Source organism: Azospirillum argentinense (genome assembly GCF_000632475.1).
Lineage (GTDB): Bacteria > Pseudomonadota > Alphaproteobacteria > Azospirillales > Azospirillaceae > Azospirillum > Azospirillum baldaniorum.
On sequence record NZ_CP007795.1, the window covers coordinates 513,041 to 626,519 of the forward strand.

Genomic DNA, 113,479 nt, shown 5'->3' on the forward strand with positions numbered 1-113,479 from the left:
CCATCGGCTCCATCCCCAGCGCCCGCAGCAGCCCGAGCCACAGGTCGGTGTAGCAGTTGGTCTCCGCCCAGTCGCGGTCCGGCCTGTCGAGCGGATGCGCCATGCCCGGCCTCCCCTGCCCGCTCAGCCCCAAAGGACGGCGCGCACGGCGGCGGGCCACGCTTTCACGTCGAAGCCGTGATGGCGGAACAGCGCCAGCGCCACCCGCTCCATCCCGAAGCCGACGCAGGCCGTGTGGGCGACCGCGCCATCCGTGGTCCGCAGATCCCACAGCAGCCCGAAATGGTCCTGGTGGTAGTTGAAGCTGAGGCAGGCGGTCGGCTGCTCCGCCGACGCGATGGGGATCAGCAGTTCGAATTTCAGGCCCTGGTCGCGCTGGCTGGCCGCCAGCATCCGCCCGGCCCGCCCGAAGAAGGGGTCGTTCGCCAGATCGACGGCGACCGGCAGGGCCAGCGATTCCATCAGCGCCCGCCCGCGCTCCACCCAGCTTTGCCGGAATTCCATGACCTGCTCCGGCGTGCCGACGCGCACATATTCGCGCATCCGGAACATCTGCATCCGCGCCGGGTCCAGCGACGGTTCATGGCGGAAGCAGTAGGAATAGACATCGACCAGCGCGCCGTCGGCGGGCAGCGGCCCGCGCTCCGCGATGGTGGGGTAGACGGGGTAGCAGGCGGCGGGGGTCAGGACGACGTTGGTCGCCAACTGGGCGTCGGTCCACTCCTCCCCCTCCTCCAGCCGGCGCAGCAGGGATTGATGGGCGCGCTCGTCGCCCTTGAAGGCGTGAACGGTGCCGGCCAGATGCGGGAAGCTCTTCAGATAGCCGCTCTGTTCGAACTGATGGCGGGCCACCCCCGGGGGAAAGCGCATGACGTCCGCCCCGTCGTCGCCGCCCCAGGTGGTGATCAGGTCGTTGAAGCGCTCCACGACATCCTCGAAGACGCCGCTGCGGCCGTACAGCCCATCGACCCCCGTGGGGATCAGCAGCCCGGCCGCGATCAGCGCGTCGCGGAACGCCGCCTGCCCATTCTCCACCGGTGTGCCCTCTGCCCGCATGTCCATCCGCCGCATTCCGTTCCGAGAAAGCCTCAGCCGAAGAGAGAACCGTTGTCCCTGTGCGCCAGCAGCAGGTTCGCCGTGTTGCCCAGGATCCGGTCGTTGTTGATCATCAGCGGCGCCGAATGGGCGTCGCGCAGGTGGCGGCCCAGGCTGTGGGGGCTGTCGTTGCGGTAGGCGGACAAGCCGCCGGCCAGCATCGCCTGCCCCACGATCCGCACCACCATCTCCGCCGCTTCGGTCTTCAGCGTGTTCATGGCGACCGCGAAGCCCAGGGAGGTGAGACGGTCGGGATTGTCCGCCGCCTCCTCGAACCGGGCGAGCGAGCCGCGCACCATGCCGCGCATGGACTGAAGGCCGGCGGTCGCCTCGGCCAGCCGCCGCGCGCCCGGCGGCGGGGTGCCGGGACGCTTGCGCGCCTCCGCCCGGATAAAGGCGGCGGCCCGCGCCACCGCATCCGTCGCGATGCCCAGCCAGACGCTGCTCCACAGGATGTGGGTCACCGGCAGCATGGTGCGGGCGGAGATGTCGGCGTAGGGCAGCGGCAGGATTTGCGCCCGCTCCGCCTCCGCCACCAGCCGGTAGCCGACGCTGCGGGTGCCGCGCATGCCCAGCGTGTCCCAGCCGCCGATCTCCTCCAACTGCGTCTGCCCGCGCAGCACCGGCACGATGACCTGATCGGAGGGCGGCGAGTCCGCCGTGCGCCGCGCCGTCACCAGGATCGCATCGGCTTCCGCCCCGTAGGAGATGACCGTCGCCTGCTTTTCGAGCCGGAAGGCGCCGCCCGTCTCACCCTCCACCGTGCCGGTCACCGCGCAGGCGCTGGAGCGCACATCACCGCCGATCCCGGCCTCGGTCGTCGCGGAGGCGAGAAGAAGTTGCTCTTCGGCCAACCGCTCCAGGAAGCCGCGGTGCCAGTCGCTGCCCTGCCCGTGGCGCACGAGGCAGGCGACCTGGATCTGGTGCATGGCATAGATCAGCCCGGTGGACGGGCATGCCTGGGCCAGCGCGTGGGCGACCGCCGCGGCGTCGGTCAGACCGCCGCCGCCGCCACCGAAGGCCCGCGGCACCATCAGGCCGAGCAGCCGTGCCTCGCGCAGAGCGGCGAAGGCTTCGGCGGGAAAGCGCGCCTCGCGGTCCACGCTGTCGGCATGGCGCCCGGCGATGGCGGCGGCCTCGGACGCGGCTCCGGCGGCAGCCTCGGCGGCCATGGCGGGCAGGCTGTCCGGCACGGGCGCCTTCATCCGGCCCCCATCCCGCCGGCCCCCATCCCGCCCGGGGCGCCGTCCAGCAGACCGGCGACCGCGGACCGGATCGCCGCGATGCTCTCGAAGGTGCGGCGGCGCAGCAGATGTTCCGGGAACTCGACGCCGTAGCGCTCCTCCAGCGCCAGCATCAGGTTCACCGACCCATGGGAGGTCAATCCGGCGGCGTAGAGATCGTCTTCGTCGGACAAGGCGGAAGCGTCGACGGCCAACCAGCCGCTGTCGGCCAGAAGCGCCCGGATGTCGGCGGCACTGACCGCCTGGGCATCGCCGCCCCGCGGCGGCGCTCCGGCCGCGATCTGCCAATCCGGTTGGCGCATGCTCATTCCTCCTACCCCCATTCAACCTCTGGCTTTCCCTGTGCCGGGACAACGCCACAAAACCTTAATTGTTCTGCGCCTTCCTCTGCTTTTCCGTATGCCCCGGGTGCTTTTCGGGTGCCAAACGCTCCTCTTGCTTAACTCCTGTGGCGATTGCCGTTCCTCCGGTCGGCTCTAACTTGAGCGGCGGTTCGTCCAACAATCACAGGATCGGGAGATCACCATGGCTGTGCGGCAATCGGATGCGGAATGGCGCGGCAACCTCGCCCAGGGTTCGGGCACAATGCGGCTGGGCAGCGGCGCGTTCGAAGGCGCCTACTCCTTCCCGTCGCGCTTCGAGAACGGCACCGGCACCAACCCGGAGGAACTGATCGCCGCCGCCCACGCCGGCTGCTTCTCCATGGCGCTGTCCGCCGGCCTGTCGAAGGCCGGGCACACGCCGACGCGCGTGCACACCACCGCCCGCGTCCATCTCGACAAGGCCGGCGACGGATTCGCCATCACGAAGATCGAACTGGACTGCGAGGCCGAGATTCCCGGCATCGACGCCGAGACCTTCCGCCAGCAGGCCGAGGGTGCGAAGAAGAACTGCCCGGTGTCCAAGGCGCTGACCGGCACGGAGATCACCCTGAACGCCCGGCTTGCGTGATCGCGTCCGGCCCGGCGGCCTGCAAGGACGGAGCGGCTGCCGGGCCGGCACCGCTTCGCCCATTAACCTCCGACGTGGTAATTTGCCGCATCGACACGGCCGAAACGGGGCTGCGGTCCGATGTGAATACGGCTTTTGACAATTTTCTGCATTTTCAAATCAGCCCATTCTCGAAATCGTTAATCGAGAACACGTCAACATTCCGCACGGTTTGGCTAAACCTGCGCATCCCCCAACGGACAAGACCCCCTTTCACCGTTCATTGTGCAAGTATCCATAAATTCATAGCCTCTTTTTCTGCGCAATTTGCAAGATTAGATAAAAATTAAATTTCAAATTCTCATACGTTTGTATATTTTGTCTTGGCGACAATGCGAGATACCCGTTATGATCGGATGGTGTAAACCATTGGTCGTAACGCTTACGCCCCGCTCGCAAGGTGAGTCGCCCATGCCGCCGTCGATGTCCCCCCTTGAGACGATCCGCCGAAGCCTCATGTCGGGCGGACGCCTCCCGGCGATGGTCGCCGCCCCCCTCGCGCTTGGCGTGTCGCTCGCCGCGAACGCGGCACCGATCGAGACTCTATCGACGGTCAAGACGACCGAGAGCTTCTACCCGACCGCCGGCAACATCCTGATCACCAGCACGGGCGGCGTGGACGACACCGGCCCATCGGTCCAGTATCCTCTGGCCACCGGCGTCTGGGTTCAGTCGAGCGCTGGATGGACCCTGACCAACCAGGGCACCATCAAGATCTCGGAGCCGACGAACTACAGCCAGGCCGATGGCATCTACGCGCACAGCTACGGCACGATCATCAATTCCGGGCTGATCAGCGTGCCCAACACCTTCATGGGCATCCTCATCGAGAACTCGGCGGGCGGCATCAAATCCGTCGTCCAGAACACCGGGACCATCATCGGCAACTGGTCCGCCATCGAGATCAAGCATTCCGCCGACATCACGAACGGCTCGCCGAGCAACAGCACGGCGCTCATCAAGAGCGTGCGGCCGGCGACGGAATTCCAGCAGATCAATTATCCCGCCATCCGGATCAACGCGATAAGCGCCAGTTCGGTCGTCAATTACGGCACGATCATCTCGACCACCGACGCGATTGCCACCAACGGCCCCACGACCATCGTCAATCACGGGACGATCGTGGCCGGTTCCGGCTTCAGCGCGATCCGGACCTTCGCGGGGCAAGGCAGCGGCACGATCACGCTGAAGGACGCCAGCGTGGTGATCGGCGGCATCACGGCCTTGAGCGGCACCCAGTCGCTGAACCTGGAGGGAAGCGGCTCCATCGCGGGACCGGTGTCCGGCATCACCACCTTGACCCTGAACGGAACGGCCTGGACACTGGGCGGCGCGAGTTCCGCCGACACGACGGACGTCCAGAGCGGGACCTTGCGCGTCGACGGTACCCTCACCACGGCGCTCCAGCTGACCGGCGGCACGGCGCTCACCGGGACGGGAACGATCGTCGGCAACGTGACCAACCCGTCCGGCACCACCCTGACCCCCGGTGCCACCGGCACCCCCGGCACGCTGACCGTCACCGGAAACTACACGCAGCAGAGCGGAAGCACGCTGGCGATCCGGACGACCTCCAGCACCGCCAGCAAGCTGGCCGTCACCGGCACCGCCACGATGGGCGGCGCGCTGGCCATCACCTCCACCGGCGGCGGCTACGGCGACAGCACGACCTACACCATCCTGACCGCGGCGGGGGGGGTGTCCGGCGGCTTCACCTCCGTCACCAACAGCGACACGACGCTGACCCCGACGGCCACCCTGGACACAGCGAACAACCGAATCCAGCTCACCCTGACCAAGGTGGTCCCACAGCCGGAACCCGAGCCGGAGCCCGAACCCGAGCCGAACCCCAATCCGAATCCCAACCCCGACCCGACCCCGAACCCCGATCCCGACCCCACTCCGACGCCTCCGGCGACCGGCGTGATCGACACCAGCCGCCCCAGCTTCTCCAACGGCGACGGCGCGGTCCAGGGCGGTTCGGTCACGTTCGACGGCGGCACGCTGCGTCCGGACTCACCGCTGACGATCGGCCAGTCGGTCACCGTGACCAGCCGCGGCGGCACCATCACGCCGGACGGCAGCACCGTCACGCTGGCGGGCTCGGTCAGCGGCAGCGGCGCGCTGGCCGCGTCCGGCCCCGGCGCGGTGGTCGTCTCCGGCCAGCTCGCCAACGCCGGCGGTCTGTCGGTCGGCGACGGCGCGGCCCTGACCGTCGCCAAGGGCGGCGTGGTCGCGGGCGGCACGCTCGCCCTGAACAATGGCGGCAGCGCCACGGTCGGCGGCGTGGTCGCCGTACCGGTGACGGTGGCCCGCGGCGGCGCCATGACCGTGATCGAGGGCGGCGGTGTCGGCGGCACGCTGGCGGTGCAGGGCGGCACCCTGACCGTCGCCGCCAACGGCGCGGTCAACGGGGCGGTCACCGTCATCGCCGGCGGCACCGCCACCCTGGCCGGCGTCGTCATGGCCCCGGTCACCGTCGGCGACGGCACCATCACCGTGGCCGCCACCGGCACAACCGGCGCGGTCACCCTGGGGAACGGCGCCGCGGCCACCGTCGACGGCTTCGTCGCCGGGTCGCTCACCACCAGCGCCGGGTCGACGTTCGGCGGGCATGGCGTGGTCGTCGGGCCGGCGGTGCTGTCCGGCACCCTGTCGCCCGGCAACTCCCCCGGCGTGCTGACCTTCCAGTCCGCGGTGACGCTGACCGGAACCAGCGTGCTGCGCGCCGAGATCGACGGCCCGACCGCCGGCAACGGTGCCGGCCGCCACGACCAGATCCGGGTCGAGACCGCGTCCTTCACCGCCGGCGGCACGCTGGCTCCGGTGCTGCGCGGCATCAGCGGCGACGCCACCAATGCCTACACCGCCACGCTGGGGCAGAGCTTCACCATCGTCCAGGCGGACGGCGGGGTGTCCGGCAGCTTCGCCACGGTGACCCAGCCGGCGGCGGGCCTGCCGGCCGGCACCCGCTTCGACACGCTGTACGGCGCCAACACCGTCCGGCTGGTGGTCACGCCAACCAACTACGCGGTGCGCGGCGGCACGCGGAACCAGCAGGCCGCCGGCGCGGCGGTGGACGCGCTGCGTCCGGCCGCCGGGGTGCGGCTGGAAGGCGTCGCCGCCCCGCTGTTCAGCGGCCTCTACGGCCTGCCGGGCAGCGGCATCGCCGGAGCGCTCGACCAGCTCTCGGGCAAGCTGCACGCCGACACGCTGGCCGCCGACCGCACCAGCCGCCGCCTGTTCGGCAGCGCGGTGGAGGGCCGCCTGTCGGCCTTGCGCGGCGGCGCGGCGTCCTCGTCCGGCGTCCGGCTGGCCGGCAGCGGCAACGGCACGCGCGCCGTCGGCGAGACGGGCGAGACCCGTGGGTCGGGCGGCGTGTGGGGCCAGCCGCTGGCGGCCTACAGCCGGACCGGCTCGGACGGCAACGCCGCCGGCACCACCGAGCGGATCGGCGGCTTCCTGCTGGGTGCTGACCACAGCTACGAGAACGGCGTGAGCGGCGGCGTGGCGCTCGGCTACCTGCGCAACCGCGTCACCTCGCGCGACGGGCTGGGCAAGGCCGACGTGGACAGCTATCAGGCGACGCTCTACGGCTCCTGGAGCCTGCGCGGCACCGCGGACAGCCCCTTTGTCGAGGGCGCCATCGGCTACGGCTACGCCAACTACGACGCCTCGCGCGGCATCGCCTTCGGCACGCTGGGCCAGGGCGCCAGCGGCAGCGCCGACGGCCACGATGTCTCGGTGGAGATCGCCGCCGGGCACCGCATGGCCTTCGCCGGGTCGGACAGCGCCTGGATCGAGCCGCGGGCCGGCCTGCGCTTCGACCGCATCACCCGCGAAGCCTTCCGCGAGTCCGGCGGCGGCGTGGCGCTGGACGTCGAGGCGGCGGGCTGGACCAGCCTGCGCAGCGCGGTCGGCGTGCGCGCCGGCACCAGCGTGACGGTGGGCGGCTGGCGCCTGCTGCCCAACGCCGCCCTGGCGTGGGAGCACGACTTCGCCGACGCCACGGCCTCCACCACCAACCGTCTGGGCGGGGTGGCCTTCACCGCCGACGCCAGCAAGCCGGGCCGCGACGCCCTGGTGATCGGCGCCGGGCTGGGCGTGGCTCTGGATGACCGTCTGACCGCCACCATCGGCGTTCAGGATGCGATCCGCGCCCGCGAGAACACGGTGTCGGCGACCGCCGGCCTGAAATGGAAGCTGTGAGGAGCATGACGGCGATGCGTAAGGCCTTCATCACGGGGGCGCTGGCAGCGCTCCTCCTCCTCGCGGGCGGAACTCCCGCCGGGGCGGTGGAGCCGGGCAAGACCTTCGGCGACTGGCAGACCGAATGCGAGACGCCCCCGGACGGCAAGCCGCGCTGCTTCCTGTCGCAGACCCGCGTGATGGAGAACAAGGAGGCCAAGCAGGCGACCCGCATCCTCAAGGCGTCGGTGGGCTATTTCGCTCCCGACGGCAAGGGGGTGATGGTGGTGATCCTGCCGCTGGGCGTCGACCTGCGCGCCGGGGCGGCGCTGACCATCGACGACGGCAAGCCGCTGGCGCTGACCTACCAGCAGTGCATCCAGGACGGCTGCCTCGCCAACGCCCCGATGGACGACGCGACGCTGACCGCGCTGCGCCGCTCCAAGGGCGCGCAGATCGCCGTCCGCCCCTATGGCGGGACGCAGGCGGTGGCCTTCCCGATCTCCACCAAGGGGATCACCGACGGCTTGGCCGCCCTGAAGCCGTGAGTTTGCGTCCTGTCACTGCGGCAACGGCGCCGCGGATGGCCTCGTCCCACCGTGCGGGCGCCGGCTGCCGGTGCAGCGTGACGGTGGGATACCAGGGCGTGCCGCCGCGGCCGAGCAGCCAGCGCCAGTCCGGCGCGTAGGGCAGCAGCACCGCGGTCGGGCGCCCCATCGCCCCGGCCAGATGGGCGACCGCCGTGTCCACGCAGACGACATGGTCGAGCAGCGCCAGCACCGCCATGGTGTCGGCGAAGCTCTCCAGTTCCGACCCCAGATGGACCAGCGGCGCCGTCCCGTAATAGCGGGCGGCCTCGGCCTGCGCCGGCCCCTTCTGAAGCGACACCAGCGCGGTCTTTTCCAAAGCGAAGAATGGCGCGAGCCGCGCGAGCGTCAGGGAGCGGTTGCGGTCGTTGCCATGGGTCGGGCGCCCCGCCCAGACCAGCCCGACGCGGCGGTAGCCGCGGGGCAACAGCCCGTCCAGGCGCTCCGTCCAGCGCTGCACCCGCTCCGGCTCGGCCCGCAGGCCGGGGAGCGGCGGCGGAACGCTGTCGGGCCTCGTGCCGAACAGCCCCGGCAGGCTGGACAGCGCGGCGTGGGCGGCGAAGGGCGGCGCCTCCTCCCAGTCGGTGACCGTCCGGTATCCGCCGGGAAGGGACCGGATCACCGGCCGCATGTCCGGGCTGCAGGCGACCACGAGCTTCGGGCAGAGCGCCGCCGCCATCGGCAGGTAACGGGCGAACTGGATGGTGTCGCCGAAGCCCTGGTCGGCGACCAGCAGCAGAGTGCCCTCGGGCAAGGGGCGGCCATCCCAGGACCGTGCGACGGTGTGCCCATGCCGCTCCAGAACGGCGGGCGGAATCAGCGGCGGCACACCGGGAAGGCGCCAGCGCCAGTCATACTCCCGCCAGCCCTCCTCCCACTGGCCGGAGAGCAGCAGCCCCTCAGCCAGTTCGAAATGCGGACCCGGCGCGTCCGGGGCGAGCCGGACGGCACGGCGCTCGCAGGCGATCGACGCCGAGGCCTCCAGCCGGTCGTAGAGCGCCACACCCAGATTGTACCAGCCCGCCGCGTCGCCGGGATCGAGCGCGACGGCGCGGCGGCCATGGGCAGCGGCCTCGTCCAGCCGGCCTTCGCGGCGGCGGATTTCGCAGAGGTCGCTGTCGGACGGAGGCATGGGTGGCATGCTACAGGCTGTAGCCCAGACCGAGAATGACCGGCTCCAGGATCGGGATCGCCGGCTTCAGATGCTCCATGTAGGCGCGGTAGCGGCCGACGGAGCGGCTGTAGAGCTTTTCCGCGACCTGGGCGTGGCTGGGAGTGCGGGCGTGGCGCCGATTCTCCTCGAAACGCAGGCAGCGCCGGTCGAAGCCCAGCCCGAGGAAGCCCAGCAAGCGCCGCACCGCCGGTTCCGGCTCCCGCACCAGATCCTCGTAGCGCAGCGGCAGGTAGCGCAACGGCATCTCCCGCCGGTAATGCTCCACCAGATCGAACACCAGAAGGACGTGGCGCGCCACCGTCTCGACATCGTTGGCGCAATGGAAGCCGTGGGTGAGGTTGGTGCCCATCATCGACAGCACGACGTCCAACGGGTGGCGCAGCACATGTACCACCGGTGCCGAGGGGAACATCAGCGCGATCAGACCGAGATGCGTCTCGTTGAAGGGCATCTTGTCGGTGAACAGCGTGTGGCCGGGCTTGGCCGGAACCAGCTTGCGGGCGTGGCGGAGGTAGGCGTCGCGCAACCGCTCCAGCCCGTCGCGCTGGTCGCCTATCCACAGCTCCGACAGCGCTTCCGGATAGCCGAGCGGGCTGCCCAACGTCTGCGGCAGCGCCCGGACCACCGCGCCGAGCGACGGCAGCTCGTCCCCTGCGGCGATGGCGGGATGGCTGGACAGGATCTGCTCGACCAGCGTAGTGCCGGAACGCGGAGCGCCGGCGATGAAGACCGGCTGCGGCCCGGCGGCCGGCGCGGCGGGCCGCAGCATCAGGCGCAGGCGCGGCGCCACGAAGAAAGTGGCGAGGCGCGCGATGAGGTCCACCGCCTCCTCCTCGCCGTAGCGGCGCCCCGCCTGCCGCAGCAGCGCCTTGCCGACGGCAAAGGCGGCAAAAGCCTCATCGTGGCGGCCCAGCCGGTCGAGGATGCGCCCCGTCTCCAGCAGCGCATCGGGGTCGGGGCCGCCATGACGGGCGGCCGAGGCGGCCAATACGGCGAGCGCCTGCTCTCCGTCCCCTTGCCGGGCCAGCAGAGCCGCCGCGAAGGTGTCGGCGCCACGGTGGTTGGGGTCGAGACGCCGGGCGCGGTCCACCAGCCGTTGCGCGGCAGGAAGATCGCGGGCGGCCTCCTCGGTCTGCGCCGAGCCGTGCCAGGTCAGCGCGATGGACGGATGCAGCGCCGCGGCCCGGCGGTAGGTCCGCCGCGCCTCTTCCAGCCGGCCTTGCCGGTTCAGACTCCAGGCGAGATTGGCCAGCGTCGCGGCGTCCGGCGGCGCCAGGGCCAGCGCCCGGCGGTAATGGAACTCGGCGGCCTGGGGCCGGTGGGTGTCGGCCAGCACCAGCGCCATCAACGTGTGGGAGCGCGCGTCCTCCGGCGCCAACCGGACCGCGTTGCGGGCGTGAGGCTCGGCGTCGGCCGCTCGCCCCGTCCGGAACAGCAGTCCGGCCAGTTCCTGCGTCGCCGCGAGATCGTCGGGAGCGGCCCGCAACCGCCGCTCCAGCGCCGCAACGTCGGGGGCGCCGCTCGGAAGGTCGTCGGGCGTGGTCGGCATGACAGGCGGGTCCCATGGCGGCTGAACGCCCGCATGGGCGCGTGATGCGGCGCCAGGATAGTGAAGGGTATGGATGGCGGCAAGGACATCCCCTCTCCCGTCCCGGGAGAGGGAAGGGTGAGGGTGCCGTCAAGAATCCGTGCCTTGATCCTCGCACGACCCTCACCCGGCCCTGCGGGCCACCCTCTCCCGGGGCGGGAGAGGGGTTTGACGCCGCCGCGGGCGCCCCTACCGCCCCACCCAGACCGGGCGGCGCTTCTCCAGGAAGGCCGCGATGCCCTCCTGATAGTCGGCGGAGAGGTAGCAGAGGCGCAGCAGGTCGGCGTCGCCGTCCGCCGGCAGCCCATGGTCCCGCCAGCGGCGCAGCGCCTCGCGCGTCGTCCACAGGGTCAGCGGGGCGAGGCCCGCCAGCTCCTCGGCCAACTCCTGGGTGCGCTCGGTGAGGTTGTCCTCCGTAACGACGCCGCGCAGGGCGCCGGCGCCAGACAGCTCGTCGGCGGTCAGCAGACGGGCGCTGAAGATCATCTCCTTGGTCCGCGCGGTGCCGAGAATGGCGGTCAGCCGGGCGAGGTTCTTGATGCTCAGGCAGTTGCCGACCGTGCGGGCAATGGGAAAGCCGAAGCGCACCGACGGCGTGGCGATGCGCACGTCGCAGCAGGCGGCGAGCAAAGCCCCCTCCCCCACGCAGGCGCCGGCCAGGGCGGCGATGGTCGGAACGCGCACCGCCTCCAGCGCCATCGCCGCGGTTTCCGCGCGGTCCTCCAGGATCGTGTAGTCCTCCGGCGTCTTGACGCTCTGCAGGCAGGACAGGTCGGCGCCGGCCATGAAGGCGGGCTTGTCGCCGGCGGCACCGGTCAGCACCAGGGCCTTCACCGCCGGGTCCGCGTCGACCTCCCGGCAGATTTCGATCAGCCGGTCCTCCATCCACGGGGTGATGGCGTTGCGCGCCTTGGGCCGGTTGAAGATCACCCACTGGACGGCGCCGCGCCGCTCGGTCAGGATTTCGGGCAAGGCGTCGGCCTCGCCGGTCGTGGCGATGGTCATCGTTCGGAACTCTCTTGGATTGGACTGGCGGATTAAGCCGCCGGCCCGAGGATCTGGCAGGAGCCGATGGGAAGAAGCGCCGTCACCACGCTGCCCGGAGCGAAGCTCTGCGCGGGCGGAATGAAGGCGCGCAGCGTCCGGCTGCTCCCCAGATCCACCAGCACGTCGCGGTACTCGCCCAGATAGGCGGAGCGCTGGACCGTGCCGGACAGCACGTTGCAGCCCTCGGCGGGCAGTCCCGTCTCCTCGGCGCCGAACAGCCGGACCTGGGAGGGCCGAACGCACAGCGACACCGTCCCGCCATGCGCCGCCCCGCTGCGGTCGGGCGCGGTCAGCACATGGTTGCCGACGCGGATGGCGCCGTTGCCCTCGCTGGTCCCGGCCAGCTCGTTGTTGGCACCGATGAAGGTCGCGACGAAGGCGTTGGACGGCCGCTCGAAGATGTCCTCCGGCGAACCGAGCTGCTGGAGATGGCCCGACTTCATGACGGCGATGCGGTCGGCGGTGACCAGCGCCTCCGACTGGTCGTGGGTGACATAGACGGTGGTCAGCCCCAGCAGGTCGTGGACCTGCCGGATCTCGAACCGCATCTCCTCGCGCAGATGGGCATCGAGGTTGGACAGCGGCTCGTCGAGCAGGAGGATGCGCGGCTCCACCGCCAGCGCGCGGGCCAGCGCCACGCGCTGCTGCTGGCCGCCCGACAGCTCCGACGGGTAGCGGTCGCGCAGCGCCTCCAGCCGGACGGTGCGCAGCGTGCGGTCCAGCCGCTCGGCGATCTCCGCCTTGGGCAGGCGGCGGATGGCGAGGCCGAAGGCGACATTCTCCGCCACGGTCTTGTGCGGCCACACCGCGTAGTTCTGGAAGACCAGGGAGATGCCGCGCTTCTCCGGCGGCAGCACCCCGCGCGCCGAGGACAGCAGCACGTCGTCGGCCCAGATCTCCCCCTCGGTCGGCGCCTCGAACCCGGCAAGGAGCTGGAGCGTCGTGGACTTGCCGCAGCCCGACGGGCCGAGCAGGGCCAGCAGCGTGCCGTTGGGGACCTGCAGGTCGATCCCGTGCAGCGCGGTGTAGGTGCCGAAGGACTTGCGGAGGTTCTTGATGCGGATCCCGCTCATGTGGGGAGAACTCCTTCCGCCGGGGCGGTTTTACGACCGGATTTGCGAGAGGTGCGGCGCACGGTGGTCAGGCGCGTCAGGGGACCGGCGGCGGCCACCAGCGCCAGCGTGATGAGGAGGAGAAGGACGCTCATGGCGCAGACGGCCTCGTAATTGCCACCGTCCTTGGCGTTGTAGATCAGGGTGGTCATCACGTTGGTCTTGGGCGTGATGAGGAAGACCGCCACCGACAGCTCCCGGATGATCGGGATGAAGACCAGGAACCAGCCCGACAGCAGCCCGCCGCCCATCAGCGGGATGGTGATGGACAGGAAGGTCCGCCCCTCCCCGGCGCCCAGGCTGCGGGCGGCGCGCTCCAGCTCCGGCCCGATGCCCTTGAGGATCGACCCGCCATGGGCGTAGGCGATGGGCAGGAAGGTCGCCGCGAAGGCCGCCACCAGCAGCAGCGGCGTGCCATAGAGGTTGAGCGGCGCCCGCGTGTAGGCGGCGAAGAAGCCGACCGACATGACGATGCCGGGGATGATGATGGGGACGGTCGCCACCGCGCCGAACAGGCTGGCGCCGAAGACCATCCGCCGTTCCACGATGTAGGCGACCACGGTGCCGAGCATCACGCACAGCGTCGCCGCCAGCGTCGAGAACACCAGCGAGTTGACGATGGCGGTGTGGGTCTCCGAATTGCCGAACAGCGCCCACCAGTACCAGTGCAGCGACAGGTTCTCCCACGACAGGCCCTGGCCCCAGGCGCGGGTCAGCGACACCAGCAGCAGCGCGGCGTAGGGCAGGAAGACCGAGACCAACGGCAGCAGCAGAGCCGCCCCGAAGGCCGGCCAGCGGGCGGCGCCGAGCGCGATCCGCCGCCCCGCCCGGCTCTTGCCGGAGATGGTGACGAACTGCTTGCGGCCCAGGATGCGGCGGCGCATCCAGAACAGCATGGCGGTGACCAGAAGCAGCGGCATGCAGTAGGCGGCCGCCATGTAGATTTCCGGCGGGAAGAGCTGGTAGAACTCGGCCAGCTTGGTGGTCACCACGGGAATGCCGGTCGGCGTCAGCAGGAAGGCCGGAACGCCGAACAGCGTCAGCCCCTGGATGAAGGACAGGATGAAGCTGGCAATCACCGCCGGGGTAACCAGCGGGATGGTGATGCTGAGCATGGTGCGCAGCGTGCCGGAGCCCAGCGTGGCGGCGGCGTCCTCAAGCTCCACGGCCATCTCGTCGAGCGCGCTCGACACCATGGTGAAGCTGTAGGGGACGGTGTAAATGCCGCAAATGAAGATCGCCCCGGTCATCGAGTAGATGTTCAGCAGCGGCCCCGCCTCCGCCCCGGCGAGCGAGCGCCACAGCGCGTTCAGCCAACCGGAGTTGGGCGCCGCCAGCAGAATCCAGCCGGTCGCCCCGATGAAGGACGGGGTGACGAAGGCGGTCAGAGTCAGCACGCGGATGGTGCGGCGGAACGGCAGGTCGGTCCGCGACACCAGCCAGGCCAGCGGCACGCCGATGCCGACGGCGATCACCGCAGTCGCCACGGCGAGGAGCAGCGAGTTGAACAGCGGCTCCAGCAGGTCCGCCGACTGGAAGATCCGCGCGTAGTTGCCGAGCGTCCAGGCGCCGGTCAGGTCGTCGTGGACGCTGTTGTTGAGAACCCAGCCGAAAGGCAGGACCACCAGCAGGAAGAGAAGAAGGGCGACGGCGCCGAAGACCACGGTCCTGGCGAGCGGCACGCGGGCCATCGCCGGGCGCGCGGTTGCCGCGGCTGCGCTGTCTGGGCTGTCCGTTGAAATGACCCCCATAGGGTCCGCCTCCATTGTCCGTACCATCCCTCGCCCCTCCGGGGAGAGGGTGGCGCCAAAGGCGCCGGGTGAAGGGGTTGCGCTTTTGCCAAACGTACCGATACGCGCAGGCGACGACGACGGCGGCGGAGGGTTGCGCTTTTGCCAAACGTACCGATACGCGCACCCCCCTCACCCTAACCCTCTCCCCAAGGGGAGAGGGAAACAGCGATCAGCGCACCAGTTCCTTCCACTTGGCGATGCCTTCCGCGACCTCCGGGCCGAGGTCGTCGCCGGTGTTGCGGGTCCACTTCAACTGGTCCAGCGACCGCCCCTCCGCCCAGGGCACGTCCTTGCGCAGCGTCGGCCAGTAGTTCTTCTGGAGGATCATCGACACCTCCGTGGAATAGAGGAAGTTGGTGAACAGCCGGGCCGCGTTCGGGTGCGGGGCCTTCGCCAGGATGCCGGTGACGCCCAGGTTCAGGATGGCGTCGTCGGACGGGGCCACCACGTCGATGGGGTTGCCGGCGGCCTTCTGGGTCAGCGTGTAGCTGAAGGGCGCGCCGGAGCCGACGACGCGCTCACCGGCCAGGATGTCGGTCACGGTGTCGACGTTGGACTGGCCGACCTTCGGCTTTTGCTTGCCGAAGGCGCGCAGGAAGTCGTCGCCGTACTTGCGGCGGATGGCGACGACCCAGTTCGCCACGTCGCCGGAGAAGGCCGGGCTGCCGGTGGTGATCTTGCCCTGCCACTGGTCCTCCAGCAGCGCCTGCCAGCTTGCCGGCGGGGTCTGGACCTTGCCCGGCGCGTAGTTGATGCTGGTCAGGCTGATGGCGCCGACATGGAACATCTTGTCGGGGTCGAGGGTGCGGAAGGCGTCCGGGATGTGCACGCCGTCCACCGGCTCGAAGGGCGCCAGCGCGCCGATCTTCTTCAGCTCGGTGTAGTGCAGCATGTTGGTGGTGCCCAGCGAGTCGCACTCGTGGACGCCGCTCTGCAACTCCATGCGCAGGCGGGTGTAGACGGTCTGTGAGGCCTGGCGGAGCAGGTTGACCTCGATGCCCGGATACTTCGCCTTGAAGGCGTCGCGGATCGCCTCCATCGTCTGCTGCTCGTAGGAGCCCCAGTAGAGGGTCAGGGCGCCTTCCTTCTTCGCGGCGGCGTAGAGCGGGTCGTCCGCCGCCGCCGCGATGCGCGAGAAGGCGGTGCCGGCCAGCCCGCCGGTCACCAGGGCGGTGCCGACGAGCCCGCCGGTCTGGAGAAGGCGGCGGCGCGAGAATTCCATCATGTTGCCAATCCCTGTCTTGTTGTTGCGGTACCGCCGTTTCGGCGTCGTTCTTCGTTATTGCGCGAAAATCAGTAGTCGCCGGTGGTCGCCCCTCCGTCGGCGACGATGGTCTGGCCGGTGACATAGGCCGCGTCATCGGACGCCAGGAAGGCGACGACGGCGGCGATCTCCGCCGGCTTGCCCAGCCGGCCGATGGGGGTCTTCTCCAGCCATTGCGAGCGCACCGCGTCGGGCACGCCCTCGACGATGGCGGTCTCCACGACGCCTGGAGCGACGGCGTTGACCAGGATGCCGCGGCGCGCGCCCTCCAGGGCGGCGGTACGGGTCAGCCCGACCACCCCGGCCTTGGAAGCGGAATAGTTGGCCTGCCCGAAGGTCCCCAGGATCGCCGTGGAGGCAATGTTGACGATGCGCCCCCAGCCGCGGTCGCCGACCAGCCGGAAGGCCGTCTGGCAGCCCAGCCACGTGCCGCGCAGGTTCACGTCGATGACGGCGCTCCATTCCGCGTCGGTCATCTTGGACAGCGAGCGGTCGCGGACGATGCCGGCGACGTTGACCATGATGTCCACGCCCCGGAAGGCTTCGGGCATGCCGGTCACGGCGGCACCCCAGCTTTCCCGGTCGGCGACGTTCAGCGCGGTGGCGTGGGCCTGAGCCCCGTCGGCGCGCAGCGCGGCGGCGACACTCTCGGCGGCCTCGGCCCCGATGTCGGCGACGACGACCGCCGCCCCTTCCGCGGCCAGCCGCTCGCAGACGGCGCGCCCGATGCCGCCGCCGCCGCCGGTGACGAAGGCGACACGGCCGGCGAGGCGGCGGAGATGGGTGGCTGGGGCACTCATGCCTGCGCCTCCTTGCGGGCGATGGAGAGCACGTCCTCGCCCTCCTGCACGGTCTCGCCGCGCTGGTTCTTCACGGTGATGGCGACGCGGACGATGCCGCGGTCGGGCTTGGAGGCGCTGGGACGGACCTCAGCGACCTCTGCCTCGTAATGCACGGTGTCGCCGGCAAAGACCGGGCCGACGAAGCGGCGGCGCGTCTCCAGGAAGGCAAGGATCGCCCAGTCGTCGATGGCGGAGCGCAGGCCGGTGCTGAGCGAGTGGGTCAGCATGCCGTGGGCGATGGTCCGCCCGAAGCCATTGGCCTTGGCGGCCTCGGCGTCCATGTGCAGCGGGTTGAAGTCGCCGGTCAGCCCGGCGAACCAGACGATGTGCGCCTCGGTGACGGTGACGCACGAGGAGCGCGTTCGGTCGCCCGGCTTGATGTCGTCGAGATGGATGGCGGTCATGTCAAGGCACCCTCAGTCGGGAGTCCGCGGGCGGAACACGGGGAGGCTGGTGGTCTCGTCGAGCTGGTGGAAAGCCACGGCGAGCGGCAGCCCGGCCCGCAGATCGGCCTCCGCCACCCCCTCGACGCGGGAGAAGACGGTGACGCCCTCCTCCAGCCGGATCAGGGCGCAGACGTAGGGATCGACGCGCTGGTTGCCGCGATGGACGACCGAATAGGTCAGCAGTTCGCCGCGCCCGCTGGCCTCGACCCACTCCGGGCGGGCGTGCGGAGCGTGGATGGAGTGCGCACGCGGGTACCACTGAAAACGCCCGGTCTCCGGGCAGCGCTGGATCAGGAAGCGCCCCTCGCGCGCCGCTTCCCAGAAGGGGGCGGAAGTCTCGTCCTGGACGGGCGGGGTGGTCATGCTGGTCATCAGGCACCTTACCGGGCAAGGATGGCGGTGGCGGCGGAGCAGAAGGTGCCGCCCAGCCCATGGGCCAGGGCGATGCGCGCGTCGGGCACCTGGACGCCCGGCCCCTCGCCGCGGAGTTGGCGGACGCTCTCGATCAGGGTGAAGATGCCGCGCTTGCCGGGATGATTGGACGACAGCCCGCCGCCGTCGGTGTTGGTGGGCAGGCTGCCGCCCAGCGTCAGGTTGCCGTCCGCGACAAAGGCGCCGCTCTCCCCGCGACCGCAGAAGCCCAAATCCTCCAGCGCCAGCATCGGCGTGATGGTAAAGGCGTCGTAGATCTGCGCCACGTCGATCTCGCCGGGGGTCACCCCGGCCATGGCGAAGGCGCGCGGGCCGGACAGCGCCGCCGGGGTGGTCAGATCGTCGGGAATCTGGCTGTTCTGGGTGCGCGCAACGGCGGCCCCGTAGCCGATCAGATGGACCGGCAGCTTTTTCAGGTCGCGCGCCCGCTCCCGGCTGGTCATCACCACGGCGCCGCCGCCGTCGGTCACCACGCAGCAGTCCAGCCGGTGCAGCGGCGAGGCGATCATCGGCGAGGCCAGCACGTCGTCCACCGTGATCGGCTTGCGCAGCCGGGCGTCGGGGTTCTTCGCGGCGTGCTCGCGGAAGGTCACGGCCACCTGGGCAAGCTGTTCCGGTGTGGTGCCATACAGGTCCATATGGCGACGGGCGAACAGGCCGTAGGTCGAAATCAGCGTCGGCGCGTAGGGAATCTCGTACTGGCCGGGGCCGGCGGGGAAGACGAAGGGGTCGAAGGACGGGCTGCTCAGCGGCCACCAGCGCGGGCAGGCGGCGTAGCTGATGACCACCACCTCGGCCAGCCCGGTGGCGATGGCCGCCGCCGCCTGACCGGCCTGGAGGATGTAGGAGCATCCGCCGACGTCGGTGCTGTTCACGTAGGTCGGCGCGATCCCGATGTATTCGGCCAGTTCGACCACATCCATGGTGCTGCCGCCCTCGGCCCAGTCGCCGGAGGCCGCGCACAGCCCGTCCACGTCCTTCAGCGTCAGCCCGGCGTCGTCCAGCGCGCCGAGGATGCACTCCATCTGAAGGGCGAAGGGGTGGACGCGCAGCGCATCCCGGCGGGGCGATTCAAAAACGCCGGCAATGGCCGCCTTTCCCGAAAGATCGATCACGCGCGGGTTGTCCTTTCCTGGTTGTGGAAGGCCGCGCATCGCTGCCGCGACGCGCGCCGAGCGGCTTCATTGGACAGGCGATGAGAGTAAAGAGGCCGCCCGCCTCGGAAATCATGAAGACTATGCGATGTCCGGCAGAGATTTCGATCAGGCCGATCCGCTCCCGGCAAGATCAAGACTACCGGACACAGTTCGTGTCACAAGCAGAAAAAACGATGCGGTCCGGTGCACAGAACGCACCAATACCACACAGGGCAAATCCGCGGAACGGTGCCTTCCATGCACCGGATTGGGCCAAACTAAGCGATTGTTTTCCGGCCGCCGTGGCGCAAGCCTTTGGGTATCGCATTCCCGCCGCCGCCCTGGACCGGACCGGTTTCCAGCCGGGCGCGCGGCCCCGCCCGGACCGCCTGCGCGGCGTCCGGCCATCCGAAGGATCATGCATGCTCAACACCGATACGCAACGCCGCGAAGGCCCCTTGGCCGGCGTGCGCGTGGTCGATCTCACGCACATGTTGGCCGGCCCCTACAGCACGTGGCTGCTCGGCGCGCTGGGGGCGGAGGTCATCAAGATCGAGCGTCCCGGCAAGGGCGATTTCACCCGCATCATTGCTCCCTTCAGCGAGGAGGAAAGCATTTACTTCCTCAGCGTCAACCGCAACAAGCGGAGTCTGACTCTCAACTTGAAGGAGGAAAAGGGGAAGGAGATTTTCAAAAAAATTGTCGCCACCAGCGACGTGCTGGTGGAGAACAACCGGGCCGGGGCGATGGACCGGCTGGGGCTGGGCTACAACGATCTGAAGACGGTCAATCCGCGGCTGGTCTACGCCTCGATCTCCGGCTTCGGACAGGACGGCCCCTACCGCCACCGCCCTTGCTTCGACGTGGTGGCCCAGGCGATGTCCGGCATGATGAGCATCACCGGCGAGCCGGGCGGCGATCCCTGCCGGGTCGGCGCGTCGATCGGCGACATCGGATCGAGCCTGTTCGCCGCCGTCGGCATCCTCGCCGCCCTGCAGAAGCGGGCGAGCAGCGGCGAGGGCAGCTTCATCGACGTGGCGATGCTGGATTGCCAGCTCGCCCTGATGGAGAACGCCATCGCCCGTTTCCTGAACGCCGGAGAGACGCCGCGGGCGTTGGGCAGCCGCCACCCGCTGATCGCCCCCTTCCAGGCCTTCCCCACCGCCGACAAGCCGATCGCCATCTGCGTCGACACCAATGAGCAGTGGGACCGGATGTGCCGCGCCATGGGGCTGGAGCATCTGCTGTCCGACCCGCGCTTCCCCACAGGTTCGGCCCGCAACGCCAACCATGCGGAGCTGGAGCCGCTGCTGCGCGAGGTCTTCCTCACCCGCGGGCGCGACGCGTGGCTGGACGCGATGGAGGACGCCGACGTGCCGGCCAGCCCGATCAACAGCGTGCCGGACGCGCTGAACGATCCCCAGGTGGTCCACCGCAAGATGGTCGTGGAGGTGCCGGAGGGCTCGGGCAAGCGCTTCGCCGCCGTCCCGATCACCATGCCGGAGGCCCCGCTGCCGGCGGAGAGCCCGGCGCCGCGGCTGGGCGAGCACACCGACGCCATCCTGGCGGATCTCGGCTTCAGCCCCGACGAGATCGGCGCCTTCCGTCGCGACGCGGTGGTGTGATGGCCGGCGGCGCGGGGGGAGAGCGGCGGGTGGCGGGCGAAGGGGCGCGTGCGGTGCTGGCGGAAATGTTTCATACTGCCGCCGGGATCACCGCCGCCGGGATCGCTCCCAGCCTTGCCCCGGCTTCCGTCCACAGCCCAAAGGTCCGCATGGCGCGCCGCCTTCCGCCCCTTCTCGCGCTCCGCGCCTTCGACATCTTCGCCCGTCAGGGCACGGTGCGGGCCGCCGCCGACGAGCTGGCGGTGTCCCACACGGTGGTGTCGCGCCACATCCAGAATCTGGAACAGGCGGTGGGGGTGAAGCTGGTGGCGAAGTCGGGGCGCGGCCTGTCCCTGACCCGCGAAGGCATCCGCTACGCCGCCCAGCTGCGCCGCGCCTTCGACCTGATCGGCGAGGCGAGCAACGAGCTGCGCAACGGCGGGATGGAGGCGGTGCACATCTGCTGTCTGGCGGGGCTGGCGTCGCGCTGCCTGCTCGCCCGCCTGCCCGAGTTGGAGGAGGCTCTGACCGGGCGCGAGGTGATCCTTCAGCCGACCTCGACCCGTCCCGACTTCAGCCGGGAGGAGGCCGACGCCGAGATCATGTATCTGGAGGACGGCGGCTCCGTCGCCGACGGGCTGCGCTCGGAGATGTTCGCGCGGCCGCGCATCCTCGCCATCGCCAGTCCGGAGTTCAAGGCGCGCTACCCCGACGTGCGCACGCCCGCCGACCTCGTCGGCCTGCCGCTGATCCACGAGCAGTCCACCGGCATGTGGGAAGCCTGGCTGGAGGAGGCCGGCATCGCCGACATCCCCCGGCTGCGCGGCCCCCGGCTGTGGCAGGCGCATCTGACCATCGAGGCGGCCCGGCTGGGGCGTGGCGTGGCCCTGGTCAGCGATCTGCTGGTGACCGAACCGCTGGCCAACGGCGAGCTGGTGGAGATGGTCGACAGCAACGTGACCATCGGCGGCTATTACTTCATCGCCCCGGTCCACCGCTGGAACACGCCGGTCATCTCGGCCATCCGGCAATGGCTGCGCGGGGTGTTCCCGCCGGACCAGACCTCCCCACTCCAAGGCACCCCATGACCCAGGACCACGCCCTGCCGCCGGACATCCTGCCATCCGACATCCTGCTGTCCGGCGTGCACACCGTCGACGAAAGCTGGATCGACCTTTACGGCCATATGAACATGGTGCGCTACGTCGCCTTGTTCGACGAGGTCGGTTACGCCCTTATGGAACAGTGGGGGCTGGGCGAGACCTACACGCGGGACGAGGGGTTCGGCCTGTTCGTGGTCGATGTGGCGGTGCATTACCGGCGGGAGCTGCGCGCCGGAACGCCCCTGCAAGTGGCCCTGCGGCTGCTCGACGCCGACGACAAGCGGCTGCTGAGCCTGCTGGAGATCCGGCGAGCCGACGACGGGACGGTCGCCGCGACCATGGAGCAGCTGTCGATCCACGTCGATCTGGGCACCCGCAAGGTGACGCCCTTCCCGCCCGCCCTGGCGGAGCGCCTGCGTGCCCTGGCGGCGGTCCAATCCGCCCATCCCCTGCCGCCCCGTCACCGGCGGCGGCTGCATCTGGCGCCCAATCCCTCTCCCGCCCCGGGAGAGGGTGGCGCCGAAGGCGCCTCTCGCACTGGCTGAAAGCCAGCGCTGACGGCGACAGGCGGATGCCTATGGCATCCGCTGAGAGCCGGGTGAGGGTCGTGCGAGGATCAGGGCGCTGATTCTCGGCTTCACCCTCACCCTTCCCACGCTTCGCGCGGGCCCCTTCCCTCTCCCGGGACGGGAGAGGGACGTCGTAGGCAATGGAACCGGTTGCCGGCCGGCGGGACCTTCACGATATGTCCGCCATGACTCATCTGCGCATCGCGTTGCGGCTGGCTTGGCGGGACCTGCGGGGCGGCGTCGCCGGACTTTGGATCGTCGTCCTGGGGGTGGCGCTGGGGACGGCCATGATGGCTGCCGTCGGCTCGCTCAGCGGCGGCGTGCTGGAGGGGATGCGGGCCACCGCGCGCGAAGCGGTCGGCGGTGACCTCTCCCTGCGCCTGTTCCACGCACCGGCCACGCCGGAGCAAAGGGCCGTCCTCGACACGATGGGCAGGGTCGGCGAGACCGCGGAACTGCGGCCCGTCGCCTCGACGGTGACCGGCGGCGCCCGCGCACTGGTCGAGTTGAAGGCGGTCGAAGGAAGTTACCCGCTGGTCGGCACGGCCGCAGTATCCGGCACCCCGTCCCTGGCCAAGGCTCTGGCCCATCGGGACGGGCTTTGGGGCGCGGCGGTGTCCGCCGACCTCCTCGACGCGCTGGCGCTGGGCATCGGCGACCCGCTGCGGCTCGGAACCGCCGAGGTCGCGATCCGCGCCGTGCTGGAGCATGAGCCGGACCGGGCCTTCCGCGCCTTCTCCCTCGGCCCGCGCGTCGTCATCGACCGCCGAGCGCTGGACGCGACGGGCCTCGCAGAGCCGGGTATGCCCGTCTACTGGTATTATCGCCTCGTCCTGCCCGAATCCGTCCGGTCCGACGCCGTCCTGCGCGATCTGGAAGACCGCTTCCCCGACGCCGGATGGCGGATCGTCGACGCCTCGCACGGCATTCCGGGCGTGGACCGCACCGTGCACCTCGCCCGCGGGCTGTTCCTTTTGGGGTCGCTGTCCATCCTGCTGATCGCCGGCGTCGGCATTGGCCGGGCGCTGTCGGCGCACCTTGCCCGGCGGTTGCCGGTCCTGGCGACGCTGAAGGCGCTGGGCGGCTCGCCTCGCCTTCTCTTCACCGCCTTCCTGGTGCAGACACTGGCCGTGGTCGGCGTGGCGCTGCTGATCGGCGTGACGACCGGCGCCGCCCTGGCCGCCATAGCGGTGAACGCGCTGCCGCTCGACTGGATGCCGGAACCGGGCGGTGCCGTCGATCCGGCGGCCTTGCTGCTGGCGGGAGCGGTCGGGCTTCTGGCGGCGCTGCTCTGCGCCGTGCCGCCGCTGGCCCGCGCCGCCGGGACCAGCCCCGCGGCGATCTGGCGGGGGGCGGCGGACGGCCTGTCCCAGCCGTTGGGGTGGCAGCCTCGTGGCGCCGTCGCGATGCTCGGGCTGGCGCTCGCCGGTCTGCTCGTTGCCTGGACGGGCATGCCACTCGCGGTCGCCGGCTTCCTGCTCCTCGCCGGGCTGGTCGCGGCGGGGTTCGCGTTGCTGGGGCGGGGGCTCGCCAGCATGGCACGCGGACTGGCGCGCGGACGGCGACCGGTGGTCCGGCTGGCCGTCGCCAACCTCGGGCGGCCCGGCGCGCCGACGGTTCCGGTGGCCGTGGCGCTGGGCATCGGCCTGACCCTGCTGGTGGCGGTCGGCGTGGTCGGACGGTCGGCCACCAGCCATGTCGTGGCGACGCTGCCGGCGCAGACGCCCTCCGTCGTCGTGCTGAACGTTCCCCCGCCGGACGGCATCGGCTTGAGCGAGCGCCTGTCCGCCCTGCCCGGCGTCGGACGGGTCGAGACGGCGCCCTTCCTGCACGCCCGGATCAGCCGTCTCAACGGCGGCGCCATCACCGAGGCGGACGCCCCGCGCTCCGTCGGCTGGGCGGTGCGCGGCGACCGCGGCCTGTCCTGGCGCGACCGCCCCGCCGCCACCGACCGGATCGTCGCGGGGAGTTGGTGGCCGGAGGGCTATACCGGCCCTCCGCTCGCCTCACTGGACGCGCAGGTGGCTCGCCGGCTGGGGCTGGCGGTGGGGGACAGTCTCACGCTGGCCCTGGCGAGCGGGCCGGTGACCGCGACGGTCGCCAACCTCCGGCGCATCGACTGGACGCGGCTCGACCTGGATTTTCCGGTGCTCCTCTCCCCCTTCCCCGAACCGCCGCCGCACAGCCTCGTCGCCGCCGTCTGGTCACCGCCCGAAGCGGTCCCCACAGTGGAAGAGGCGGTGGCGCAGGCAGTCCCGCAAGCCCCCACGATCCGCGTGTCGGCGGTGCTGGACACGCTCGGTTCGACCGTCCAAAGCGTGCGCGGGCTTCTCGACGGCCTGTCCGCCGTCGCCCTCGGCGCGGCGGCCGTGGTCCTTCTCGGCGCCATCGCCAGCAGCGCCCGGCGGCGGCTTCACGAGATGGCAATCCTGCACGCCCTCGGGGTCGGACGGCGTTCCATGGTCCAGGCGGTGGTGCTAGAGTTCGCCATCCTGGGCGCCGCGGTCGCCGCGGTCGCGGTGCCGCTCGGCTGGGTCGGCGGCGCGGCAGTGGTCGCCACCCTTGCCGACGGCGCGCCCCTGCCCGGAGGCGCTGTTCCCCTGGCCGCCTTCCTCGGCACCGTCGCCGCGATGGCGGCGGTCGGGGCCGTGCTGGTGGCTTGGCTGCCGCGACGGAACGTGATGCAGCGGTTGCGCAGCGGTGATCTCTCCGCCTGACCCGCCGGCCGGTCAGGCCATTTCCGCCGCCGGGATGATCGCGTCGGTCAGCAGGGCGTTGAGAAGGCCGACATGGCCGTCCGACCGCGCCGGCCGGCCGGGGTCGGAGGTGACGACGACGGTCAACCCCAGGCCGGGCACGAGATAAAGCATCTGCCCACCATAGCCGCGCGCGTAGGCGATGCGGTGCCCCTTCGCCTTGGCGAGGAACCAGCCGTACCCGTAGTCGTCGCCGGAGAAGGGGGAGCGCGTGCGCGGCACCCAGGAATCCCGCACCCAGGCGGCGCTGATGACCGGCTGCCCGTTCCACTGCCCGCCCTGCCGCCACAGCTCGCCGAAGCGGAAGAGGTCGAGCGGCGACAGCGCCATGTTGTTGCCGCCGAGATAGAAGCCCTGTGGGTCGCGCGTCCAGGACGGCACCTCGATCCCCAGCGGCTCGCCCAGCCAGTCCCGCGCCAGGGACAGCAGGCTGCGCCCCGACGCGCTGGACAGCGCCGCACCCAGCAAATGGTAGCTCCCGGTCGAGTAAAGCATCCGCGCGCCCGGCTCGGTGACGAAGGGACGGCGCAGCGCGTCGACAACCCAATTGCGGCTGTTGATCCAGCGGCCGTAGCCCGGCCCGGAGGTCGGCTCCAAACCGGCCTGCATGGTCAGAAGGTCGGCGATGGTGATCCGGCGCACCCGCGGATCGACGGCCGCCGGAACCAGCCCCGGCGCCGCCTCGGCAAGGGTGACATCGACGCCGCGCAGGACCCCGCGGTCGATGGCGATGCCGGCGAGCGAGGCGGCGATGGTCTTGGACACCGACTTGACGTTGACGGCGCGGTTCACCGCCGGCCCCCGAAAGGCCTCCGCCGACACCACCGCGCCGTTCCGCCCGATGACCAGCGCGTGGATCTGGTCGAGCCCCGCCGCCCGTTTGACCGCCCTGTCCAGCAAGGCCGGGTCGAACGCGGCCCCGGCCACGGGTTGGGCGGCAAGCAGCGGGCGCGCCAGGGCACAGCCGAGGGAGGCAACGGTGGCGGCGAGGACGGTACGGCGGCCGAGCCGGAACGGCGGATTGTTGGTCATCCCGGATATGTGGTCCCGCTTCGCTGCCATCCAAGATTGCCACAGAGCCCCTGATCGGACTTTGTCCCACCCAGCGCCGCACTCGCCGCTTGCCTCTCCACCTCATGAGAACATATTAAGAACACACAAGCAGCGTGGGATGGGACGATGGACGACGCCTTGATCGAGAAGCTCGGCATTTTGGCCGATGCGGCGAAATACGACGCCTCCTGCGCCTCGTCCGGCGCCAAGCCGCGCAGCGGCGGCAAGGAGGGGCTGGGCTCGACAACCGGCGCCGGCATCTGCCACGCCTACACGCCGGACGGGCGCTGCGTCTCGCTCCTGAAAATCCTGCTGACCAACCACTGCCTGTTCGACTGCGTGTACTGCATCAACCGGCGCTCCTCCAACGTCCGCCGCGCCCGCTTCACGGTGGCGGAGGTGGTGGACCTGACGCTGGGCTTCTACAAGCGCAACTGCATCGAGGGGCTGTTCCTGTCCTCCGGCATCATCCGCTCGCCGGACCACACGATGGAGCAGATGATGCTGGTGGCGCGGACGCTGCGGCGCGACCACGGCTTTGCCGGCTACATCCACCTGAAGACCATTCCCGAAGCCAGCCCCTGGCTGATCGAGCAGGCCGGGCTGTGGGCCGACCGTCTGTCGATCAACCTCGAACTTCCCACCGACCACAGCCTGAAGGCCTTCGCGCCGGAGAAGAACGGCGGCACCATCAAGGCGGTGATGGGGCAGGTCAACGAGCGCATCGTCGAGGCCAAGGAGGAACGCCGCCGCTTCTCCCCCGCCGGCCAGAGCACCCAGTTGATCGTCGGCGCCGACGACGCCACCGACCGCTCTGTCCTGGAGACCAGCGGCACGCTCTACCAGCGCTACGGGCTGCGCCGCGTCTATTATTCCGCCTTCAGCCCGATCCCGGAGGCCAGTTCGGTGCTGCCGGTCAAGCCGCCGCCGCTGCAACGGGAGAACCGGCTGTACCAGGCCGACTGGCTGCTGCGCTACTACGGCTTCACGGTGGAGGAGATCGCGTCCGGCGGCGAGGGTGGGATGCTCGACCTCGGCATTGACCCCAAGCTGGCCTGGGCGCTGAAGAACCGGGAGCGCTTCCCGGTCGACGTCAACCGCGCCGACCGCGAGATGCTGTTGCGGGTGCCGGGGCTGGGTGCGCGCGCCGTCGACAAGATCCTGTCGGCGCGCCGCCACACCCGCCTGCGCATGGAGGATCTGGGGAGGCTGTCGAGCGGGCTGCGCCGCGCCCGCCCCTTCCTGATCGCCGCCGATTACCATCCCGTGGGCGGGCTGACCGACCGGCTGGACCTGCGCCAGCGCTTGGTCACGCCGTCCAGTCAACTGAGCCTGTTCTGACGATGCACACGATCACCTTGCGGGAGGGGGCGGACCTCGACGGCTTCCGCCGGGCGGTGCGCCGCCTCGCCGCCGCCCGGACGGCGCCCGACGAGGTGCTGTGGAGCGTCGGCGCGCCGTCGCTGTTCGGCGACGAAGCCCCCGCTTCCGAAAACGGCGCCCCGGTCTTCCTGCCCCAGGCGGTCGGGCAACTGATCGAAACCGTCGTCTGCCACGGCGATCCGGAACGCTACGCCCTGCTCTACCGGCTGGTCTGGCGGGTGCTGAACGGTGAGCGGGCTCTGCTCGACCAGCACGCCGACCCGCTGGTGCACCGGCTGGAGCGGCTCGACAAAGCGGTGCGCCGGGACATCCACAAGATGCACGCTTTCCTGCGCTTCCGCGCCCTACGGGACCCGGACGGCGGAGAACGTTACGTCGCGTGGTTCGAGCCCGACCATCACATCGTCGAGGCGGTCGCTCCCTTCTTCGTCGAGCGTTTCGAAAGTATGGTGTGGACGATCCTGACGCCGAAGGGCTCGTTGCACTGGGACCGCCAACACCTGATGACCGGCCCGCCCACGGAGCGTCCGGACTCCCTGGCCGACGACCGCTTCGCCGAGGGCTGGCTGCGCTATTACGAGAGCACCTTCAATCCCGCTCGGGTCAACCCGACGGCCATGCGGGCGGAGATGCCGCGCAAATACTGGGCCAACATGCCGGAGACGGCGGCCATCCCGGCCATGGTCCGCTCCGCCCCCGCCCGCGTTCAGGCGATGCTGGAGGCGGAGGCCGCCATCCCGCGCCGCCGCATGCCCGAAAAGGCGGTGGCGGCGATGGCCCGGCAGGCCCCGGAAAGCCTCGCCGAACTGAACCGCCTGATCCAACGCTCCGAACCGCTGGTGCCGGGCGCGACGCAGGCGGTGCTGGGCGAGGGGCCGGAGGGTGCGGTCATCGCCATCGTCGGCGAGCAGCCGGGTGACCAGGAGGACCGCGACGGCCGGCCCTTCGTCGGCCCCGCCGGCCAGTTGCTGACCGCCGCGCTGGAGGAAGCCGGCATCGACCGCGGCGGTCTTTACCTGACCAACGCCGTCAAGCATTTCAAATTCGTCCAGCGCGGCAAGCGGCGCATCCACCAGTCCCCCACCGCCGGCGAGGTCAAGCATTACCGCTGGTGGCTGATGACGGAGCTAGGCTTCGTCCGTCCCCGCCTCGTCGTCGCGCTGGGAGCCACCGCGGCCCTGGCGCTGGCCGGCCGGTCCGTTTCGGTGCTGCGCGAACGCGGGCCGATGGCCTTCGACGGGTGGGACGGCTTCGTCACCGTCCACCCCTCCTACCTGCTGAGGCTTCCGGGAGACGAGGAGCGGCGGCGGGCGCAGGCGGAGTTCGTGGCCGACTTGCGTCGGGCCGCGGCGCTGGCGTGAGACGACACCGAACCGTCCCCCGTCAAACCCTCACGCACCCTGCTGCTTGAACCGCTTGCCCACCGTGCATTGGATGCGCTGAAGCTCGTACTTCGGGTGATCGTTGATCCACTTGGCGCTCTCGATCTGACCGGCGATCGGGCAGCTCGACATGGTCAGGGGTTCGGTGTCGGGAACCATCGGGTTGATGGTCCGGCACTGGGTCGGGTCGGACGCCAGGCAGAAGATCATCGACAGGGTAACAAACATCGGGCGCTCCAAAACGCAACGGCACAGCTGTGCCAACATCGTGTGGATCAGCGAGAGCAAGCCGCATGCCATGCCCAGGACGAGGACAGGATTGCGCGATTCCGGCTGCTCGGAAATGAGCTGAACCACAGGGCGCCGAATCATTAGGCATCGAAGGTTAACCAATGCCTAAAGGTTGGGAGTTTGCAAAGCCGTTGGTGCAACGGATGAAACGGAACGGGCCGCAAGGTCCAGATCAGCCTTCGCGCAAGTCTGGAGTCGGCGCGCCGCAGGTCAACGGAACGTTGAGTGAAGTCTTTCGTATCCTTGAAGCAACCTGCGCTGGCGTCAGGCCCCGGGCTGCTCGCACCGCCATTGGCGGACGTTCCAGTTGGGATGCTCCATGAGCCAATGCACGACGTGGGCGTAGCTGTTGTGCGTGCATTCGACCGCGGTCGGGTACCGTTCGAAGGAGAGTGGACGCTCGATGGCGCAGTGGTCCGGCCGCACGGCCAGACAAATCACCAGAACCAGTTCAAACATGGTTCGCGTTTCCTGTGCGAAAGCTCGATAAGCCGGCGCCTTCGGCGTTTCCGCCAAGGCGGACGAAGGCCGGAACGCATGCATCAACAGCCGGCGTCACGGATCGGGCCACGCTGCTTTGCAGCAAATATTGCTGCCCTGCACAAAATTCGCGTTCAAAACTGCAAATAAATAAATTACAAAATCTTGTTTTGAAGGATTATCCACTTACCTCCAATTTGCGGTCGGTCTCGGATAAATCTGGCGCAAGGCGATTGTTTGACGTTTTCTATTCGGCAGAGCCTTGACGAGAAGATGGTCCCAATATAGCATTAAGTACCAATTTGGCGTCAGCTTTTCTGAATATTGAATTCAGAACCGAACATACCGCGCGACAACATCCGCGCGACAACGCCCTTTTGCACTCAGCGCTGCGCTCATAAGCAAGAAGCCCATTGGTTTTTGGGTAAACAATAAGCGCCATCACGGGAGGGATCGTCATGAAGGTATTGTCTCGCTGGCTTCTGGCGTCTGTTGCTGTCGTCGCAGCCGGCTCGGTTTCTGCGAACGACAGTATTCTCAAGAATGAAGCGAACCCCAACAACTGGGCGTCCCAGCTCGGCAACTATGCCGGGCAGCGGTACAGCCCGCTCGACCAGATCACCACCAACAACGTCAAGAATCTCCAGGTTGCGTGGTCGTTCTCCACCGGGGTTCTGCGCGGCCATGAGGGCGGGCCGATCGTCGTCGGCGACGTGATGTACATTCACACGCCGTTCCCCAACAAGGTCTTCGCGCTGGACCTCAACAACCCGGGGCGGGTCATCTGGAAATATGAATCGGTCCAGGACCCGACCGTCATTCCGGTGATGTGCTGCGACACCGTCAACCGCGGCGTCGCGGTCGCCGATGGCAAGGTCTTCCTGGCCCAGGCGGACAACACGCTGGTGGCGCTCGACGCCAAGACCGGCAAAGAGGTCTGGAAGGCCAAGAACGGCGACCACACCAAGGGCGAGACCCTGACGGCGGCCCCGCTGGTGGTCAAGGACAAGGTCTTTGTCGGCATCAGCGGCGGCGAGTTCGGCGTGCGCGGGCATCTGACGGCCTACGACACCAACAGCGGCAAGATGGTGTGGCGGGCCTTTTCGACCGGTCCCGACGCCGACGTGAAGATCGACCCGTCGAAGACGATGATGATGGGCAAGCCGATCGGGCAGAAGGACCTCGGCGTCTCGACCTGGCCGGGCGAGGAATGGAAGCGCGGCGGCGGGACCACCTGGGGCTGGTACACCTACGATCCGGCGCTCAACCTGATCTATTACGGCACCGGCAACCCCGGCACCTGGAACCCGACGCAGCGGGCCGTCGACAAGGATCGGGCCAAGAGCGACAACAAATGGTCGATGACCATCTTCGCCCGCGATCCCGACACCGGTGAGGCGAAGTGGGTCTACCAGAAGACGCCCTTCGATGAATGGGACTTCGACGGAGTGAACGAGAACATCCTCGCCGACATCCCCATGAACGGCCAGCAGCGCAAGGTGCTGGTCAACTTCGACCGCAACGGCTTCGCCTACACGCTGGACCGGGCGACCGGCGAGCTGCTCGTCGCGCAGAAGTTCGATCCGACGGTCAACTGGGCGACCGACGTCGACATGAAGACCGGACGGCCGAACGTCGTCGACAAATACAGCACCTTCGCCAACGGCGAGGACAAGAACACCGCCGCCGTGTGCCCGGCGGCGCTCGGCAGCAAGGACCAGCAGCCGGCCTCCTTCTCGCCGGACACCGGGCTGTTCTACGTCCCGACCAACCACATCTGCATGGACTACGAGCCGTTCTCCGTCTCCTACACGGCGGGGCAGGCCTATGTCGGTTCGACCGTGTCGATGTACCCGACGCCGAACTCGCACGGCGGCATGGGCAACTTCATCGCCTGGGACGCGGCGGCCGGGAAGATCGTCTGGTCGCGGCCGGAGCGCTTCGCGGTGTGGAGCGGCGCTTTGTCCACCAAGGGCGGCGTCGCCTATTACGGGACGCTCGAAGGCTACCTCGTCGCCGTCGACATGAAGGACGGCAAGGAGCTGTGGCGGTTCAAGACCCCGTCCGGCATCATCGGCAACATCAACACCTACACCCACAACGGCAAGCAGTATGTGGCCGTCCTGTCGGGCGTCGGCGGCTGGGCCGGCATCGGCCTCGCCGCGGGCCTGACCCAGGAGGCCGGGGCGCAAGCGTGGCACAACGCCGTCCATCCCGGCCACACCGAGGGCGGAGGGGTGGCGACCGCCGGCCTCGGCGCGGTGGGCGCCCACCAGTCGCTGGGCGAATACACCCAGCTCGGCGGCGTCCTGACGGTGTTCCACGTTCCGGACCAGAAGTGATCGGCAGACCTGCCCCCGGTGCCGCAACGCACCGGGGGCTTTGCTTCAGAGCCTTCGGCATTCACTGGGACCCGGCTTCCGGGCGAGGATCTCGATATCCATGAAACGCAGACTTGGCTTGCTGACCGGTGCGCTGACGGTGGGCACCGTCGCCTGTTTCGCCGCCCTGGCGCAGGACGCGCCGACGACCCCCGACGGAACACCGACCTACATCGTCAAGGACGGTCAGGTGGACAAGGGAACCTACAACGGCTACCGCCGCTTCCACGCGACCTGCCACACCTGCCACGGCTTCGACGCGTCGGGGTCGTCCTTCGCCCCCAGCCTCGCGGACTCGCTCAAACGCCTCAGCTACGACGAGTTCAAGGAGGTCGTGGTCAACGGCCGCCAGAACCAGGGCGCCACCGGCGACAAGGTGATGCCCTCCTTCGGCCTCGACCCGAACATCATGGATCACCTGGACGACATCTACCGCTACCTGAAGGCGCGGGCCGACGGCGCGCTGCCCGGCGGACGCCCGCAACGCATCGGCGGCTGATCCGGCGGAGGGAGACCCTTCATGGCATTTCCTTCTGTGCTCACCGTCGTCACCATCGCCGCGGCTCTGCTGTCCGTCACCCTGCCGGCCCGTGCCGTCGAGGTGACGGAGCGCGAGACCGTGCGCGTCTGCGCCGACGGCAACCTCCTGCCCTACTCCAACGAAAAAATGGAGGGCTTCGAAAACGAGATCGCCCGGCTCATCGGCGAGGATCTGAAGAAACCGGTGACCTATTACTGGTGGCCGCAGACCATCGGCTTCGTCCGCAACACGCTGCGCGCGCGGCAGTGCGACCTCGTGATGGGAACGGCGTCCGGCGAAGAGCTGATGCAGAACACCAACCCCTACTACCGGACCGTCTATTCCCTCGTATACCGCACCAAGTCGGGCATCAAGGCGGAAAGCGTGGGAGATCCGTCGCTGAAGGACGCCCGCATCGGCGTCGTCGAGAGGACGCCCGCGGTCAACCTGCTGCGCCTCTATGGCATCACCCGGACGGAGCCCTACCAGCTCAACACCGACACGCGCGCCAACAACCCGGCCCGCGACGCCATCGAGGATGTGGCCGCCGGCCGGACCGACGCCGCGGTGATCTGGGGACCGATCGCCGGCTACTTCGCCGCCCAGCAGACGGAGCCGCTGACCGTCGTGCCGCTGGTCAAGGAACCGGCGGTCGCCCGGCTGCAATTCAACATTTCCATGGGCATCCGCTCCGACGAACCGGAGTGGAAACACTGGCTCAACGACTTCATCAAGCGTCGCCAGGACGACATCGACCGCATCCTGCTGCGCTACCACGTCCCGCTCATCGGCCCCGACGGCGCGTTGAAGACCGCCGCCGCCATCGAGCCGCCGGGCTATCGGATGGACCAGTACCGCGCCCCGACCCCCGCCGGCCTGTCCGGTGCTTCCACCGTGACCCTGGCGGAGCTGCGGCGGCTGATCGAGCATTTCCCCGACACGCGGCTGGTCGATGTGATGCCGGCTCCGCCGCGCCCGGCCGACCGTCCGGCGCCGGCCGTGTGGGTTCCGCCCCCCCGCCGCAGCCTGCCGGGCGCGGTCTGGCTGCCCAACGTCGGTTACGGCAGCCTGTCGGGCGAGCAGGAGCGCTATTTCCGCGCCGGTCTGGAGACCGTGAGTCACGGGGATCGGGCCGCCCGACTGGTCTTCTTCTGCGAGCCGGATTGCTGGATGTCCTGGAACGCCGCGAAGCGCGCGGTGGAGTGGGGATACGGCAACGTCTATTGGTATTCCGACGGCGCCATGCGCTGGCAGGAGGCGGGATACGGGCTGGAGACCGTCGAACCCTTCGCCGGCGGCGCGTCGAACTGATCGAAACCGCTCGCCTTAATCCAGGCGGGCGGCGATGTCCCGGGCAATGCGGCCGGCCTTCTGTTCGAACTGGACCGGCTGCTCGCACAGCGCCGTCTGGTTGCGCCGCCGCTCGTCGAGGATGCGCCGCCGCCACGCGATCTCCTCACGCAACGCCGTCGCCTCGGGGGCGTCGGCGGGAAGCGTCTGGAGACGGGTCAACGCCGCGTCGATGCTGTCGAGCAGGACGCGCTGCTGGTGGGCGTAGCGCTTGATGGCCGAAATGGCTTGGCCGCGCTCCTGGTTGAGCGCGTCGAAGGCTCCGGCGAACAGGGCGGTGAGGGCGGCGTTGCGGTCCGCCGCCGCGCTGTTGGCCTCCAGCTGGTCGGCGAAGCGGTCGATCGCCGCCTGCTCCTGCTCGGGATCGAGCCGGCGGTCGAGAAGCTGCTTCAGGACCGGTTCGGTGCCGGGAATGTCGCGCCAGTCGCCTTCCTTCCCCTCGATGGGATCGCCGGGCCAGATCTGGCCGGACGACAGGGTCGGCACGAGGATCTGAACGCAAGGCCAATCCGGGTCGCTCCCGGCCGCCCCCGCCGGGACGGATGTCAGGATGAGCAACGCGACGGCAAGGACAGCGGAGCGGTGACGCATGATGGGATTCTGCCGGACATCGGGCGCCCTTGCCCATCCACGCATTCGGATGAGGCCGACGGAATTTACCGCGACGGCGCTCCTGTTCCTGCTGCTGCTGAGCGGCGCGGTTCCGGCGGCGGCACAGGCGCCGGCCAAGGTTCTGGTCTTCGATCTGGAGCTGGTGGACACCAGCCGGGAACCCTCCGATCCGGACCATGCCGGACGGCTGGAGCGGGTGACGGCGCTGCTGCGCGACGGGCTGAAGGACGGCGGTTACACGGTGACCGGCGTTCACGACAGCGCCGTCGCCGCGGAGGTGCCGGCGTCGCTCTACCGGTGCAACGGCTGCGAACGCGACCTCGGGCGCCGCGCCGGCGCGGACATCGTGGTGACGGGTTTCATCCATAAGATCAGCACGCTGATCCTCAACATGCAGATTATAATGCGCCGCACCGGAGATGGCGGTGGAGACGGCGAGGTCATCGCCGTCGCGAACGCGGATATCCGCGGCGACAACGAGCGGTCGTGGCGGCGCGGCGTCGAATGGCTGCTGCGTCACCGCCTGCTGGCCGCACCGCCGTCCGACCGGTGACGAACCCTGACGACATCCGAGGCGGGGGAGCCAACCTTCGTCCGACACGGGGAGGAGGATCGCTTGGCCGACGACGCTTTGCTCTCCTATGTGCCGTACCGCCCGGCGGCGAGCCGCGTCCGGTACTACGACATCACGCTGCGCGATTATGTGGACCAGTTCCGGATCGGCGTCTGGGACCAGGAGAAGGAGCGCACGCAGCGCGTCCGGATCAACGTCTCGCTGACGCTGCCCTGGCCCGACCGGCCGATGACCGACAGCCTGGACGAGGTGCTGTCCTACGATTTCCTGATCGACGGCATCCGCGCCCTGCGCGACGGCGCCCACGTGAACCTCGTCGAGACGCTGGGCGACCGGATTCTCGCGCTGTGCTTCTCCAACCCGGATGTGACCCGCGCACGGGTGCAGGTGGAGAAGCTGGACGTCGTCCCGGAATCCGGCGGCGTCGGCATCGTCATCGAGCGTTCCCGCCCCGAGGGAGCGCGAACGGCATCATGAGCAGCGCGTCCTTGTGGGTCGTGAAGCTGGGCGGCAGCCTGTGGCGCGCCCCGGAATTGCGGCGCTGGCTGGAGATCCTGGCCGCGGCGCGGCGCCTGCGGGTCGTGATCGTCCCCGGCGGCGGTCCCTTCGCCGACGCCGTCCGCGACGCCCAGCCGACGCTCGGCTTCAGCGACCGCGCCGCGCACCGCATGGCCCTGCTCGCCATGGAGCAGTACGGAACCGCCCTCGCCGACCTGGAGCCGCGGCTGACCCCCGCCCGCAGCCTCGCCGATCTGCGCGGCCGGCCGAACCCGACCGTCTGGATGCCGCTTCCCCTGGCGGAGAATGCCGACGTGGCGGAGAGCTGGGACGTCACGTCCGACAGTCTGGCGGTCTGGCTGGCCGGTGCGCTCGGCGCCACCTGCGCGGTCCTCGTCAAGTCCGCTCCGTTGCCGGACGCCGTCGCCTCCGTGACGCAGCTCGTAACGGAGGGCATCGTCGATCCGGCCTTGCCGGACCGCATGGCGCGCTACGGCGGGGCCGTCTGGTGCGTGTCGCGGGACGAGCACCGGCGCTTCGCCAAGGCGCTTGACCAGGGCAACCCGTGCGGTACCCACCTTGCCCTGCCCGCCGATCAACAGGACGCCGATCAACAGGACGCCGATGGCTGAGCGTCCCAAGCATGTCCTGTTCCTGACCGGCGCGCTGGCCGAACCGCGCCTGCGCCGTGTGCTCGCCGCGCTGGAGCCGCTGGAGTTCCAGACCACCGTGGTCAATCTCGGCATCAAGGTCGCGGCGCTGGCGACGACGGAGATCGTGCTGCGCCGCCTCGCCTCGACCGAGGGCGCCGACCTTGTCCTGCTGCCGGGCCGGTTCCGCGGCGACCTCGACCGGCTGACCGCCCATTTCGGCGTGCCCTTCGAGCGCGGTCCCGACGAGCTGGAGGACCTGCCCCAGCATTTCCGGCGTCAGGCCGCCCCGCTCGATCTCAGCCGCTACCATACAAAAATCTTCGCCGAGATCGTCGAGGCGCCGCTGCTCGACGTGCCGGCGATCCTGGAGCGCGCCACCCGCTTCGCGGCGGACGGCGCCGATGTGATCGACCTCGGCGGGCTGCCCGACCATCCCTTTCCCCATCTGGAGGAGGCGGTGACGGCGCTGCGCGAGGCCGGCCACACGGTCAGCGTCGATTCCCTCGACCCCAAGGAGCTGCTGCGCGGCGCCGCGGCGGGCGCCTCCTACCTGCTCAGCCTGACCGAGGAGACCGCCTGGGTCGCCCGCGAGACCGACGCGGTGCCCGTCGTCATCCCCACCACGCCGAGCGATCTCCCGTCGCTCTATCGCGCGCTGGACGCGGTCCGCGGCGCGGGACGCCGCTGCATCGCCGACCCGGTCCTGGAGCCGATCCATCACGGCTTCACCGACTCCCTGCTGCGCTACCGCGAGGTGCGGGCGCGTCATCCCGACCTGGAAATCCTGATGGGGGTCGGCAACGTCACCGAACTGACCGACGCCGACACGCCGGGAATGACCGCGCTGCTGATGGGGATCGTCTCCGAACTGCGCATCGACCACATCCTGACGGTTCAGGTCAGCTCCCATTGCCGCCGGACCATCCGCGAGTTCGACGCGGCGCGGCGCCAGTTCTTCGCCGCCGCGGAGGCCGGCGCCCTGCCCCGCAATTTCGGCGACGCCCTGCTCTGCCTGCGCGACCGCAAACCCTTCACCAGCACGCCGGAACAAGTGACCGACCTCGCCGCCCGCATTCGCGACCCGAATTACCGGATCGAGGTGACCGAACAGGGGCTCCATCTCTACAACCGCGATGGGCACCATGTGGCCGGCGATCCCTTCGCCCTGCTCCCGCACATCGATCCCCGCACCGACATGGGGCACGCCTTCTATCTCGGGGCGGAACTGGCGCGCGCGCAGATTGCCTGGCAGCTCGGCAAGCGCTACAGCCAGGACAACGAACTGCGCTGGGGCGTGGCGGTGGACGCGCCGGACGGCACCGGAGGGGGCGAGACGTGACCTTCATCCGCGAAACCATCATCACCAGCTGCGACGCGGCGGGCAACGTCCACGTGGCCCCCATGGGCGCCACAGTGACCGGGACCGGCTATGTTCTGGCCCCCTTCCGCCCGTCGCGGACGCTCGACAACCTGCTCGCCACGCGCTGCGCGGTGGTGAACTTCACCGACGACGTCCGGGTGTTCGCCGGCTGCGTCACCGGGCGGCGGCGCGACTGGCCGACCGTCCCGGCGGAGCGCATCCGCGGCGCGGTGCTCGCCGGAGCGCTGGCGCATGAGGAACTGGACGTGGCCGCGGTGGAAGACGATGGCGTGCGCCCGCGCCTGGACTGCCGCCCGGTGCATCTCGTCACCCACCGCCCCTTCCGTGGCTTCAACCGGGCGCAGGCCGCCGTGGTGGAGGGGGCGATTCTGGTCAGCCGCCTGCATCTCCTGCCCTCCGAGAAGATCGACCGCGAAATCGACTATCTGTCCATCGCCATCGGCAAGACCGCCGGTCCCGTGGAGCTGGAGGCGTGGGGCTGGCTGCTCGACCGCATCGCCGAACACCGGGCTGGCGGAGAGAAGGCACCATGACCCGGCTGCTCGCCAGCGTCGCGTCCCTGGAGGAACTGACGCTCGCCGCACAGGGGGGTGCGGACATCCTCGATTTGAAAGACCCCAAGGCTGGTGCACTCGGGGCATGGCCGCTGGACGCCATCGCCCACGCTGTGGACACAGCCCGCCGATGGCCTGTCCGCGCGCCGCTGAGCGCAACCGTGGGCGACCTGCCGATGGAACCGGCGGCCGTGGTGAGCCGCGTGGCCGAAACCTGGGACTGCGGCGTCGATTATGTGAAGATCGGCCTGTTTCCATCCGGCGATCCGGTGGGCTGCGTCGAGGCATTGGCGCCGGAGGTCCGGCGGAGCACCCGCATCGTCGCCGTTCTGTTCGCCGATCTTTGGAGCGATCCCGGCACTCTGCTTCCCGACATCGCGAAAGCCGGCTTTGCCGGAGCCATGCTCGACACTGCGGGAAAAGGCTCCGGTGGGTTGCTGCGGCACAAGACCAAAGACGAGTTGGCGCGCTTCCTGGCACAGGCGCGCGATCATGGCCTCCTGACCGGACTCGCCGGTTCACTGCGCCTGGACGACATTCCGCCGCTGCTGCCGCTCGCGCCCGATTATCTCGGTTTCCGCACCGCGCTGTGCGCCGGTGCCGACCGGGGCGGCGTGTTGGACCCGGCCGCGCTGGCCGCGGTCCGCGACGCCGTCCCGAGACAGCCACTCAACGGTTGAACCCGCGACCCGCTACTGCCCGGACCCCTGCTTCGGCGGTTGGGAGGTGGCGTTGCCACCCTGCGTCACCGAGCCGCCGCCGATGGTGCCCTGCCGCTGTCCGGCCAGGGAGTTGTCCGGCAGAGCGCCGGTGCCGCTCGTGGAACCGCCCGACGCACCGGACGCCGAAGAATCGGGCGTCGTGGAGCCGGACGTGCCGCTTTGCCCACCGCCTTGAGTGACCCCGCCGCCGACGGTGCCCTGCCGCTGCCCGGCCAGGGAGTTGTCCGGCAGAGCGCCGGTCGATGGGCTGGAGCTTTGGCTTCCCGAGCCTTGAGGCATCGCGCCGCCCGTGGTTTGGGCCGACGCCGGAACCGCCGCCGCGGCCGACGCGAGCGCCAGCAGAGACGCACCGGCCAGGATGTGCAGATGTTTCATGGACCTGTCCTCCGGCATGATGTTGGACGAATCTGGGAAAGATCGGGCGCTGCTAACCCGCGTCCTTCGTGCTGCGGTTCTGGCGGGACGCTTCGCCCATGCGGCCGATGTCCTCCTTTGCCCGCTCGTCCCGGCCGGCGTCCTGCGGTTCGTCCTTTTTGAATTCCTGCTCGCTGCCGAGAACGCTCTTCTCGCCGCGCGGCTGGTCCTGAGGCTTGTCGGATTTTCCCGTCATGACGTTTCCTCCACCCGAGCCCGCCCGGCGGGATGACCGGACGGTCGTCTGTGCCATCAACCGCAGGTCGCCCGGCGCGGTTCCGCCCGTCGTGTCACCCCTGTTCCGCCGGCCCGCCGCGGCGGGCCCAAAAGCCCCGGCCGGGATCGTAGGCGAGGATCGCTCCCCCCAGGAACAGCGCGAGGCACGCGGTGACGGCCAGGAACGCCGTGCCGTTGAATTGCAGGTACAGAGCGAAGCGGATCAGTTCGACCGCCTGCGTGAAGGGGTTGATCCCGGCGATCCAGGCGAGCGTCGGGCTGCCCTCGCGGATGCGCCACAGCGGGTAGAGCGCGGAGGAGGCGAAGAACATCGGGAAAATGACGAAGTTCATCACGCCCGCGAAATTCTCCAGCTGCCGGATGAAGGAGGACAGCAGAAGACCGAGCGCGCCCAGCATCAGCCCGCTCAGCACCAGCGCCGGCAGAACGGCGAGATAGCCGAGTTCCGGTGGCTGGACGCCCCAGAACCAGGCGATGGCGAGGAAGACATAGACCTGGGCGATGGACACCAGAACGCCGGCCAGCAACTTGCAGACCAGCAGGTACCAGCGCGGCAGCGGGCTGACCAGCAGGGTCTTCATGCTGCCCATCTCCCGGTCATAGACCATGGACAGCGAACTCTGCATTCCGTTGAACAGCTGGATCATCGCCACCAGCCCCGGCGTCACGTAATCCTCGTAGAGGATGTAGGTCTCGTAGGGCGGGATGATCGACAGGCCGAGCACCGCGCGGAACCCTACTGCGAAGATGGCCAGCCAGACCAGCGGCCGCACCAGGGCGGCTAAGAACCGCTCGCGCTGGTGCACGAAGCGCAACCCCTCGCGGACGATGACCGCGCGCAGGCAACGCCAGTGGAGCGTCGCGTTCATTCCCGGACCCCCTTCGCCGTCAGCCGGGCGAAGGCGTCGCCCAGGGTCGCGGCGCCGGTGGTAGCGCGCACCGCCTCCACCAGCCCGGTGGCCAGCACGCGCCCGCGGTGCAGCACCACGACGCCGTCGCCGTCGCGCGCCTCGTCGATCAGGTGGGTTGCCCAGAGCACGGCCAGCCCGCGCTCCCGGCAGAGATCGTGCACATGGTCGAGGACTTGCCGGCGCAGCTCGATGTCGAGCCCGACGGTCGGCTCGTCCAGCAGCAGCAGGCTCGGGCGATGCAGCAGCGCGCGGGCGATCTCCACCCGTCGCCGCTGCCCGCCGGACAGGGTGCGCACCCGCTCGTCCGCGCGCTCGGACAAGCCGATGCGGGCCAGTTCCTCCCCCGCCCGCACCTTGATGTCGGCGGGCGCGAGGCCGTGAAGCCCGCCGTGGTAGCGCAGGTTCTGGATGACGGTCAGGTCCGGGTCGAGCGTCGGCTGCTGGAACACCACGCCGATGCGCGCCAGCGCCTGGGCCGGGTGCCGATGCATGTCGAAGCCGAAGACCCGGATGCTCCCCCGGCGGGTGTTGTAGAGCCGCGTGATCAGGGAGAAGAGCGTCGTCTTCCCGGCGCCGTTGAGCCCCAGCAGCACGGTGAACCGCCCCGCGGGGACGCCGAACGACACGCCGTCCAGCGCCGCCCGCGCCCCGAAGCTGTGGCTCAGCCCCTCGACCGCCAGGACCGGAGGCGCCGCGGCGGCGGCGGAACGGGCTTGCGGGTCGGAAGGCGCCGTTTCGAAGCAATCCATGTCGTCTCCATCGCCCATCACTGCCGCTGTCCAAACCCTCTCCCCTCCGGGGAGAGGGCGGCCCGCAGGGCCGGTGAGGGGGATGTCCATGGCGGTATGTCCGGCAAAAGCGCAACCCCCTCACCCTAACCCTCTCCCCAGAGGGGAGAGGGGATAAGGAAAGCCCCCATCACGGCTTGACGATCACGCCCCAGGGCGCGCCGCCGACCGAGATCGACTTCACCACCCGGCCGCGCTCCAGGTCCATCACCGACATGTCGTTGCTGACGCCATTCGTCGTGTAGAGGCGCTTCTCGTCCGGCGACAGCGCCAGATTCCACACCCGCTGGCCGACGAGGTGATAGCGCTTCACCTCGTAGGTCTTGGCGTCGATCTCGGCGACCCGGTTGGCCGGGCCGAGGGCGACGAAGGCCCGCTGCCCGTCGCTGGTCAGCTGGATGCCGACCGGCTGGATGGATTCGCGCGGCACGCCCTGGACCGCGAAGCTGATCTTGTGGACGAGCTTGCGCGAGGCCGCGTCGATGACGCTGACCGTCCCGCCGACCTCCGACGACACCCAGACGAACCGCCCGTCCCCGGTGAACTGGGCGACGCGCGGGCGCGCATCGACCAGCACGTTGTCGATGATCTTGTGCGACTCCGTGTCGATGAAATGGGCCATGTTCGTCGTTTCGGACGTGTTCACCAGAATCTTGCCGTCCGGGCTGACGCCCATGCCCTCCGGCTCCACCCCCACCTGGATCTCGCCGATGATCTTCTTGCTGGCGATGTCCACCACCGAGACCATGTTGTCGTCCTCATTGGCGACGTAGAGCCGGTGCCCCTGCGGGTCCAGAACGAACAGCTCCGGATCGGGGCCGGACGGCAGCCGGTCGACGACCTTCTGGGTCGCCACGTCGATGACGTCGATCCGGTTGTCGTCGCCGACACAGACGAAGATTTGCGTCATGTCCTCGTTGAAGGTGATGCCGCGCGGCCGGCGGCCGACCTTGATCGTGGCGACCACCTGCAGCTTGCCACCGTCCACCACCGAGACGGTGTTGCTCTTCTCGTTCGACACGAAGATCGTGTCCGCCTGCGCGGGCTGGGCGACGGCGAAGCCCAGCAGCGCTAAAGCGCCGATCCGGGCGGCTCCTCCGGTTAACGACATCACGTTCCCTCCCATGGTTGCCCCCTGCCGGGGCTTTTCTCAGCGGTTGCGGCACCGGCTTTCCGGGCGATCGTCGCCGAGCGTGTCGAGTTCCGAGAACTGGTGCAGGTAGCCCGGCTGCGGCGACACAGAGACGAGCACCCGCGGCCCGGCCAGCAGCACCGGCTGCCGAAGCTGCCCGTCCCAGTCGCGGAAGGTCAGCCCCTGCCCCTTGAAGGCCGGCAGGGTGAAGTCCGGGCCGCGCACGAAGGCGGCGAGCGCCGCGGGGTCGGCGGCCTTGGTGCGGGTCGCCGCCTCGCCCACCGCGCGGATGGCCATCCAGGCGGTGTAGTCGCGCGGGCGCATCCAGCGCCCGGCCTGCCGTTCGAAGCGGCTGTGGATCTGCGTCGCCCCCCACTGCTCATGCACGCGCGACCACGCGGTCGGGACGAGCCCATGGGTGCCGACGACCGGGCGGGGCAGCCACGTCTGGTAGAGCAGATACTCGCCGAACCCGTCCGCCTCGTCGGCGACGACCAGCACGTCATGCTCGGTGCCCTGGGTGAAGGTGAGGATTTCCGACTGGACGGTGACATGCCCGGTGTCGACGCGGCGGTTCGCGTCCTCAAAGGTCCAGCGCTTTTCCTCGATGATTTTGGCGCGGTAGCGTTTGGCGGCGGCGCGGATCGCGTCGGCGTAGGCGGCGTCCTGCGGCGTCCGCCCGACCACCAGCAGCCAGTTCATCCATTTCCGCGAGGCGAGGTACTGGGCCAGCGCGTCGGCCTGCATCCGCCGGCTGGGAGTGACGTGCAGCAGGTTGGCGCGGCAGCGCTCGTTGCGCAGGTCGTCGTCCGGGGCGCGGGTGTTGAAGATCAGCATGTCGGCCGCCTCGGGCGCCGCCGCCGCGGCGAGCAGGGCGTCCTCCTTCAGGTCGGCGACGAGCAGGCGCACGCCCTGCCCGGCGAGGTCGCGCACGGCGTCCTCGACGCGTCCGTCCTCCGGCACCGTCACCTCGACCAGATCGAAGCGCTGGTTGAGAAACCGCCCGGTCGTGTTGTTGTCGACGATGGCCAGGCGGGCGCCCTGGACGCCCTCGTCCTCCGACACCGGTTCGAGGAAAGTCTGGGGGATCCGCGGCTCCTCCGCGCGGGTCAAATAGCCGATGCGGACCACCAGCGGATCGGCGCCCCACGCCGGAGACCCGAGCAGGAGCGCCGCGGCGATGGTCAGAAGGGCGGAGGCCCGGCTCACCGGAGCGCGCCCGTTATGCCTCCGCAAGAATAAGCACCTCTCCGATCCCCCCGGCCGACCGGTCGCCGATAAGGCGCCGGGCGCGGGTTCCGGCGGTTGGAAATCCACTGGGCCAAGCCCCGCCATCAATCAGCTCCTTCCGCATCAGGTCCAAAAACAGCCAGTCGTTCATGCCGCCGTCGACGAAGCCGGACGGAACGGCATCCGGCGCTTGGGGCAGCAGGATGGAGCCGCGCCGCATGGCCTGCCCCGGATCGGGACCACAGCCCGCGCCGACGACGATGGTCCCGGCGATCATCCGGGCGCCGCACAGGCTCCCCACCCGGCCGTGGACAGCGATCAGCCCCCGCCGTATCCGCTCGCCGACGCGGTCCCCGGCGTTGCCCGCAACGACGACGGAGCCGCCGCTCATGCCGCGCGTGCCGCCGGCCAGCGGCGCCCCCAGGAAATCGCCGGCATCGCCCGCGACGCTCAAGTGCCCGCCGGACATTTCGGCGGCGGCGAAGGCGCCGCAGTTCCCCGCGACGGTCAGCGTGCCGCCGCGCATGGCGCTGCCGGCGTAGGCGCCGCACTCCCCCTCGACCCGAATCTCTCCAGTGCTCATGCCGGTCCCCACCCCGTCGAGCACCGCGCCGCCGGGGCGCAGGATCAGGGTAACGGGAGGGCCGCCGTCCTCCAGCGTGAACAGCGCGTCCAACCGGTAACGCCCCCGTCCACGGACCAGCATCAGCCGGGCCAGCGCCTCCCGCCCGCCCTCAATCAGCCGTTCGGGCAGGACGCCGGTCATGTCGATGGGCGGACCGGCAGGGTCTCGAATGGTGAGGACGATGCCGCTCATGCCATCACCTCATGCAGCCGGAACTGGTAGCGGCCGAGCTTGCCGCCGTAATTGCCGGCGGTGACCGACACCACCCCACCCGCGGCGCCGAGGTCCGCCACGGCGGCGATGCCCGCGCGCATGGCGGCGGCGACCGCCGCCTCGCTGACCCCGTCGATGACCAGTTCGAGGATGGATTCCACTCCCTCCGGCACCAGCGAAACCGGCACCGCCGCCCGCAGGGTCGGGCAGAAAGCGGTGTTGGTGGAGGCGATCATGCCCTTGTACTTGCCGCCGATCTTGGAGCCAGAGCGGACCACCCCGCCGGGAAAGGGCAGGATCGCCCCCGGCAGCTCGCGGATCGCCAGGACCGCGGCCTGCGCCGCCGCCAGCCCGGCGCGGCGGTCGGCCGCCAGGATGATGAAGTTGCCGCCGCCGACGCCGTCGACCGCCGCGGTGGCCGCCTCGCACAGGAATTCGCCGTCCATGACCGGGATGCGCCAATAACGGCGGGACCCGACCCGCTTGGCGATCTGCCAGCCGTCGCCGAAATAGCGCAGCGCGTTGCCGAGCGGAATCGCAGAACCCTCCCGCAGCCCCGCGTAGCAGGCCGTCCCAGGGCAGGTCATGACGCATTGCCCGACGCGGCGCGCCACCTGCTTCGCCAGCTCCGCCTTCGACATGGCAAACAACAGAACCGCTGCGCCGGGCCGCGAGTCCGGCGTCTCCTCGGGCGGAAGCGGACGCTCCATCGCCGCCTCGCAGCCGCAGGCGATCACCGAGGTGGCAAAGCCCGTCATGCTGACCACCGCCGCCTGCACCCAGGCCGGCGTGTCGGCGGTGATCACCAGCCGCGTGCCGAGCATGGGGAAGGCCTCGGCGAAGGTGTCCTCGATGTGGACGCCGTTGAGCCGCATCAGAACGCCCCCATCAAAATGATCCGGGCTGACACGCGTGGCGGACCAAGCCATTGCCGCCGCGGATTTCCTCCTCCGCGATGCGGAAGTGCGTCAGCCGCTGGCCCATGCGCTCGTCGAAGCGGCGCGCCATCCAGGATTCGATCGTCGGGTCGTAGGCGGGCTCCACCACATGCGTGCGCCCCTGGAGGAATGCCACCACCACGCCGTTGCGGACGATCAGCCGGCCATCCTTGAAGACGAGGTCGGGTTTCTCGAACATGGCGCGGCGGTCCGGCCGGTCGGTGTAGACGGTGATGTCGGCGACCGCCCCCGGGCCGAGATGGCCGCGGTCGGTCAGGCCCAGGATGCGCGCCGGCGCGGCGCGGGTCATGGTGGCGATCTCTCCCAGTGAATACTCGCGCGTCAGCGACCCCAAGATGGTGTGTTCCGGCAACGCCGGGTGCAGCTCCGCCATCCGGGCGAGGCGGTAATCGCGGTCCATCAACAGGCGGATCAGCTCGGGATAGCTGGTGAAGGGCGCGCCATTGGGGTGGTCGGTGGTAAGGAATATCCGCCAGGGGTCCTCGATCAGCAGGAACAGCTCCAGCCCGATCGCCCATTGCAGGGCGTTGACGAAGGCCTTGTCGCGGTAGCGGAAGGGCACGACGCCGCAGCCGGCGTCGCATTCGATGTCCATCATCACCCATTTCTTCGGGTGGGCGAGCCCGGCGTTGTTCATCTGCGCCATTGTGTCGGCCGAGGCCGTAACCGTCTGGCCGAACATGATCTGCCCGACGTCCACCGAGATGTTGGGCCGTCGGTTGACCGCCTCGGCCACCCGCGCGGCAGCGGAGGAGAATTTCCGGTCGCCCTCCGCGCCGTAGGCGTGGAACTGAACGTGGGTGAGGTGGAGCCGCAGACCGTCGACCGCCGCAATGCTGTCGAGCGTCGCCTCGACGTTGCCCGGCACGCCGAGGTTGAAGCCGTGCAGATGCAGCGGGTGCGGAATGCCCAGCCGCTGCACCGCCCCCGCCAGGGCGGTGAGGATGCGGCGCGGCGTGATGGCATGGAAAGGGCCGCTCTCGTCCACGTCGAGGCGGCGCTGGTTGTATTTGAAGGCGTTGATGCCTCCGGGATTCACCGCCTTGACCGCGAGGCTGCGCGTGGCGTTCAGCATGAAACCGACGTAATCGGCCACTGCCGCCTCCCCGGCGCCGGAAGCGAGAAGCTCCAGCAGCAGGTCGTCGTTGCCCAGCACCAGATAGCCGCCGGTGTCGATCAGCGGAATGTCCGCCATTTCCAGATGCGCGTGGCGGGCGTTGCTCGGCAGCATCGCCGGCTCGAAGGCCGCCGTGTAGCCCATCTGGGCGTAGCGGCAGCCGGTGGCGTGTGTGGATGGGGTGGCGAGGTCGACGCATCCGCAAGGCTCCTGCGCCGACGCGCGATGCTCTTCGGCCATCAGCAGACGCGCGATGTTGACCTTTCCACCGGCGATGTGGCTGTGGATGTCGATGGCGCCGGCCATCACAACCCGCCCGGACAGGTCATGGACCTCGTCCGGCGCGGCGCCGGGGCCGGGATCGGCGACGATCCGCCCGTCCCGGACGAACAGGTCGCCCACCGCGCTGTCGCGCCCGTTGGCCGGGTCGTAAACGCGCCCCCCGGCGAGCTTCGTCAGCATGCGGGGGCCTCCTCTGGCAGGGCGGCGGCGATGGCCTTCAGCACGATCGCGGCGTCCGGCAAGCCACGGTCGATCAGGCCCCGCGCGTGCAGGGCGACCACCGTGTCGCTGCGGAAGACGTGGGCTGCATGGTCGATGCCCGGCGTGCCGACGGGGATGAACACCGCCGGCTCGTCGGCAAAGGCCGTTCCCGGCGGGGCCAACGCAATGACGGTCTGCCCCGCGGGAAAAGCCGGCACCTCCGGCCGGAAGGCGGACACCCAGACGACGGTGTCCGCCACCTCCGCATAGCGCATCCAGGCGAAGCGATGGGGATCGTGCAGCGGCGCCCCTCCGGCCAGCGACGTGCGCAGCGGCACGCCGAAGCGCCACGTGCAGACCTGATTGACCCCGACCACGTTGTCGTGCCCGGCCAGCGGCAGGCCGGCGCAGCGGGTGTGCCGGTTCGCGTCGCGCACGAGTTGAACCAGCCGCTCAACCGTCAGGTCGGCGTGCGGGCTTGCAAAAGCAGCGGCGGCCCAGGCCACGACAGCGTAGCGCGCCTTGCGCAGCCGCTCCGCCAGGGCGGCGATATCCTCCGCGGCGATACCAGCGGCTCCCGCCGCTCGGGACGGCTCGGCCAAGGCCGCGGCCAGCGCCGCCGCCACGTCCCCGACCCGCGCCGGGTCCCCAGGCAAAATGGTGACAGGAAGGTTGGAAAGTGCCGCCAGGGTGCTGTCCAGCGGCGCGCCGCACAGGAACACCACCTCCCGTGACGGCGGTGTTTGGAAGGCCGGCGCGGGCGCCACCCAGCGCTCGAAGAGGCGGGGATGCAGCGCCGCCGGGTCCGGTCCGGCCACCACCAGCAGGTCGCAGCGGTTGCGCAGTTCGGCCAGGGTGGTGGCGATCCAGCCCGTGCGCTGGAGCACCGCCAGATTTCGGTACAGCCCGTCGGACAGCGCGTGATCGACCGCCGCCCCCAGCCGTTCGGCGAGCGACAGGGCGGCCCGCGCGCCATTGACGTCGGTGCCGAGACCGGCGACCAAGGGCGCTTGCGCTGCCGCCAGCACCGCCGCGGCGGCGTCCACCGCCTCCGCCAGCGGCACCGAAACGCCCGCGACGCGCGGCGCTTCTGCCGGCGGCGTACGGGAAAAGCGCTCGCGCGCCACCGGGCAGTCGGTGGAGCGCACCGCCAGCGTCGACGGCGGTTCTTCCTCGACGGTCAGGTCGTCGCAGCCGAGGCCGCAGAACGGGCACACGACGTCGCGATGGACGACGGGTCGCGCGACGGGAGGGGTTGGCCGCTCGCTCGCCATGCCGTCAGTCGTACTTGATGTAGGCGAAGCGCGGGTCGTCGCGGGGCGTGCCCTCCAGGGCGCCGCCGCCGCGGGCGGGCTGCCACTGGATGACCTCCTCGATCTTGCGGGCGAGGTCGAAATCCTTGTCGGTGATGCCCTTGGCCGAGTGGGTCTTCAGCCGCACCTCGACCCAGGCGTAGGAGGCAGTGAGGTCCGGATGATGCCACGCGGCCTCGGCCAGATGGCCGACCGTGTTGATCACCATCAGGGTGCCCTTCCAACTGTTCGTCTTGTACTTCCGCCGGATCCAGCCGTCCTCGAACCGCCACCGCGGCAATATTTTCTGCAGTCGCTCAACGATTTCCGTATCGGAATAGGTGGTTTCCTGAACCGCGGTCATGTCTTCCTCCCCGAAGCGACCGAACAGTCCTCACCCCGAAGAGGTATATACTATTGGATCGGGGTCTTTCTTTAACGAAAGATTATCATGATCAAAAGAACGACGCAACTTTCCTTAAGCGAGTGAGGTCCTCATGCCACTCGGCGTCGATGAAGTCAGGGAGGTGCGGGTCACGGCGCCCGCGCGGTTGCATCTGGGGTTTCTCGACATGAACGGCGGTCTGGGCCGCCGTTTCGGCAGTTTGGGCCTGACGCTCGACGGGATGGCGACGACGCTGCGGGCACGCCCGTCCGACCGCCTCTGCGCGAGCGGCCCGTCGGCGGAGCGCGCGCTGAAAGCCGCGCGGGCGGTCTGCGACCGCTTCCGCTGGCCGGCCCGTGCCGAGTTGACGGTGGAGGAAGCGATTCCCGAGCATGTCGGGCTGGGGTCCGGCACCCAACTCGGCTTGGCGGTCGGCACCGCGCTCGCCCATCTGCACGGGCGTCCTTCGACGGTTCGCCGCCTCGCCGCGGAACTGGAGCGCGGCGCCCGCTCGGGCATCGGGATCGGCGCCTTCGAGAGGGGCGGTGTAATCCTCGACGGGGGCCGGGGGCCGGACGACGCGCCGCCGCCCATCATCGCACGCCTGCCCTTTCCAGAGACGTGGCGCGTCCTGCTGATCCTGCACCGCGACGGCCAAGGGCTGCACGGCACCGCCGAGTTGCAGGCCTTCAAGGCGCTGCCGCCCTTTCCGGCGGAGCGGGCCGGGCATCTCTGCCGCCTGATCGTCATGGCGGCGCTTCCCGCGCTGATCGAGGGCGATGCCGACCGTTTCGGGCGGGCGGTGGGCGAGTTGCAACGCACCGTGGGCGACCATTTCGCCCCGGTCCAAGGCGGGCGCTTCACCAGCCCCCTGGTGGCCGAGGCGCTAGCGTGGCTGGAGGCCGAGGGCATTCCCGGCGTGGGACAGACGTCCTGGGGGCCGACCGGTTTCGCCATCGTCGGCGACGCCCGGCGGGCCGAGTCCCTGCTGGCGGAGGCGCGGCGCCGCTGGGCGGGGTCCGCGCTGGACTTCCATCTGGCCCGTGGCCGCAACGACGGCGCGACGCTGGAATCCACCACCGACCGGGTGGTGCTGCGGGCCTCCTGACCCCTCACACCCGAGCCAAGCGGGAGGCGCGCGATGGCCGCACCCTATGTTCTGCACATGCTGACGCCGCTGAAGCACGTCAGCGCCTTCGACGTCAACATGGCGGCAGACGCCGGCATGGGGCCGCTGTTCCCCTACACCGGCGTCGCGCTGGAGGAGGTCACCGGCATCACCCAGGACGCGATGTTCTCCCGCGATCCGGCGAACGCGGCGCGCACCGGGCTGTTCATCGGCGGGCGCGACGCGGTCTTGGCTCTCGACATGATGGACGCCGCCCGCAAGGCCATGTTCGCGCCCTTCACCATCTCGGTCATGGTCGATCCGTCGGGCGCCTTCACGACGGCCGGCGCCATGGTTGCCGTCGTCGAGCGCGCCCTGCGCCGCAGTCACCCGGACGGGATCAAAGGGCTGAATCTCAAGGTGTTCGGCGCGACCGGCGTGGTTGGCGGGATCGCCGCCGTGATTGCGGCGCTCGCCGGCGCGCGCGTCACACTGGTCAGTCACCGCGGTCTGTCAGGCGTGGAACCGAAAGCCGCCGAGTTCCGGCGGCGCTTCGGGGTGGAACTCGCCTGCGCCGATGCGCCCGACGACGCGGCGCGGGAGGCGCTGCTCGTCGACGCCGAGGTGGTGTTCGGCTGCGGGCGGGCGGGCGTGCAGATCCTGTCGGCGCGCAACCTCGCCGCGGCGGCCCGCCTGCTGGTCGCGGCAGATATCAACGCGGTGCCGCCGTCCGGGATCGAAGGGGTCGGTGCCAAGGACAACGGCACGCCACTTCCCACCGGGCGCGGCGTCGGCGTCGGCGCGCTGGCGGTCGGCGCCGTCAAGTTCCGGGTGCAGCACGCCCTGCTGACGCGCCTCGCCGCGGCAAAGACGGCGGTGTATCTGGATTTCTGCGATGCCTACGACGCCGCCCGCCAGATCGCCGGTTGAGTCGGTGGTGGAGAGGCCGGACATCCTCGTCGCGGCCCTGTCGGCGCGGGCGCTCGCCGCCGCCGCCCGCCGCGCCGGCCGGCGGCCGGCGTCCATCGATCTGTTCGCCGATCTCGACACCAGACAGCTTGCCGAGCCCTGCCTGCGTCTGCCCGCCGAAGGTCTGCGTCTGGAGTTCGGAGCCCTTCGGGAGGCTCTGGCGCGGGCGGAGCTGCAAGGCGTGCCGCTGGTCTACGGTGCCGGCTTCGAAGACGATCCGGCGCTGCTGGCGCGCCTCGCGGAGGATCGCCCCCTGATGGGCAACCGGCCTGAGGTGGTGGCGCGTGTCAAGGACCCGTTCCGCTTCGCCGCGACCCTGGACCGGCTCGGCATCCCCCATCCTCCGGTCGCGCCGGCCTGGGACGGATCGCCCGGCGACCATCTGCGGAAACGGATCGGCGGCAGCGGCGGCGCGCACATCACCCCAGCAACGGACGGTAAAGCCAATCTGGGCTGGTACATCCAGCGCCGCGTTGCCGGTCATGCCCTGTCGGTCCTCTTCCTTGCAGACGGCGACCGCGCGGTCATCGTCGGCTTGAGCCGGCAGTGGACCGTGCCGACCGCGGCAAGCCCCTACCGCTACGGCGGTGCCGCCGGGCCATGGCGCTGTCGGGAACGGTGGAGCCGCACCTTGCCCACCATGATCGGCCGCCTCACGGCAGCGTTCGAGCTGGTCGGGCTGAACAGCGCCGATTTCCTGGTGACCGGCCCGGACTTTCATCTGTTGGAGATCAACCCGCGACCGGGCGCGACGCTGGACGTCTTCGACCGTCCACCGATGCCACCTTTGCTTGGCCTTCACTTCGACGCCTGCGCCGGGCGTCTGCCCGAGCAACTTCCCAAGCTGTTGAAGTGTCGGGCAGCGTTGGTGCTCTACGCCGACGCCGCCACCCGGATCGAGGCGGGTCGGCGTTGGCCGGTCTGGACCGCGGACCGACCGGCGGCACCGACCATCATCGGGCGCGGCGAGCCGGTCTGCACGGTGTTCGGCGACGGACCCAGCGCCACCGCGGCGCGACGCCACGCCGAGCGGCGGCAACGCGAACTGGCGGCCCTGACCGCGATGGAGATGCAGTGATGACCACGGAAACGCCGTCCGATCCGCGCCCAAGCCTCGCCGCGCTGTCGGCGCCGCTGGTCGAACGGCTGGTGGCCGATGCCCCGGTGCTTCGCCTCGGCATCCAGAGGGTCGGCGGGGCCTGTGTCGTCGATGCCGGGATCGGCCATCCCGGCGGGCTGGAAGCCGGACGGCGCATCGCCGAACTGTGCATGGGCGGCCTTGGCCGGGTCGCGTTTGGACCGGTCCCCGGCCCGCCATCCTGGCCATTCGGCGTCACCGTCCACAGCGCGCAGCCGGTCCTCGCCTGCCTCGGCAGCCAATACGCCGGCTGGAGCCTCAGCCACGGCAGCGGCAAGGGCGCCTTCTTCGCGCTGGGCTCCGGTCCCGGCCGCGCGCTGGCCCGGCAGGAGGCGCTGTTCGACGAGCTGGACTACCGCGACGCCGCCGACGCGGCGGCCTTCGTCATGGAGGCGACGGCGGTGCCGCCCGCCGATCTGATCGCCCACATCGCCGCCACCTGCGGCATCGCCGCGGATCGGCTGACCCTGGTCCTAACCCCGACCCAGAGCCTCGCCGGCACCACCCAGGTGGTCGCCCGCGTGCTGGAGGTCGCCCTGCACAAGCTGCACGCGCTCGGCTTCCCGCTCGGCCGCGTCATCGACGGCATCGGCATGGCACCGTTGCCGCCTGCGGGCGGCGGCTTCCTCACCGCCATGGGCCGGACCAACGACGCGATCCTCTACGGCGGCACCGTCCATCTCCACGTCACCGGCCCTGACGACGCGGCGGAGGATCTGGCACACCGCCTGCCCTCCGCCGCCTCCCGCGACCATGGACGCCCCTTCGCGGAGATCTTCGCGGCGGCGAAGGGGGACTTCTACGCCATCGATTCCATGCTGTTCAGCCCGGCGCGCGTGACCGTCACCGCGCTGGACAGCGGGCGCAGCTTCCACGGCGGAACCCTGGGGCCGGACCTTGTGGAGCGCTCGTTCCGCGATGTCCGGTGAGCGCGTGGCCCTGATCCTCACCGAACGGCCAGACTGGCACACGCCGCGGCTGGTCCGGGCCATCGAGGCGCGCGGCCTGCCCTGCCGCTGCGTCTCGCCGCGGCGCTGCGGGATCGCCGTCGGCCACACGGCGACGGGCCTGCTGATCCCCGGCTTCGAGGACACGCTGCCGGCAGGCGTCTTCGTCCGCGCGGTGGGCCAGGGCAGCTTCGAGCAGGTGACGCTGCGCCTCGGCGTGCTCCACGCGCTGCGCGACCTCGGGGTGCCGGTCCACAACGACGCGCGGGCCATCGAGCGCTGCGTGGACAAGAGCATGACGAGCTTCCTTCTCTTCCGCGCCGGCCTGCCGACCCCGCCAGCCCTCGCCACGCAGGAGGCCGAACCGGCCCGATACATCCTCGATGATGCGCCCGACCAAGTCCTAAAACCGCTGTTCGGCGCGCAGGGTCGCGGCCTGCAACGGCTGGACAGACCCGACGCGCTGCCCGACGCCGAAGCGGTCGGCGGCGTCTACTACCTCCAGCCCTTCATACCGCCACCGACCGAAGGCGCGTGGCGGGACCGCCGTGTCTTCGTGACAGGCGGGCGGGCGGTCGCCGCGATGACCCGGCATGGGCGGAGCTGGATCACCAACGTCCATCAGGGGGCGACGTGCGAGGCCGCTCCCGCCGACGATGAGGCTGCCGCGCTTGCCGTCCGCGCGGCCGCGGCGGTCGGCGCGAGCTACGCCGGCGTCGACCTGATCCGGGACCGTGCGGATCGCTGGCTGGTGCTGGAGGTCAACAGCATGCCGGCGTGGCAGGGCCTGCAACGGGTCAGCGCGGTGGATATTGCCGAGGCCCTGGCCGCCGACTTTGTGGAGCGGGTCGGCGCATGATCGGCGGGCACATGATTGATTGGGCGCCGATTCCCCCCGACCCGGCCTCCGGCGTGGCCGGCGCCTACCGCGCCGCCTGCCATATGGAACTGCGCGCGCTGAAGCCCGGAAACGTCCACATCCATGCCGAAGGGCACGGCATGACCGTCGCCCAATTCCTCGCCAGCGCCGACGCGACCGCGCCCATCCTCGCGCGGCCGGGGCTGAGCGTCGGGGAGCGGCTGCACGCCGCCGTCTGCGCCACGCGGGACGCCGTCGGCTGCAACACCAACCTTGGCATCCTGCTGCTGGCCGCACCGCTGGCCCAGGCCGCGCTGATGCCCGGAAACGCCCCCTTGCGCGAGCGGCTGGACCATGTCCTCGCCAGCCTGACGGTGGCGGATGCCGATCTGGCGTTCCAGGCGATCACGCTGGCCAAACCCGGCGGGCTGGGCCGCGTGGAGGGGGCGGACGTGCACGCCCCGGCGCGGGTGACCCTGCTTGACGCCATGCGGGAGGCGCAGGACCGCGACACCATCGCCCGGCAATACGCGACGGGCTTCGCGGACATCTTCGACACCGGCGTGCCGAGCCTGCGGCGATGGTTGGCGGCCGGGGCGGGCTTCGAGCAGGCCACGGAAATGATTTGTGTCGAATTCCTCGCCACCCTGCCCGACAGCCATGTCATCCGAAAATACGGGCGGGAGCGGTCTGAATGGTTACGCGCACGGGCTTCGGAATTGAGGGAAAACACGGCCCCGGATCGTGCATTCACGCTAACGCGATCGCGCTTGGCGGAACTGGACCGGGACCTCAAATACAATGGCGTCAACCCGGGAACGACCGCGGATATTGTCGTGGGTTGCCTCCTTGCGTTCTGGCTCATGCAATCCCCGCAGCCGCCCGTCATAACGGACGTTCTTCGAAAAGACGCGCTCCACGAAGAACGCCGGCAACACTAGGGAGAGAGGACATGCCGATGTGGGGAGGACAGTCCACGAAGATCAACCGCGTGCTCGTCGGCGAGTCGCTGGTCGGTGATGGGAACGAGGTCGCCCACATCGACCTGATCATGGGACCGCGCGGCAGCGCCGTGGAAACGGCCTTCTGCAACGCGCTGACCAACAACAAGGACGGCTTCACCGCCCTTCTCGCGGTCGTCGCACCCAACCTGATGTGCAAGCCGGCGACGATCCTGTTCAACAAGGTCACCATCAAGGGCGCGGAACAGGCGGTGCAGATGTTCGGCCCCGCCCAGCACGCCGTCGCCAAGGCTGTGGCCGACTGCGTGTCGGAAGGCACCATCCCGCAGGACGAGATCGACAACATCTTCATCTGCGTCGGCGTCTTCATCCATTGGGATGCCAAGGACAACGCCAAGATCCAGGACTACAACTACCGCGCCACCAAGGAAGCCATCGAACGCGCCGTCGCCAGCTTCCCGAGCGCGCAGGACCTGATGAACCAGAAGGACAAGGTGAAGCACCCCTTCGCCGCGTGATGGGCTTATCGGGACAGGGCCGCCAGCTCCGCGCCGCCGATGCGGCCGTCGTGCAGCGCCGTCGCCACCAGGGCGCCGGCGCTGCCGCGGGCTGCAAGGTCATGGAGGTCGTCGCCGTTGCGCACCCCGCCGGCAGCGAACAGGCTGGCCTGCGGCTTGGTCCGGCCAATCTCCGCGAGACGGTTCCAGTCCGGCCCCTCGCCCGATCCGACGCGGGCCAAGGTCATGGCGATGATCCGACGCGGCCACAGATTGGGGCGGTCCGGCAGGTCCGGCGGCCCGACGAAGCGGTCGCGGAAATCGAGCGAGAGGATCAACCGCTCCCAGGCCGGATCGCCCTTCAGCGCGGCCAGCGGCGCGAGATCGTGCAGGCTCTCGCTGCCGAGCACGGCGTCGCCGAGCCCCGACGCGACGAAGCCGCGCACCGCATCGGCGGTGCGGAACCCGGCATCGACCCAGAATCCGACATCGGGAAAAGTCGCTTTCAGCCGCGCCAGCGTTGGCCGGTTGTCGCCGGTGCCCTGGATGGCGTCGAGGTCCGCGGCGTAGACCACCGGGAACGGATGCAGGCGGAGCAGGCCGCCGACCACCGCCACCGGGTCATTGCCGGCGCACAGCGAGGAGCGCAGGGGTGGATAGCGGCCCCGGTCGCCGCGGCGGGCGTGCACCACGCCGCCTTCCCTCAGGTCGATCACCGGAACGACGTGGAACATTTCCTACTCCCTCGGCTGCATGGCGGCGGACAGAATGCACATCCTGGTCTGTGAATTCGTGACCGGCGGCGGCATGCCCTCGGAGACAGCCATCCCCGCCAGCCTCGCCAGCGAGGGCGACCTGATGCTCCACGCCCTGCTGGCCGACCTGCTGGAGGTGCCGGGGGTGGAGGTGACGGTCACCCGCGACGCACGCCTTCCGCCGCTCACGGCGCCCGTGCGCAGCATAACCATCACCGACCCGCGCGAGTCCTGGTCGCTTTGGGAGGACCTCGCCCGGCAGGCGGACGGCGTCTGGCCGATCGCCCCGGAAACGGACGGCGCGCTGGAGCGCTTCAGCCGCATGGTTGAAGCCAGCGGGCGCCGCCTGCTCAACAGCCGCACCGATGCAGTGGCCATCGCGTCCAGCAAAGCGACGACCGCGGCCATGCTGTCAGCGGCCGGGCTGCCCGTCGTCCCGGTCTGGCGGGTCGGTGTGGACGCCCCGCCGGGCGGCGGCCCCTGGGTGGTCAAGCCCGACGACGGAGCCGGCTGCATCGATACCCGGCTGATCCGCGACCATGCCGACTGGCGGGTCTGGCTGGGAGAGGCGGACCGGAGCGGCTTCGTGGCGCAGCCCTTCCAACCGGGCACGCCGGCAAGCCTGTCGATGCTCTGCCGCGATGGACGAGCGTGGCCGTTGACCGCCAACCGCCAGACCGTGTCGCTGTCCGGCGGCCGCTTCTCCTACGGCGGGGGGATCGTCGGCGGGATGGCGCTGTCCCCTGCCCTTACCGATCTCGCGCAGGGCGTTGCGGCGGCATTGCCCGGCCTGTTCGGGTGCGTGGGCGTCGATGTCATCGTCGGTCCCGACGGCCCGACGATCATTGAGGTCAATCCGCGCCTCACCACCTCCTTCGTGGGTGTGCGGCGCGCGACGGGGCTGAACGTCGCCGCAGCCGTGCTGGACCTGTCGCGCGATCCGCCGGTCCCGCCGCAGCCGGTGACGCGCATCGAACCGGTCCTTCTGACGCTTGAGGGGTGAGCCATGGATGGCGGCGCGTTGATCGGATTGGACATCGGCGGAGCGCATCTGAAGGCCGCCCTGTTCAATGAGGCGGGGACGCTCCGCGACCTCGACCAGTGGCCCTGTCCGCTCTGGTTGGGCCTCGACCGGCTGGAGCAGGCCGTCGCGGCGGTGATCGCCCGCTGGGGCCAGCCATGCCACGTCGCCGCGACGATGACCGGGGAGTTGGCGGACCTGTTCGACGACCGTGCCGACGGCGTGCGCCGCATCGCCGCCACGATGCGGTCCGCCCTGCCCGCTGCGACGCTCAGCGTCTTCGCCGGTCCCCGCGGGCTGGTGCCGGTCGATGCCGTGCCCGACTGCGCGGAGATGGTGGCCTCCGCCAACTGGTACGCCACCGCCTTGGTGGCCGCGGCGGGCGGAGACGGCATTCTGCTGGATGTCGGAAGCACGACGACCGACATCGTCCCGCTTGTCGGCGGCGGCCCGCTCCATGCCGGCTATTCCGACGCCGAGCGACTGGACAGCGGCGAAGTGGTCTACACCGGCGTCGTGCGCACTCCGGTCATGGCGGTCGCCCGCACGGTCCCCTATGGCGGAGGCCGGCGCGCGCTGATGGCGGAGCTGTTCGCGACCATGGCCGACGTTCACCGCCTGACCGGCACGCTGCCGGAGAGCACCGATCAGCACCCGACGGCGGACGGGCGCGACCATGGACTCATCGCCAGCGCGCGGCGTCTGCTGCGGATGGTCGGCGACGACCTGGAACCGGACGGCCTGCCGAAGGCCCGCCGCCTCGCCGGCCATCTCGCGGAACGCCAGCTCCGCCGGATCGAGGACGCGCTCGATCAGGTGTTGTCGCGGGGCTTGATGGCGGACGCCCCGCCGCTCGTCGGCGCCGGGGTCGGCCGCTTCCTGGTGCGGCGTCTGGCCGAGCGCCGGGGGTCGGCCTACCGGGACTTCGAAGCGCATTTGCCGGTGGCGCCGGCCTTGCGGGAACGCACGGGATGGTTCGCCCCCGCCGTCAGCGTCGGCTGGCTGGCCTTTGACGGTGCGCCGCACAAACACCTTTGCCCGGTTGCCGGGCCCGCCGACGCGGTTTCATACTTGCCCGATTGAACACAATGCAGGACCGGACGATGGCTGCTGCGGCCATGTTCCTCCGGCCGTCCGCACGCGCGGCGCTGGCCGGCGTCTGGCTGTCCGTCTGGCTGTTTGGGGCGGCGGCCCCGGCGACGGCCGATCCCCTGCCCGTGTTCGAGGTCGCCCCCGGCGTGTTCGTGCACGCCGGCCGCCACGAGGAAACCGACGCGACCAACGCCGGGGACATCGCCAACTGCGGGTTCATCGTCGGGGATGACGCCGTCGCCGTGATCGACAGCGGCGGCTCGCCGATTGTGGGACATCGTTTGCGTGAGGCGATCCGCGTCCACACCGACCGGCCCATCCGCTACGTCGTCAACACCCACATGCACCCGGACCACATTCTGGGAAACATGGCCTTCCTGTCCGACCGGCCCGATTTCGTCGCCCATGGCAACCTCCAGGCGGCTCTGGCGGCGCGCGGGGAGCATTACCGGCAGGCGTTCGACGCCGCGGTCGGTTCCGCCGCCGCCGCGGAGGTCCGGATCATCCCGCCGACCCTTGTGGTCGCCGACCGCCTGGAGCTCGATCTGGGCGGGCGCGTGCTCGACCTCGCCGCGTGGCCGGCGGCCCACACCGACAACGACCTGACGGTGCTCGACCGGCAGACGAAGACGCTGTGGGCCGGGGACCTGCTGTTCATGGAGCGGGCGCCGGCCATCGACGGATCGGTCCTCGGCTGGCTGCGCACCCTCGACGCCCTGGCCGCGGTACCGGCGGCGCGCGTCGTTCCCGGACACGGCCCGCCCTCGTCCCCCTGGCCGGATGCGGCCGGGGACCTGCGCCGCTACCTGAGCCGAGTCGTCGAGGGGGTCCGCAAGGTCCAGGCCGCCCACGGCACGATCCAGCAGGCGGTCGAAACGGTCGCCGACGACGAGGCGCCGCGCTGGCGCCTGTTCGAGTCCTACAACCCGCGCAACGTGACGGCGGCCTTCGCCGAACTGGAATGGGAATGACACCATGACCACACCGCACCGGACCATCGTCACGCTGTCGGGCTTCACGCTGTCGGGCTTCACGCTGGCGGGCGCCGCCTGGCTGTGCCTGGGCAGCGCGGGCGCTCTGGCGGCCTCGCCACAGGAGGAACGCTGGGACCTGCTGCGCGACATGTATTTCTCCGGCCGCACGGTCGAGGATGCCGGGTCGCTCCTCAGCCTGGAGGCACCGAAGCGAGCCAACGACGCGGCGGTCGTGCCCATCCGGATCGTGACAGCGCCGGAAAGCGGCGTCCAGGTGACCGCAGTTTACCTCATCGTCGATGAGAATCCCGTGCCGATGGCCGCGACCTTCCGCTTCGCCCACGGCGACAGCCCTCAGGCGGTGGACACCCGCGTCCGGGTCAACGCCTACACCAACATCACCGCCGTCGCGGAAACCGACGACGGGCGGCTGCTCCGCACCACGCAATTCGTCAAGGCGTCCGGGGGATGCTCCGCCCCGGCCCTGAAGAACGCCCAGCTCGCCGTCGCCCGCATGGGCAAGATGAAGCTGAACCTTCCCGACAACATCGTCGCCGGAAAGCCGCTGACCGCGCAATTGCTGATCAGCCACCCCAACTACACCGGCATGCAGTACGACCAGCTCAATTACTATTTCATCCCGGCCCACTACGTGAAGACCGTCGCCATCCGCTACAACGGGGCGCCGGTGCTCGACGTGCAATCGGACATTTCGTTGAGCGAAGACCCCAGCATCCACTTCTCCCTGGTGCCGGAAGAACAGGGAACGCTGGACGTCACCGCCGAGGATTCGAACGGACGGGTTTTCCAGGAGAGCTGGCCGATCCGCGCCAATTCCGGTTCCTGAAGGTCGCCTGGGCCGCCGCCGGACCCGTCAGAAGCATTTCAGGTCGGCGGCGACCTGGGCCTGCCGGAACTCGTTCAGCAGGTCCTTGATCCACCCGACGTCGCGCATCAGCGCGGCGCGCTCGCCGGGGGCCTCCTGCATGCCCCGCGCGGTCTCGACCGCCACGTAGCTGTCGTAAGGGAAATGCGCGGCGATCTCGTCGATGCTGCAGGAGCATTTGCGCACGACGTCCGGCCCCTGGCCGTTGGACAGCATGCAGCCGAGGACATAATCGACGCGGGCGTAGGTGGGATAACCGTCCTCGGCCCGCGCCGTGCCGCAGCCGATCAAAAGCGCAAGCAACGCAACCGGAACACCATTCCTCGTCATCGGGTCGGTTCCATGCTGGTCTTTCCGAAGAAATGCATTCTCATGGTGTGGCGATCAAGCACACCGTCTCAAGCACGCATTTGGAGATCGCTTTGGGATTGACCCGCCACTCAACGCGGAAACATAATAAATTCGGCTTGCCTTCACCGCAAATTCTCCATACGTATTTTCCATCCCACTATCCATTCGGAGAATGGCCGCGCCAGGATTGGGTCAGTAGGCTTCCTTAAGAGGACTCGACCACGAATGGTCCGTCCATCCAATTGGAAAGCGAGGGAGCGCATCATGAAGACTTGGCGCAAACCGAAAATCCGTGTGATCGCCGTCGGCACCGAAATCAACGCCTACGCCTGCGCACAGCTTTGACGGCGCGGTAACGGCGAAGCCGTGTGCCTCATCATGCCCATGACCGCGACTTGACGGCGGGCAGCGGCGAGCCTCGTCTCCGCTGCCCGCTCGTCTGTTTTGACAAGATCCCCGATCAAGGCCCCGCCTGAACGTGTCGCTCCGGGCGCACCGGCTCGAACCGGGCGAACCACTGGCCCGTGCCATCCGGCTCCGCAGCGTCGTAATGCAGGGTCGACAGGCGCAGACGGCCGGCGCTTCCCAACCGTGGCCCCGTCGCCATGGTGTGGAAATCCTCGCCGCCCACCACACGGTGGGTGATGGTGAGATAGAGCCGGGACAGCGCCCCATCCCGCAGCATGGTGGACAGCATGCGGGGGCCGGTCAGCAGATACACGCTGCGGAAGCCGAGCGCGCCGAGTTCGCGGACCAGCGGCGCCCCCTCCACCGATGTTCCCTCACCCGCCACGATCACCGGGAAGCCGCGCGCCCTCAGCGCATCGACCCGCCCAGGCGGGGCCTGCCGGCCCGTCGCGACCAGAACGCGCTGCTTCTGCCGGATGACGGAGTCCGGAATCGGAAAATCGAGGCTGGCGCTGGCGATCACGACGGCGGGCTGGGCGGACAAGCCGTTCTCGCGCCTCCACCGCGCGAGGTCGTGGTCCATGGTGCGCGTCCCGATCTGAAGCACGTCGTCCAGCCGTCCTGCGGCAAGGTCGCGCAGATATCCGCCATGCGTGACCAGACAATCGGCCTGAGCCTGCAATTCAAGAAACAGGCGGAAGTCGTTCTCGCTGGTGATCTCGACCGGAAGGTGACTGGCTCCGGTGACGGTGTCCGACACGGCGATGCGCCCGTCGAGGCTGCCGACGAAGCTCGCATAGACGAAGGGCGCCGCGGCGCTGCCCAGGGTGTGGAGCGCGTCGGACAGATAGAGCCCCGCCAAAGCGACGTCTTCGGGCGGTCCCGGAAAAAGCCTCAGCAGACGCGCAGCCATATCCAACGATAGCACCGCCGTTTCCTCGGCCAACAACGCGTAAGGAGGGGGGCGCGTGTCCGCCCGCCCTCCCGGTCAGGCGAACCAGCGGGCGACGTCACCGGCTTGCCCGACGATGGTGACGCTCACCCCCGGACGCAGGTCGAGCACGGTGTTGCCGCCCACGACCCGTGCCGACACGATCACTCTTCCAAGATCGAGCGAGGGATCGAAGAGCGCCAGCCGGTCGGTGCCTGCGGTGAAGTCCATCACCATCGATCCGCCGGAAGCCCCGCCGAACGCGAAGGTGTCCGCCCCGGCGCCGCCCCACACCGTGTCGGCGCCCTGGTCGAGGAACAGCACGTCATCCCCCCCACCACCGACCATGACGTCGTCGCCGGCTCCGCCGAACAGCGTGTCGTTGCCATCCCCGCCGTCGGCCATGTCGTTCCCGGCCCCCAGCGACAGGATGTCGTCACCGTTCCCACCGAACAGCGTGTCGTCGCCCTCCTCGCCGAACAGCGTGTCGTTCCCGGCCCCACCGTCGGCCATGTCCGAGCCGGCGCCGAGCACCAGGACGTCGTCGCCCTCCTCGCCGAACAGGATGTCGTCGCCGTTCTCGCCGAACAGGATGTCGTTGCCCGTGCCGCCACCCATGGTGTCCCGCCCGCCGCCGCCACCCATCGTGTCGTTCTCGGACCCACCGTTCATCAGGTCGTCGCCGTCGCCACCGTGCATCAGGTCATCGCCGGCGTCGCCATAGAGCGTGTCGTTGCCGGACGTGCTGGCCACCGTGTCATTGCCGCCGCCGCCCGACAGGAAGTCGTCGCCGGGGCCGAGGATCATCGACTGGGCACCGGAGTCCCCATAGACCACCTGATTGCCCTCACCCCCGGTCAACGTCGCCGACCCGATGACCGCGGCGAAAGCCACATGGTCGAGCTGAATGGTCAGCGGCCCCGCAACCCCGGTCGTGTCGATGACCAGCGCCGTCGGCAGGCCGGCCTCCTGAGCGGTGCCGGCGACATGGACCGCCCCCCCGGGCGTGCCGGACGCGGCGAAGGCGAGCGTGCGCAGAAGCACGGGTGTCTGCTGCGACAGCGTGCCCAGGAAACGGGCGCCACCGCTGGAGAGGTCGGAGCGCGAGGCCGATCCCGCGACCGTCCGCTCCTCGATCGCGCGGATCAGGTCGGCCTCCGCCAGGGTCGTGCCCTCGCGGGCCGCCGGGCCGCTCGCCGTCACCCCGACCCTGGTCGGCAGGCCGACTTGCAGCGTCGTCATCACGGCCGGCTGTCCGGTGGAGGGATCGGTCACCGTCTCCCGGACCAGCGGCACGTCGGCCAGCCCGGGATTCGGGCTGCTGGGGTCTTCCACGCGGCCGTTGGCGGGGGCCTGGACCACAACGGTGCTGACGGCCCGTCCGTTGGACTGCGACGAGAGCGTCTGGACCTGCGTGCCGTCCACCACCGCTCCCGCCGCCTTCGCCGCGGTCGCCGTCCCGGCCTCCGAGACGTTCCCCGCCGCGTCGGTCAGCGTGACCGACAGGGATAGGGTGCCGTCGAGCAGACCGGACACGTCGATTCCGCCAACCGTGCCGTCCGACGCGGTGAGCGTTCCGGTCCCCGTCAGAGAACCGCCGCCGCCCGAGGAGGACAGCGTCCAGCGGTAGGTCGTCCCGCTTTCCCCGCCGGACAGGGCGAATCCGACGTTGCCCTGCCTGGCCTGGTCGATGGACGCGTCGTTGAAGACCACCGACGGCGTCGGCGGGGCGATGGTGTCGATGGTCACCGACAGGACGCCGGACGCCAAGCCGGTATTGCCGGCCGCGTCGGTCGCCCGCGCGGTGAAGGCGTGGGTGCCGTCCGGGAGCGGCGTCGCGCTGAGATCGACGACCCAGGCGCCTTGCGCGTCGGCGGTGACCGTCGCCACCTCCGTCCCGCCGTCGGACAGGACAACTTGGCTGTCGGCTTCGGCCGTGCCGCGGACGAAGAGCCGGTTGCGGTTGGTGTTGGTGACCGTCACCGGCAGCGTGCCGGCGGAGTCGGTGCTCACCGCGGTGATGGTCGGACTGCCGGGCGGGGTGACGTCGACCATCGGCAAGGTCAGCGTGCCGGTGGCCGGGGTGGTGAGGCCGTCGCTGACCGTCACCGCGACCGTCGCGGTGGCGGCGGTGGCGCCGGTGATCCGCAGGGCGGCCAGGGTCGCGTTCACGTCGGCGACCGACCCGCTGATGGTCAGCGTTCCGTTGCCCGCCGTCGCGACGCTCGCCTGCCCCGCCGCCGTAGCCCCCAGGGTCGCCTGGGACGGCGTCAACGTCACCGTGATCGACGGGCTGTCCGGATCGGTGACCTGGATGCCCGTCAGCGCCGTGTCGAGGCCCTGGTCCAGCGTGATCGGCTGCGGCAGCGTGAGCGTCGGGGCGACCAGGGTCGCCGGATCGGCGATGGTCACCGCGATGGTCGCTTCGGCGTCGGTCGTCAGCGTGCCGAGGTCGCTGGTCGTCACCCGGATCGTTCCGGAGGTCTCGCCCGTCGTGCCGGTGAAGGTCAGGGTGGCCAGCGTGGCCGTGATGTTGGCCTGGGTGCCGAGCAGGCGCCAGACGCCCGCGGACGGTTGGGTCAGGGTCACCCCACCCTGCGCCGTCAATGCCAGCGCGCCGTTGGTGGGGGTCAGCGTGACCTGCAGGGTCGGGCTGTCATAGTCGCTGACCGACAGGCCGGTCACCGCCGTTGCCACGCCGGAAATCACCGACAGGGCGGTGGGCGCCGTGTGCTCCGGCGAGGACAGCACGCCGATGACCAGCAGGCTGTCGGCGTCGGGGGTCAGTGGCTGGTCGTCGGAGGCTTCGAACCGGATCGACGCGCTGGTGACGTTGTGCGTCGCGGTGAATTCGAGCTGCTGCAGCGTGCGGTTCACGTCCTCCAGTGAGCCGGTGAGCCGGACCTTGCCGTTGCCGAGGTCGCTCGTCGTGGCCGAGCCGAAGAGCGGCAGGGTGAGCGTGCCGTTGGTCGGCGTCAGCACGACGGTCATGGTGCCGCCGTCGATGTCCGTGATCTCCAGCCCCAGCACCTCGGTCGAGCGGCCGGCGACCAGGGTCGGGCTGCTCGGCAGCACGTTGGCCGGCGGCGACTGAATGGCAATGGCGAGCGTGCCCGAGGCGTCCGGCGTCAGCGGGTCGCCGTCGGCCACCGTCACCGCGATGCTGCCCGCCGTCTGTCCGCCGGTGCCGGTGAAGACCAGCGAGGCGAGCGTCGTGTTGACGTCGGCCACGCTGCCGCTGACCGTCACGGTGCCATCGCCGGCCGTGCTGACCGCAGCGGGGCCGGCGAGGCCGAGGCTGCCGTTGCCGGGCGTCAGGGTCACCGTCACCGTGGCGCTGTCGCCGTCCATCACCGACAGGCCGGCGATGGCCGCGGCCGTTCCCGCCACCACCGTTTGCGCGCCGGGCAGGGTCAGCACCGGGTCGACCGGGTCCTCGTTGCGGATGATCCCCGACGCCGAAGCGGTCTCGATCGCCGTCGCCGTGACGGACGGGTTGGACAGGGTGACGGTGAAGGTTTCGTCCGGCTCGATGTCCGTGTCGCCCGACACCAGGATGGTGATGGTCTTGGTCGTTTCGCCGTCGGCGAAGGAGACCGTGCCTGACGGCAGGGTCCCGCCGAAATCGGCGGCGTCGAGCGTGGTGCCCCCGGGTCCGTCGCCGGCCGCCACCGTCCAAGCCACCGTCAGGACGCCGCTCGTGCTGCCGGCGCGGGTGACCGTAAAGGTGAAGGCGGTGGTTGCGCTGTCTCCCTCGCGCTTGTCGGCGTCGGTCGCCGCGATGGCGAGGCGCGACGGGATGACCACGGCCACCTGGGCGGCGCTGATCTGCTGCTGGAGGTTGGTGCCGGTGAAGGCGGTGACGGCCCCCGACACGTCGCCCGCGGCGGTGCCGCTGCGCAGCTCGTCGGCCGCCGTGCCCTGCGCCACCACCTGGGCCTGGGCCATCTGGGTCAGCCCGTCGATACCGCCGCTGTTGGTCGTGCCGGCGGTGATCACCGCGCCGTTCGAGGCGGCGATGACGTTGGCGGCACCGCCCGTCACCGCGGCCAGCTTCACGCTGTCCACGGCCCCGATCCGCGCCCCGGCGGCGGCCAGGATGGCGGCGATGACCACCGGATCGGCAAGGTCGATGGTGCCGCCCGCCGGCACGGCCTTGATCGCGTCGGCGATGGCACCGACCAGCGCCCGCCCGATCACGCCGCTGGCCCGCGGCGTGCCGATCACCACCCCGGCGAGCACGGCGCTGCCCTGGACGATCACGTTGGCGACGCTGGCCGCGGCCGCTTGCGTCTTCAGCGCGGTCGCGATGGCCGCGGCGTCCGCCCCGGTCGTGGTCACCGCGACGATGGGGTCGTAGGTGAGGAGATCGAGGCCAGCGTCGAGGCCGAGCTTGCTCTTCAATTCGGTCGCCGCCGCGGCGATCGCGCTGTCCGTTCCGGCGAGCCCCGCCATGCCCATGATGATGGTGGTCAGCGGCGTGATGACGGACGCCGAGCCCGGCGCCTCGTAGACGCCGGTGAAGGGCAGGTTGGTCGAAATGTCGGTGCCGCCGATCATGACGATGGGGCCGGACCCGCCGGGGATCGACCAGCTGCCCACCGCGTTGGTGGTCCCGAACGCCTCTCCGGGGTCGAGCTGGCCGTTGGCGTTGGCGTCGGCGAACACCGTGGCGCCGGCGATGTAGCCGTCGATGGCGTGGCCGCCGCGGACGTTGACCAGCACATGGCCGGTGACCGGCGCCGCGCTGCCGAAGGACAGGTTGGTGACGGCGTTGCCGGCGCTGTCGCGGATCTGCGCGCCGTTCAGGTCGATGGTCCCGGCGACCACGATGCCGTCGCTGTCCAGATCGTCCGCAGCTACGGCGTAGCGGAACACCAGCTTTCCGGACTCCACGCGCAGGAAGGTGGCGTAGCGGGTCTGGGTTCCGACGGTCAGCGCCAGCCGCGGTGCGCCGGTGCCGGAGACGCTCACCGCGTCGCTGAAGGCGACGGTGAAGTCCAGCGTGTCGCCACGCGCCGCCAGATAGCGGCCGGCGGCCGGGCCGGTCACCGCCATGATCGTGGCGGCATGGTCGTCGTTGAGGATGGTGCCGATCGCCGTCGCGTTCTCCACCGTGATCTTGGCGTCGGCCACCGTGGTCGAGGGGGAGAAGAGCAGGACCCGGAAACGCTCGTTGGCCTCGACCTGCCGGTCGCCGCTGATCGGAACGGTGATGGTCCTGCTGGTCTCGCCCGCAGCGAAGGTGATGGTGCCGCTGGGCAGCGTGCCGCCGAAATCGGCCGCATCGGCAAGGCTGCCGCTCAGGCCGGTCGTGTCGACCTGCCATTTGACCGTGGTGGCGCCCGAGGTGTCACCGCGCCGGGTGATGGTGTAGGTCAGGCCGGTGGACCCGCTGTTGCCCTCCGCGATCGACAGGCTGGACGGGGTGATGCTCAGCCATTGCACCGGCGTCAGGCTGATCGTCACCGCACGGCCGACCAGATGGGTCCCGTCGGAAACGGCGTAGCTGAAGGACCCGACGGCCCCTGTGGCGCCGAAGGGCGGCGTGTAGATCACCGCGGCGAGCTGGTCCGGCGTCAGCGTGTCGCCGATGGCGAGCGCCGTGCCGTCGTACCGCTGGAGCGCCCCGACCGTGGGCAGACCGGTGACCGTGATGGTCAGCGGGTCGCCCTCAGGATCGACCGGCTTGTCGATCGACAGGCCGACGCGGCTGGAGTTCTGGTCGATGGCGACGTGCTTCGCCTCCTGCACCGCCGGGGCGGTGTTGACCCCCCGGACCGTAATGGTCAGCGTCGCGGTGGAGGTTGCCCCGGCCTGGTCGGTGACGGTGTAGCTGACCGTCTCCTGCCGGGTCTGGCCGAACAGCAGCGTGCCGTAGCCGCCTGCCGGGTCGAAGCTGTAGCCACCGTCGGCGCTCAGCGTCAGCCGGCCGCCGCCGGCCAGCGTGATGGCCCGGCCGACGTTGGCGGCGTCCCCGTTCACCGCGCTGACGGTCAGGCGGTCACCGACATCGGGGTCCGTGTCGTTGGCAAGCACGCCGCTCGACGCGACCACTGTGACCGGCGTGAGCCGGTCGGTGTCGCCCGTGTCATTCGCCGCGACCGGCGTGTCGTTGACGTTGGCGACCTCGATGGTCAGCAGGTCCGAAACCGTGGCGCCGGAGGAATCGGTCGCGGTGACGCGCACCGTCCGGGTGCCGATGTCGGCGTTGCCCGGCGTGCCGGAGAACCGCCCGGTCGCCGCATCGAAGCTGAGCCACGCGGGCAGCGCCGATCCATCGCCGCTGGCCGCGCTGAGGGTGAGGCTGTCTCCGGTGTCGGCGTCGGTGAAGATCCCCGCCGGAATCGTGTAGGAAAAGGCTTGCCCCTGGTCCAGGTTGCGGGTGCCGAGCGCCTGGGCCCGCACCGGGGCGTCGTTGATCGACAGGGTGTTGATGCTGGTCGTGGTGTTTGTCGCCGACGCGCCGTCCGCGTCGGTGGCCGTCACGGTGAAGGCCGTGGTCTCCTGGGTGCCTGGAGCGGTCCGATTGGACACCGGCTGAAAGTCGAGCAGCCGCAGGGCAGCCTGGGCGGCGGCCGCGGAACCGGCGGTCAGGCTGTAGATGCCGGCGGCCGACCTGGTAAACCCGCTGGCGGTGAGGCTGGCGGCTGTGAAAGTACCGGTGGCGTCACCGACCGTGCCGCCCGAATCGCGGACCGTCACCACGACCGTCTGGGCTTGGGCGGTCTGGTTGTCGGAGACCGTCATGGTGGTGAAGGGCTGGCGGCTGGCAGTATCGTCGACCGCTTGGCCGGCCACGGCACCGTCAATGAGGGGAGCCGTGTTGCCGGGTGGGCTCCGGGTGTCGATGGCGTAGCCGGCCGAGGTCCCCACCGCCGCCGGCGTGTTTCCGGCAACGTCGCTCCAACTCGTGGCGACGGTGATGCGGCTGTCAAAGGCGACCGTTTCCACGCTTGGGGTCAGCGTGGCCGTGTAAACCAACCCGTCGCTGCCGGGCAGAACGGACAGGTCCGACAGCGTCCCGCTCTGTGCGCTGACCATCGAAAGGGAAAAGCCAACCGGAGCCTCACTGAAGGTGAATGTGACGGTAGCCGTCTCCCCCACCCCGAGCGTCGTTTTGTCCAACGCGACGGCAACCGACGGCGCCCCCGTATCGATGGTGACGGTCAGCGCGGACGAGACGGGCGAGGTGTTGTCCGCCGCGTCGGTCACCGTGGCGGTCAGCGTGTGCGCGCCGTCGCTCAGCGAGGCCGCGGTGATGCTCCAGGCGCCGGCCGCCGCAGCCGTCACCGTACCCAGAGCCGTCGCGCCCTCGTACAGCACGACCACGCCAGCCTCGGCAACACTGCCCACAACGACGGGAGTGGTGACGTTGGTCAGCGTGTCCGCGGTCGAACCGCTGTTCGAGCCGGCCTCCAGCGTCAGACCGCTCGGTGCCGAAGCGTTCGTGTCGATGGTGACGGTCAGCGCGGTCGAGGCGGACGAGGTGTTGCCCGCCGCGTCGGTCACCGTGGCGGTCAGCGTGTGCGCGCCGTCGCCCAGCGAGGCCACCGTCATCGTCCAGGCGCCGGCCGCCGCAGCGGTCACCGTGCCCAGAGCCGTCGCGCCCTCGTACAGCACGACCACGCCAGCTTCGGCAACGCTGCCGGTGATCACCGGCGCCGCCACGTTGGTCAGCGTGTCCGTGGACAAGCCACTGTTCGACGCCATCGCCAGGGCAAGGCTCGTCGGAGCGCTTGCTTCGGTATCGATGGTCACGGTCAGCGCAGTCGAAGCGGACGAGGTGTTGCCCGCTACGTCGGTCACCGTGGCGGTCAGCGTGTGAGCGCCGTCGCTCAGCGAGGCCGCGGTGATGCTCCAGGCGCCGGCCGCCGCAGCCGTCACCGTACCCAGAGCCGTCGCGCCCTCGTACAGCACGACCACGCCAGCCTCGGCAACACTGCCCACAACGACGGGAGTGGTGACGTTGGTCAGCGTGTCCGCGGTCGAACCGCTGTTCGAGCCGGCCTCCAGCGTCAGACCGCTCGGTGCCGAAGCGTTCGTGTCGATGGTGACGGTCAGCGCAGTCGAAGCGGACGAGGTGTTGCCCGCCGCGTCGGTCACCGTGGCGGTCAGCGTGTGCGCGCCGTCGCCCAGCGAGGCCGCCGTCATCGTCCAGGTGCCGGCCGCCGCAGCGGTCACCGTGCCCAAAGCCGTCGCACCCTCGTACAGCACGACCACCCCGGCTTCGGCGACACTGCCGGTGATCACCGGCGCCGCCACGTTGGTCAGCGTGTCCGTGGACAAGCCACTGTTCGACGCCATCGCCAGGGCAAGGCTCGTCGGAGCGCTTGCTTCGGTATCGATGGTGACGGTCAGCGCGGTCGAGGCGGACGAGGTGTTGCCCGCTACGTCGGTCACCGTGGCGGTCAGCGTGTGAGCGCCGTCGTTCAGCGAGGCCGCGGTGATGCTCCAGGCGCCGGCCGCCGCAGCGGTCACCGTGCCCAGAGCCGTCGCGCCCTCGTACAGCACGACCACGCCAGCTTCGGCAACGCTGCCGGTGATCACCGGTGCCGCCACGTTGGTCAGAGTGTCGGAGGTGGACCCGCTGTTCGAGCCGGCCTCAAGCGTCAGACCGCTCGGCGCCGAAGCGCTCGTATCGATCGTCACCAGGAGGGAGTTGGACGCACCGCTCTCGACGCCAGACGTGATCACCTTGGCCGTTAGCGTCCAAACGCCATCCGCAAGCACCGAGCCGGGAGCAAGCGACCAGTCGCCGGAGCCGTTGGCCGTCCCCGTCCCGATCTCGACACCGTTTGCGTAGAGGTGCACGACGCTGCCAGCGTCGGCGGTTCCGCTCAGCGTGGGCTGCGACGCGTTCGTCACCGCATCACCGGCCACGCCGCTGTCCGACGCCGGTGTAAGCACCGGTGCGGAAGGGCTGGCCGAAATCGCAATCAGCGTGTCGGTGCCACTGAGCGTCAACGTCTGGAACGGCGTGTAGACGGTCTCGACACCGGAGACGAAGAGGGTTCCCTGGTTGCCGGCCGGGGAGAAGGTGACCACGTCGGTGCCGACGCCGCCGATCAGCGTCTCCACGTCTGACACCGTGAGCGTGTTGCCCACGCTGTCACCGAGAGTCACCACGTCGGTGCCGGCGCCGCCGGTCAACGTTTCGACACCGCTCACCAGCAGCGTGTTGCCGGAACTGCCCAGCGTCACCACATCGGTGCCGATGCCGCCCGTCAGCGTCTCGAGGCCGCTCACCAGCAGCGTGTTGCCGGAGCTGCCCAGTTCCACCAGGTCGGTGCCGATGCCGCCGACCACCGTCTCGACACCGTCCACCAGCAGCGTGTTGCCGGCGCTGCCCAGTTCCACCAGGTCGGTGCCAGACGTGCCGATCAGCGTCTCGATCCGCCACACTGTGAGCGTATTGCCGGCACTGTCGCCGAGCGTCACGATGTCGAGGCCGCTGCCGCCCTTGATCGTTTCGACACCACTCGCCGTCATCACGTTGCCGCCGGTGCCGAACGTCACGACGTCGGTGCCGGAACCGCCGGTCAGCGTCTCCAGCAACCGGACCAGCAGCGTGTTGCCGCCGCTGCCCAGCGTCACGACATCTGTGCCGGAGCCGCCAAACAGCGTCTCGACCTCCGACACCTCGATGGTGTTGCCGTCGCTGCCCAGCGTCACAACGTCGGTCGCGGTGCCGCCGGTCAGCGTCTCGACGCCGCTGACCATCAAGGTGTTGCCCCACGTCGTGCCGAAGGACACCACGTCGGTGCCGGAACCGCCGATCAGGGAATCCAACCGTGACACCGACATCGTGTTGCCGCCGTCGACGAGCGTCACGATATCCCGGCCGGAGTTGCCGTTCAGCGTCTCGATGCCGCCGACCAGCGTGGTCATCCCGGAGGCGGAGACCGTCACCACGTCGGTGCCGGTGCCACCGATCAACGTTTCCAGAGCGTTCACCAGCATGGTGCTGCCGGCTCCGCCCAGCGTCACAACGTCGACGCCGGAGGCGCCGATCAACGATTCCAGAAGGGACACCGTCAGTGTGTTCCCACCCGTGAGCAGCGTCACCACGTCGGTGCCGACACCGCCGGTCAAGGTCTCGACGCCGCTCACCCGCATCGTGGCGCCGCCGGTGCCCACGGTCACGATGTCGGTGCCGGCCCCGCCGATCACCGTCTCCATCAACCGGATCGTCAGCGTGCTGCCGTTGCTGTCCAGGTTCACGGTGTCGGCGCCACCGCCGCCGATCAGCGTTTCGACCAGACTCACCGCCACCGTGTTGCCACCGGTGCCCAACGTCACGAAATCGGCGCCGGCCCCACCGATCAGCGTCTCGGTCAACCGGACCAACAGCGTGTTGCCGTTGCTGTCGAGGCTCACGATGTCGACGCCGGTGCCACCGATCAGCGTTTCGACGAGACTCACAGCCACCGTGTTGCCGCCGCTGCTCAGCGTCACCACATCGGTGCCGGTTCCACCCGTCAGCGTTTCGACGCCCCGTATCAGCAACGAATTGCCACCGGTGCCCAACGTCACGTTGTCCGTGCCGGTGCCGCCGAGCACCTGCTCGATCAGCCGGACCAGCACCGTGTTGCCGAGGCTGTTCAACATCGCCACGTCGGTGCCGGTGCCGCCGGTCAGCGTCTCGACGCCGGTCACCAGCACCGTGTTGCCGCCGCTGCCCAGCGTCACGACGTCGTTTCCGACGCCGCCCGTCAGCGTTTCCAGCTTCGACACGGTCAGCGTGTTGCCCGCGCTGTCGCCCAGCGTCACCACGTCGGTGCCGATGCCGCCGGTCAGCGTCTCGATGCCCTCAACCAGCATCGTGTTGCCGCTGCTGCCCAGAATCACCACATCGGTGCCGATGCCACCGGTCAGCGTCTCGACGCCGCCCACCAGCATTGTTTTGCCCAGGGAGCCCAGCGTCACCACGTCGGTGCCCGCACCGCCGGTCAGCGTCTCGACGCCGCTCACCAGAATCGTGTTGTCGGCACCGCCCAGGATCACGACGTCGGTGGCGGAACTGCCGGTCAGCGTCTCGACCCCGGAGACGGTGTAGGTCGCCCCGATCTCGACCAGCGACACCACGTCGACGCCGGTGCCGCCGGTCAGCGTGTTGATCTGCGACAGCGCGATCGTGTTTCCGCCATCGCCCAGCGTCACGACCACCGGGGCGAGGTTGCGGAAATACTCCACATCGCCGCCGTCCACGCCGACCACCATATCAATGTCGCCGTCGCCATCGAGATCGCCCAGCGCCGGCCGCGGGTACGCTCCGGGACCGGTATTCCCATAGGGGTTCGTGGCGAACAGCGAAAAGGTCGGCGCGGCCGCCGTGCCGACATTGACGTAGACGGTGCTCTTGGTGACGAGGTCGACGAGACCGTCCCCGTTGATGTCCGCCAGCGCGGGCGACGCGTAGCCGTCGAGGTCGGGGGGAAGGTTGAAGGGATTGGTCCCTTCCAGAGAGAAGGTCGGCGCTTGCGTGGAGCCGTTGTTGCGGTAAAAGAAAATATTCCCATCGGCGCCGCCGATCAGGAGGTCGAAATCGTTGTCGCCATCCAGATCGGCGAAGCTCAGCGCCCCGTAACTGCCGGCGCTCTGGATGCCGAACAGGTTGGTGCCTTCCAGCGAGAAGGTCGGCGTCTGCGCTGAGGTTCCATTGTTGCGGTAGAACAGGGTGGTGCCGGCGTGGTTGCCGATGAACAGGTCGAGATCGCCGTCGCCGTCGATGTCCACCAGACCGGGAAGCGCACCGCCCGCGCTGACGTTGCTGATCCCGAAGGGATTGGTGCTGTCCAGCGTGAAGGTCGGCGACAGAGTCGTTCCGGTGTTCCGGAAGAAAAGCGTGTTTCCGTCCGCGTTGCCGACCAGGAGATCGAGATCGCCATCACCATCGATGTCCGACAACACTGGGGCGGCCTCGCTTCCGATGTCGGAAAGGCCGAAACCGTTGGTGCCGATCATAGTGAAGGTTGGATTCGCCACGGTCTTTCAGCCCTCACGTCACGCGGCCGGCACGCACGCCGGTCCAGGCTGCATCGATACACTATTAAGAGCTAATTATTGGTGTATACGCTGATTATGTGACGCGATACTCATTGATATCGCCGGCATATGCCCGTGTGAATCCTTATTTTTCCAATAGTTTCTTGCAAGCCGCGAGAGCACGCATAAATCGTCTGCATTAGGATAGGACACACGGAAGGGTGTCGCCGCTCGATTGAACTCAAAACCAGTGGTTTCCAAAAAGGCGGAAAATCGCTCGCCGGATCAGTATGAAACAAGAACAAATTCGGCCGCTCGCCCGCTACGAAGCCGGTCCGATCGCGGGCTGCGGTTGGACACCGGGTCCGCTTCCGAACCACCCCGCCGATTGCGGGCGTACGCATGGATGCCTCCGGCGGCCAAACGGGCGGCGACTCGGACCCTGCCGCCTGTTTGGCCGGCCTTGACCGGCCACCGGCCACACTTAGCTTTGCTTGCGGCCCGACCGGCGCCGGCATCCAGCCGGCGACGGTTCCCGACACCCAGGTCCGGCTGCAGGAGCACGCCATGGTCGACGCCATCATCATTGGAGCCGGCCAAGCCGGGCCACCGCTCGCCGGGCGCCTCACCGCCGCCGGCATGACCGTGGCGGTCGTCGAACGCAAGCTGTTCGGCGGCACCTGCGTCAACACCGGCTGCACCCCGACCAAGACGCTGGTCGCCAGCGCCCGCGTGGCGCGGATGGCGCAGCGCGCCGCCGAATACGGCGTGATGCTGGACGGCCCGGTGCGCGTCGACATGGCCAAGGTCAAGGCGCGCAAGGACGCCATCTCGGGCCGGTCGCGCCAGAACGTCGAAGGCTGGCTGCGCGGCATGCCCGGCTGCCGGGTGCTGCAGGGCCATGCCCGCTTCGAATCCGCCAACAGCGTGCGCGTCGGCGACGAGGTTTTGACGGCGGAGCGCATCTTCATCAACGTCGGCGCCCGCGCCGCGGTGCCGGACATGCCGGGGGTGCGCGACGTCGGCATCCTGACCAGCGGCACGATCCTCGACCTCGACCGGGTGCCGCGGCATCTGGTGGTGGTCGGCGGCAGCTACATCGGCCTGGAATTCGCGCAGATGTACCTCCGTTTCGGCGCCGAGGTGACCGTCGTGGAGAAGGGCGACCGGCTGATCCCGCGCGAGGACCCCGACGTTTCCGCCGCGATCCGCGACCTGCTGGAGGCGGAGGGGGTGACGGTCCGCCTGTCGGCCGACTGCATCCGCTTCGCCCCGCACGCCGATGGCGTGGAGGTGGGCGTGGCCTGCGCCTCCGGCGCGCCATCGGTGGTGGGAAGCCACGCGTTGCTGGCGGTGGGGCGCGTGCCCAACACCGACGACCTCGGGCTCGACCGGGCTGGGGTGGCGACCGACGCCCGCGGCACCATCACGGTGGACGACACGCTGCGCACCAACGTGCCGGGGATTTGGGCGATGGGCGACTGCAACGGACGCGGCGCCTTCACCCACACCGCCTATAACGACTTCGAGATCGTCGCGGCGAACCTGCTCGATGGGGATCGGCGCAGCGTGGACGACCGCATCCAGGCCTACGCACTCTACACCGACCCGCCGCTCGCCCGCGTCGGCATGACCGACGAGGCGGTCCGCCGCTCCGGCCGACGCGCGCTGGTCGGCATGCGGCCGATGACGCGCGTCGGGCGCGCGGTCGAGAAGGGCGAGACGCAGGGCTTCATGCGGATCGTCGTCGACGCCGACAGTCAGGAAATCCTGGGTGCCGCCATCCTCGGTCCCGGCGGCGACGAGGCCATCCACGCCGTGCTCGACCTGATGTACGCCAAGGCGCCCTACCCCACCCTGCAACGCGCCGTCCACATCCACCCCACGGTGGCCGAACTGCTGCCGACCCTGCTGGGCGAACTGACGCCATTGGGCTAAGGCCCTGTCGCCAAAGGGTCTTGCGTAGGGCTGATCAGGCTTTGCCGGATCGGCAACGCTGCCGGTACTCGCTCCTCCCCGTCATGGATGGGAAATCTCGTCATGGCTCGCGCGTTTTGGTCACTCCCTCAGTGAGTCAGCGCTTTTGCCGGGGGGCTTTATCGGCCACGGCGGATTGCGACAACGGAATGCGCTTCTTGCTCAATGCATCTCCCGGTAAAGTGGCGCGCACGATCACTTTTTTTGCAAAAGCAACGTGATAAAAAGATCGCGTGATTTTGCAGTCGCTCGGCCAATCGCCAGGAGGGTCAACTTGCGCACGCTTATGCAATCCCCTGCCCTGATGGCTTTCATCTTGCTCGTCTTGACCGGGTGCGTGGAAACCGTACCCGGCAAGGGCTACACCTCCGGCGAGTACCGTAGTCTGTACTATGTGAACAGTGAAAGCGCCTTGAAAGATCAGAACCGCGAGCCTGACGGAGACGTTTGGTACGATTGGGTCTATTTTCGCAAATACTCTAAAGAAAGAGCAAAAAATCTGCGAACCGATCTACCGATGCAGCTCGCACTCATCGAGACTTTTCGAAAACATACCGCAGGATATGACCAAGCGTTCCAATTTGTAACTGCGTCTCAGGGAGTGGCTAACCTTAAGCAGGACGGCGCTCTAACACCGGAAAATCAGAAGAGTCTTGAAGCGACGGTAGCACAGGCCGCAAAAGCCTCGAATTGGAACTCTCGCGTCCGCTGGGACCTCGATGATGAATTTCGTTCTGTATTGGGAATGAACACGGCCGAAATGGAGCGCATTATATTCGTGCGTTCCATTGATAAGCTGAAAGATGGGGTCGCAATCAATCGGCTTCTCCCCAAAACCATTGCTTACGTAACAGAAAAAGGGGAAAAATCAGCCGAGTACAAACTGCTTCAGGACGCTCTCCCGAGCATTCAGTTCTCCGATGCGGAACTGCGCTACTTTGTCTCGGAGGCCTACCCTGACTATGCGCGAACAGAGTTGGAAAAACGGCCAACGCCGACCGAGGCAAAATGCCTTGGCTTCGGTTTCAAGCGTGGCACCGACGGTTTCGCAAACTGTCTGATGTTTCAAGAGGACCGACAGGCTCGCGATCTTCGGCAAGCGTTGGAGGACGACGCGCGCAAAGCGGCCGCCCGAGAGTGGCGACGGCACGCAATGCCATGGTAGCCAACCAATCGGGCTGCGCCGCGCTGGGCCTCTTCGACGTATACTGAACGAAGTCTTTCATGCGGCAATCCTCACAAGACAAGAAGCTGATACGTCGACATCATCAACTTATTGATCATGGAAATCTTCGGGAGCAATGGCGGTCCAATGCGCCATGGCCGTCGCATGAGCGGCCAAGCGTCTGCCCTCCCGCCGCACGTCGCGGCCCGACGGCGGCGCAGGGCAGTCCCGCGTTCGCACGATGGCAAAGTCCTTGACCGCCACCCCGCCCGGCGTATTTTGGATCATATGATCTAAAACACCGGTTCGGAAGGCGGGACCCATGGCTCGGCCGCGGAAGTTCGATGAGACGGCGGTGCTGGACGCGGCGGTGGACCGCTTCTGGACCCAGGGGTACGAAGCGACTTCCACCCGCGAGCTGGCGGACAGCATGCGCATGACGCTCGCCAGCATGCACAACGCCTTCGGCGACAAGCGGGCGCTGTTCCGCCGCGCCCTGGAGCATTACCTGGACGGTTCGCTGCGCGCCCGCATCGCCCGGCACGAGGCGACGGCATCGCCGGCCACCGCCATCGCCGGCTTCCTGCGCGAAAGCATCGAGCGATCGCTCGGCGACGGGTGCCGGCGCGGCTGCCTGCTGGTGAACTCCGCGCTGGAGGTTGGGCCGGACAACCCCGACCTGCGCGACTTCCTGAACGCGGAACTGACGACCATCGAGGACTTCTTCCGCCGCTGCATCGTCAAGGGGCGGCAGAGCGGCGCGATCCCGGCCGGCATCCCCGACGACGACGCGGCGCGCCTGCTCTTCTCCACCCTGCTGGGCATCCGCGTCCTGGCCCGCATCCGCCCCGAGCGCGACCTGCTGGAAGGGGCGGCGCGCGGCGCCCTGGCCAGCCTGGGACTGCCGCCGATGCCGGACTCCTGACCGCCGCGCCGGCTCCCCCCTTCCCATTCCTCCCGGTCAACGGGCGGCCCGCCGCGGCGGAGCCGCAACAGGGACGCACGCCCATGAACAGGACATCCGCAACCGCGGCCATGGACCGCCTCGACGGCGCCGCCTGGATGGCGACCCTCGCCGGCATGGCGGGAAGCCTCGTCGCCGTCGGGCTGGCGCGCTTCGCCTACACGCCGCTGGTCCCGTCGCTGATCGAGGCCCATTGGTTCTCCGCCGCCGACGCGGTGACGCTGGGTGCGGCGAACTTCGCCGGCTATCTGGCGGGCGCCCTGCTCGGCCGGCCGCTGGCCAGCCTGTTGCCGAACCGGGCCCTGCTGCGGGTGCTGATGCTGACGGCCTCCCTCGCCTTCATCGCCTGCGCCTATCCGCTCTCGCTCGGCTGGTTCTTCGGCTGGCGCTTCGTCTCGGGTCTGGCCGGAGGCGCCATCATGGTCCTGGTCGCGACCAGCATCCTGCCCCACATCCCGGCGGCGCGGCGCGGCTTCGTCAGCGGCATGATCTTCCTCGGCATCGGGCTGGGAATCGCCGCCTCGGGCACCGCCGTGCCGGCCCTGATGCGGCTGGGGTTGCACGAGACCTGGCTGGGGCTGGGCGGTCTGTCGATGCTGCTGACCGCCCTGTCCTGGTTCGGCTGGCCGGCGTCGGCCCCACCACAGGCGGTTGCCGCTCCGCCGGTGGAGCATGCCCCGTGGCATGAGGGGCGCGTCCTCCGCTCGCTCTACGCCGAATACGCGCTGAACGCGCTGGGGCTGGTGCCGGTCATGCTGCTGCTGGTCGATTATGTCGCCCGTGGCCTGAACCATGGCGCAGACGTCGGCGCCCTCTGCTGGGTCCTCTACGGTGCGGCATCGGTGGCCGGGCCGGTGGCCGTCGGATCGCTGGCCGACCGGATCGGCTACGCGGCGGCCTACCGCATCGCGCTGCTGCTCCAGGCGGTCGCCGTGGCCGCCCTGGCGGTCAGCGGCCAGCCGCTGGTGGTCGGGGCCGCGACGGTCGTCCTCGGCGCCCTGACGCCGGGCGTGGTTCCCCTGGTGCTCGGCCGCATCCATGAATTGCTGCCGCGCAGCCCGTCGGAGCAGCGCGCCGCCTGGAGCCGGGCGACCACCGCCTTCGCCCTGTTCCAGGCGCTGAGCGGCTACGGCTACTCCTATCTCTTCGCCCACAGCGGTGGGAGCTACGCCACGGTCTTCCTGTGCGGCGCCGTCGCCCTGGCGTTGGCGCTGGGGACCGACATCCTTATCAACGCCCGCCGCCACCACACGGCCTGAACCGGTCGCCAACGCGACGGGAGCGACCGTCCCGGGCACCGGGCCCTCCCGTATTGCTCGGGCGGCGCCTCCACGCACCAAGGCATCAAGAGAAATCCTTGGCCCATTTCACCACCTCTGATTGAGCGCTTCAAAAGCCCGAAACCGATGCCCCGCGCATCGCGAAACCCCATTGACAGTGCCAAATCAATCGAGCATTTTGAATGCCATTCAAAATTAGGTCGGCGACAAAGCCAGACCATGAACAGGGGCATCGGCGATGGGGTACGAATGGCAGTTTGCCATAATACTTGAGTATTGGCCGATTTTTGCACGCGGCGCCATCACGACACTCCAGATAACGTTACTGTCGTCCGCCATCGGTTTGTTCATCGGTCTCTTGGTCGGTGTGAGCCGAGAATCGTCCGGCATCTTTATAAGATCCGTCACATCCATCTATGTCGAGATGATTCGCGCGACTCCGGCGCTCGTGCAGATTGTCTGGCTCTACTACTGCTTCCCGATCATCTTCGGCTACCAGCTCAGCGCGATGACCTCGATCATCATCGCCCTCGGCATCCATTCCGGAGCCTATGTGTCGGAAATCGTGCGGGCCGGCATCAACGCGGTGGACACCGGCCAGTTTCTCGCTGCCAAATCCATCGGCATGAATCACTTCACGGCGCTCCGTCGCATCATCCTGCCCCAGGCCGGGCAGAAGATGATCCCGCCGCTGATCAACGAATTCGCTAACCTGATGAAGCTGACGACGCTCGGATCGATGATCGCAGTCTACGAGCTTCTTCAGGAATCGAACAACCTCATCGCCACGACCTACCGTCCGCTCGAGGTCTACACGTTCCTGGCGATCTTCTTCTTCATCATCACCTACCCCTGGATCTGGTTGTCGCAGCGCCTGGAACGGCGCCTGAAGATGCGGGCCTGACCGATCCTCGCACGATCCTCCGGTGGAGTTTCCCCTATGCTGCGCATCACCAACCTCGGGAAGAGCTACGGCAGCGCGCGCGTCCTGAGCGGCATCGATCTCGACGTGCAGCCCCACGACGTCGTGGCGATCATCGGACCCAGCGGCTCCGGCAAGAGCACGCTTTTGAAATGCATCAACTTTCTGGAACGCTACGACGAAGGCGAGGTCCGCTTCGGCGACGAGCTTGTCGGCTACGTCGAGGCCGACGGCCAGAGGCGGCTGGCCACCGAGCGCCAGACCAACCGGCTGCGCGCCGAAATGGGCATGGTCTTCCAGAACTTCAACCTGTTCCCCCACATGACGACGCTCCAGAACGTCATCGAGGGGCCGATCCAGGTCAAGGGCGTCGCGCGCGACGAAGCGGTCCGCCACGCCGAGCAGCTTCTCGCCAAGGTCGGGCTGGCCGACAAGCGCGACGTCCGTCCGACCAAGCTGTCGGGCGGGCAGCAGCAGCGCGCCGCGATTGCCCGCGCCCTGGCGATGCGCCCGCGCCTGATGCTGTTCGACGAGCCGACCTCGGCGCTCGACCCCGAACTGGTCGGCGAGGTGCTGACCGCCATGCGCGAACTCGCCGCCGAAAGCATGACCATGGTGATCGTCACCCACGAAATGAGCTTCGCGCGCGACGTCGCGAGCCGGGTCGTCTTCATGGAAGGCGGCCGAATCGTCGAAGAGGGACCACCAGGCAAGATTTTCACCAACCCGGACAACGCGAGGACCCGCGCGTTCCTTGCCCGCGTCCTGCATTGAAGAGGCTGAACATGTCCGCATTCCGCACGCTGATCTCGTCGCTGGTGGTTGGCGCCCTGGTGACCTTCGGCGCCGTCAAGGCCCAGGCCGCCGGCGAGGTCGAGAAGATCGTCCGGCAGGGCGAGCTGAAGATCGGCTACATCCCCTCCCCGCCCGGCACCGCCAAGGACCCCAAGACGGGCGAGCTGACCGGCTTCTACGTGGACGCGGCGCGCGCCATCGCCGAGCAGATGGGCGTCCGCCCGGTCTTCATCGAGACGACCTGGGCGAACTTCGTCGCCGGGCTGCAGGCCGGCCAGTTCGACATGTCCATCGGCGCGACCTTCGCCACCGTCAAGCGCGCCACCGTCGTCGACTTCACCAAGCCGATCTTCTATCTCGGCAGCGTTGCCGTGGTGAAGAACGACGAGGCGCGCTTCGCGTCGCTGGCCGACATGAACAAGCCGGACGTGCGGATCGCCGTGGTCCAGGGCACGGCCGCCGAGGATTTCGTGCGCCGCACCATCCCCAACGCCAAGATGACCTCGCTGGCCGGCGGCAACCTGACCGCGGGCTTCATGGAGGTGGCGGCCGGCCGCGCCGACGCCAGCTTCGAGGATCTGTTCACCGCCACCCGCTTCACCGAGCAGCAGCCGGGCGTGAAGATGCTGTTCAACGACCGGCCGGTGAACTTCCTGCCGATCGCCTGGACCGTCCGCAAGGGCAACAGCGAGCTGCAGTCGGTCCTCAACGTCGGGCTCGACAACCTGCTGACCTCCGGCCAGTGGGACGTGATCGCCGCCAAGTACATCACCGGCGGCCGCTACGTGAACGAGCCCGCCCTGCGCGAATTCCCCAAGCAGGCCCCGTGATCCCCGCGGCCGGATGGCCCCGTCCGTCCGGCCCTCCGCCCCCGCGCAACCGCCGCGGCCGCCCCTCCCCCGCCGCGGTCGCCCGAAGCCCCCCGAAGAGGACATCTCCGTCCATGCCGCATTACCCGAGCTGGCAGGATACCCTGGCCGGCAAAACCTGGCGCACGACCCACTTTCCCCGCATCAAGGCGGACATGCCGACCTTCCTCGGCGTCCCCTACGCCATCCGGGACGAGGACTTGGCCGGCGCCGACGCCGTCATCATCGGCGCGCCCTTCGCCGCCGGCTGGGGAACCAAGTACAGCGGCGTCGACAAGGCCGAATGGCTGGCCGCCACCGTCCGCGTCCGCCAGCAGTCGATCCGCTACCGCGGCGGCTATGTGCAGGACTTCGACCTCGACATCTTCGAGCATCTGAAGGTCGTCGATTACGGCGACGTCGACATCCCCCTCGAAGCCAGCTACGAGGGCACGGTCGAACGCATCCTGGAAGCCCAGGAGGGCGTCGAGCGCAAGGTCAAGGCGGCGCTGGCCGCCGGCGCCGTGCCGATCGTCATCGGCCAGAACTCTCCCTGCGCCTCCTACGCGATCGGCCGGCCGGTGGCCGAGCATGTGAAGGGGCCGGTCGGCATGATCAGCCTCGACACCCACTGGGACTGCTGGCCCTACGACTGGGCCACCATGAACGACCACGTCGCCGGTTCGACCAACTGGAAGGACAAGCTGTTCCGCGACTGCCCCAGCTACGCCATCCGCAATCTGGTGGAGATCGGCGAGCGCGGCATGCTGGAGAATCCGGAGATTGTCCGCCACTACCTGCGCAACGGCGCCTGCTTCATGCCGATGTGGAAGATCCGGACGGAGCTGGGCATCCAGGGCGTGATCGACAACCTGCGCCACGCCTACGACGGCACCGCCGGCGTCTACGCCCATTTCGACATGGACGTTCTGGGCGGCGCCGGCCCGACCGAGGGCGACATCCTGGGCGAACTGGCCGAACCGATCGGCATGACTGACTACGAGGCGATCCGCATCGCGCACGAGGTCGGCAAGCGCGGCTGCGACGGGCTGTCCTTCCTGTGCATCCCGCCCGGTTCGGCGATCATGTACCGGGTCATCGTCTACGCGGTGACCTATTTCCTGGCGGGCCTCGCCATGCGCAAGGCCGGCCAGACCGGGACCTGACGAAACCGGCGGCGGGGAGCGGCGCCGGTGCCCCGGTGCCTGCACGCTCCCTGCCCCTTCTCCACCGTTTCCCCTCTTCCGAACTTTGTGAAGCGTCCCGTCCGTCGTCGGCGGAGGCGCTGGGAATACCGATCGATGCTCAACGTCAATGGCGACGCCGTTCTGGCGACCCTGCGGACCCTGGCGGGATTCGGCGCGGTGGGGTCCGGCGTCTGCCGACCCGCGCTCTCACCGGCGGACTTGGCGGCCCGCCGCTGGCTGGCTGGCGAAATGGAAAAGATCGGTCTCGGGGCGACCATCGACGCGCTGGGCAACCTGTATGGCGCGGCCCCCGGCGCCGGCCGTTCGGTGCTGATCGGTTCCCATTCCGACAGCGTGCCGACCGGCGGCTGGCTGGACGGCACGCTCGGCCTCGCCTACGGGCTGGAGATCGCCCGCGCCTGGATGGAGGCCCACCCCGGCGCGCCGGTCGGCATCGACCTGATCGACTTCTCCGACGAGGAGGGCCGGTTCCTGAGCTGCCTGGGCAGCCGCTCCTTCTGCGGCGACCTCCCCGGCCTGCCGGCCGGATTCGCCGAGGAGGCGGCCAGCGCCGGTCTGGACGCCACCCCGCCGATCCGCCTCGATCCGCAACGGCACCGCGCCTTCTTCGAGGCCCACATCGAGCAGGGTCCGCGGCTGGAGGCCGCCGGCCTCCCCATCGGCGTGGTCACCGGGATCTTCGGCATGCGCCGCTACGCCGTGCGGTTCGACGGCCGCGCCGACCACGCGGGCACGACGCCGATCGCGCTGCGCCGCGACGCCGCCCGCCTGCTTTACCGCTTCGCCGACGCCTGCCATCACCGTTTCCGCCAGACCGGTTCGGCGGACAGCGTGTGGAACCTGGGCAAGGTGTCGCTCCAGCCCGGCGCCGTGAACGTCGTCGTCGAGCGGGGAGAGCTTCTGCTCGAATTCCGCGACCTCGACCCGGTGGCGCTGGACGGCTTGAGCGCCGCTCTGGCGGCGCTGGTCGGCGAGTTCGACGGCCAGGAGGGAGTGCGGGTTTCGCTGGAGGAGGCCGGGCGTCTGGCGCCGGTGTCGCTGGACGCCACGCTTCAGGGGTTGATTGCCGACGCCGCCGACGCGCGCGGCGCCGGGTCGATGCCATTGCCGAGCGGGGCGATCCACGACGCGATGGTGCTGGCGCGGAGCGTCCCCACCGCGATGCTGTTCGTGCCGAGCATCGGCGGGCGGAGCCACACGCCGGTGGAGGACACGCGGGCGGACGACATCGTTCTGGGCGCCCATGTGCTCGCGCAGGCCGTTTTCGCCTGCGCCGAGAGCCTGTGAACGGACCCTCCCGGCACCCCATCACTGTGGCGGAGGTTGGTCCGGGACGATAGGATGACGGCCTTCGAAGACGGCGCCGGAGTGTTTCGGCACGGTTTTCGGGAAAAACTGCGCGGAGCGTGAAAGTCGGGGGATGATGCAGGACGAATTTCTGTCCGAAAATTTTGGCAGACGGCTCCATGAGCTGCGCGTGGCGCGCAAGATGACCCTGTCGAGCCTGGCGAAAAGCTGCGACTGCTCGGTGGCGCTGCTGTCGAAGATCGAGAAGGGCAAGGCCCGTCCGTCGCTCAACACGCTGCACAGGATCGCCACGGCGCTCGACACCAACATCGGAAACCTGCTGCCGACCGAGCGGGCCCAGCCGGCAATCATCGTTCGCAACGGGGATCGCCCCATCCTGTCCGACGGCTTGCTGCGCGGGCGGGACGGTGTGCAGCTCGAAGCGCTGTCCGTGCTCGCCCCGGGCAGTTCCTTTCAGGTGAACATCCATCATGTGGCCGTCGGGGGACGTTCCGACGGCTGCATCACCCATCCGGGCGAAGAGTTCGTCTATGTGCTGTCGGGTGAGATCGACCTGATCCTGGGCGACGAGACCACCCGGATGAGCGCGGGGGATGCCGCGTTCTTCGCGTCCGAGATCCCTCACGGCTACGCCAATCCGGGGACCGTTCCGGCCGCGGTCCTGTGGCTCAACTCTCCGCCCACCTTCTAGGATTTCGGTGGGCGGCGCTCCCGTGTCCGGCGCGGCCACTGCGGACAGGCGCGGGAACGGGATGCAAACCGCAAGAATTCGGGGACCCAGGCACAGGCTGCTTTGCAGCCGGGTCCCCCGGCTGGCGATTGCGACGGGCCGGGCAACGCCCTCCGCATCGACATCTTTTCCGGACCGAGAACCGGGCCAAGAGCACCGCCCACACGCGCCATGTTCGTCCTTGTCGGACGTTGAGCGATCCGCGCGTCTGTCGACGGCCGACGCGCCGTCGTGATTCCAATCTGCCTTCCGACGCCGACGCGCCGCATCGGCTTTGAACGGCGTCGGACGGCCCGGACTCCGCAAAGCCCAAGGGCGCCCCTCCTTCGATGCCCGCCTCCGGCGGCTCACCCGTCCGCGACGCGACAGATTGGTTTCGCACGCGAATGATCTTGATAATGCCTGATGCATCAGGCATTGTGCGCGTCACCAACCTTTCGGGACCGGCACAGAACCGGCTCCCTGAACAATGCGGATCGGAGGAGCGCCCCTATGAACGTCGATAAGCTGCCCATCGTCCTGACGGTCGCCGTGGCGGCACTGTTCGCCGCCGTCCCGGCCACGGCGCAGACCGCGGAGCGCACCATGCGCCTTTCGGCCGCCGTCGCGCAGGACCATCCCTTCGCCGCCGGGGTTTCGGCGCTGACCGCCTGCGCGGCCGACAAGTCCGCCGGCAAGATGAAGATCCAGAGCTTCTGGAACGCCGCGCTGGGCAGCGACATGCAAGCCGTGCAGCTCGTGCGCGGCGGCTCGCTGGACATGGTGGTGGCCTCCACCTCGCCGCTCGCCTCGCTGGTGCCGGCCATGGGCGTCTTCGACCTGCCCTTCCTGTTCGAGAACGAGAAGGAGGCCGACCGCATCCTCGACGGCGCCGTCGGCCAACAGCTGTCCGAAAAGCTCCAGGGCGTCGGGCTGGTCAATCTCGCCTATTGGGAGAACGGGTTCCGCAACCTCACCAACTCCCGCCGGCCCATCCAGAAATGGGAGGATCTGGGCGGCACCAAGATCCGCGTGATGCAGAATCCGGTGTTCATGGACACCTTCTCCACGCTGGGCGCCAACGCCGTCCCGATGGCCTTCAGCGAGCTGTTCACGGCGCTGGAAACCCGCGCGGTCGACGGGCAGGAGAACCCCTACGCCAACATCGAGACCGGCAAGTTCTACGAGGCGCAGAAGTACCTGTCGGTCACCAATCACGCCTACACGCCGGCGGTGATCCTCTACTCCAAGAAGATCTGGGACGGCCTGTCGTCGGCCGAGCGGGACGTGCTCCAGTCCTGCGCCGCGGTGGCCCGCGCCGAGGAGCGCCGGGTGAACCGCGAGCAGTCGGAGAAGTCGCTGGCCCGCCTGAAGGACCTCGGCATGCAGGTGAACGAGCTGTCCGCCGAGGAGCGCAAGCGGATGCTCCAGAAGGTGGCGCCGGTCTATGAGAAGCACGCCGCGGCCATCGGTGCCGAGACGATGACCCTGCTGCAATCCGAACTCGCCCAGCTGCGCAAGGCCAACCCGTAACGCACGTCCCGTCCCCCACGGGCGGGCCGCGAGTCCGCCCGTGGGGCCGTGCGCCCGCCCGACGCCCGATCTCCCCGTGGGAACCCCGATGCTCATCAAAAAGATCGACACCTTCGTCCTGAAGACTCCGCTGAACGCGAAGACCTTCTATTCCTCCCAGGCGGCTTTCCCGGAGCGCAACAGCCTGCTGGTCCGCATCACCACCGACGACGGTCTGGTCGGCTGGGGAGAGGGCGGGCAGTACGGACCGGCGGAACCGCCGGAAAGCTGCATCATCGACGTGCTGGCCCCCCGGCTGATCGGCCGCCGCGCCGACCAGCCGGTGCGGGTCTTCGAGGATCTCTATTCCTTCTGCCGCGACTTCGGCCAGAAGGGCACCTACATCGAGGCGCTGAGCGCCATCGACATCGCGCTGTGGGACTTGTGGGGCAAGTCGCTGAACCGGCCGGTGCACGCGCTGATGGGCGGCGCCTTCCGCGACAAGGTCGCGGCCTACGGCACCGGCTGCTACTACCCGGACTGTTTCCGCGACACGCCGCGCATGATGGCGGCGCTGGCCGAGGAGGCGCAGCGCTACCGCGAGGCCGGGCTGCCGGCGATCAAGATCAAGATCGGCCTGCTGCCGATCGCCCAGGACATCGAGCGGGTGGCGCTGGTCCGCGACGTGCTGGGGCCGGACACCCTGATCATGGTCGACGCCAACCACGCCTACAACACGGCGGGCGCCATCCGGATCGGGCGGGCGCTGGAGCGGTTCGACGTCCGCTGGTTCGAGGAGCCGGTGCCGCCGGAGGACCGCCAGGGCTACCGCCGCGTGCGCGATTCCATCGACGTGCCCATCGCGGGCGGCGAGTGCGAATACACCCGCTTCGGCTTCCGCGAGCTGCTGGCCGGGGGCTGCATCGACATCGCCCAGCCGGACCTGTGCTGCGCCGGCGGCTTCACCGAATGGCAGAAGATCCTGGCGCTGACCACCGCCCACGGTGTGATGACCGTCCCGCACATCTGGGGGTCCGGCATCGCGCTCGCCGCGGCGCTCCAGGCGCTGGCGACGGCGCCGCTGGTTCCCTACACGGCGCTCGGCGTGCCGTTGCAGAACGAGCCGATGGTGGAATTCGACCGCACCCACAACCCGCTGCGCGACGACCTGCTGGTCGACAATTTCACGCTGGTGGACGGGTGCCTCGCCGTGCCCGGCGGGCCGGGCCTGGGTGTGGAGGTCGATCCCGACCAGCTCGCCCGCTACACCGTGCGGTCGCGCAGCGCGTGACCGGGTTGGAGACGTCCCGCCGGAGATCCGTGATGTGGAACGGCACCCTCTTCTTCAGAATCCTCGACGGCATCCTGGTGGTGTGCATCGCCGCGATGCTGGTCATGGTGTTCGGCAACGTCGTGCTGCGCGCCGTCTTCAACAGCGGCATCGACGTGTCGGAGGAGCTTCCGCGCTTCCTGTTCGTGTGGATGACCTTCATCGGCGCCGTGATCGGCTTTCGTGAAGGGGCGCATTTCGGCGTGGACGCCCTGGTCCGCCTGCTGCCGCGCGCCGGCAAGAAGGTCTGCTGGGCGATCAATCAGGTCATCATGCTGGTCTGCTGCGTGGTCATCGTCCAGGGCACGCTGCTCCAGCACGATCTGAACGCGACGAACCACGCCCCGGTGACCGGCCTGTCGATGATCTGGGTCTTTGGCGTCACCTACCTGACCGGCGGGGTGATCGGGCTGATGTGCATCCTGAACCTCGTCCGGCTGGCGCTCGGCAAGGTCGGCGACGACGAGCTGATCCAGGTCGAGGAGGAGGGCATGGGCGAGGTGGACCCGAACCGGCTGAAAGGCCCGCACACGCTGAAGGAAACGGCGCCGTGACCATCTTCATCTTCGTCGGCAGCCTGCTGGGCGCGATGGCGCTGGGGCTTCCCATCGCCTTCGCGCTGATCGTCTCCGGCCTCGCCCTGATGGCCTTCATGGGGATGCTCGACCCTCAGATCGTCGTGCAGAGCATGTGGGACGGCGCCAACAGCTTCCCGCTGCTCGCCGTGCCCTTCTTCATGCTGGCCGGCGAGTTCATGAACGCCGGCGGCATGTCGCGGCGTATCATCGCCATGGCGATGGCCTGGGTTGGCCACCTGCGCGGCGGGCTGGGGTTCGTCGCGGTGTTCGCGGCGATCCTGATGGCTTCGCTGTCCGGCTCGGCGGTGGCGGACACGGCGGCGCTTGCCTCCATCCTGCTGCCGATGATGCGGCAGGCGGGCTACGACATCCACCGCTCTGGCGGGCTGATCGCGGCGGGCGGCATCATCGCGCCGGTCATCCCGCCGTCGATCGGCATGATCCTGTACGGCGTCGCCGGGCAGGTCTCCATCACCAAGCTGTTCCTGGCCGGCATCGTGCCGGGAATCATGATGGGCGTGGCGCTTCTGATCACCTGGTGGTGGCTGGCCCGCCGCGAGATCCTGACCACGCCGCCCAAGGTGCCGCTGCGCGAGCGGCTCCGGCTCACCGCCGAGGCCTTCTGGGCGATGCTGCTTCCGGTGGTTATCATCGGCGGGCTGAAGACCGGCGTCTTCACGCCGACCGAAGCGGCGGTGGTCGCCGCGGTCTACGCCATGTTCGTCGGGCTGGTCATCTACCGCGAGCTGAAGATCGCCGACCTGTACGGGCTGATGCTGTCGGCGGCGAAGACGACGGCGGTGGTGATGTTCCTGGCGGCGGCGGCGGGCATCTCCGCCTGGCTGATCACCGCGTCCAACATCCCGGCCCAGCTCGCCGATCTGCTAGCCCCGGTGATGGACAACCGGCTTCTGCTGATGCTCGCGCTGATGGTCATCGTTCTGATCGTCGGCACGGCGCTGGACTTCGCGCCGACCATCCTGCTGATGGTCCCGGTGCTGATGCCGATCATCAAGCAGGCCGGCATCGACCCGGTCTATTTCGGTGTCCTCTTCATCATGAACAACGCCATCGGCCTCATCACCCCGCCGGTCGGCACGGTGCTGAACGTGGTCTGCGGCGTCGGGCGCATGTCGATGTCGAACCTGATGAAGGGCGTCGGCCCCTTCCTGCTGGCGCAGACCGCCGTGTTGTTCCTGCTGGTGCTGTTCCCGGAGCTGGTGATGGCGCCGCTGGCCTGGTTCACGGCGCGATGACGGTCCCCGATGCTCCACGGACGTGAAGGCGGATTTGAAGGCGGGGGAGGCGCGGTGTTAAAATGTCGGACCTGACGCGGCGCCTCCGTCTGCGGCGATTCACTGAGGAACGGTCTTCCATGCTCGACGGCAACGGTCCCCTCGACACGGCCTCCATCGGCGAGCAGGTCACCGAGCGGCTGCGGAACGAGATCATCTCCGGCCGGCTGGCGCCGGGGTCGCGGCTGATGCTGGACCAGTACAAGGCGTTGTGGAACATCAGCATCACGCCGCTGCGCGACGCCGCCAAGCGGCTGGAGGCGGATGGGCTGGTCCACATCTACCCGCGGCGCGGCATCTTCGTGGCGGAGATCGACCGCAACGCCCTGATGGAGGTGTTCCAGCTCCGCATCGCCCTGGAGCCGCTGGTGACGGAGCTGGCCACCCCCCACGCCCCGGAGGCGGAGGTGGAGGCGATGACCGAAGCCTACATCGCCGCCGGCCGCCCCGCCCCGGAGGAGGAGCGGCAGGCCCGCCTTCAGGAAGTGGACGAGGTCATCCACGACTTCGTGCTCGCCCACTGCCCCAACCAGCGGCTGGCCCGCATCATGGCGACGCTGCGGGATTCGGTGGCCTGGTGCCGGAACGCGGTGATCGAGAAGGTGCCGAACGCCTTCGACCCCTCGCTGGAGGAGCATGTCGCCATCTGCAAGGCGATGCGCGCCCGGGACGCCGAGGGAGCGGCGGCGGCGATGCGCGACCACCTGATCGCCACCCGCGACCGCACGTTGAAGGCCATGGAGGGCCGGGCCTGAAGGGCGGTGTGGCGCAAATCCGAACGGACCTATCGCAATGTCTCCATCGCACGACTACGTTCCATCGGCACCTGGGAAGGCCGGCCTCCGGGCTGTGCGGGAATGATGGCGGCAAAAGGCAATGTTCACCCTTAAGAAGAACGAGCGGTTCGAGCAGGACATCAAGAAAAGCCGCTTCCTTGCCTCGGCGGGTCCGGTCAACAGCGAGGAGGAGGCGCGAGAGTTCATCGCCGCGCTCAGCCAGCGGGATGCCGGTCACAATTGCTGGGCCTTCCGGATCGGCGACCTCTACCGGTCCAACGATGACGGCGAGCCCGGGGGAACGGCGGGGCGCCCGATCCTCCAGGCCATAGACGGCCAGAGCCTGGATCGGGTGGCGGTGGTGGTCAGCCGCTGGTTCGGCGGCGTTCTTCTCGGTGCGGGCGGGTTGATGCGGGCCTATGGCGGCACCGCGGCGGCCTGTCTCCAGGCCGCCGAACGCCAGCCGATCATCGCCTTCGCCACCCTGTCCGTAACCTGCGCCTTCGCCGACGAGGCTAGGATCAGGGCCGGGCTTGGCGCCTTCCCCGCGGCGCTTGCCGAGACCAACGGCTTCACGCCCGACGGCGTGCTGCTCCAAATCACAATCCCCTGCGGGCAGTTGGACGATGCCGTCCGCATGATCACGGATGTTTCGCGTGGTCAAGCGACGGTCGAGACCGGGCAAGCGCCTGCCGCATGACGTCCGCCGTGGCGCTGTCGGTCGGGAAGAAGGCCTCGATGGCCAGTTCGGACAAGGTGACGTCCACCGCCGTTCCGAACACCGTCGTGGTGCTGAAGAAACTGAGCGTCCCGGCCTCCGTCCGCAGCCGCAGGGGAACCACCACGCCGTCGTGCGACGGCAGCGGTTCGCTCCGGCCGTTCGACGCGTTGACGGCGGGTCCGTCGGGCGCCGGATACCCCTTCAGCTCGTCGAGCAGCGCGGTCAGCACGGGATCGGCGCTGACGTCGATCTGGCGGGTCAAACGGTGCAGGATGTGGGCCCGCCACTGGGCGAGGTTCTCGATCCGCGGGGCCAGCCCGGACGGGTGGAGGCTGAGGCGCAGCACATTGACCGGCGGCTGGAGAAGATCCGGCGCGGCGCCGGCGAGCAGCGGGGCGACCGCCCGGTTGGCCGCAACCAGCGTCCAATGCCGGTCCACGGCCAGCGCCGGGTGAGGCTCGTGCCCGGTCAGCACGAGGTCGACGGCCCGGCGGGCGGCCTGCATCTCCGGGTCGTCCAGCCGGTGTTCGGAAAAGACCGGCGCGAAGCCCGCGGCGGCAAGCAGCGCGTTGCGGTCGCGCAGGGGAATGTCCATCCGTTCCGCCAGATGGAGCAGCATGGTCCGGCTGGGCTGCGACCGCCCCGTTTCCAGGAAGCTGACATGCCGGGTCGAGACGTCGGCCTCGCAGGCGAGATCGAGCTGGCTGAAGCCACGCCGCTTGCGCCATGCGCGCAGCAGCTCGCCGACCGGCTGGCGCGGCACGGTCCGGGAGGACGGATGGCGCCGGGTCGTTGCCTGCGTCATCGGTCCAACTCCCTCTCAGCGTTCGCGTTGTTTTGCAGACCCATGGTATCAGCGCCGCCTACCGGGCATCCAGGAAAGCCAGGAGATCGCGGTTAAAGCGGTCCATGTGCGTCAGGAACAGGCCGTGCGGGGCCCCCTCGTAGACGGCCAGCGTCGCGTTCGGCATCAACGCGGCGGTCTTCCTCCCGGTGATGCCGAGCGGGCTGGAGACGTCCAGGTCGCCATGGACCAGCAGGGTCGGCACGGCGATGCCCGGAAGCTCCCGCCGGAAGTCGGTGGACGTCGTCGCCCGATGGCAGTCCAGCAGCGCCTTCATCGACGCCTGCAAGGCCATCGCCTTCACCCACTCCATCATGCCCGCCGAACTGTCCGCCGCCAGGAAGGGACGAATGTTGTCCTCCAGCCATTTCGGGAAGTCCCGCATCAGGCATTCCGAGCGGAAAGCCTCGAAGACCGCGGGATCGATTCCGTCCGGATCGTCGTCGGTGCGCCCAAGGGTCGGAGTCACCGTGCCGACCAGGACGGCGCGGGACACACGATCGCTGCCGTGCCGGCTCAGATAGCGGATGATTTCGCCGCAGGACATGGAATGGCCGACCAAGGTGACGCCGCGCAGGTCCAGCCGGTCGAGCAGGGCGGCGAGGTCGTCGGCCAGCCGGTCGAAGTCGAAGCCGCGTCCCGGATCGCTCGACCGTCCATGGCCGCGGCGGTCGTAAGCCACGCAGCGGCACTCACGCTCCGCCAGCGCCAGCATCTGGTAGGCCCAGGAGTCGGAGTTCAGCGACCAGCTGGACAAGAAGACGACGGGCCTCCCCTCCCCCCAATCCCGGTAGAAGAGCCGCACGCCGTCATCCGTCTGGAGGAAGCCGGGCTGGTTCGGGGCGGCGGGGGATGCCGGAGTCATGCTCATGGCCGGTGCTCCTGTGTGCGGAACGCTGCGGGGCGGGGCATCCGGTGCGCCGCGCACCCGCCGCCGCGATGATCCGGTTCGACCGGACATCCGCAGCATCGTCGTTCCGCAAACGGTGCGCGATTACGCGACAGGTAAAGAAAAAGCCCGCGGGCGCGTCATCGGCTGCCGTCACTCCTCAGGACGACCGTTGACGGCCTCGGCCCGGTCGCCGCCGCGATCCGAGGACCCCGGCGATCAGGACCGTCAGCGCGACGCTGCCGATGAAGGCGGCCATCATCACCCCGCCGAAGCCGGTCGCGTCGGAGGCGATGCTGCCGACGCCCGCCGATGCCAACCATCCCGGCGCGAGCATGGCGGGCGCCCATACGGCGGCCGACGCGACGTTGGCGAACTGGAACTGGCGGCCGTTCATCTTCATCATCCCGGCGACGAGCGGGACGATCGACCGCAGGGGACCAAGAAACCGCCCGATGAACACCGCGGCGAAGCCGTACCGGCGGAAGAACAGGCGCGATTTCGCCACCTCTCCCCGGTACCGGGACAAGGGCCGCCGGTACACCACCGCCGGCCCCAGCCAGCGCCCCAGGCTGTAGGACACGGCGTCGCCCGCTATGGCTCCCAGGACCGCTCCGGCGACCACCGGGACCGGGTCGATGATGCCCAGCCCCAGGAGCGTGCCGAACATGATCATGAGGGCCGTCGCCGGCACGGCGAGGCCGACCAGGACCACCGATTCGCAAAACGCCAGGACCGCCACGACCGGGCCGGCCCAGTCATGATGGCGTTCCAGGAAATGCATGGCCATCTCGACGGCTGCGTCCATGATGTGATCCACCTTTGACCGTTTCAGGGGAGCGGAGAGACGGCATAGCCGTGGCGGCTGACATGATCCTGACGGCTTCCGGCCGCCGCGGCGGAATCGCCTGTCCGCATCAGGTGCGTGTCAGCTCAGGACGGCAGGCTGCCGCCATACACCACACCAAGAAGAAACGGAGACGGGACGATGCAGATATGGGAAGCGGCGGTGCTGGGGCTTTTGCAGGGCCTGACCGAGTTCCTGCCGATCTCGTCGAGCGCGCACCTCAGGATCGCGGGTGAGTTCCTGCCGTCCGGCGCCGATCCCGGCGCGGCCTTCACGGCCATCACGCAGATCGGCACGGAACTGGCCGTCCTCATCTATTTCCGGGAGGACCTGATGCGGATCGCGACGGCGATGATCCGCCAGACATCGGGTATCGGCGGGCACGTCCCGGAGGACGCGCGCATGGGGTGGCTCATCGTGGTCGGCAGCGTGCCCATCGTCGTCCTCGGCCTGCTGTTCAGCGGAGCCATCGAAACGAGCTTGCGAAGCCTCTACATCGTCGCCACCACGCTCGTCGTGTTCGGCATCATTCTCGGCCTCGCGGACCGGTACGGCCGCCGGCGCAAGCCGCTCGCCGAGCTGTCGTGGCGCGACGGCCTTCTGCTCGGCTTCGCCCAGGCGATGGCGCTCATCCCCGGGGTGTCCCGGTCGGGAGGCACCATCACAGCGGCCTTGATGCTGGGCTTCACGCGGGAGGCGGCGGCGCGCTACTCCTTCCTCCTCGCCGTTCCGGCGGTGTTCGGCTCGGGCTTCTACCAACTCGCCAAATCCTGGGGGGAGCCGCAGCACGTCGCCCTCGCCCCGACGATCGTGGCAACCGCCGTCGCCTTCCTGGTCGGGTACATCGTGATCGTCGCGTTCCTGAAAATCGTGTCGCGGGCCTCCTTCATGCCGTTCGTGATCTACCGGACGGTGTTGGGGATCGCGCTGCTGGCGCTGTTGCAGCTTGGCGTGATTACCCCCTGACGGCGTCGGCCTCAGTCACGGCGAGCGGCACGATCAGCTCGATGGCGAAGGTGGGGCCGGTTCCGATGCGGGCGTCCCCACCCAGGTTGCGCAGGATGCGACGGACGATGGCCAGACCGAGCCCGGACCCCGGCGAGTTCTGCACGCCCTTGTGGAAGCGCTCGAACAGCACGTCGCCGACATCCTGGGAGACCGCCGGCCCTTCGTCGGACACGCGCAGGATCGCCGTGCGCTCGTCCCGGCTTGTGAGGCACACCGAGACCCGCCCCCGCCCGTGGCGGAAGGCGTTGTCGAGGAGGTTCCTCAGGGCTTGGCGAAGCTGCCGGTGCGCGTCCTCGACGACCAGACCCTCGGCGACGGCGACGTCGATCGTCCGTGAGTCCGCCTCATAGGCCGGAAGCATGTCGGCAACGGCCTCCCGGACGATCCTCGCGAGCCCGACGCGGGCCTCCGGCCCGTGGGGGCGCCGCTCGCCACCCTGATCGGCGCGGGCCAGGGCCAGAAGCTGCTCGATGAGGTGGCGCATCTGCTCCATGTCCCGCGCGATGGCGCTCCAATCGGGGCTGTGCTCCGCACGCGCCTTTTGCAGCCGCAGATCGAGCACCGCGAGCGGCGTCCTCAGCTCATGGGCGGCATCGGCGGTGAATCGCCGTTCGATTTCGTACGCCGACGACAGGCGATCCAGCGCCTGGTTGGCGGAGATCGCCAGCGGAACGATCTCTTCCGGCAGTTCGCGGAGCGGAATGCGACGGTCGGGGTGGGCGACGCCGATGGTCGAGGCGAGGTCGGCCGCGCGACGGACCGAGCCCAGCATCCAGCGCGCCAGGAAGATGATCGACACCAGCGAAATGGCGGCCAGGATCGCGATGACCACGGACGACCCGGCCATGCGTTCGCGGAAAAGCTGGCACAGCTCCTCGCAGTCCTCCCAGTCGTTGCGGCTCGCGACGAGAACGCGGTCGTCTCCGATCCGGCGCGCCGTAATGGCGGCGCGCGTGGTCTCCGGAAGCGCCTCCGGACTGCGGAACGGCAGCGGTGTGGCCCCCTCCGGCGCGCTCGCGATGAGTTCGGCGGAGCGTGTGTACAGCGTGTAGCGCCAGTCCGAGGCGGAGAACTGCACGGGAAGCGCGCCGAGGTTCGAGCCGTCCGGGGCGGGCGTCACCGTGGCGAGAAGAGTGTCGACCTGCTCGTTCAGGACGTGCGCGCGGATGTCCTCGTCCAGATCGAGGAGATAGATCACGACGTTGCCCGCCCCCAGCGCGAAGACGAGCGCCATGACCAGGAGCAGGCGGGAGCGCAGGCTATTCATCCGCAAGCGCCTGCGCCTCCACGGTCATCTTGTAGCCGACGCCGCGGACCGTCGCGATCTGGACGCGGGCGCCAGCCGCCTGAAGCTTCTTGCGCAGACGGGAGACGATCGCCTCGATCGCGTTCGGCGTGACGGCCTCGTGGATGGCGTACAGCCTGTCCTCCAACTGGTCCTTGATGACGATGCGCGGCGCCGACCGCATCAGTTCCTCCAGCAGCGCAAACTCCTTGCGCCCGAGGTCGAGCGACCGCGCATCCACCCGCGCGTCCCAGGACGAGATGTCGAAGGTGAGGTTGCCGAGTGCGAAGGACTCCGTCTGGCGCGGCCCCGGTCGGCGAAGGATGGCCCGCAGCCGCGCCTCGAGTTCCCTGAGATCGAAGGGCTTGACCAGATAATCGTCGGCCCCGGCGTTCAACCCCGCGAGACGGCTTTCCAGAGAGTCGCGGGCCGTGAGGATCAGCACCGGCACCGCCTGCGATGCCCGCTGCCGGACATGCTCCAGAACGGCCATGCCGCTCGCTCCCGGCAGGCCGAGGTCGAGCACGATGCCGTCGTATCGCATGATCCCGAGCGCCGTGATCGCATCCTCGGCGGAACCGACGGAATCCACCACGAAGCCGACCCTCGCCAGATGGCCGGCGACCATCTCCGACAGGGCCTGATGATCCTCCACCAGCAGCAGCCTCACGTCGTCCTCGCTGACATCACGCCGCCTGTTCACGCAGGGACCGCCAAAGCCGCACGAGTTCGTCGCGATCGGCGGCCAGCGCTTCCACGCCGGCCCAGCCGTTCCAGGCGCCCGCGATGCTCCAGGCCGGATCGCTGACATGGGCCTGCGGCAAGCGGTAATGAAAGACGGCCCGGCTTCCGATCTTCTCATGGGGGAGCGCCGCTCTCACCCGAGCCGGGAAGAGGTGAAGGAACAAGGGCAGCAGATCGAGGTCGCGGTTCCGCGTCGGGTTGGCGGCAAGATAGTCCTCCGCCAAGGTCGGCAGGTCCGGCCAGTAATCCGGGGCAACGACGCGGCGGACATAGTCGTCGGGATAGGGTGCTGGCAGGAAGGCCGGGGCCAGGCCTTGCCCGGTCGTCCCGTAGCGCAGCTGGGCGTTTCGCATAAGGAACGCCTTCAGCACGGCGGTGATCGTGTCGGCGTCGAGGCTGGGCGGGTCGATGTTGAAATGCAGCCCCAGCGACCCGAGCCACGTCGTCCCGGCGCCGCGGGCGCCCGCGTCGCGCAGCGCGCGCACGGCGTCGTCCACGCGGTGCAGCTCGTCGAACGGGAGCGGCGCGGTGATCAGTTCACGCGGCACGACGCCCTCCAAAGCCGTGCCGAGCCAGGCGGCCACCGCCGGGTTCAGGCGCACGCGCTGAACCGCCGCCGCCCGCCGCGGGTGGGCATGGCGCACGTCGAGTTCGACGCTCAAGCGCCCGATCGCGGTGTCCGGAACATGAAAGGCGTGGGGGTCCTCCTCGACGCAGGTCCCGCCGAACGCGCGCGCCAGCGCCTGGGCGGCGGTCCGGGCGCTGATGCCCAGAAACTCGACCTCCACCCCCACGCGCCGGATCGCCCCTTGCGCGGTTCGCGTCGACGGCGGTCGTTGGAAGCAGGGAGCGGATCGGTGAACGCTCGTGCGGCGTTCGGGCAGGGAAACGGCGGCCGGCGGGGGATCGTGATTGCGCATGCCCCGCATGTGGCCCCGCGCTTCCGGTTTCCAAGATGGTCCGCTGCAACGCACAAAATTCCCGTCATGGACACCGGTCGCGTCCACGGCCCGGCCTCACCACAAGACGCACAAGACCTGACTGGACGCGCGATGGTCGTGCCCCCAAATAGGCGGGCGTCACATGGGGAACCCTGAATCCATGCCGATCACCGCGCGCTCCGCAGCCTTCGTCATCGCCGCCGGTCTGTGCGTCGCCACTCCCGCCGCCGCAGCCGACCCGGCGGCCGGCACCGGGCCGCTCTGCTCGCCTACGGTGTCCGCCGCGCTCACCAGCTGGGACATGGGGTTGCAGGCCGCCGGCAAGTTCGGCGACCGCGCCGTCGCCCTGGCGAGGGAGAAGGGACGGGAGTACATCCTGCCGTTGCTCGGCATCGATCCGACGGAGTCGCAGTCCGGCACCGAGGACGGAACCGGCGCCATCGGCCGCCTGCTCGAATCCAGCCGGCATGATCCGCAGCAGCGTCTGGATTTGTGCATGGCGATCACTGGGGCGGTCGAATCGGCGAAGGGATCGACGGCGGCCGGCCTGGAGGCGCTGAAACGGGCTCTGGACGGCGTCGCCCAGCCGGCGCCGGCAGAGAAGCCGGCGGAAAAGCCCGTGGAGGGACAGATCCGGATCTGACGGCTTCCCCAAGCGGAACGGGGCGCGCGCGCCCCGGCCGTTCATGGGTGCCACCAACGGTTTCGGGCTACCACCCCGACTTCACGGTTGCGCGAAGGCGTGCCGAAACCACATGATCGGGGCAGGTGCAACAAAGACGGAGCGCCCCCGGCGACCGGCCGGGGACACCATGAACGTTTCAAGCGGCCCTTGTGGGCCGCAGGGTACCCGGCCCGACCGGATGTCCTGCGGCGTTCCCCCGCAGCCCGATTCGGGCGATTCCCAAGACGCAGACCCGCGGCCCGACACGCGCTGGCAGCCAAGCCGGACGTCGAGCCGGTGCTGGGACCAGGCCAGGGCGCCCCTCGCCCCGCCCGGCTCACGCCCGTGGTCAGCAGCCCAACCGCCCCTGAGCCGTTGGAGCCCGCCGTCTGCCCTCACGCCTGGAATCGCCCGTCATGCTGTCTTTTGAAATCGCCATCATCGTCGCGCTGACCCTGTTGAACGGGGTGTTCGCCATGTCCGAGCTGGCCGTCGTCTCGTCGCGGAAGGCCCGGCTGCAAAGCATGGCCGATCAGGGCAACAGCGGCGCCCGGATGGCGCTGCGGCTGATTGATGACCCGAGCCGCTTCCTCAGCACGGTGCAGATCGGCATCACGCTGGTCGGCGTCGTCGCCGGCGCGTACGGCGGCGCGACGCTGGGCGACCGGCTCGGCCAATGGCTCGACAGTTTTCCCGCCCTGGCCGGACGCGGCGAACTGCTCGGCGTCGGCGGCGTGCTGGTGGTCATCACCTATTTGTCGATCGTGCTGGGCGAGCTGATTCCCAAGCGGATCGCGCTGAAGAGCCCGGAACGCGTGGCCTCGCTCATCGCCCCGCCGATGCGCCTGCTGTCCCGCATCGCCGCTCCCTTCGTCTGGCTGCTCGGGGCGTCGACCGACCTGCTGCTGCGCCTGCTCGGCCTGCAGGGGGCTCGGGAGGAATCGGTCACCGAGGAGGAGGTCCGTTCGATGATCTCCGAAGGCACGCAGGCCGGCGTGTTCGCTCCGGCCGAGAAGGAGATGATCGACGGCGTGTTGCGGCTGGCCGACCGGACGGTGCGCACCATCATGATCCCGCGCCCAGACGTCGCGTGGCTTGATCTGGGCAAGACGCAGGCCGAACAGCTGGCGGCGATCCGCGCCGGGAGCCATTCCCGCTATCCGGTGTGCCGCGGTGAACTCGACGAACTGGTCGGCGTCATCCACACCCGCGATCTGGTCGACGCCCTCGTCGAGGGCCGGCCGTTCGAGCTGGAGGCCCAGGTTGCCCGGCCCCTGGTCGTGCATGACGGCACGCCGATCCTGAAACTGCTGGAGTTGATGAAGACCTCCGGCCATCACTTGGCGGTGGTCGTCGACGAGTATGGCAGCATCGAGGGCATCGTCACGCTGACCGACATCCTGGAAACCATCGCCGGCGATCTCCCGGACGTCGGCGAGGCCATGGAAACCGCGGCGGTGCGTCGGGAGGACGGGTCCTGGCTGGTGGAAGGCTGGATGCCGGTGGACGAGTTCGAGGACACCCTCGGGCTGCGCGGGGTGCGCGGCACCGGTGACTTCCACACGGTGGCCGGGTTGGTGCTTCATCACCTGGGCCACGTTCCGGTGGCCGGCGAAGCGTTCGAATGGAACGGCGTCCGGGTGGAGGTCGTGGACATGGACGGCCGCCGGATCGACAAGGTGCTGGTCGTTCCCCGGCCCGATCCTTCCGCCGCGGCCGCTGGATAGCGGCGGCACGGGTTCAGAAACCGACGCTGTTTTTTGATAATAAGAATAGTTCGCATTGCAGGTTCGATGCGGCTATACCGGTGTGACCGGCATCCCAGGCGATGGCCCCGCGGGTGCCGGTTTCATTGCATCCGCCATTCCGCGCATCTGTGACCGACTCCCTCCGCCCTCCTCTGCCCGACGCCCCTCAGTCCTGGAACGCCCAATGACGGGCCCCGTGGGCACCTGGGCGCGCAAGATCGCGGAGTTGTTCGATGCGCATCGACTGCGCGTGGAGCGTGCGATCGCGCGGCGGACCGGGGACCCGCAGACGGCGGGCGATCTGGCGCAGGACGCCTTCCTGCGGCTGGCCCGTCTGCCCGATGGCGAGGCGATCCAGAATCCGGCCGGCCTGCTGTATGTGGTGGCCGACCGCGTGGCGCTTGACCATTGCCGGGCCGCGAAGCGCCAGCGCCTGCGTGAGGCCGGTCCGCCCGACGAGGCGTTGCCCTCCCCCGGCCCCGCGGCCGATGCGGTGGTGGAGCGGAACCAGACCATGGCCCGGCTGCGCGGCGCCATCGACTCCCTGCCGCCCAAAACCCGCGACGTCTTCCTTCTCTACCATGTCGAGGGCTTGTCCTACCGCGCCATCGGCGAGCGGCTTGGCATCTCCCCCCGCACGGTCGAGTACCATCTGCGCACAGCGCTGGAGCAATGCCGCGCGCACATGAAGCGGCGTCCGCTGCGATGATGGGCCGGGCCGAGGTCCCGGCGGGTCATTTTCTTTGAGGGATCGGCCGTCCTCGACCGTCTATCCAAACACGAGACAACAGGAGCGCTCAGCGGGACGCGATGGATCATCAGGACGGACAGCGCAGCGAGCCGGCGGAAGGCGGACCGGTGGAAGGCAGGCCGGCGGACGGCGGACCGGTGGACGGCAGACCGGACGAGGACCGGCTGTTCTCGGAAGCCAACGCGTGGCACTTCCGCTTGCAATCCGACGACGTCCGGCCGGCGGAACGCGCCGCCTTTGCCGAATGGCTGGCCCGCAGTCCGGCCCACTCCCACGCCTGGGCCGGCCTGCAGGCCCTCCTTCACGACCTGAAGGAACCCGCCCGCGCCGCCTACGCCGAATCCCGCAGCGCCCCTCCCCGCCGCCCCGCGTCGGCCGGCATCCGGCGCCTTGCCGCGGCGATGACGGTCCTGCTGGTGGTCGGCGGCCTCGGCGGCTGGCACGGACCGACGCTGTACCAGAACGCCGTCGCGGATCAGGTGACTTCGACCGGACAGCGCCGGACCCTGACGCTGCCGGATGGCTCCATGGTCGACATGAACGGCGACACCGCGCTGGCGCTCGATTACCGAGATGGCGAACGGCGCGTCCGGATTCTGCGGGGCGAGGCGTGGTTCCAGGTCACGCGCGACCCCGACCATCCCTTCGTCGTCGATGGCGGGGCGGGGGCCGCCCGTGTGCTGGGAACCCAGTTCAGCGTCCGGCGCGAGAGCGACCGCACGACGGTCACCGTGGGTGAAGGGCTGGTGGAGGTCGCCGCCCACCGGAACGCCGATGGCAACGCCCCCTGGCCCGACAGCGTCCGCCTGCGCCCCGGCGAGAGCGCGGAGGCCGACGCCAGCGGTCTGACCGGGCCACGGGCGGCGGACCCCGCCGTCGCCTTCGCATGGCGCCAGGGCCAGATCGTCTTCCGCCAGCAGTCGCTCGCCTCCGTCATCACGGCTCTGAACCGGCAATGGCCGGGCCGGGTGGTCCTGCTGAACGACGAGGCGGCGGAGCGTGTCGTATCCGGCGTCTTCGCCCTCGACCGGCCAGACGCCGTGATCGATGCGCTGGAGCGCGGCCTCGGCGTGCGCGCCACCCGCATCACCCCCTACCTGACCCTGCTCCGCTGAAAAAATCGGCGGGACCTGAAAAAAACTTCCCAGGGTTCTCCGCGCGCCCGTCGTCATGTTCGGGAAAGGAGAGAATGAGACGCAATCGCAGAAAGCGGCGCGCTCTCTCACCGGACGACAGAGGCGAGCGATGACATCGGTGAAGTGTGAAGCGACGGGTGTGACGAACGGACGCCGGGACCGCGTCCAGGGTGGCCGGTTGGGGCGCGTGCTCCCGAAGCGGCTTTTGGGGCGGCTCCTGGCGACAACGATGCTGATCGTGCCGAGCCTTCTGCTGTCCGGCGCCCCCGCGGCCACGGCGCAGTCGGTCCAGGAGTCGATCCAGGCTGGCCCGGTAACCTTCGCCATTGCGCCACAGTCGGTGGACGGGGCGCTTGCCGCCTTCTCCACCGCCACGCGCATCCAGGTGCTGACCCCCGGTGCGGTGACCCAGGGCGTCACGTCTCCCGGCGTCAGCGGATCGATGACCGCGCGCGAGGGGCTGAACCGCCTGCTGTCCGGCACCGGGCTGGCCGCCCGCTTCCTCAACGCCGAGACCGTGACGGTCGAGCGCGTGGCCGCCGGCGACGCCGTCCTGCTCGATCCGGTGCAGGTCGAAGGAAGCCGGGGCGCCACCGGCCCCGGCGCCCTGCCCCCGGCCTACGCCGGCGGTCAGGTGGCGCGCGGCGGGCGCATCGGCGCGCTGGGCAACCAGGACGCGATGGACGTTCCCTTCTCCATCACCAGCTACACCGCCGAAACCATCCGCAACCAGCAGGCGGACACCATCGCCGACGTTCTGGCCAACGACCCGGCGGTGCGCAGCAGCCTCGGCTACGGCAATTTCTCCGAAAGCTTCGTCATCCGCGGCTTCCAGTTGGCGGGGGAGGACCTGTCGGTCGACGGCCTCTACGGCACCGCTCCGCGCCAGATCGTCGCCACCAACATGTTCGAACGGGTGGAGGTGCTGAAGGGCGCCAACGCCTTCCTCAACGGCGCGGCCCCCAGCGGGTCCGGCATCGGCGGCGGCGTGAATCTCGTGCCCAAGCGGGCGGAGGACGACCCGCTGACCCGGCTGACCGCCAGCTACGCCATGGACAGCCGGCTCGGCCTGTCCGCGGATGTCGGCCGCCGGTTCGGCGACGCCAACCAGTTCGGCGTGCGCGCCAACGCCGCGGTCCGCGGCGGCGACACCGCCATCGACGACGAGGAGCGGACGCTGAAGCTCGGCTCCCTGGCGCTGGACTACCGCGGCGAGCGCGCCCGCGTGACGCTCGACGTCGGCACCCAGACCCAGCGGGTGGAGCAGGGCCGCCCCGTGGTTTATGTCGGCAGCTTCGTCCCGGCGGTGCCGTCGGCCTCGCAGAATTACGCGCAGCCCTGGAGCTATTCGCGGATGCGCGACACCTTCGGCCAAATCCGCGCCGAATACGATATCCTGCCCAACCTGACCGCCTACGGGGCCTTCGGCCTGCGCAGCATGCGCGAGGACGGCGACTATGCCTCCCCCACCATCACGCAACCCGACGGCACCGGGACGGTCCGGCGCCTGACCGTCCCGCGCGAGGACGACACCGTCACCGGCCATGGCGGCGTCCGGGCCGATCTCCAGACCGGCCCGCTCAGGCACCAGCTGAACGCCGGAGCCTCCGCGCTGCGGACGACCAACAACAACGGCTTCGAATTCGGCACGACCTCCACCATCAACCTCTACAACATGATCGGCTTTCCGCGCCCGGCGACGACCTCGGCCAGCGGCATGGTCGGCGATCTGCCGAAGGTCAGCGAGTCGGTGCTGCGCAGCGTCTACGCGTCGGACACGGTGTCGATCCTGAACGACCGGGTTATGGTCACCGCCGGCCTGCGCCAGCAGAACATCCAGGTTCGCGGCTACAACCGGGCCAACGGCGCCCGCACCTCCGACTACGACCAGTCGGCGCTGACGCCGGTGGTCGGGCTGGTGGTGAAGCCGGTCGAGACGCTGTCGCTCTACGCCAACCGGATCGAGGGGCTGGCGCAGGGGCCGACCGCCCCGTCCACGGCGGTCAATTCCGGCGAGATCTTCGAGCCCTACCGGTCGGTCCAGTACGAGGTCGGCGGCAAGCTGGACTTCGGCAGCTTCGGCGGCTCGCTGTCGCTGTTCCAGACCACGCAGCCCAGCGGCGTCACCGACCCGTTCACCCGCGTCTACAGCGTGTCCGGCGAACAGCGCAACCGCGGCATCGAACTGATGCTGTACGGCGAACCGGTGCAGGGCGTCCGGCTGCTCGGCGGCGCCACCTTCATCGATCCGGAGCTGAGCGACACCGGCAGCGCCGCGACCGAGGGCAAGGACGCCGTCGGCGTGCCGCGCCACCAGTTCAACGCCAACGTCGAATGGGACCTGCCCTTCCTCCCTGCGTCCTTCCCCACAGTGACGGTGACCGGGCGCATGATCCACACCGGATCGCAATATCTCAACACCGCCAACACGCTGAAGATTCCCAGCTGGACCCGCTTCGACGTCGGCGCGCGGATGATCGCCGACGTGCAGAACCGTCCGGTCACCATCCGGGCGGCGGTCGAGAACGTGACCGACAAGGCCTACTGGGCATCGGCCTCCGGCGGCTACCTCAGCCAGGGCAACCCGCTGACGGCCAAGCTGTCGGTGTCGGTGGACTTCTGAGGGCGGAATTCTGAATGGATGTCCGACCCGGCGAAGGCATGAGGGGGGCATGAGGGGCGCGCGATGACCAACCGAACCATCCGGATTTGGACTGTGATCCACAAATGGACCAGCCTGATCTGCACGATCTTCATGCTGCTGCTGTGCCTGACCGGCCTGCCGCTGATCTTCCATGACGAGATCGAGGCGCTGACGGCGGAGGACACGCTTCCGCCCATGCCGGCCGACACGCCCTTGAAGTCGCTGGACGAGGCGGTGGCCTCGGCGCTGGCGACCTATCCCGGCGAGCGTCCGCTGTTCCTCAGCTTCGACGTGGACCGGCCGGTGGTGAACGTCACCACCGGTCCGGGGGCCCGCCCTCCGGTGTCGCAGATGCACATCTCCGCCATCGACCTGCGCACCACGCGGATTCTGGCCGACCTGAACGACGACGACGGTTTCATGCATGTGATGCTGCGCCTGCATGTGGACCTGTTCGCCGGGCTGCCCGGCGAGCTGTTCCTTGGGTTCATGGGCTTCCTGCTGTTCCTGGCCACCCTGTCGGGGGTCGTGATCTACGCCCCCTTCATGCGCAAGCTGTCCTTCGGCACGGTGCGGGCCGGGCGCGGCCGGCGGCTGAAATGGCTCGACCTGCACAACATGCTGGGCATCGTCACGCTGATGTGGGTGGTGGTGGTCGGATTGACCGGCGTCATCAACACCCTGTCCGTGCCGCTGGTCGCCTATTGGCGCGCCAACGAGCTTGCGGCGATGATCGCCCCCTATGAGGGCAAGCCGGTTCCGGAGCGCTTCGCCTCCGTCGACGCGGCGGTCCGCACCGCCATGGACGCCGCTCCCGGCATGCGGCCGCAATTCGTCGCCTTCCCCGGCGTGCGCTTTTCCAGCAACCACCATTACGCGGTGTGGCTGAAGGGAGCCACGCCGGCCACCAACCGGATCCTGACCCCCGCCCTGATCGACGCCGAGACGGGGGCCTTCACCGACATGCGCTCCATGCCCTGGTACATGCTGGCGCTGCGGTTGTCGCAGCCGCTGCATTTCGGCGACTATGGCGGGCTGCCGATGAAGATCCTGTGGGCGGTGCTGGACCTGCTGACCATCGTCATCCTCGGCAGCGGCCTGTATTTGTGGATCGCCCGCCGCCGCCATGCCCAGGGCCGTGTCCAGGACCATGCCGCCGCAGGTTCCGGTCTGCGCGCCATCGCCGGAGAGGCTGCGGAATGACGCCGCGTGCTCCCCTCCGACCGCTGGCGATCTTCGGCATTCCCATGGTGATCGGGCTCGTCACCACCGTCGGGCTGATCGCTGCCCTGCTGGATGACGGCGTCGTGGACGCCGTGTCCTGGGTTGCATTGTCGGTCCCCGTGCTCACCGCGGTCTGGTCCTGGCGCAAGCGCAAGCGCTGAGAGCGGTTCCACACCGCACCGCATCGCAGGCCGCTGGGTTCTCGACACGGTGGCGCGCCTCCGATTTACGCACCAGCGTCTTACGGCACGGATGGCCGTCGCCGCGGATTCGCGAGGAAGAAGCGCAGCATTTCCCGTGAGGCGTCCGGTCCGCGCGGGTCGGTGTAGGAGCCGGCCGGACTGCCTCCCGCCCAGGCGTGCCCGGCGCCTTGGATCGTCCACCGTTCGCACAGCACATGGCCGGAGGCATCTGTGTGGAGTTGGCGGCTGTAACCATGCCCGCCCGGCACTTGGCCGTGTTCCACCGCGGCCCGCGCTCCCGCCGCTCCCGCCATGGATTGCGCAGCGACGTCATCACCGTTGCGCGGATGAACCGTGGTGTCACGGTCGCCGTGAAAGACGATCGTCGGCACAGGGGTGCCGGATCGCGGTTCCGCCGGTTTCCCTCCCTGGCGCATGGCGGCGAAGGCGGAGGGAATATCCCAGGCGGCGCCTTGGGGAAGACCGGAATGCACCCCGACGGCGGCGTAGAGATCGGGATACGCGGCTCCCATGATGACCGCCGCCGCCCCGCCGGCCGAGAGTCCTGCGACAAAGACGCGGTCCGCGTCGACGGCGTGGTCGCGCATCACCTGCCTGGTGATTCCCGCGATCAGCGACGGCTCTCCGTCGCCGCGCCGCTGGTCGGCCGGGTTGAACCAATTCCAGCACTTCTGGGCATTGGCCGAGGAGGGTTGTGCCGGGTAGACGATCAGGCAGCCATACTCCTCCGCCAGCCGATTCATGCGGGTGCCGGCGGCGAAGTCGTCCGGCGACTGGGTGCAGCCGTGCAGCATCACCACGAGGGGTCGTGGCTGCCCGTCACGGCGATTGGCGGGAACATAGAGCTTGTAGGAGCGCGTGCCGGCCGCGTTTCCGTAGGACTCCGTCGTGAATGAGGCGCCGTCCGGCAGCGGCTCGGCGGTGGGACGGACGGTGCCGTCCACCCCGAAGCCGACACCAGCCGGCATGGCGCGGGCTGCAAGGCCGCGCAGGGTCGCGCCCAGGCCGGCCCGCGGTCCGGGATGGAGCCGGCCGGCAAACGCGCCAGCGGGCCTGAACGCCGTTCCGCGGCGCGGCGGCGCTGTCTCCGGCATGTCCGGCGGAGCGTTCACCGTGAGCGGTTCGGCATCGATGATGGTTGGGATGATGGTTGGAGGGGCGCCGGGTGGCACCGGAGCCTGATTCCTCATCAGGCGATGGATGAGGGCGGTCGCCCCGGCGAGATCGCCGGCTTTGGTGAGGCGCAACACCTCACCCATTCCGGTGGGGACGCGGTTGGTCATGTCAGGAACTTTCTGTGTTCGGACAGGGGGCCGGTGGGAAAGCCCGGTTGAGAAGTCCCGGTCCGTCGTCTTTCAGAGATGCGGCCGGCGCTTCTAACGCATGCGGTCCGCAAGAGCCGCCTTGACGGCGCTGCTGGCGTGCAGCGCGCCGAGCACGGCGACCGAGGCGATGGTGGCGCGGGCGAGTTCGGGGGTGACGTCCTGGGCGATGGTGGCCAGCCCGAGGACACGGATGTGGAGCATCTGTCCGGCATCCCGCGCCGCTTCGAGATCCTCGCGGCTGTAGTGGCGCAGGCCGAGGTCGACGCTTTTGCGCGTCACGGCCTGTCGCAGGGCGTCGCCATGGCGGTCGATCTGGTTGCGGATGGCGGTGCGGATGAGGTCCGTGCGGTTCGCGTAGAATCCCTCCTGCACCAGGAGATCGATGTGACCGAGGTCGACATAGCCGAGGTTGATCGTGATCTTCTCGCTGTCCCCAGCCTTCGGCTTCGGTTCGCGTGCGTCTGTTGACATCCCTATACCATCCTCTAACCATCCAGTGAGATGGTAAATAGGCGCGCTGACGAACCGATCAAGAGGGCATGCCATCGGACGCCGTTGCAAAATTGGTCGGCATACGGCGTCCTCGCCGGGGCCGTAATCGGCCAGCCGTCCGACCTTCAGGCCGCCTTTGGAACCCTTTGGAAACGATGGAGCGTGCGCCCGCCCGCCGATCGCGGCGGCAACTTTTGTTGCAAATAGGAATTACTTGCAATTTCAATTCCTGATTGGCAAAACATGGCCTCTCTCCACCAAATCGGATTGGCGCGCCATGATTGGAAACGCACCGATGGCAGAAGCCGCCTTTCACGGGCTGGCCTTGGCCGCGACCTCGGTCGGAATCGCCGCATTCTACCTTTCGGCACCGCGCCAGCAATGGCTGACCCGCCCGCTGGCCGGCCGGCGCAGCCGCATCATTGGGACGCTTGCCCTGCTGGAAGGGTGGCTGCTGTGGTCGGTGGTGATGCATCCGGTGACCGCGCTGTTCACCAGCCTCACCGTCGCGATGCTGCTCCTCACCATCCTGCCCTTCGCCGCCGCCGCCCGCGGAGCCATGCTCGCGCGCCGGGAGGGCTGAGCGATGGCCGACGCATCCTCCGCCCGCAACACGCAGGCTCCGATCCGTCCTGACTGGTGGAGCAAGAGTGTGGCCGGCGTGGTCCTGGGATTCTCGCTGGCCATCGCAATGGCGGGGCTGTTCGCCTGGATCGGCCCCGGCGGGCCGGCGGCGGTGAACAAGCTGCAATTCATCATGTGGCTTGTCGCTCCGATCTGGCTGGGGGTGGCCAGCGTCTGCTTCCTGTTCCGCAGCGGGCGTCAGGCCTGGATGTGGCTGGGCTGCGCCAACATCCTGGCCCACACGGCGCTGCTCGCCGCGCGCAGCCCGCTGCTGCACTGACCCTTTGCCACCTGTCCCGCCCTCACAGCCGCGAGCCGAGCCATGGCCATCCGCACCGACGTCGTGCGCCTCTACCGTCAGGTCCACACCTGGACCGGCATCCTGACCGGACTGATCCTGTTCGTCTGCTTCTATGCCGGCGCCCTCACCATGTTCAAGGAACCGCTGGAACGCTGGATCACGCCGCCGGCGGCGGTGACCCCGGCGACGCTCGACCGGGCGGAGGAACTGGTCGCCGCCACGCGCGCCCTGCGGCCGGAGGTGCGGGACTTCACCCTGGCGGTCGAACCGGCGCTGAACGGCGAGGCGCCGCTGCGCCTGACCTGGACGGAGGAACGCTTCGACCCCGCCCCCTGGGCCGCCACCCTGGCGCCGGATGGATCGGTGGCGGTGGAGCAGCTCAACCCGTCCGGCATCGGGCTGCTGGTGGATTTCCTGCACCGCACCGTGGGCATTCCGGGCGATCTCGACATCGGCACGACGGTGACCGGCATCGCCAGCGCGCTCTATGTGGTGGCGCTGGTGTCGGGGGTGATCATCCTGCTGCCATCGCTGGTCAAGGATTTCCTGATCCTGCGCGTCACCCGGAACGTGAAGCGCCTGTGGCTGGACGCCCACAACGTGCTGGGGCTGATCAGCCTGCCCTTCCACATCGTCATCGCCCTGTCGGCGGTGGTGTTCGGGCTGCACGACCATATCTACGACACGCTGGACCGCGTGGTCTACGGCGGGCAGATGCGCGCCGTGGCGGCGGCCAGCAGCCCCTTCCGCACCGTCTCGAAGGACATGAGTCCGGCGGGGATGCTGCCGCCCAAGGAGTTCCTGGCGCGCGTCCACAGCCTCGCCCCCGGCTTCCAGCCGGTCAGCCTGGAGTATTACGACGCCGGCACCGGGGCCGCCACCGTGCGCGTCTGGGGCCATGACCCGCGCTATCTGGTGCGGCGGGAGGGCTTCGTGCTGATGGGGGCGGTGGACGGCCGGATCATCGACACCGAATACATGCCGGGGCACCAGAACGGATGGTCGGCCACCGTCTCCGCCTTCTTCGCGCTGCATTTCGGCAGCTTCGGCGGCGGCATCGTGCGCTGGTCCTATTTCCTGCTCGGGCTGGCCGGGGCGGCGCTGTTCTACACCGGCAACCTGCTGTGGATCGAATCGCGGCGGCGGTCGGAGCGGCAGGCGAAAGGCCGGCCGGTCGTCGGCCCGGTCGAGCAGAGCCGCGCCACCCGCCTGCTGGCCGCCGGGACGGTCGGGGTCTGCCTGGGCTGCGTGGCCGGCCTGTCGCTGACCATCGCCGCCGGGAAATGGCTGAGCGGGCTGGTGGACGACCTGCACGCCTGGCATTGGGGCGTCTACTACGCAACCTTCCTGGGCGCCTGCGCCTGGGCCTTCCTGCGCGGGGCGTCCCGCGCCGGTGTGGAGCTTCTGTGGGCCAGCGCGGCGGCCACCGTTGCCATCCCGGCGACCTCGCTGCTCGGACTCGTCATGCCGGGCCTATGGCTGTCGGATGGGCTGATCGGTGTCGATCTGGTGGCGTTGGCCGGCGCCCTGGCCTTCGCCGCGATGGCCCGCAGCGCGGAGCGGCGCGCCCTCGGCGGCCCGCGGGACAGCGTTTGGGCGGCCGCTGGCGAGCGCCCGAAATCTGAGATGGGCATGCAGCCGCTGGCCCACCCGGCTGAGTGATTGGAAGCACCCGAAAAACAACCGAGCCGAGTCATATCCCTTGCGGCGATAAGGGATATGCACTAACAATCGAACGGCGTAATTGAGAATGAGTCGCATTAGCAATTACGGATTTGCCTAATCAGGGGATATGAGCATGACCATTCGCACAGCGGGGGCGTGTGCACAGGAAGGGACGGCAGCGGGCCGTCCGGTGGCTGCGGGGAAATCCGCAACCATGGTGGGTGCGGTTCTGGCGGTCGCGCTGGCGGGGGGAACGCCGGCGCTGGCCCAGCAGGCCGCCACGGAAGGGACGACCGCCGGGGCCCAGACTTTGGGTCCGGTGACGGTCACCGCGACCGGCACGCCGGAAAGCACGCTGACCGCTCCCGCCTTCACCACCGTCATCACGTCGGAAGACCTGAAGAAGGAGGGCGTCGCCTCCTCCGGCCTGCCGGAGATCCTGGGCCGTTCGGTGGGCGTGAACGACCGCACCGACGCCACCGGCCGTGACGAGGTGGTGATCCGCGGCATGGGCGCCAACTACTCGCTGGTGCTGGTGAACGGCCGCCGGGTGTCCACCTCCGACGCGCTGTGGCGCGGCGGCGACTTCGACTACCACTCGATCCCGATGTCGGCCATCGAGCGGGTGGAGGTGGTGCGCGGCCCGTTGTCGTCCCTCTACGGATCGGACGCCATCGGCGGTGTGGTCAACATCATCACCAAGAAGCCGACCGACACATGGTCGGGCGAGATCAACGGCGACTACCGCGTCGTCGAGCCGGGCCGCGGCGGCACCCAGTACCGCACCGGCCTCTACGCCGCCGGCCCGATCGTGGACAAGGTGTCGGCTTCGGTCTCCGCCGAGTATTTCAACCGGCAGGCCTGGTACGACGACTCCCGCTACAACGGCGTCGTTCCGGTGCTTGAAAAGAAGAATCTGGCGAACCTGCTGACCACACTGGCCTTCGACGTGACGGAGAACCAGACGCTGGAGGCCAACTACGGCCTGAACCGCGACAACCGGCCCCGCGGCTATTACGACCGCTGGCTCTCCTCCCAGAAGCAGGAGATCGTCCGCAACACCTTCGGTGCCGCCCACCGCGGCAACTGGGGCTGGGGCGACACGCTGGTGGAGGCCAACTACGAAGACGGCCGCATCGACGACTACAACTCGTCCTTCAACGCGCCGCAGCAGCGCCATCTGAAGGAAAAGAACCTGTTCCTGCACGGCCGCAGCAACTTCCGGCTCGGCTTCAACCGGCTGACCGCGGGTGCGGAATACCGCAAGCAGACGGTGGAGGACCCCAACACCTTCCTGCAGTCCGGCAAGTCGGAAATCGGGCAGAAGGCCGTCTATCTCCAGGACCAGATCGGGCTGATCGACGGGCTGACCCTGACGGTCGGCACCCGCTACGACCACCATGAGATCTTCGGCGGCGAGTTCACCAGCCGCGCCAACGTCGTCTACGCGCTGACCGACGCGCTGTCGCTGAAGGCCGGCGTCAGCCAGGGCTACAAGGCGCCGGACGCCTACCAGCTCAGCCGCGAATACCGGATCGTGAGCTGCGGCGGCCGCTGCTTCCTGTCGGGCAACCCGGACCTCGAACCGGAGACCAGCACCAACTACGAGATCGGCCTGGAAACCCGCTATGACCGCTGGGACGGCAGCGTCGTGCTGTTCCACAACAAGGTCAAGGACATGATCCAGGCGGTCTACGATCCGGTGGCCGTCGCCCGCAATTGGAGCAACATCAACAATGTGGACATCTCGGGCGTCGAGGTGACCGGCTCCGTCAGCCTGACGCCGAAGCTGCTGCTGTCGGGCAATTACACCTACCTCTACACCGAGCAGAGCAACGGTGCGGAGCTGGACTACCGTCCGCGCCACAAGGTCAACGCCTCCCTGACGTGGCAGGCGCTCGACAACATCAGCACGTCCGTGTCGACCAGCTACACCGGCCCGCAGTTGCAGGGCACCAGCAAGATGCCCGGCTACACCCTGCTGAACTGGGGCGTCAGCGCCGACGTCACCGAGGCGCTGACCGTCGGGGCCGGCGTCAAGAACATCACCGACGTCATCCTCAGCGAGAAGAACGTCAACTTCACATCGGTGGAGGTGGGACGCAACTACTACGTCTCCGCCAACTACCGCTTCTGATCCGCCGCCGCCCGTTCCCGGCCTGCTCCGGGGGCGGGCGCGCCCGCTTTTCAAAGACGCCTTCGGTCCCGTGGCCGCGGGCGCCGGTGCCGGAAAGGCCCGCCCATGATCCTGTCGAACCTTTTCGTCGATGTCAGCCTCCTGAAGACCAACCCCGATTTCCGCCGCGTGCTGATCGCCCGGACGATTTCGCTGATGGCGCTCGGCCTGCTGGCGGTGGCGGTGCCGCTCCAGGTCTACGCCCTCACCGGGTCGAGCCTTCAGGTCGGGATGGCCGCCGCCTGCGACGGCGTCGGCATGTTCCTGGGGCTGCTGCTGGGCGGCGTGCTGGCCGACCGGATGGACCGCCGCCGGCTGATCCTGGTCGCCCGCAGCGTCTGCGGCCTGGGCTTCCTCGGGCTGGCGGCCAACGCGGCGCTGCCCTCCCCGTCCCTTCCGGCGATCTACGCCCTGTCCTTCTGGGACGGCTTCTTCGGAGCAATCGGCGTCAACGCCCTGCTGGCGGCGATGCCCCATCTCGTCGGGCGCGCCAATCTGGTGCAGGCCCGCGCGCTGGGCATGCTGTCGATGCGCGTCGCCACCATCCTGTCGCCGGCGCTGGGCGGCCTGCTGATCGCCGGGCTGGGCGTCGGCTGGGTCTATCTGCTGACGGCGCTGGGCACCGGGCTGACCGTTCTGACGCTGCTCGGCCTGCCCCGGATGATCCCGCAGGGCGAGGCCGGGGAGAATCCGCTGCGCGCCATGGCGCAGGCCTTCACCTTCCTGTTCGGCCACAAGGTGATTTTGAGCGTGGTCGCGCTCGGCTGCCTGACCACGGTCGCCACCTCCATCCGCATCCTCTTCCCGGCTCTGGTCGAGGAGGTGTTCGGCGGCGGCGCCTTCGAGACCGGGCTGATGTACAGCGCCGTTCCCATCGGGGCGACGCTGGGCGCCGCGCTCAGCGGCTGGGCCGCGCGGCTGGAGCGGCCGGGTCTGGCGATGGGCGGTGCCTGCATGGGCGCCTTCGCCTGCGTCGCCGCGATCGGGGCCGCCGGGAGCCTTTATGTGGCGCTGCCCGTGCTGGTGCTGTTCGGCTACGCCACCTCCATCGCCTCGCTTCTAGAATACAGCATGGTCCAGGGCCACACGCCCGACCGGCTGCTC

The 113,479-nt window shown here is 69.2% G+C and carries 100 protein-coding genes (2 of these 100 cut by a window edge); 59 read left to right on the forward strand and 41 right to left on the reverse strand.

What is annotated here, in order from left to right; genetic code table 11:
* The 4 genes in view from ABAZ39_RS24705 to ABAZ39_RS33405 are tightly spaced (at most 20 nt apart) and all read right to left on the reverse strand, a layout consistent with a single transcriptional unit that may run on beyond the window.
* Positions 1–103, reverse strand: partial view of a DUF1839 family protein gene (locus tag ABAZ39_RS24705; protein WP_040136579.1) — the 5' portion only. It extends 800 nt beyond the left edge of the window; 103 of the gene's 903 nt are visible here — the first part of the coding sequence; the start codon lies at positions 101–103; its stop codon lies beyond the left edge, outside the window.
* 20 nt (positions 104–123) lie between these two features.
* Entirely contained in the window at positions 124–1,071 is a 948-nt protein-coding gene (locus ABAZ39_RS24710; protein ID WP_081863309.1) for an amino acid--[acyl-carrier-protein] ligase, read from the reverse strand.
* 17 nt (positions 1,072–1,088) lie between these two features.
* Positions 1,089–2,300: an acyl-CoA dehydrogenase family protein gene (locus ABAZ39_RS24715; RefSeq protein ID WP_040136582.1), complete on the reverse strand. Its 1,212-nt coding sequence runs from the start codon at positions 2,298–2,300 to the stop codon at positions 1,089–1,091.
* The gene (locus tag ABAZ39_RS33405) at positions 2,297–2,641 is read right to left on the reverse strand and encodes an acyl carrier protein (protein ID WP_081863352.1); all 345 of its coding nucleotides are present in this window, start codon (positions 2,639–2,641) and stop codon (positions 2,297–2,299) included. Before ABAZ39_RS33405 ends, ABAZ39_RS24715 begins: the two co-directional genes overlap by 4 nt.
* A gap of 223 nt (positions 2,642–2,864) precedes the next feature.
* Here ABAZ39_RS33405 and ABAZ39_RS24725 point away from each other — a divergent pair, with 223 nt between their 5' ends.
* The 3 genes from ABAZ39_RS24725 (at position 2,865) to ABAZ39_RS33410 (ending at position 8,065) form a co-directional block, all read left to right on the forward strand.
* On the forward strand, positions 2,865–3,290 hold the full coding sequence (locus ABAZ39_RS24725) for an OsmC family protein (RefSeq protein WP_014242273.1): 426 nt from the start codon (positions 2,865–2,867) through the stop codon (positions 3,288–3,290).
* Positions 3,291–3,809: 519 nt separating this feature from the next.
* Positions 3,810–7,538 (forward strand): autotransporter domain-containing protein, encoded by a 3,729-nt coding sequence (locus tag ABAZ39_RS24730; protein WP_040136585.1) that lies wholly within the window; start codon positions 3,810–3,812, stop codon positions 7,536–7,538.
* Positions 7,539–7,543: 5 nt separating this feature from the next.
* Entirely contained in the window at positions 7,544–8,065 is a 522-nt protein-coding gene (locus tag ABAZ39_RS33410) for an invasion associated locus B family protein (protein WP_051658502.1), read from the forward strand.
* Here the strand turns inward: ABAZ39_RS33410 and ABAZ39_RS24740 are convergent.
* The 10 genes from ABAZ39_RS24740 to ABAZ39_RS24785 all read right to left on the reverse strand — a co-directional run bounded on the left by ABAZ39_RS24740 (position 8,034) and on the right by ABAZ39_RS24785 (position 18,917).
* The gene (locus tag ABAZ39_RS24740) at positions 8,034–9,236 is read right to left on the reverse strand and encodes a glycosyltransferase family 9 protein (protein ID WP_040137245.1); all 1,203 of its coding nucleotides are present in this window, start codon (positions 9,234–9,236) and stop codon (positions 8,034–8,036) included. The two genes, ABAZ39_RS33410 and ABAZ39_RS24740, sit on opposite strands and share 32 nt — an antisense overlap.
* A 10-nt stretch (positions 9,237–9,246) precedes the next feature.
* Positions 9,247–10,827: a tetratricopeptide repeat-containing sulfotransferase family protein gene (locus ABAZ39_RS24745; RefSeq protein WP_051658503.1), complete on the reverse strand. Its 1,581-nt coding sequence runs from the start codon at positions 10,825–10,827 to the stop codon at positions 9,247–9,249.
* 228 nt (positions 10,828–11,055) lie between these two features.
* A complete protein-coding gene (locus ABAZ39_RS24750) occupies positions 11,056–11,871 on the reverse strand; it encodes an enoyl-CoA hydratase (RefSeq protein ID WP_051658504.1) in 816 nt (271 codons plus the stop codon).
* Between the two features lie 32 nt (positions 11,872–11,903).
* Complete coding sequence (locus ABAZ39_RS24755) at positions 11,904–12,986, reverse strand: ABC transporter ATP-binding protein (protein WP_040136587.1); 1,083 nt, start codon at positions 12,984–12,986, stop codon at positions 11,904–11,906.
* Positions 12,983–14,716: an ABC transporter permease gene (locus ABAZ39_RS24760; protein WP_051658505.1), complete on the reverse strand. Its 1,734-nt coding sequence runs from the start codon at positions 14,714–14,716 to the stop codon at positions 12,983–12,985. The genes ABAZ39_RS24755 and ABAZ39_RS24760 overlap by 4 nt, the downstream gene beginning before the upstream one ends.
* A gap of 271 nt (positions 14,717–14,987) precedes the next feature.
* Positions 14,988–16,043, reverse strand: a complete 1,056-nt coding sequence (locus tag ABAZ39_RS24765; protein WP_040136589.1) for an ABC transporter substrate-binding protein — start codon at positions 16,041–16,043, stop codon at positions 14,988–14,990.
* 68 nt (positions 16,044–16,111) lie between these two features.
* Positions 16,112–16,882 (reverse strand): 3-oxoacyl-ACP reductase FabG, encoded by a 771-nt coding sequence (fabG, locus tag ABAZ39_RS24770; RefSeq protein WP_040136591.1) that lies wholly within the window; start codon positions 16,880–16,882, stop codon positions 16,112–16,114.
* Positions 16,879–17,328, reverse strand: coding sequence for a MaoC family dehydratase (locus tag ABAZ39_RS24775; protein WP_040136593.1), 450 nt, complete (start codon positions 17,326–17,328; stop codon positions 16,879–16,881). The genes fabG and ABAZ39_RS24775 overlap by 4 nt, the downstream gene beginning before the upstream one ends.
* A gap of 12 nt (positions 17,329–17,340) precedes the next feature.
* The gene (locus ABAZ39_RS24780) at positions 17,341–17,742 is read right to left on the reverse strand and encodes a Zn-ribbon domain-containing OB-fold protein (protein ID WP_040136595.1); all 402 of its coding nucleotides are present in this window, start codon (positions 17,740–17,742) and stop codon (positions 17,341–17,343) included.
* A gap of 8 nt (positions 17,743–17,750) precedes the next feature.
* Positions 17,751–18,917, reverse strand: a complete 1,167-nt coding sequence (locus ABAZ39_RS24785) for a thiolase C-terminal domain-containing protein (protein ID WP_247881739.1) — start codon at positions 18,915–18,917, stop codon at positions 17,751–17,753.
* A gap of 443 nt (positions 18,918–19,360) precedes the next feature.
* On the opposite strand from ABAZ39_RS24785, the gene ABAZ39_RS24790 reads away from it, so the two are divergent.
* The 4 genes from ABAZ39_RS24790 to ABAZ39_RS24805 all read left to right on the forward strand — a co-directional run bounded on the left by ABAZ39_RS24790 (position 19,361) and on the right by ABAZ39_RS24805 (position 24,931).
* Positions 19,361–20,563, forward strand: a complete 1,203-nt coding sequence (locus ABAZ39_RS24790) for a CaiB/BaiF CoA transferase family protein (protein ID WP_040136597.1) — start codon at positions 19,361–19,363, stop codon at positions 20,561–20,563.
* 149 nt (positions 20,564–20,712) lie between these two features.
* Positions 20,713–21,630, forward strand: a complete 918-nt coding sequence (locus tag ABAZ39_RS24795; RefSeq protein ID WP_051658592.1) for a LysR substrate-binding domain-containing protein — start codon at positions 20,713–20,715, stop codon at positions 21,628–21,630.
* Positions 21,627–22,190, forward strand: coding sequence for a thioesterase family protein (locus tag ABAZ39_RS24800; RefSeq protein ID WP_051658506.1), 564 nt, complete (start codon positions 21,627–21,629; stop codon positions 22,188–22,190). Before ABAZ39_RS24795 ends, ABAZ39_RS24800 begins: the two co-directional genes overlap by 4 nt.
* A 200-nt stretch (positions 22,191–22,390) precedes the next feature.
* The gene (locus tag ABAZ39_RS24805) at positions 22,391–24,931 is read left to right on the forward strand and encodes an ABC transporter permease (protein ID WP_160174857.1); all 2,541 of its coding nucleotides are present in this window, start codon (positions 22,391–22,393) and stop codon (positions 24,929–24,931) included.
* Positions 24,932–24,943: 12 nt separating this feature from the next.
* On the opposite strand, the gene ABAZ39_RS24810 is transcribed toward ABAZ39_RS24805, so the two are convergent.
* Positions 24,944–26,002 carry a serine hydrolase domain-containing protein gene (locus tag ABAZ39_RS24810; RefSeq protein WP_040136601.1) on the reverse strand — a complete coding sequence of 353 codons (1,059 nt, stop codon included), beginning with the start codon at positions 26,000–26,002 and terminating at the stop codon, positions 24,944–24,946.
* Positions 26,003–26,149: 147 nt separating this feature from the next.
* Between ABAZ39_RS24810 and ABAZ39_RS24815 the strand changes: the two genes are divergently transcribed.
* Positions 26,150–27,364 (forward strand): putative DNA modification/repair radical SAM protein, encoded by a 1,215-nt coding sequence (locus ABAZ39_RS24815; RefSeq protein ID WP_040136603.1) that lies wholly within the window; start codon positions 26,150–26,152, stop codon positions 27,362–27,364.
* Positions 27,365–27,366: 2 nt separating this feature from the next.
* Positions 27,367–28,767, forward strand: a complete 1,401-nt coding sequence (locus ABAZ39_RS24820; RefSeq protein ID WP_040136605.1) for a UdgX family uracil-DNA binding protein — start codon at positions 27,367–27,369, stop codon at positions 28,765–28,767.
* A 30-nt stretch (positions 28,768–28,797) separates the two neighbouring features.
* Here ABAZ39_RS24820 and ABAZ39_RS34745 read toward each other — a convergent pair whose 3' ends face one another.
* Positions 28,798–29,016, reverse strand: a complete 219-nt coding sequence (locus ABAZ39_RS34745) for a hypothetical protein (RefSeq protein WP_035680398.1) — start codon at positions 29,014–29,016, stop codon at positions 28,798–28,800.
* Between the two features lie 327 nt (positions 29,017–29,343).
* Entirely contained in the window at positions 29,344–29,538 is a 195-nt protein-coding gene (locus tag ABAZ39_RS24830) for a hypothetical protein (RefSeq protein ID WP_040136610.1), read from the reverse strand.
* A gap of 479 nt (positions 29,539–30,017) precedes the next feature.
* On the opposite strand from ABAZ39_RS24830, the gene ABAZ39_RS24835 reads away from it, so the two are divergent.
* The 3 genes from ABAZ39_RS24835 to ABAZ39_RS24845 all read left to right on the forward strand — a co-directional run bounded on the left by ABAZ39_RS24835 (position 30,018) and on the right by ABAZ39_RS24845 (position 33,771).
* The gene (locus ABAZ39_RS24835; RefSeq protein WP_040136611.1) at positions 30,018–31,901 is read left to right on the forward strand and encodes a methanol/ethanol family PQQ-dependent dehydrogenase; all 1,884 of its coding nucleotides are present in this window, start codon (positions 30,018–30,020) and stop codon (positions 31,899–31,901) included.
* 100 nt (positions 31,902–32,001) lie between these two features.
* A complete protein-coding gene (locus tag ABAZ39_RS24840) occupies positions 32,002–32,439 on the forward strand; it encodes a c-type cytochrome (protein WP_079285669.1) in 438 nt (145 codons plus the stop codon).
* A 21-nt stretch (positions 32,440–32,460) separates the two neighbouring features.
* Complete coding sequence (locus ABAZ39_RS24845; protein WP_040136613.1) at positions 32,461–33,771, forward strand: quinoprotein dehydrogenase-associated putative ABC transporter substrate-binding protein; 1,311 nt, start codon at positions 32,461–32,463, stop codon at positions 33,769–33,771.
* 15 nt (positions 33,772–33,786) lie between these two features.
* Here the strand turns inward: ABAZ39_RS24845 and ABAZ39_RS24850 are convergent, their stop codons facing one another.
* A complete protein-coding gene (locus ABAZ39_RS24850) occupies positions 33,787–34,401 on the reverse strand; it encodes a hypothetical protein (protein WP_040136615.1) in 615 nt (204 codons plus the stop codon).
* A gap of 49 nt (positions 34,402–34,450) precedes the next feature.
* Between ABAZ39_RS24850 and ABAZ39_RS24855 the strand changes: the two genes are divergently transcribed.
* From ABAZ39_RS24855 to ABAZ39_RS24880, 6 genes are all read left to right on the forward strand, one after another.
* Positions 34,451–34,975, forward strand: coding sequence for a DUF3280 domain-containing protein (locus tag ABAZ39_RS24855; protein WP_040136617.1), 525 nt, complete (start codon positions 34,451–34,453; stop codon positions 34,973–34,975).
* Between the two features lie 63 nt (positions 34,976–35,038).
* Entirely contained in the window at positions 35,039–35,473 is a 435-nt protein-coding gene (locus ABAZ39_RS24860; RefSeq protein WP_040136619.1) for a dihydroneopterin aldolase, read from the forward strand.
* Positions 35,470–36,126 carry an amino acid kinase family protein gene (locus ABAZ39_RS24865; RefSeq protein ID WP_063922717.1) on the forward strand — a complete coding sequence of 219 codons (657 nt, stop codon included), beginning with the start codon at positions 35,470–35,472 and terminating at the stop codon, positions 36,124–36,126. The genes ABAZ39_RS24860 and ABAZ39_RS24865 overlap by 4 nt, the downstream gene beginning before the upstream one ends.
* Positions 36,119–37,486 carry a DUF6513 domain-containing protein gene (locus ABAZ39_RS24870; RefSeq protein WP_040136620.1) on the forward strand — a complete coding sequence of 456 codons (1,368 nt, stop codon included), beginning with the start codon at positions 36,119–36,121 and terminating at the stop codon, positions 37,484–37,486. The genes ABAZ39_RS24865 and ABAZ39_RS24870 overlap by 8 nt, the downstream gene beginning before the upstream one ends.
* A complete protein-coding gene (locus ABAZ39_RS24875) occupies positions 37,483–38,061 on the forward strand; it encodes a DUF447 domain-containing protein (protein WP_040136622.1) in 579 nt (192 codons plus the stop codon). Before ABAZ39_RS24870 ends, ABAZ39_RS24875 begins: the two co-directional genes overlap by 4 nt.
* Positions 38,058–38,762 carry a (5-formylfuran-3-yl)methyl phosphate synthase gene (locus ABAZ39_RS24880; protein ID WP_040136624.1) on the forward strand — a complete coding sequence of 235 codons (705 nt, stop codon included), beginning with the start codon at positions 38,058–38,060 and terminating at the stop codon, positions 38,760–38,762. The genes ABAZ39_RS24875 and ABAZ39_RS24880 overlap by 4 nt, the downstream gene beginning before the upstream one ends.
* 12 nt (positions 38,763–38,774) lie before the next feature.
* On the opposite strand, the gene ABAZ39_RS24885 is transcribed toward ABAZ39_RS24880, so the two are convergent.
* From ABAZ39_RS24885 to ABAZ39_RS24935, 11 genes are all read right to left on the reverse strand, one after another.
* Positions 38,775–39,179 carry a hypothetical protein gene (locus ABAZ39_RS24885; RefSeq protein WP_014242236.1) on the reverse strand — a complete coding sequence of 135 codons (405 nt, stop codon included), beginning with the start codon at positions 39,177–39,179 and terminating at the stop codon, positions 38,775–38,777.
* 52 nt (positions 39,180–39,231) lie between these two features.
* The gene (locus tag ABAZ39_RS24890) at positions 39,232–39,414 is read right to left on the reverse strand and encodes a hypothetical protein (protein WP_014242235.1); all 183 of its coding nucleotides are present in this window, start codon (positions 39,412–39,414) and stop codon (positions 39,232–39,234) included.
* Between the two features lie 94 nt (positions 39,415–39,508).
* Positions 39,509–40,324 carry a lanthanide ABC transporter permease protein PedC gene (gene pedC / locus ABAZ39_RS24895; RefSeq protein WP_040136627.1) on the reverse strand — a complete coding sequence of 272 codons (816 nt, stop codon included), beginning with the start codon at positions 40,322–40,324 and terminating at the stop codon, positions 39,509–39,511.
* On the reverse strand, positions 40,321–41,115 hold the full coding sequence (gene pedB / locus ABAZ39_RS24900) for a lanthanide ABC transporter ATP-binding protein PedB/LutE (RefSeq protein ID WP_200885644.1): 795 nt from the start codon (positions 41,113–41,115) through the stop codon (positions 40,321–40,323). The genes pedC and pedB overlap by 4 nt, the downstream gene beginning before the upstream one ends.
* A 169-nt stretch (positions 41,116–41,284) precedes the next feature.
* Complete coding sequence (locus ABAZ39_RS24905) at positions 41,285–42,265, reverse strand: PQQ-dependent catabolism-associated beta-propeller protein (RefSeq protein WP_040136629.1); 981 nt, start codon at positions 42,263–42,265, stop codon at positions 41,285–41,287.
* 39 nt (positions 42,266–42,304) lie between these two features.
* A complete protein-coding gene (gene pedA1, locus ABAZ39_RS24910) occupies positions 42,305–43,495 on the reverse strand; it encodes a lanthanide ABC transporter ABC transporter substrate-binding protein PedA1 (protein WP_040136631.1) in 1,191 nt (396 codons plus the stop codon).
* Positions 43,496–43,508: 13 nt separating this feature from the next.
* A complete protein-coding gene (locus tag ABAZ39_RS24915; RefSeq protein ID WP_040136633.1) occupies positions 43,509–44,333 on the reverse strand; it encodes a formylmethanofuran dehydrogenase subunit C in 825 nt (274 codons plus the stop codon).
* Complete coding sequence (fhcD, locus tag ABAZ39_RS24920) at positions 44,330–45,229, reverse strand: formylmethanofuran--tetrahydromethanopterin N-formyltransferase (RefSeq protein ID WP_040136635.1); 900 nt, start codon at positions 45,227–45,229, stop codon at positions 44,330–44,332. The genes ABAZ39_RS24915 and fhcD overlap by 4 nt, the downstream gene beginning before the upstream one ends.
* 13 nt (positions 45,230–45,242) lie before the next feature.
* Positions 45,243–46,892 carry a formylmethanofuran dehydrogenase subunit A gene (locus tag ABAZ39_RS24925; RefSeq protein WP_040136637.1) on the reverse strand — a complete coding sequence of 550 codons (1,650 nt, stop codon included), beginning with the start codon at positions 46,890–46,892 and terminating at the stop codon, positions 45,243–45,245.
* Positions 46,886–48,187 (reverse strand): formylmethanofuran dehydrogenase, encoded by a 1,302-nt coding sequence (locus tag ABAZ39_RS24930; protein WP_051658507.1) that lies wholly within the window; start codon positions 48,185–48,187, stop codon positions 46,886–46,888. Before ABAZ39_RS24930 ends, ABAZ39_RS24925 begins: the two co-directional genes overlap by 7 nt.
* 4 nt (positions 48,188–48,191) lie before the next feature.
* Positions 48,192–48,569 (reverse strand): 4a-hydroxytetrahydrobiopterin dehydratase, encoded by a 378-nt coding sequence (locus tag ABAZ39_RS24935; protein WP_040136641.1) that lies wholly within the window; start codon positions 48,567–48,569, stop codon positions 48,192–48,194.
* Between the two features lie 133 nt (positions 48,570–48,702).
* On the opposite strand from ABAZ39_RS24935, the gene ABAZ39_RS24940 reads away from it, so the two are divergent.
* From ABAZ39_RS24940 to fae, 7 genes are read left to right on the forward strand one after another with little or no spacing between them, the layout of a single operon-like run.
* Positions 48,703–49,698: a beta-ribofuranosylaminobenzene 5'-phosphate synthase family protein gene (locus ABAZ39_RS24940; protein WP_040136643.1), complete on the forward strand. Its 996-nt coding sequence runs from the start codon at positions 48,703–48,705 to the stop codon at positions 49,696–49,698.
* A 33-nt stretch (positions 49,699–49,731) separates the two neighbouring features.
* Positions 49,732–50,628 (forward strand): NAD(P)-dependent methylenetetrahydromethanopterin dehydrogenase, encoded by an 897-nt coding sequence (locus ABAZ39_RS24945; RefSeq protein ID WP_040136645.1) that lies wholly within the window; start codon positions 49,732–49,734, stop codon positions 50,626–50,628.
* A complete protein-coding gene (locus ABAZ39_RS24950; RefSeq protein WP_247881740.1) occupies positions 50,594–51,745 on the forward strand; it encodes an ATP-grasp domain-containing protein in 1,152 nt (383 codons plus the stop codon). Before ABAZ39_RS24945 ends, ABAZ39_RS24950 begins: the two co-directional genes overlap by 35 nt.
* Positions 51,745–52,734 carry a methenyltetrahydromethanopterin cyclohydrolase gene (gene mch, locus ABAZ39_RS24955; RefSeq protein ID WP_040136647.1) on the forward strand — a complete coding sequence of 330 codons (990 nt, stop codon included), beginning with the start codon at positions 51,745–51,747 and terminating at the stop codon, positions 52,732–52,734. Before ABAZ39_RS24950 ends, mch begins: the two co-directional genes overlap by 1 nt.
* Positions 52,724–53,611: a RimK family alpha-L-glutamate ligase gene (locus ABAZ39_RS24960; RefSeq protein ID WP_040136649.1), complete on the forward strand. Its 888-nt coding sequence runs from the start codon at positions 52,724–52,726 to the stop codon at positions 53,609–53,611. The genes mch and ABAZ39_RS24960 overlap by 11 nt, the downstream gene beginning before the upstream one ends.
* A gap of 53 nt (positions 53,612–53,664) precedes the next feature.
* Positions 53,665–54,552 carry a triphosphoribosyl-dephospho-CoA synthase gene (locus tag ABAZ39_RS24965; protein WP_247881741.1) on the forward strand — a complete coding sequence of 296 codons (888 nt, stop codon included), beginning with the start codon at positions 53,665–53,667 and terminating at the stop codon, positions 54,550–54,552.
* An 11-nt stretch (positions 54,553–54,563) separates the two neighbouring features.
* Positions 54,564–55,091, forward strand: a complete 528-nt coding sequence (gene fae / locus ABAZ39_RS24970; protein ID WP_308217017.1) for a formaldehyde-activating enzyme — start codon at positions 54,564–54,566, stop codon at positions 55,089–55,091.
* A gap of 5 nt (positions 55,092–55,096) precedes the next feature.
* Here the strand turns inward: fae and ABAZ39_RS24975 are convergent, their stop codons facing one another.
* Positions 55,097–55,804 carry a HisA/HisF-related TIM barrel protein gene (locus tag ABAZ39_RS24975; RefSeq protein ID WP_040136651.1) on the reverse strand — a complete coding sequence of 236 codons (708 nt, stop codon included), beginning with the start codon at positions 55,802–55,804 and terminating at the stop codon, positions 55,097–55,099.
* Between the two features lie 34 nt (positions 55,805–55,838).
* On the opposite strand from ABAZ39_RS24975, the gene ABAZ39_RS24980 reads away from it, so the two are divergent.
* The 4 genes from ABAZ39_RS24980 to ABAZ39_RS24995 are packed head-to-tail and all read left to right on the forward strand — an operon-like array spanning position 55,839 to position 59,759.
* A complete protein-coding gene (locus tag ABAZ39_RS24980) occupies positions 55,839–56,828 on the forward strand; it encodes an ATP-grasp domain-containing protein (RefSeq protein WP_040136654.1) in 990 nt (329 codons plus the stop codon).
* An 18-nt stretch (positions 56,829–56,846) separates the two neighbouring features.
* Positions 56,847–57,929, forward strand: a complete 1,083-nt coding sequence (locus ABAZ39_RS24985) for a hydantoinase/oxoprolinase family protein (RefSeq protein ID WP_247881742.1) — start codon at positions 56,847–56,849, stop codon at positions 57,927–57,929.
* 20 nt (positions 57,930–57,949) lie between these two features.
* Positions 57,950–58,909 carry a quinoprotein relay system zinc metallohydrolase 2 gene (locus tag ABAZ39_RS24990; RefSeq protein WP_247881743.1) on the forward strand — a complete coding sequence of 320 codons (960 nt, stop codon included), beginning with the start codon at positions 57,950–57,952 and terminating at the stop codon, positions 58,907–58,909.
* Positions 58,910–58,913: 4 nt separating this feature from the next.
* The gene (locus ABAZ39_RS24995) at positions 58,914–59,759 is read left to right on the forward strand and encodes a quinoprotein dehydrogenase-associated SoxYZ-like carrier (protein ID WP_051658508.1); all 846 of its coding nucleotides are present in this window, start codon (positions 58,914–58,916) and stop codon (positions 59,757–59,759) included.
* A 27-nt stretch (positions 59,760–59,786) separates the two neighbouring features.
* Here the strand turns inward: ABAZ39_RS24995 and ABAZ39_RS25000 are convergent, their stop codons facing one another.
* Positions 59,787–60,128, reverse strand: coding sequence for a hypothetical protein (locus tag ABAZ39_RS25000; protein WP_040136658.1), 342 nt, complete (start codon positions 60,126–60,128; stop codon positions 59,787–59,789).
* Between the two features lie 285 nt (positions 60,129–60,413).
* Here ABAZ39_RS25000 and pqqA point away from each other — a divergent pair, with 285 nt between their 5' ends.
* On the forward strand, positions 60,414–60,494 hold the full coding sequence (gene pqqA, locus ABAZ39_RS37775; protein ID WP_014242213.1) for a pyrroloquinoline quinone precursor peptide PqqA: 81 nt from the start codon (positions 60,414–60,416) through the stop codon (positions 60,492–60,494).
* A gap of 115 nt (positions 60,495–60,609) precedes the next feature.
* On the opposite strand, the gene ABAZ39_RS25010 is transcribed toward pqqA, so the two are convergent.
* Together ABAZ39_RS25010 and ABAZ39_RS25015 are read right to left on the reverse strand one after the other, a co-directional pair.
* The gene (locus ABAZ39_RS25010) at positions 60,610–61,470 is read right to left on the reverse strand and encodes a RibD family protein (RefSeq protein ID WP_040136660.1); all 861 of its coding nucleotides are present in this window, start codon (positions 61,468–61,470) and stop codon (positions 60,610–60,612) included.
* A gap of 75 nt (positions 61,471–61,545) precedes the next feature.
* Complete coding sequence (locus ABAZ39_RS25015) at positions 61,546–73,476, reverse strand: Ig-like domain-containing protein (RefSeq protein ID WP_247881744.1); 11,931 nt, start codon at positions 73,474–73,476, stop codon at positions 61,546–61,548.
* Positions 73,477–74,043: 567 nt separating this feature from the next.
* Here ABAZ39_RS25015 and ABAZ39_RS25020 point away from each other — a divergent pair.
* The 16 genes from ABAZ39_RS25020 (at position 74,044) to ABAZ39_RS25090 (ending at position 90,843) form a co-directional block, all read left to right on the forward strand.
* Positions 74,044–75,414, forward strand: a complete 1,371-nt coding sequence (locus tag ABAZ39_RS25020; RefSeq protein ID WP_040136664.1) for an FAD-containing oxidoreductase — start codon at positions 74,044–74,046, stop codon at positions 75,412–75,414.
* Positions 75,415–75,727: 313 nt separating this feature from the next.
* Positions 75,728–76,618, forward strand: a complete 891-nt coding sequence (locus tag ABAZ39_RS35805) for a hypothetical protein (RefSeq protein ID WP_144243623.1) — start codon at positions 75,728–75,730, stop codon at positions 76,616–76,618.
* A 322-nt stretch (positions 76,619–76,940) separates the two neighbouring features.
* Complete coding sequence (locus ABAZ39_RS25025) at positions 76,941–77,543, forward strand: TetR/AcrR family transcriptional regulator (protein WP_040136666.1); 603 nt, start codon at positions 76,941–76,943, stop codon at positions 77,541–77,543.
* Between the two features lie 83 nt (positions 77,544–77,626).
* A complete protein-coding gene (locus ABAZ39_RS25030; protein WP_040136669.1) occupies positions 77,627–78,841 on the forward strand; it encodes a YbfB/YjiJ family MFS transporter in 1,215 nt (404 codons plus the stop codon).
* A gap of 259 nt (positions 78,842–79,100) precedes the next feature.
* Complete coding sequence (locus tag ABAZ39_RS25035; protein WP_040136671.1) at positions 79,101–79,766, forward strand: amino acid ABC transporter permease; 666 nt, start codon at positions 79,101–79,103, stop codon at positions 79,764–79,766.
* Between the two features lie 36 nt (positions 79,767–79,802).
* Positions 79,803–80,558 (forward strand): amino acid ABC transporter ATP-binding protein, encoded by a 756-nt coding sequence (locus ABAZ39_RS25040; protein WP_040136673.1) that lies wholly within the window; start codon positions 79,803–79,805, stop codon positions 80,556–80,558.
* Positions 80,559–80,569: 11 nt separating this feature from the next.
* The gene (locus ABAZ39_RS25045; RefSeq protein ID WP_014199588.1) at positions 80,570–81,409 is read left to right on the forward strand and encodes a substrate-binding periplasmic protein; all 840 of its coding nucleotides are present in this window, start codon (positions 80,570–80,572) and stop codon (positions 81,407–81,409) included.
* Between the two features lie 113 nt (positions 81,410–81,522).
* The gene (locus tag ABAZ39_RS25050) at positions 81,523–82,593 is read left to right on the forward strand and encodes an arginase family protein (protein WP_014199589.1); all 1,071 of its coding nucleotides are present in this window, start codon (positions 81,523–81,525) and stop codon (positions 82,591–82,593) included.
* Positions 82,594–82,728: 135 nt separating this feature from the next.
* A complete protein-coding gene (locus ABAZ39_RS25055; RefSeq protein ID WP_040136676.1) occupies positions 82,729–83,922 on the forward strand; it encodes a hydantoinase/carbamoylase family amidase in 1,194 nt (397 codons plus the stop codon).
* 133 nt (positions 83,923–84,055) lie between these two features.
* On the forward strand, positions 84,056–84,634 hold the full coding sequence (locus ABAZ39_RS25060; protein ID WP_051658510.1) for a helix-turn-helix domain-containing protein: 579 nt from the start codon (positions 84,056–84,058) through the stop codon (positions 84,632–84,634).
* A 531-nt stretch (positions 84,635–85,165) separates the two neighbouring features.
* Positions 85,166–86,185, forward strand: a complete 1,020-nt coding sequence (locus ABAZ39_RS25065; RefSeq protein ID WP_051658511.1) for a TRAP transporter substrate-binding protein — start codon at positions 85,166–85,168, stop codon at positions 86,183–86,185.
* Positions 86,186–86,273: 88 nt separating this feature from the next.
* A complete protein-coding gene (locus tag ABAZ39_RS25070) occupies positions 86,274–87,455 on the forward strand; it encodes a mandelate racemase/muconate lactonizing enzyme family protein (RefSeq protein ID WP_040136678.1) in 1,182 nt (393 codons plus the stop codon).
* A 32-nt stretch (positions 87,456–87,487) separates the two neighbouring features.
* Positions 87,488–88,048: a TRAP transporter small permease gene (locus ABAZ39_RS25075; protein WP_040136680.1), complete on the forward strand. Its 561-nt coding sequence runs from the start codon at positions 87,488–87,490 to the stop codon at positions 88,046–88,048.
* The gene (locus ABAZ39_RS25080) at positions 88,045–89,328 is read left to right on the forward strand and encodes a TRAP transporter large permease (protein WP_040136682.1); all 1,284 of its coding nucleotides are present in this window, start codon (positions 88,045–88,047) and stop codon (positions 89,326–89,328) included. Before ABAZ39_RS25075 ends, ABAZ39_RS25080 begins: the two co-directional genes overlap by 4 nt.
* A 119-nt stretch (positions 89,329–89,447) precedes the next feature.
* Positions 89,448–90,122, forward strand: coding sequence for a GntR family transcriptional regulator (locus ABAZ39_RS25085; RefSeq protein WP_040136684.1), 675 nt, complete (start codon positions 89,448–89,450; stop codon positions 90,120–90,122).
* Between the two features lie 121 nt (positions 90,123–90,243).
* Positions 90,244–90,843, forward strand: coding sequence for an IMPACT family protein (locus tag ABAZ39_RS25090; RefSeq protein ID WP_040136687.1), 600 nt, complete (start codon positions 90,244–90,246; stop codon positions 90,841–90,843).
* Here the strand turns inward: ABAZ39_RS25090 and ABAZ39_RS25095 are convergent.
* The 3 genes from ABAZ39_RS25095 to ABAZ39_RS25105 form a co-directional block, all read right to left on the reverse strand.
* On the reverse strand, positions 90,785–91,669 hold the full coding sequence (locus ABAZ39_RS25095) for a helix-turn-helix domain-containing protein (protein WP_051658512.1): 885 nt from the start codon (positions 91,667–91,669) through the stop codon (positions 90,785–90,787). The two genes, ABAZ39_RS25090 and ABAZ39_RS25095, sit on opposite strands and share 59 nt — an antisense overlap.
* 58 nt (positions 91,670–91,727) lie before the next feature.
* Positions 91,728–92,579, reverse strand: coding sequence for an alpha/beta fold hydrolase (locus tag ABAZ39_RS25100; RefSeq protein WP_040136689.1), 852 nt, complete (start codon positions 92,577–92,579; stop codon positions 91,728–91,730).
* 178 nt (positions 92,580–92,757) lie between these two features.
* The gene (locus tag ABAZ39_RS25105) at positions 92,758–93,405 is read right to left on the reverse strand and encodes a DedA family protein (protein WP_040136691.1); all 648 of its coding nucleotides are present in this window, start codon (positions 93,403–93,405) and stop codon (positions 92,758–92,760) included.
* Positions 93,406–93,585: 180 nt separating this feature from the next.
* Between ABAZ39_RS25105 and ABAZ39_RS25110 the strand changes: the two genes are divergently transcribed.
* On the forward strand, positions 93,586–94,410 hold the full coding sequence (locus ABAZ39_RS25110) for an undecaprenyl-diphosphate phosphatase (RefSeq protein WP_040136693.1): 825 nt from the start codon (positions 93,586–93,588) through the stop codon (positions 94,408–94,410).
* Here ABAZ39_RS25110 and ABAZ39_RS25115 read toward each other — a convergent pair.
* The 3 genes from ABAZ39_RS25115 to ABAZ39_RS25125 are packed head-to-tail and all read right to left on the reverse strand — an operon-like array spanning position 94,400 to position 97,275.
* The gene (locus ABAZ39_RS25115; protein ID WP_051658513.1) at positions 94,400–95,719 is read right to left on the reverse strand and encodes a sensor histidine kinase; all 1,320 of its coding nucleotides are present in this window, start codon (positions 95,717–95,719) and stop codon (positions 94,400–94,402) included. The two genes, ABAZ39_RS25110 and ABAZ39_RS25115, sit on opposite strands and share 11 nt — an antisense overlap.
* On the reverse strand, positions 95,712–96,407 hold the full coding sequence (locus ABAZ39_RS25120) for a response regulator transcription factor (protein WP_040137264.1): 696 nt from the start codon (positions 96,405–96,407) through the stop codon (positions 95,712–95,714). Before ABAZ39_RS25120 ends, ABAZ39_RS25115 begins: the two co-directional genes overlap by 8 nt.
* Before the next feature lie 16 nt (positions 96,408–96,423).
* Positions 96,424–97,275, reverse strand: a complete 852-nt coding sequence (locus tag ABAZ39_RS25125) for an amidoligase family protein (protein WP_160174858.1) — start codon at positions 97,273–97,275, stop codon at positions 96,424–96,426.
* Between the two features lie 307 nt (positions 97,276–97,582).
* On the opposite strand from ABAZ39_RS25125, the gene ABAZ39_RS36270 reads away from it, so the two are divergent.
* From ABAZ39_RS36270 to ABAZ39_RS25160, 7 genes are all read left to right on the forward strand, one after another.
* Positions 97,583–98,065 (forward strand): hypothetical protein, encoded by a 483-nt coding sequence (locus tag ABAZ39_RS36270; protein WP_051658515.1) that lies wholly within the window; start codon positions 97,583–97,585, stop codon positions 98,063–98,065.
* 437 nt (positions 98,066–98,502) lie between these two features.
* The gene (locus tag ABAZ39_RS25135) at positions 98,503–99,813 is read left to right on the forward strand and encodes a hemolysin family protein (protein WP_040136695.1); all 1,311 of its coding nucleotides are present in this window, start codon (positions 98,503–98,505) and stop codon (positions 99,811–99,813) included.
* 205 nt (positions 99,814–100,018) lie between these two features.
* Entirely contained in the window at positions 100,019–100,543 is a 525-nt protein-coding gene (locus tag ABAZ39_RS25140; protein ID WP_051658516.1) for an RNA polymerase sigma factor, read from the forward strand.
* Positions 100,544–100,644: 101 nt separating this feature from the next.
* Positions 100,645–101,700, forward strand: coding sequence for a FecR family protein (locus tag ABAZ39_RS25145; RefSeq protein ID WP_051658517.1), 1,056 nt, complete (start codon positions 100,645–100,647; stop codon positions 101,698–101,700).
* 250 nt (positions 101,701–101,950) lie between these two features.
* Complete coding sequence (locus ABAZ39_RS25150) at positions 101,951–104,344, forward strand: TonB-dependent receptor (RefSeq protein WP_040136696.1); 2,394 nt, start codon at positions 101,951–101,953, stop codon at positions 104,342–104,344.
* A 63-nt stretch (positions 104,345–104,407) separates the two neighbouring features.
* Positions 104,408–105,568, forward strand: coding sequence for a PepSY-associated TM helix domain-containing protein (locus tag ABAZ39_RS25155; RefSeq protein ID WP_040136698.1), 1,161 nt, complete (start codon positions 104,408–104,410; stop codon positions 105,566–105,568).
* Complete coding sequence (locus tag ABAZ39_RS25160; protein WP_040136701.1) at positions 105,565–105,750, forward strand: hypothetical protein; 186 nt, start codon at positions 105,565–105,567, stop codon at positions 105,748–105,750. The genes ABAZ39_RS25155 and ABAZ39_RS25160 overlap by 4 nt, the downstream gene beginning before the upstream one ends.
* Positions 105,751–105,830: 80 nt before the next feature.
* Here ABAZ39_RS25160 and ABAZ39_RS25165 read toward each other — a convergent pair whose 3' ends face one another.
* Together ABAZ39_RS25165 and ABAZ39_RS25170 are read right to left on the reverse strand one after the other, a co-directional pair.
* Entirely contained in the window at positions 105,831–107,075 is a 1,245-nt protein-coding gene (locus tag ABAZ39_RS25165; RefSeq protein WP_040136703.1) for an extracellular catalytic domain type 1 short-chain-length polyhydroxyalkanoate depolymerase, read from the reverse strand.
* 93 nt (positions 107,076–107,168) lie between these two features.
* Positions 107,169–107,588, reverse strand: coding sequence for a ribbon-helix-helix domain-containing protein (locus ABAZ39_RS25170; RefSeq protein ID WP_040136705.1), 420 nt, complete (start codon positions 107,586–107,588; stop codon positions 107,169–107,171).
* A 316-nt stretch (positions 107,589–107,904) separates the two neighbouring features.
* Here ABAZ39_RS25170 and ABAZ39_RS25175 point away from each other — a divergent pair, with 316 nt between their 5' ends.
* From ABAZ39_RS25175 to entS, 5 genes are all read left to right on the forward strand, one after another.
* Positions 107,905–108,192, forward strand: a complete 288-nt coding sequence (locus tag ABAZ39_RS25175; protein ID WP_051658518.1) for a hypothetical protein — start codon at positions 107,905–107,907, stop codon at positions 108,190–108,192.
* Positions 108,193–108,195: 3 nt separating this feature from the next.
* The gene (locus ABAZ39_RS25180; RefSeq protein ID WP_040136707.1) at positions 108,196–108,513 is read left to right on the forward strand and encodes a hypothetical protein; all 318 of its coding nucleotides are present in this window, start codon (positions 108,196–108,198) and stop codon (positions 108,511–108,513) included.
* 42 nt (positions 108,514–108,555) lie between these two features.
* Entirely contained in the window at positions 108,556–110,196 is a 1,641-nt protein-coding gene (locus tag ABAZ39_RS25185) for a PepSY-associated TM helix domain-containing protein (RefSeq protein ID WP_040136709.1), read from the forward strand.
* 217 nt (positions 110,197–110,413) lie between these two features.
* Positions 110,414–112,336, forward strand: coding sequence for a TonB-dependent receptor plug domain-containing protein (locus ABAZ39_RS25190; protein WP_040136711.1), 1,923 nt, complete (start codon positions 110,414–110,416; stop codon positions 112,334–112,336).
* A 105-nt stretch (positions 112,337–112,441) separates the two neighbouring features.
* On the forward strand, positions 112,442–113,479 hold the 5' portion of the coding sequence (gene entS, locus ABAZ39_RS25195) for an enterobactin transporter EntS (RefSeq protein WP_040136713.1). Its footprint extends 213 nt past the window's final position; 1,038 of the gene's 1,251 nt are visible here — the first part of the coding sequence; it begins with the start codon at positions 112,442–112,444; its stop codon lies off the right edge, out of view.

Coding starts and splice junctions, on each gene's coding strand:
- ABAZ39_RS25160 (WP_040136701.1), top strand. CDS start 105,565: ATGACGCCGCGTGCTCCCCTCCGACCGCTGGCGATCTTCGGCATTCCC.
- ABAZ39_RS24815 (WP_040136603.1), top strand. CDS start 26,150: ATGGACGACGCCTTGATCGAGAAGCTCGGCATTTTGGCCGATGCGGCG.
- ABAZ39_RS24905 (WP_040136629.1), bottom strand. CDS start 42,265: ATGTCGTTAACCGGAGGAGCCGCCCGGATCGGCGCTTTAGCGCTGCTG.
- ABAZ39_RS24980 (WP_040136654.1), top strand. CDS start 55,839: ATGCACATCCTGGTCTGTGAATTCGTGACCGGCGGCGGCATGCCCTCG.
- ABAZ39_RS25035 (WP_040136671.1), top strand. CDS start 79,101: ATGGGGTACGAATGGCAGTTTGCCATAATACTTGAGTATTGGCCGATT.
- ABAZ39_RS25110 (WP_040136693.1), top strand. CDS start 93,586: ATGCAGATATGGGAAGCGGCGGTGCTGGGGCTTTTGCAGGGCCTGACC.
- ABAZ39_RS25175 (WP_051658518.1), top strand. CDS start 107,905: ATGGCAGAAGCCGCCTTTCACGGGCTGGCCTTGGCCGCGACCTCGGTC.
- ABAZ39_RS24885 (WP_014242236.1), bottom strand. CDS start 39,179: ATGAAACATCTGCACATCCTGGCCGGTGCGTCTCTGCTGGCGCTCGCG.
- ABAZ39_RS24750 (WP_051658504.1), bottom strand. CDS start 11,871: ATGACCATCGCCACGACCGGCGAGGCCGACGCCTTGCCCGAAATCCTG.
- ABAZ39_RS24755 (WP_040136587.1), bottom strand. CDS start 12,986: ATGAGCGGGATCCGCATCAAGAACCTCCGCAAGTCCTTCGGCACCTAC.
- fae (WP_308217017.1), top strand. CDS start 54,564: ATGCCGATGTGGGGAGGACAGTCCACGAAGATCAACCGCGTGCTCGTC.
- ABAZ39_RS24765 (WP_040136589.1), bottom strand. CDS start 16,043: ATGATGGAATTCTCGCGCCGCCGCCTTCTCCAGACCGGCGGGCTCGTC.
- ABAZ39_RS24845 (WP_040136613.1), top strand. CDS start 32,461: ATGGCATTTCCTTCTGTGCTCACCGTCGTCACCATCGCCGCGGCTCTG.
- ABAZ39_RS24945 (WP_040136645.1), top strand. CDS start 49,732: ATGGCCGCACCCTATGTTCTGCACATGCTGACGCCGCTGAAGCACGTC.
- ABAZ39_RS24960 (WP_040136649.1), top strand. CDS start 52,724: ATGTCCGGTGAGCGCGTGGCCCTGATCCTCACCGAACGGCCAGACTGG.
- ABAZ39_RS24890 (WP_014242235.1), bottom strand. CDS start 39,414: ATGACGGGAAAATCCGACAAGCCTCAGGACCAGCCGCGCGGCGAGAAG.
- ABAZ39_RS25020 (WP_040136664.1), top strand. CDS start 74,044: ATGGTCGACGCCATCATCATTGGAGCCGGCCAAGCCGGGCCACCGCTC.
- ABAZ39_RS25180 (WP_040136707.1), top strand. CDS start 108,196: ATGGCCGACGCATCCTCCGCCCGCAACACGCAGGCTCCGATCCGTCCT.
- ABAZ39_RS24855 (WP_040136617.1), top strand. CDS start 34,451: ATGAGGCCGACGGAATTTACCGCGACGGCGCTCCTGTTCCTGCTGCTG.
- ABAZ39_RS36270 (WP_051658515.1), top strand. CDS start 97,583: ATGCCGATCACCGCGCGCTCCGCAGCCTTCGTCATCGCCGCCGGTCTG.
- mch (WP_040136647.1), top strand. CDS start 51,745: ATGACCACGGAAACGCCGTCCGATCCGCGCCCAAGCCTCGCCGCGCTG.
- fhcD (WP_040136635.1), bottom strand. CDS start 45,229: ATGCGGCTCAACGGCGTCCACATCGAGGACACCTTCGCCGAGGCCTTC.
- ABAZ39_RS25100 (WP_040136689.1), bottom strand. CDS start 92,579: ATGAGCATGACTCCGGCATCCCCCGCCGCCCCGAACCAGCCCGGCTTC.
- ABAZ39_RS24760 (WP_051658505.1), bottom strand. CDS start 14,716: ATGGCCCGCGTGCCGCTCGCCAGGACCGTGGTCTTCGGCGCCGTCGCC.
- ABAZ39_RS24830 (WP_040136610.1), bottom strand. CDS start 29,538: ATGTTTGAACTGGTTCTGGTGATTTGTCTGGCCGTGCGGCCGGACCAC.
- ABAZ39_RS24930 (WP_051658507.1), bottom strand. CDS start 48,187: ATGGCGAGCGAGCGGCCAACCCCTCCCGTCGCGCGACCCGTCGTCCAT.
- fabG (WP_040136591.1), bottom strand. CDS start 16,882: ATGAGTGCCCCAGCCACCCATCTCCGCCGCCTCGCCGGCCGTGTCGCC.
- ABAZ39_RS25085 (WP_040136684.1), top strand. CDS start 89,448: ATGCTCGACGGCAACGGTCCCCTCGACACGGCCTCCATCGGCGAGCAG.
- ABAZ39_RS25030 (WP_040136669.1), top strand. CDS start 77,627: ATGAACAGGACATCCGCAACCGCGGCCATGGACCGCCTCGACGGCGCC.
- ABAZ39_RS25170 (WP_040136705.1), bottom strand. CDS start 107,588: ATGTCAACAGACGCACGCGAACCGAAGCCGAAGGCTGGGGACAGCGAG.
- ABAZ39_RS24995 (WP_051658508.1), top strand. CDS start 58,914: ATGACCACACCGCACCGGACCATCGTCACGCTGTCGGGCTTCACGCTG.
- ABAZ39_RS25000 (WP_040136658.1), bottom strand. CDS start 60,128: ATGACGAGGAATGGTGTTCCGGTTGCGTTGCTTGCGCTTTTGATCGGC.
- ABAZ39_RS25135 (WP_040136695.1), top strand. CDS start 98,503: ATGCTGTCTTTTGAAATCGCCATCATCGTCGCGCTGACCCTGTTGAAC.
- ABAZ39_RS24715 (WP_040136582.1), bottom strand. CDS start 2,300: ATGAAGGCGCCCGTGCCGGACAGCCTGCCCGCCATGGCCGCCGAGGCT.
- ABAZ39_RS25165 (WP_040136703.1), bottom strand. CDS start 107,075: ATGACCAACCGCGTCCCCACCGGAATGGGTGAGGTGTTGCGCCTCACC.
- ABAZ39_RS34745 (WP_035680398.1), bottom strand. CDS start 29,016: ATGTTTGTTACCCTGTCGATGATCTTCTGCCTGGCGTCCGACCCGACC.
- ABAZ39_RS33405 (WP_081863352.1), bottom strand. CDS start 2,641: ATGCGCCAACCGGATTGGCAGATCGCGGCCGGAGCGCCGCCGCGGGGC.
- ABAZ39_RS24880 (WP_040136624.1), top strand. CDS start 38,058: ATGACCCGGCTGCTCGCCAGCGTCGCGTCCCTGGAGGAACTGACGCTC.
- ABAZ39_RS25055 (WP_040136676.1), top strand. CDS start 82,729: ATGCTCAACGTCAATGGCGACGCCGTTCTGGCGACCCTGCGGACCCTG.
- ABAZ39_RS24775 (WP_040136593.1), bottom strand. CDS start 17,328: ATGACCGCCATCCATCTCGACGACATCAAGCCGGGCGACCGAACGCGC.
- ABAZ39_RS24940 (WP_040136643.1), top strand. CDS start 48,703: ATGCCACTCGGCGTCGATGAAGTCAGGGAGGTGCGGGTCACGGCGCCC.
- ABAZ39_RS24925 (WP_040136637.1), bottom strand. CDS start 46,892: ATGCTGACGAAGCTCGCCGGGGGGCGCGTTTACGACCCGGCCAACGGG.
- pedC (WP_040136627.1), bottom strand. CDS start 40,324: ATGAACGCGACGCTCCACTGGCGTTGCCTGCGCGCGGTCATCGTCCGC.
- ABAZ39_RS25045 (WP_014199588.1), top strand. CDS start 80,570: ATGTCCGCATTCCGCACGCTGATCTCGTCGCTGGTGGTTGGCGCCCTG.
- ABAZ39_RS25060 (WP_051658510.1), top strand. CDS start 84,056: ATGATGCAGGACGAATTTCTGTCCGAAAATTTTGGCAGACGGCTCCAT.
- ABAZ39_RS24820 (WP_040136605.1), top strand. CDS start 27,367: ATGCACACGATCACCTTGCGGGAGGGGGCGGACCTCGACGGCTTCCGC.
- ABAZ39_RS24740 (WP_040137245.1), bottom strand. CDS start 9,236: ATGCCTCCGTCCGACAGCGACCTCTGCGAAATCCGCCGCCGCGAAGGC.
- ABAZ39_RS25010 (WP_040136660.1), bottom strand. CDS start 61,470: ATGGCTGCGCGTCTGCTGAGGCTTTTTCCGGGACCGCCCGAAGACGTC.
- ABAZ39_RS24915 (WP_040136633.1), bottom strand. CDS start 44,333: ATGAGCGGCATCGTCCTCACCATTCGAGACCCTGCCGGTCCGCCCATC.
- ABAZ39_RS24840 (WP_079285669.1), top strand. CDS start 32,002: ATGAAACGCAGACTTGGCTTGCTGACCGGTGCGCTGACGGTGGGCACC.
- pedB (WP_200885644.1), bottom strand. CDS start 41,115: ATGGATTGCTTCGAAACGGCGCCTTCCGACCCGCAAGCCCGTTCCGCC.
- ABAZ39_RS24790 (WP_040136597.1), top strand. CDS start 19,361: ATGCTCAACACCGATACGCAACGCCGCGAAGGCCCCTTGGCCGGCGTG.
- ABAZ39_RS25025 (WP_040136666.1), top strand. CDS start 76,941: ATGGCTCGGCCGCGGAAGTTCGATGAGACGGCGGTGCTGGACGCGGCG.
- ABAZ39_RS24935 (WP_040136641.1), bottom strand. CDS start 48,569: ATGACCGCGGTTCAGGAAACCACCTATTCCGATACGGAAATCGTTGAG.
- ABAZ39_RS25115 (WP_051658513.1), bottom strand. CDS start 95,719: ATGAATAGCCTGCGCTCCCGCCTGCTCCTGGTCATGGCGCTCGTCTTC.
- ABAZ39_RS25145 (WP_051658517.1), top strand. CDS start 100,645: ATGGATCATCAGGACGGACAGCGCAGCGAGCCGGCGGAAGGCGGACCG.
- ABAZ39_RS25105 (WP_040136691.1), bottom strand. CDS start 93,405: ATGGACGCAGCCGTCGAGATGGCCATGCATTTCCTGGAACGCCATCAT.
- ABAZ39_RS25190 (WP_040136711.1), top strand. CDS start 110,414: ATGGTGGGTGCGGTTCTGGCGGTCGCGCTGGCGGGGGGAACGCCGGCG.
- ABAZ39_RS24745 (WP_051658503.1), bottom strand. CDS start 10,827: ATGCCGACCACGCCCGACGACCTTCCGAGCGGCGCCCCCGACGTTGCG.
- ABAZ39_RS25075 (WP_040136680.1), top strand. CDS start 87,488: ATGTGGAACGGCACCCTCTTCTTCAGAATCCTCGACGGCATCCTGGTG.
- ABAZ39_RS24805 (WP_160174857.1), top strand. CDS start 22,391: ATGTCCGCCATGACTCATCTGCGCATCGCGTTGCGGCTGGCTTGGCGG.
- ABAZ39_RS25070 (WP_040136678.1), top strand. CDS start 86,274: ATGCTCATCAAAAAGATCGACACCTTCGTCCTGAAGACTCCGCTGAAC.
- ABAZ39_RS25150 (WP_040136696.1), top strand. CDS start 101,951: ATGCTGATCGTGCCGAGCCTTCTGCTGTCCGGCGCCCCCGCGGCCACG.
- ABAZ39_RS25065 (WP_051658511.1), top strand. CDS start 85,166: ATGAACGTCGATAAGCTGCCCATCGTCCTGACGGTCGCCGTGGCGGCA.
- ABAZ39_RS25185 (WP_040136709.1), top strand. CDS start 108,556: ATGGCCATCCGCACCGACGTCGTGCGCCTCTACCGTCAGGTCCACACC.
- ABAZ39_RS24865 (WP_063922717.1), top strand. CDS start 35,470: ATGAGCAGCGCGTCCTTGTGGGTCGTGAAGCTGGGCGGCAGCCTGTGG.
- ABAZ39_RS24835 (WP_040136611.1), top strand. CDS start 30,018: ATGAAGGTATTGTCTCGCTGGCTTCTGGCGTCTGTTGCTGTCGTCGCA.
- ABAZ39_RS25155 (WP_040136698.1), top strand. CDS start 104,408: ATGACCAACCGAACCATCCGGATTTGGACTGTGATCCACAAATGGACC.
- ABAZ39_RS24800 (WP_051658506.1), top strand. CDS start 21,627: ATGACCCAGGACCACGCCCTGCCGCCGGACATCCTGCCATCCGACATC.
- ABAZ39_RS24870 (WP_040136620.1), top strand. CDS start 36,119: ATGGCTGAGCGTCCCAAGCATGTCCTGTTCCTGACCGGCGCGCTGGCC.
- ABAZ39_RS24810 (WP_040136601.1), bottom strand. CDS start 26,002: ATGACCAACAATCCGCCGTTCCGGCTCGGCCGCCGTACCGTCCTCGCC.
- ABAZ39_RS25040 (WP_040136673.1), top strand. CDS start 79,803: ATGCTGCGCATCACCAACCTCGGGAAGAGCTACGGCAGCGCGCGCGTC.
- ABAZ39_RS25095 (WP_051658512.1), bottom strand. CDS start 91,669: ATGACGCAGGCAACGACCCGGCGCCATCCGTCCTCCCGGACCGTGCCG.
- ABAZ39_RS24730 (WP_040136585.1), top strand. CDS start 3,810: ATGGTCGCCGCCCCCCTCGCGCTTGGCGTGTCGCTCGCCGCGAACGCG.
- ABAZ39_RS24780 (WP_040136595.1), bottom strand. CDS start 17,742: ATGACCAGCATGACCACCCCGCCCGTCCAGGACGAGACTTCCGCCCCC.
- ABAZ39_RS33410 (WP_051658502.1), top strand. CDS start 7,544: ATGACGGCGATGCGTAAGGCCTTCATCACGGGGGCGCTGGCAGCGCTC.
- ABAZ39_RS24710 (WP_081863309.1), bottom strand. CDS start 1,071: ATGCGGCGGATGGACATGCGGGCAGAGGGCACACCGGTGGAGAATGGG.
- ABAZ39_RS24850 (WP_040136615.1), bottom strand. CDS start 34,401: ATGCGTCACCGCTCCGCTGTCCTTGCCGTCGCGTTGCTCATCCTGACA.
- ABAZ39_RS24725 (WP_014242273.1), top strand. CDS start 2,865: ATGGCTGTGCGGCAATCGGATGCGGAATGGCGCGGCAACCTCGCCCAG.
- ABAZ39_RS24975 (WP_040136651.1), bottom strand. CDS start 55,804: ATGTTCCACGTCGTTCCGGTGATCGACCTGAGGGAAGGCGGCGTGGTG.
- pqqA (WP_014242213.1), top strand. CDS start 60,414: ATGAAGACTTGGCGCAAACCGAAAATCCGTGTGATCGCCGTCGGCACC.
- ABAZ39_RS24990 (WP_247881743.1), top strand. CDS start 57,950: ATGGCTGCTGCGGCCATGTTCCTCCGGCCGTCCGCACGCGCGGCGCTG.
- ABAZ39_RS25090 (WP_040136687.1), top strand. CDS start 90,244: ATGTTCACCCTTAAGAAGAACGAGCGGTTCGAGCAGGACATCAAGAAA.
- ABAZ39_RS25140 (WP_051658516.1), top strand. CDS start 100,019: ATGACGGGCCCCGTGGGCACCTGGGCGCGCAAGATCGCGGAGTTGTTC.
- ABAZ39_RS24950 (WP_247881740.1), top strand. CDS start 50,594: ATGCCTACGACGCCGCCCGCCAGATCGCCGGTTGAGTCGGTGGTGGAG.
- ABAZ39_RS24795 (WP_051658592.1), top strand. CDS start 20,713: ATGGCGCGCCGCCTTCCGCCCCTTCTCGCGCTCCGCGCCTTCGACATC.
- ABAZ39_RS25050 (WP_014199589.1), top strand. CDS start 81,523: ATGCCGCATTACCCGAGCTGGCAGGATACCCTGGCCGGCAAAACCTGG.